75 protein-coding genes, 1 rRNA gene, 1 pseudogene and 3 riboswitches are annotated in these 101,562 nt (G+C 64.3%); of the genes and pseudogenes, 37 read left to right on the top strand and 40 right to left on the bottom strand.

The features are described 5' to 3' along the window. Positions 1–568: 568 nt before the first annotated feature. The gene (locus HHL26_RS18155) at positions 569–1,120 is read right to left on the bottom strand and encodes a hypothetical protein (protein ID WP_169576397.1); all 552 of its coding nucleotides are present in this window, start codon (positions 1,118–1,120) and stop codon (positions 569–571) included. A gap of 439 nt (positions 1,121–1,559) precedes the next feature. Next, a complete protein-coding gene (locus HHL26_RS18150) occupies positions 1,560–2,495 on the bottom strand; it encodes a tetratricopeptide repeat protein (RefSeq protein WP_240962499.1) in 936 nt (311 codons plus the stop codon). Between the two features lie 127 nt (positions 2,496–2,622). On the opposite strand from HHL26_RS18150, the gene HHL26_RS18145 reads away from it, so the two are divergent. The 4 genes from HHL26_RS18145 to HHL26_RS18130 are packed head-to-tail and all read left to right on the top strand — an operon-like array spanning position 2,623 to position 8,743. After that, positions 2,623–5,148 (top strand): cyclic nucleotide-binding domain-containing protein, encoded by a 2,526-nt coding sequence (locus HHL26_RS18145; RefSeq protein ID WP_206377520.1) that lies wholly within the window; start codon positions 2,623–2,625, stop codon positions 5,146–5,148. Continuing rightward, positions 5,148–6,026 carry a hypothetical protein gene (locus HHL26_RS18140; RefSeq protein WP_169576395.1) on the top strand — a complete coding sequence of 293 codons (879 nt, stop codon included), beginning with the start codon at positions 5,148–5,150 and terminating at the stop codon, positions 6,024–6,026. Before HHL26_RS18145 ends, HHL26_RS18140 begins: the two co-directional genes overlap by 1 nt. Positions 6,027–6,033: 7 nt before the next feature. Continuing rightward, complete coding sequence (locus tag HHL26_RS18135) at positions 6,034–7,878, top strand: cytochrome c3 family protein (protein WP_169576393.1); 1,845 nt, start codon at positions 6,034–6,036, stop codon at positions 7,876–7,878. 16 nt (positions 7,879–7,894) lie between these two features. Then, positions 7,895–8,743, top strand: coding sequence for a phosphodiesterase (locus HHL26_RS18130; protein ID WP_066562481.1), 849 nt, complete (start codon positions 7,895–7,897; stop codon positions 8,741–8,743). 14 nt (positions 8,744–8,757) lie between these two features. On the opposite strand, the gene HHL26_RS18125 is transcribed toward HHL26_RS18130, so the two are convergent. The 10 genes from HHL26_RS18125 to HHL26_RS18080 form a co-directional block, all read right to left on the bottom strand. Beyond that, a complete protein-coding gene (locus tag HHL26_RS18125) occupies positions 8,758–9,321 on the bottom strand; it encodes a DUF4337 domain-containing protein (protein WP_169576391.1) in 564 nt (187 codons plus the stop codon). 92 nt (positions 9,322–9,413) lie between these two features. After that, positions 9,414–13,394, bottom strand: coding sequence for a multiheme c-type cytochrome (locus HHL26_RS18120; RefSeq protein WP_169576405.1), 3,981 nt, complete (start codon positions 13,392–13,394; stop codon positions 9,414–9,416). A 107-nt stretch (positions 13,395–13,501) separates the two neighbouring features. Next, the gene (locus tag HHL26_RS18115) at positions 13,502–15,325 is read right to left on the bottom strand and encodes a hypothetical protein (RefSeq protein WP_169576389.1); all 1,824 of its coding nucleotides are present in this window, start codon (positions 15,323–15,325) and stop codon (positions 13,502–13,504) included. A gap of 3 nt (positions 15,326–15,328) precedes the next feature. After that, positions 15,329–17,299, bottom strand: a complete 1,971-nt coding sequence (locus HHL26_RS18110) for a heme-binding protein (RefSeq protein WP_066562487.1) — start codon at positions 17,297–17,299, stop codon at positions 15,329–15,331. After that, positions 17,296–18,687 carry a multiheme c-type cytochrome gene (locus HHL26_RS18105; protein WP_066562488.1) on the bottom strand — a complete coding sequence of 464 codons (1,392 nt, stop codon included), beginning with the start codon at positions 18,685–18,687 and terminating at the stop codon, positions 17,296–17,298. The genes HHL26_RS18110 and HHL26_RS18105 overlap by 4 nt, the downstream gene beginning before the upstream one ends. A gap of 111 nt (positions 18,688–18,798) precedes the next feature. Beyond that, positions 18,799–26,271 (bottom strand): histidine kinase, encoded by a 7,473-nt coding sequence (locus HHL26_RS18100; RefSeq protein ID WP_206377519.1) that lies wholly within the window; start codon positions 26,269–26,271, stop codon positions 18,799–18,801. After that, on the bottom strand, positions 26,271–28,043 hold the full coding sequence (locus HHL26_RS18095) for a ShlB/FhaC/HecB family hemolysin secretion/activation protein (protein ID WP_169576388.1): 1,773 nt from the start codon (positions 28,041–28,043) through the stop codon (positions 26,271–26,273). The genes HHL26_RS18100 and HHL26_RS18095 overlap by 1 nt, the downstream gene beginning before the upstream one ends. A 134-nt stretch (positions 28,044–28,177) precedes the next feature. Then, complete coding sequence (locus tag HHL26_RS18090) at positions 28,178–28,927, bottom strand: hypothetical protein (RefSeq protein ID WP_169576386.1); 750 nt, start codon at positions 28,925–28,927, stop codon at positions 28,178–28,180. Next, the gene (locus HHL26_RS18085) at positions 28,914–30,953 is read right to left on the bottom strand and encodes an adenylate/guanylate cyclase domain-containing protein (RefSeq protein ID WP_066562494.1); all 2,040 of its coding nucleotides are present in this window, start codon (positions 30,951–30,953) and stop codon (positions 28,914–28,916) included. Before HHL26_RS18085 ends, HHL26_RS18090 begins: the two co-directional genes overlap by 14 nt. A 5-nt stretch (positions 30,954–30,958) precedes the next feature. Further along, entirely contained in the window at positions 30,959–34,027 is a 3,069-nt protein-coding gene (locus tag HHL26_RS18080) for a CHAT domain-containing protein (protein WP_169576384.1), read from the bottom strand. A gap of 368 nt (positions 34,028–34,395) precedes the next feature. Between HHL26_RS18080 and HHL26_RS18075 the strand changes: the two genes are divergently transcribed. The 13 genes from HHL26_RS18075 to cobJ all read left to right on the top strand — a co-directional run bounded on the left by HHL26_RS18075 (position 34,396) and on the right by cobJ (position 50,687). After that, on the top strand, positions 34,396–36,834 hold the full coding sequence (locus tag HHL26_RS18075) for a TonB-dependent receptor (protein ID WP_169576383.1): 2,439 nt from the start codon (positions 34,396–34,398) through the stop codon (positions 36,832–36,834). A gap of 146 nt (positions 36,835–36,980) precedes the next feature. Then, positions 36,981–37,904, top strand: a complete 924-nt coding sequence (locus HHL26_RS18070) for a formylglycine-generating enzyme family protein (RefSeq protein WP_169576403.1) — start codon at positions 36,981–36,983, stop codon at positions 37,902–37,904. Positions 37,905–37,926: 22 nt separating this feature from the next. Continuing rightward, positions 37,927–38,169 (top strand): hypothetical protein, encoded by a 243-nt coding sequence (locus HHL26_RS18065; protein WP_066562498.1) that lies wholly within the window; start codon positions 37,927–37,929, stop codon positions 38,167–38,169. Between the two features lie 406 nt (positions 38,170–38,575). After that, positions 38,576–39,499, top strand: coding sequence for a LysR substrate-binding domain-containing protein (locus tag HHL26_RS18060; RefSeq protein WP_066562500.1), 924 nt, complete (start codon positions 38,576–38,578; stop codon positions 39,497–39,499). A 66-nt stretch (positions 39,500–39,565) separates the two neighbouring features. After that, positions 39,566–39,794, top strand: a riboswitch (cobalamin riboswitch). 192 nt (positions 39,795–39,986) lie between these two features. Further along, positions 39,987–41,033: a HoxN/HupN/NixA family nickel/cobalt transporter gene (locus HHL26_RS18055; RefSeq protein WP_066562502.1), complete on the top strand. Its 1,047-nt coding sequence runs from the start codon at positions 39,987–39,989 to the stop codon at positions 41,031–41,033. Continuing rightward, on the top strand, positions 41,030–42,085 hold the full coding sequence (gene cobW, locus HHL26_RS18050; protein ID WP_169576381.1) for a cobalamin biosynthesis protein CobW: 1,056 nt from the start codon (positions 41,030–41,032) through the stop codon (positions 42,083–42,085). The genes HHL26_RS18055 and cobW overlap by 4 nt, the downstream gene beginning before the upstream one ends. Then, positions 42,085–45,801: a cobaltochelatase subunit CobN gene (gene cobN / locus HHL26_RS18045; protein ID WP_169576378.1), complete on the top strand. Its 3,717-nt coding sequence runs from the start codon at positions 42,085–42,087 to the stop codon at positions 45,799–45,801. Before cobW ends, cobN begins: the two co-directional genes overlap by 1 nt. Positions 45,802–45,803: 2 nt before the next feature. Next, positions 45,804–46,409, top strand: a complete 606-nt coding sequence (cobO, locus tag HHL26_RS18040) for a cob(I)yrinic acid a,c-diamide adenosyltransferase (RefSeq protein ID WP_066562507.1) — start codon at positions 45,804–45,806, stop codon at positions 46,407–46,409. A 17-nt stretch (positions 46,410–46,426) separates the two neighbouring features. Then, positions 46,427–47,035, top strand: a complete 609-nt coding sequence (gene bluB / locus HHL26_RS18035; protein ID WP_082749003.1) for a 5,6-dimethylbenzimidazole synthase — start codon at positions 46,427–46,429, stop codon at positions 47,033–47,035. Between the two features lie 95 nt (positions 47,036–47,130). Next, positions 47,131–47,358, top strand: a riboswitch (cobalamin riboswitch). A gap of 173 nt (positions 47,359–47,531) precedes the next feature. Continuing rightward, the gene (locus HHL26_RS18030; RefSeq protein WP_169576402.1) at positions 47,532–48,596 is read left to right on the top strand and encodes a cobalamin biosynthesis protein CobG; all 1,065 of its coding nucleotides are present in this window, start codon (positions 47,532–47,534) and stop codon (positions 48,594–48,596) included. Next, positions 48,596–49,225 (top strand): precorrin-8X methylmutase, encoded by a 630-nt coding sequence (locus HHL26_RS18025; protein WP_066562509.1) that lies wholly within the window; start codon positions 48,596–48,598, stop codon positions 49,223–49,225. The genes HHL26_RS18030 and HHL26_RS18025 overlap by 1 nt, the downstream gene beginning before the upstream one ends. Then, positions 49,222–49,941, top strand: a complete 720-nt coding sequence (gene cobI, locus HHL26_RS18020) for a precorrin-2 C(20)-methyltransferase (RefSeq protein ID WP_066562510.1) — start codon at positions 49,222–49,224, stop codon at positions 49,939–49,941. The genes HHL26_RS18025 and cobI overlap by 4 nt, the downstream gene beginning before the upstream one ends. Next, positions 49,938–50,687 (top strand): precorrin-3B C(17)-methyltransferase, encoded by a 750-nt coding sequence (cobJ, locus tag HHL26_RS18015; protein WP_066562512.1) that lies wholly within the window; start codon positions 49,938–49,940, stop codon positions 50,685–50,687. Before cobI ends, cobJ begins: the two co-directional genes overlap by 4 nt. Here the strand turns inward: cobJ and HHL26_RS18010 are convergent. Then, complete coding sequence (locus HHL26_RS18010; protein WP_066562517.1) at positions 50,663–51,412, bottom strand: cobalt-precorrin-6A reductase; 750 nt, start codon at positions 51,410–51,412, stop codon at positions 50,663–50,665. The genes cobJ and HHL26_RS18010 overlap by 25 nt on opposite strands. On the opposite strand from HHL26_RS18010, the gene cbiE reads away from it, so the two are divergent. Genes cbiE through cobF form a run of 5 tightly spaced genes read left to right on the top strand, consistent with a single transcriptional unit; the run spans position 51,411 to position 55,836 of the window. Continuing rightward, the gene (gene cbiE, locus HHL26_RS18005; RefSeq protein ID WP_169576377.1) at positions 51,411–52,634 is read left to right on the top strand and encodes a precorrin-6y C5,15-methyltransferase (decarboxylating) subunit CbiE; all 1,224 of its coding nucleotides are present in this window, start codon (positions 51,411–51,413) and stop codon (positions 52,632–52,634) included. The two genes, HHL26_RS18010 and cbiE, sit on opposite strands and share 2 nt — an antisense overlap. After that, the gene (locus tag HHL26_RS18000) at positions 52,631–52,996 is read left to right on the top strand and encodes a cobalamin biosynthesis protein (RefSeq protein ID WP_066562520.1); all 366 of its coding nucleotides are present in this window, start codon (positions 52,631–52,633) and stop codon (positions 52,994–52,996) included. The genes cbiE and HHL26_RS18000 overlap by 4 nt, the downstream gene beginning before the upstream one ends. Further along, positions 52,993–53,775, top strand: coding sequence for a precorrin-4 C(11)-methyltransferase (gene cobM / locus HHL26_RS17995; RefSeq protein ID WP_066562526.1), 783 nt, complete (start codon positions 52,993–52,995; stop codon positions 53,773–53,775). Before HHL26_RS18000 ends, cobM begins: the two co-directional genes overlap by 4 nt. Beyond that, positions 53,772–55,079, top strand: coding sequence for a cobyrinate a,c-diamide synthase (locus HHL26_RS17990; RefSeq protein ID WP_169576375.1), 1,308 nt, complete (start codon positions 53,772–53,774; stop codon positions 55,077–55,079). Before cobM ends, HHL26_RS17990 begins: the two co-directional genes overlap by 4 nt. A 1-nt stretch (position 55,080) precedes the next feature. Next, entirely contained in the window at positions 55,081–55,836 is a 756-nt protein-coding gene (gene cobF / locus HHL26_RS17985; protein ID WP_066562532.1) for a precorrin-6A synthase (deacetylating), read from the top strand. A 5-nt stretch (positions 55,837–55,841) separates the two neighbouring features. Here the strand turns inward: cobF and HHL26_RS17980 are convergent, their stop codons facing one another. The 6 genes from HHL26_RS17980 to HHL26_RS17955 form a co-directional block, all read right to left on the bottom strand. Then, positions 55,842–56,138, bottom strand: a complete 297-nt coding sequence (locus HHL26_RS17980; RefSeq protein ID WP_237230150.1) for a hypothetical protein — start codon at positions 56,136–56,138, stop codon at positions 55,842–55,844. 73 nt (positions 56,139–56,211) lie between these two features. Then, positions 56,212–57,753 carry a SpoVR family protein gene (locus HHL26_RS17975; protein WP_169576374.1) on the bottom strand — a complete coding sequence of 514 codons (1,542 nt, stop codon included), beginning with the start codon at positions 57,751–57,753 and terminating at the stop codon, positions 56,212–56,214. 13 nt (positions 57,754–57,766) lie between these two features. Further along, positions 57,767–59,074 carry a YeaH/YhbH family protein gene (locus tag HHL26_RS17970; RefSeq protein WP_066562538.1) on the bottom strand — a complete coding sequence of 436 codons (1,308 nt, stop codon included), beginning with the start codon at positions 59,072–59,074 and terminating at the stop codon, positions 57,767–57,769. 20 nt (positions 59,075–59,094) lie between these two features. Beyond that, a complete protein-coding gene (locus tag HHL26_RS17965; protein ID WP_066562540.1) occupies positions 59,095–61,038 on the bottom strand; it encodes a PrkA family serine protein kinase in 1,944 nt (647 codons plus the stop codon). Positions 61,039–61,502: 464 nt separating this feature from the next. After that, positions 61,503–62,873: an ATP-binding protein gene (locus HHL26_RS17960; RefSeq protein ID WP_169576373.1), complete on the bottom strand. Its 1,371-nt coding sequence runs from the start codon at positions 62,871–62,873 to the stop codon at positions 61,503–61,505. Then, the gene (locus tag HHL26_RS17955) at positions 62,870–63,592 is read right to left on the bottom strand and encodes a response regulator (RefSeq protein ID WP_066562543.1); all 723 of its coding nucleotides are present in this window, start codon (positions 63,590–63,592) and stop codon (positions 62,870–62,872) included. Before HHL26_RS17955 ends, HHL26_RS17960 begins: the two co-directional genes overlap by 4 nt. Before the next feature lie 243 nt (positions 63,593–63,835). On the opposite strand from HHL26_RS17955, the gene HHL26_RS17950 reads away from it, so the two are divergent. The 3 genes from HHL26_RS17950 to HHL26_RS17940 are packed head-to-tail and all read left to right on the top strand — an operon-like array spanning position 63,836 to position 69,498. After that, positions 63,836–64,966, top strand: a complete 1,131-nt coding sequence (locus HHL26_RS17950) for an efflux RND transporter periplasmic adaptor subunit (RefSeq protein WP_066563809.1) — start codon at positions 63,836–63,838, stop codon at positions 64,964–64,966. 12 nt (positions 64,967–64,978) lie between these two features. Continuing rightward, positions 64,979–68,122: an efflux RND transporter permease subunit gene (locus HHL26_RS17945; RefSeq protein ID WP_169576372.1), complete on the top strand. Its 3,144-nt coding sequence runs from the start codon at positions 64,979–64,981 to the stop codon at positions 68,120–68,122. Next, positions 68,119–69,498, top strand: coding sequence for an efflux transporter outer membrane subunit (locus HHL26_RS17940; RefSeq protein WP_169576371.1), 1,380 nt, complete (start codon positions 68,119–68,121; stop codon positions 69,496–69,498). The genes HHL26_RS17945 and HHL26_RS17940 overlap by 4 nt, the downstream gene beginning before the upstream one ends. A gap of 73 nt (positions 69,499–69,571) precedes the next feature. Here HHL26_RS17940 and HHL26_RS17935 read toward each other — a convergent pair whose 3' ends face one another. The 9 genes from HHL26_RS17935 to HHL26_RS17895 all read right to left on the bottom strand — a co-directional run bounded on the left by HHL26_RS17935 (position 69,572) and on the right by HHL26_RS17895 (position 76,694). Further along, complete coding sequence (locus HHL26_RS17935) at positions 69,572–70,966, bottom strand: NAD(P)(+) transhydrogenase (Re/Si-specific) subunit beta (protein ID WP_066562547.1); 1,395 nt, start codon at positions 70,964–70,966, stop codon at positions 69,572–69,574. A gap of 1 nt (position 70,967) precedes the next feature. Next, positions 70,968–71,258, bottom strand: a complete 291-nt coding sequence (locus HHL26_RS17930) for an NAD(P) transhydrogenase subunit alpha (protein ID WP_082749005.1) — start codon at positions 71,256–71,258, stop codon at positions 70,968–70,970. Positions 71,259–71,592: 334 nt separating this feature from the next. Next, entirely contained in the window at positions 71,593–72,105 is a 513-nt protein-coding gene (cobU, locus tag HHL26_RS17925; protein ID WP_197672823.1) for a bifunctional adenosylcobinamide kinase/adenosylcobinamide-phosphate guanylyltransferase, read from the bottom strand. Further along, complete coding sequence (cbiB, locus tag HHL26_RS17920; RefSeq protein WP_066563818.1) at positions 72,102–73,037, bottom strand: adenosylcobinamide-phosphate synthase CbiB; 936 nt, start codon at positions 73,035–73,037, stop codon at positions 72,102–72,104. Before cbiB ends, cobU begins: the two co-directional genes overlap by 4 nt. Continuing rightward, the gene (locus HHL26_RS17915; protein ID WP_066562550.1) at positions 73,030–74,007 is read right to left on the bottom strand and encodes an aminotransferase class I/II-fold pyridoxal phosphate-dependent enzyme; all 978 of its coding nucleotides are present in this window, start codon (positions 74,005–74,007) and stop codon (positions 73,030–73,032) included. The genes cbiB and HHL26_RS17915 overlap by 8 nt, the downstream gene beginning before the upstream one ends. Continuing rightward, entirely contained in the window at positions 74,004–74,714 is a 711-nt protein-coding gene (locus HHL26_RS17910) for an adenosylcobinamide-GDP ribazoletransferase (RefSeq protein WP_169576370.1), read from the bottom strand. The genes HHL26_RS17915 and HHL26_RS17910 overlap by 4 nt, the downstream gene beginning before the upstream one ends. Beyond that, entirely contained in the window at positions 74,711–75,277 is a 567-nt protein-coding gene (locus HHL26_RS17905) for a histidine phosphatase family protein (protein WP_169576369.1), read from the bottom strand. Before HHL26_RS17905 ends, HHL26_RS17910 begins: the two co-directional genes overlap by 4 nt. Beyond that, complete coding sequence (cobT, locus tag HHL26_RS17900; protein ID WP_169576368.1) at positions 75,274–76,290, bottom strand: nicotinate-nucleotide--dimethylbenzimidazole phosphoribosyltransferase; 1,017 nt, start codon at positions 76,288–76,290, stop codon at positions 75,274–75,276. The genes HHL26_RS17905 and cobT overlap by 4 nt, the downstream gene beginning before the upstream one ends. Continuing rightward, the gene (locus HHL26_RS17895; protein WP_066563811.1) at positions 76,287–76,694 is read right to left on the bottom strand and encodes a DUF1636 domain-containing protein; all 408 of its coding nucleotides are present in this window, start codon (positions 76,692–76,694) and stop codon (positions 76,287–76,289) included. Before HHL26_RS17895 ends, cobT begins: the two co-directional genes overlap by 4 nt. A gap of 193 nt (positions 76,695–76,887) precedes the next feature. After that, a riboswitch (cobalamin riboswitch) is annotated at positions 76,888–77,076 on the bottom strand. A gap of 588 nt (positions 77,077–77,664) precedes the next feature. Here HHL26_RS17895 and HHL26_RS17890 point away from each other — a divergent pair. Both HHL26_RS17890 and HHL26_RS17885 read left to right on the top strand, forming a co-directional pair. Then, positions 77,665–78,858, top strand: coding sequence for an acetyl-CoA C-acyltransferase (locus tag HHL26_RS17890; RefSeq protein WP_206377517.1), 1,194 nt, complete (start codon positions 77,665–77,667; stop codon positions 78,856–78,858). A 12-nt stretch (positions 78,859–78,870) separates the two neighbouring features. Continuing rightward, positions 78,871–79,632, top strand: a complete 762-nt coding sequence (locus HHL26_RS17885) for an SDR family NAD(P)-dependent oxidoreductase (RefSeq protein ID WP_169576367.1) — start codon at positions 78,871–78,873, stop codon at positions 79,630–79,632. Between the two features lie 47 nt (positions 79,633–79,679). Here the strand turns inward: HHL26_RS17885 and HHL26_RS17880 are convergent, their stop codons facing one another. Further along, positions 79,680–82,241, bottom strand: a complete 2,562-nt coding sequence (locus HHL26_RS17880) for a cation-translocating P-type ATPase (protein WP_169576399.1) — start codon at positions 82,239–82,241, stop codon at positions 79,680–79,682. A 221-nt stretch (positions 82,242–82,462) separates the two neighbouring features. Here HHL26_RS17880 and HHL26_RS17875 point away from each other — a divergent pair, with 221 nt between their 5' ends. From HHL26_RS17875 to HHL26_RS17860, 4 genes are read left to right on the top strand one after another with little or no spacing between them, the layout of a single operon-like run. Further along, a complete protein-coding gene (locus HHL26_RS17875; protein WP_206377522.1) occupies positions 82,463–84,001 on the top strand; it encodes an MBL fold metallo-hydrolase in 1,539 nt (512 codons plus the stop codon). Positions 84,002–84,012: 11 nt separating this feature from the next. Next, positions 84,013–84,684, top strand: a complete 672-nt coding sequence (locus HHL26_RS17870) for an NAD(P)H-dependent oxidoreductase (protein ID WP_158511765.1) — start codon at positions 84,013–84,015, stop codon at positions 84,682–84,684. A 25-nt stretch (positions 84,685–84,709) separates the two neighbouring features. Beyond that, positions 84,710–86,197 (top strand): thymidine phosphorylase family protein, encoded by a 1,488-nt coding sequence (locus HHL26_RS17865; protein ID WP_169576363.1) that lies wholly within the window; start codon positions 84,710–84,712, stop codon positions 86,195–86,197. Then, positions 86,194–87,078: a ribose-phosphate diphosphokinase gene (locus HHL26_RS17860; protein ID WP_169576362.1), complete on the top strand. Its 885-nt coding sequence runs from the start codon at positions 86,194–86,196 to the stop codon at positions 87,076–87,078. The genes HHL26_RS17865 and HHL26_RS17860 overlap by 4 nt, the downstream gene beginning before the upstream one ends. Positions 87,079–87,232: 154 nt before the next feature. Here the strand turns inward: HHL26_RS17860 and HHL26_RS17855 are convergent, their stop codons facing one another. Together HHL26_RS17855 and phhA are read right to left on the bottom strand one after the other, a co-directional pair. Then, complete coding sequence (locus HHL26_RS17855; RefSeq protein ID WP_066562566.1) at positions 87,233–87,646, bottom strand: MarR family transcriptional regulator; 414 nt, start codon at positions 87,644–87,646, stop codon at positions 87,233–87,235. 115 nt (positions 87,647–87,761) lie between these two features. Next, positions 87,762–88,601: a phenylalanine 4-monooxygenase gene (gene phhA, locus HHL26_RS17850; protein WP_066562567.1), complete on the bottom strand. Its 840-nt coding sequence runs from the start codon at positions 88,599–88,601 to the stop codon at positions 87,762–87,764. 195 nt (positions 88,602–88,796) lie between these two features. On the opposite strand from phhA, the gene HHL26_RS17845 reads away from it, so the two are divergent. Genes HHL26_RS17845 through HHL26_RS17825 form a run of 5 tightly spaced genes read left to right on the top strand, consistent with a single transcriptional unit; the run spans position 88,797 to position 92,273 of the window. Then, a complete protein-coding gene (locus tag HHL26_RS17845) occupies positions 88,797–89,270 on the top strand; it encodes an Lrp/AsnC family transcriptional regulator (RefSeq protein ID WP_066562569.1) in 474 nt (157 codons plus the stop codon). Positions 89,271–89,328: 58 nt separating this feature from the next. Beyond that, the gene (locus tag HHL26_RS17840; RefSeq protein WP_066562571.1) at positions 89,329–90,246 is read left to right on the top strand and encodes a tryptophan 2,3-dioxygenase family protein; all 918 of its coding nucleotides are present in this window, start codon (positions 89,329–89,331) and stop codon (positions 90,244–90,246) included. Continuing rightward, complete coding sequence (gene kynB, locus HHL26_RS17835; RefSeq protein WP_066562573.1) at positions 90,243–90,872, top strand: arylformamidase; 630 nt, start codon at positions 90,243–90,245, stop codon at positions 90,870–90,872. The genes HHL26_RS17840 and kynB overlap by 4 nt, the downstream gene beginning before the upstream one ends. Then, entirely contained in the window at positions 90,869–92,104 is a 1,236-nt protein-coding gene (gene kynU / locus HHL26_RS17830; protein ID WP_066562575.1) for a kynureninase, read from the top strand. The genes kynB and kynU overlap by 4 nt, the downstream gene beginning before the upstream one ends. Positions 92,105–92,123: 19 nt before the next feature. Next, positions 92,124–92,273 (top strand): hypothetical protein, encoded by a 150-nt coding sequence (locus tag HHL26_RS17825; RefSeq protein WP_158511766.1) that lies wholly within the window; start codon positions 92,124–92,126, stop codon positions 92,271–92,273. Here HHL26_RS17825 and HHL26_RS17820 read toward each other — a convergent pair. The 8 genes and pseudogenes from HHL26_RS17820 to HHL26_RS17790 form a co-directional block, all read right to left on the bottom strand. Next, positions 92,234–96,373 (bottom strand): DUF5801 repeats-in-toxin domain-containing protein, encoded by a 4,140-nt coding sequence (locus HHL26_RS17820; RefSeq protein ID WP_169576360.1) that lies wholly within the window; start codon positions 96,371–96,373, stop codon positions 92,234–92,236. The two genes, HHL26_RS17825 and HHL26_RS17820, sit on opposite strands and share 40 nt — an antisense overlap. Positions 96,374–97,157: 784 nt before the next feature. Beyond that, positions 97,158–97,706, bottom strand: coding sequence for a hypothetical protein (locus tag HHL26_RS17815; protein WP_169576359.1), 549 nt, complete (start codon positions 97,704–97,706; stop codon positions 97,158–97,160). A 119-nt stretch (positions 97,707–97,825) separates the two neighbouring features. Continuing rightward, a complete protein-coding gene (locus HHL26_RS17810) occupies positions 97,826–99,340 on the bottom strand; it encodes a carboxylesterase family protein (protein ID WP_169576357.1) in 1,515 nt (504 codons plus the stop codon). Beyond that, positions 99,333–99,629 carry an MFS transporter gene (locus HHL26_RS17805; protein ID WP_145907596.1) on the bottom strand — a complete coding sequence of 99 codons (297 nt, stop codon included), beginning with the start codon at positions 99,627–99,629 and terminating at the stop codon, positions 99,333–99,335. Before HHL26_RS17805 ends, HHL26_RS17810 begins: the two co-directional genes overlap by 8 nt. Further along, on the bottom strand, positions 99,629–99,928 hold the full coding sequence (locus HHL26_RS17800; RefSeq protein ID WP_169576355.1) for a hypothetical protein: 300 nt from the start codon (positions 99,926–99,928) through the stop codon (positions 99,629–99,631). The genes HHL26_RS17805 and HHL26_RS17800 overlap by 1 nt, the downstream gene beginning before the upstream one ends. A gap of 31 nt (positions 99,929–99,959) precedes the next feature. Beyond that, positions 99,960–100,256 carry a hypothetical protein gene (locus HHL26_RS24325; protein ID WP_237230151.1) on the bottom strand — a complete coding sequence of 99 codons (297 nt, stop codon included), beginning with the start codon at positions 100,254–100,256 and terminating at the stop codon, positions 99,960–99,962. 11 nt (positions 100,257–100,267) lie between these two features. Beyond that, a complete protein-coding gene (locus HHL26_RS24320) occupies positions 100,268–100,750 on the bottom strand; it encodes a hypothetical protein (RefSeq protein ID WP_240962497.1) in 483 nt (160 codons plus the stop codon). A gap of 231 nt (positions 100,751–100,981) precedes the next feature. Next, positions 100,982–101,143, bottom strand: a pseudogene (locus HHL26_RS17790) (IS3 family transposase); the annotation flags it as partial. On the opposite strand from HHL26_RS17790, the gene HHL26_RS17785 reads away from it, so the two are divergent. Beyond that, positions 101,126–101,287, top strand: a complete 162-nt coding sequence (locus HHL26_RS17785) for a hypothetical protein (RefSeq protein WP_169576354.1) — start codon at positions 101,126–101,128, stop codon at positions 101,285–101,287. The pseudogene HHL26_RS17790 and the gene HHL26_RS17785 overlap by 18 nt on opposite strands. A 152-nt stretch (positions 101,288–101,439) precedes the next feature. On the opposite strand, the gene rrf is transcribed toward HHL26_RS17785, so the two are convergent. Further along, positions 101,440–101,554 (bottom strand): 5S ribosomal RNA (rrf, locus tag HHL26_RS17780). Positions 101,555–101,562 lie beyond the last annotated feature (8 nt).

Here is a 101,562-nt window from a genome sequence, read left to right as displayed (position 1 = left end):
CCCTCCATGTTACGCTCTCAGCAGGGTCTGCGCTGCGCTAGGCCGATGGCTCCGCGCAGCCCCTGCTGTCCTCAAGAGTGTCATTTCTATCGGGGACAGAAAGTGTCTTCTCTAACCGGCAGGAACACGGATGCCTGGCGGTGGATTTAGATCGAAATACGAAATCCTAGTATTTATAGGGGTTTGATCCCCTTTCCAGGAAGGCACGCGATGAACGGCTGTCAGCATCTGGGTTTGGACGAGCGGCGGTACATTTATCGGTTGGTGGCGCCCTGGGTACATCGGGCTCCTATCGGACAAGGTGGTTGATCGCCTTAACCGGACGCCTCGCAAATCGCCATTCTCAAGGCCGGATAGATTTTGCCATCCAGGGTGGGGCGTGTCGCCGACCAGATTCCTCAAACTCGTCGCCATCGACACGCCGTTCATTCAGGGCGGCATGCACCTAGCCGAACTCGCGTCCGTGTCTCCAATACCGGCGGCCTGGGGGTGATCACCGGCCTCATCTAGCGCACGGCTGAAGCGCTTGCCAATGAGATTTCCACAACAAAATCCACTCCAACGTCAGTTAATGGCGTTGGAGTGCCCGCTTGACCTCGGGCGTGATCGTATAAACCGCCTCTCGCTGCGCACCACGATTGAGATGGTCGATCCGGTAGCCCTGATAATGACGGCGAAGGAGTCCAGCGCGGACCAGATCCGAGACAACCCTGCTCACATTGGTTCGACCGGACCGTAGGATCCGCGACTGGACTTCCGCTTCAAGCCGCCGTTCCATTTCTTCCGGATCGTCTGCACTGTCCGCATTCGACACCAGTCCAGAGCGGACGGCTTCGATCATCGCGCGACGCCGGCAATCCCGGTGCGCCAGCGGCGCCAGCGCCTGGCAAAGCCAGTCACGGACAGGCACCCTCCCCTTCGCGCTCCGGATATAAGGTCCAACGCTGCCATTGTTGCCCGCTTCCTGGGCGATCAGCTTGAGAACCAACAATGCATAGCGAGGACGCTTCGACACGACCGAAATCCGCTCGACCAGCTCGGGGAGTTCGGCCGCCGCCATCGCTGGCGCCGCCGCCGGTGGCATCTGCGGTTGCTCGAAAAGATCGGGTTGATAGAACATATCAGGAATCTAGCACATGCTGAGTCCCTGTGAATCCCCCTTTGCAGCCGCTTCTAACAAAAAGCACGGATGACACTTTACCGAGCCGGAGCGAGGGTTTTCGGGGCAAATGCCGTTTTCCGGCCAGCCATTTTCTGTCCTACGCATCGCACTCTAACAGAGGAAGCATATGCCAAAGGCCAGAAAGTGTCGCTGAACGGTTTTCCAAGTCCCAGCATCGAAGAAGCTGATGTTCACGCCCGGCAAGGTGGTGAAGGACCAGCCGAATGGTTGAAGCAAGAGGCGCCGCTGATTCCAGTCAGTGGAGCCCTATCCTGCAAAGATTCACTCGTGACACTTTAGCGCGAACCGGTAAAGTGTCGCAAATGACATTCGCGAACTGCTCGTTTCGCTCCTGTGCCTTCCCAGAAGCACGGAAGCGCTCAACGGCAAACGCACTTCAAGCCCCTGGCACGCCCAAAATCCGCGCCTCATCCCTGATCCGCCCCGCTTGCGCCGGATTGGCCGCCTTGGCATCCTGATAAGCTGTACCTGCCTTTGCCGTTTCGCCCAATGTCATGCGGCTGCGCATCAGCATGATCCAGCCGTCGACGTTGCCCGGATTCGCCTTCAGCTTGGCTTCCAGACTCGTCACCATCCCCTCGACCATCGCATCCTGCTGCCCTTTGGGAAGCTGCGCCGCCGCCTGCATCTGCTCCCGGCTCGGCCCCGGAATCGCCGCCGCCGCGACCGACATGCCATCACTCATTGGCGGGTGCGGTGCGACAGGCTTTACTGCCGCCAGCCGCTCGGCAACGTCGATCTTGTTGATCTTCCCCACCTGCTCGATGGTCCTGCGCAGATCGGCCTCCCACGGCGCGCCCGGCGGCGTATCGCGCAGCAGCGCCAGCCAGTCGCGGATCGCGCCTTCATGATCCTTGGCCAGATCCCTGCGCACCGCCAGGAAATAGCGCGCCCGCGGCTCCTTCGGGTCAAGCGCGATCGCCTTGTCGAAAGCGTCGGAAGCCTCCTTGGGCATAGGATCATGCTCGCTCGCCATCACCGCGGCTTCGCCCAGCGATGACCAGAAGGTCGCATTGCCCGGCACCAGCTTCGTCGCATGGCGATAGGCGCGCAGCGCATCGGCATGGCGTCCACCTTCGAAATAGGCCCAGCCCAGCCTCTGCCAGCCTTCGGCGTCGTTGGGATTGGCGCCGACCCGGTCCTGAAGCGCACGAATGACCGCTTCCGGATCGTTCGCCTGATCGCCCGTCAGCGGTGAAGGAGCAGCGGGCGCTTTCGTCTCGTCGGGCCTGTGCGTCATATTATAGCCGATCGACACGGCGGCAATGCCAACAGCGCCCATCAACACGACACGCCCCCAACTCCAACCCATTATTCTTTCACTCCCCGACCGATCTCCGCCGATCCTCTCTAGCGTGACGCTGCGGAAATGATAGAGTGCCGTCCGGGACAGGCATCCGGTAAGATCCGGAGCACAGGGGTATTTTGGGGGATAATCATTGACTGACCGCGTGCGTATCGCGATCGTCGGATCGGGGCCGGCGGGGCTGAGTGCGGCTGCGCGCGCCGCGCAACTGGGGCTTTCCCACCTGCTGATAGAGAAGACGGACCATCTGTCCGACACCATCTTCAAATATCAGAAGGGCAAGCATGTGATGGCCACGCCCAGCCAGCTCGTGCTCCGTTCCGACTGCGATTTCGAGGCAGGAAAGCGCGAATCGATTCTCGACCGCTGGAATGCGCAGGCGGCCGAACAGGGCGTCAACGTCGCCTATCAGGCGGAGGTGAAGGCGATCACCGGCACGGGCGATCCCATCCCCGGCAGCATCCAGAAGATCGTCGAGCGCAAGCGTGACGGCACGACCGATACCAAGGAAATGCAGCGCCTCGCCCCGCCCTATCGCCTGACGCTGAGCGACGGCCGGGAGGTCATAGCCGACGCTGTGATCATGGCGATCGGCACGCAGGGCAACCCCAATCTGATGCGCGTGCCCGGCGCTGATCTGCCTCATGTCCAATATCAACTGGACGATCCAGCCGCTTATAATGACGAGCATATTTTCGTCGTCGGTACCGGCGATGCGGGCATTGAAAACGCCCTCGGCCTCGCCGCCGACGAGGCGCAGGGCAATGCCGTCACCATCCTCAACCGCTCGACCGAATTCGCCAGCGCCAAGGCGGCGAACGTCAAGGCGCTGATTACCGCCGCCGAAACGGGCCGCCTCTCCATCATGACGGAGGCGACGACCGCCAAGATCGAGCCGGGGTTCATCACGCTCGACAGCCGCGACGGCGAGGTGAAGCTGAAATGCGACCGCATCATTGCGCGCATGGGCTCCGCCCCGCCCCGCGCCTTCGTGGAAAGCTGCGGCATCGAATTCACCAGCGGCGACCGGCTGGCCTTTCCCAAGCTGTCGCCGGTCTTCGAAAGCACCGCCCCCGGCATCTTCGTCATCGGCGCGCTGGCGGGCTATCCGCTGATCAAGCATTGCATGAACCAGGGCTATGACGTCGTCGAGTTCATCAATGGCAATCGGGATCTGAAACCTGCCGACGAACCGATCCTGGCGGCCAAATTCGCAGGCCTGCCGGAAAAGAAGAGCGTAGCGGAGTGGCTGGAGTTCCTCCGCAGCAACGTCTCTATCCTGGAAGGTCTCTCGCCGCTCCAGATGCGCGAGTTCATGCTCGACAGCGAAGTGCGCGCCTATCGCAAGGGCGATCTGATCTTCGAGCGATATGATTCCGGTTCGTCCCTCTTCGGCGTGGCGCAGGGCCAGGCGCTGGTGGAGGTCAGCCCTACCCTCGACGTCCCCATCGACCGGGGCTCGATCTTCGGGGAGGTCGGCCTGATCTCCGGCCGCCGCCGTGGCGCGACGGTGCGCGCGGGCGCGGATTCGATCATGGTGGAAGTGTCGCGCACGGCGGCGCTGAAGCTCATGTCCTCCAACCCGCCGGCCAAGCGCGCCATCACCCGCATCTCCACCGAACGGCAATTGCTGCAACTCTTCGGCGCGGGCCTGACTCCGGCGGACCTTAGCGAAGTTCTCGACACGGCGGAAATCCAGACGGTCAAGGCGGGCGAGCATGTCATCACCGAAGGCGACCTGGGCAACGACATCTATGTGATTCGCGTCGGCTCCATGATCGTGGAGAAGAAGATCGGCGGGAAGAATGTCTTCCTGTCCTACCTTCCCGCCGGCAGCTATGTGGGCGAAATGGCGCTGATCACTGGCGGCCCGCGCACCGCCACGGTCAAGGCGACCGTCAAGTCCGAAGTCATCAAGCTGCAAGGCGACGCCTTCGCCCGGCTGATGGCGGCCAAACCCGCTTTGCTGGAGCGCGCTCGCCGCGACATGGCCTCCCGGCAGGACGTCAATGCGTTCATCGAAAGCCGCAAGGACAGTTTCTCCACCGTTGTCGACATGTATTCGGAGACGGCGAAATTCCTGATCGACAATGGCATTGGCGAAGCAACCGACGTGCTGCTGATCGACGAGCATCTGTGCGTCGGCTGCGACAATTGCGAAAAGGCCTGTGCCGACAGCCATGACGGCCTCTCCCGCCTCGACCGGGAGGCGGGCCGCACCTATGCCCATCTGCATGTCCCGACGAGCTGCCGCCATTGCGAGCATCCGCACTGTATGGCCGACTGCCCGCCCAACGCCATCCATCGCGGCCCGGACGGCGAGGTTTTCATCGACGACACCTGCATCGGCTGCGGCAATTGCCAGCGCAACTGCCCCTATGGCGTGATCCGCATGGACAGCGTGCCGCCCAAGAAGCCGGGACTGCTGAGCTGGATGTTCCTGGGTGCAGGTCCGGGCCCTGGCGAACCCTCCAAGAAATGGCGGTACAAGAACGCTGAACCCGGCGTCGAGAAGCCCAAAAAAGCGATCAAATGCGATATGTGTTCCGGAATTGACGGCGGCCCCGCCTGCGTGCGCGCCTGCCCCACCGGCGCCGCGATCCGCGTCGCGCCAGAAGATTTCCTGACCGTCGCCCGCCTCGATGAGGAGGCCCGCTGATGGCCACTCGCGCGCCTGTCCGTACCCGCCGTGCCAAGGGCGAAGTGCTGCACGACGGCTTCCTGCGCCATGCCGGTTTCCGCTGGCTGAAGATCGCCACGCTGATCTGCCTGCTGTCGATCGTCAGCTATATGCTGGTGGATGTCACCCCGCATCATAATGGCGGCAGTTGGTACGGCTATACCATGGGCACGATCGGCGTGCTGCTGATCCTGTGGCTGACGCTGCTCGGCTTGCGCAAGCGGGCGATGACGCGGGGCCGCTGGTCGCTCAAGGCCTGGACCTCCGCCCATGTCTATCTCGGCATCAGCCTGATCGTCATCGCCACGCTGCACACGGGGTTCCAGCTCGGATGGAATGTCCATACGCTGGCCTATGTTCTGATGATGCTGGTGATTTTTTCCGGTTTGTTCGGCATCACCGTCTATGCGACCCTGCCCGCCGCGCTCAGCAACAATCGCGCCGAAATGACCCAGGTGCAGATGCTGGACGCCGTGCGCGCCATCGACCGGCAACTGCACGATGCCGCCCAGCCCCTGCCCCACGACAAGGCCGCCCTGGTGCGCCAGTCGCTGGAGCAGGATCCGTTCGGCGGCAGCCTGATCGCCCGCCTGTCTGGCCGTTACCCCCGCTGCGCCACGGCCAGGGCACAGGCGGCGTTACGTTATTGGACCGGGGACAAGCCCGACACCGGCAACGATCCGCTGGAACGCATTGACGCCCTGCTGGAACGCAAGCAGGCGATGCTGGCGCGGCTGCGGCGGCATCTGAGATTGAAAGCGCTGCTGGAAATCTGGCTCTACGTCCATGTGCCCGCCACCTTTGCCCTGCTGGCCGCGCTGACCGCGCATATCGTCAGCGTCTTCTTCTACTGGTGAGCATGAAATGAGCTTCCTAGTCCGTCAGATCAGCCTCACCGCCGATGGCCGCGAAATCGTCCGCGCCGCCACCTTGCCCAAGCTCCAGCTTTCGCTGGGCCGCGCGGCGGAGAATGACATCCACCTCCCCGACCTCGCGCTGGAGCCGGACCATGCCCGGATAGAGCAGGTCGACGAACGCACCATCCGCGTCCGGGCTATCGGCACGCTGGGCTTCGACCTTGAAGGCCGAACCGTCCTGCGGGCCGAAATCCACCCCGCCAACGGCGCGGAACTACGCTTCGGCGGCCATCGCATCACCGTGTCACAGGGGGAGGATGGCGCGACCATCCTCTCTATCCGCCGTGTCGACGCCGTGTCGGAGGCTTCGGAGGAAAAGGAGGAGACCAAGGTTTTCTCCTTGCGCGGCCTGCTGCCGGGCAAGCGGTTGACGGCCTGGGGCATGGCGTTGGCGATCCTGATCGGCTTTCTCGCTATCCCGATCTGGAGCTATGCCGGCCGCCCGGCGAACGACACGCGCAACATCTACAAGATGGTGGGCGACAAGGCCTGGTCGTCGGGTCCGCTCAGTCAGGCGCACCATGCGCTCGAAGGCCGCTGCGAAACCTGCCATCAGAAGGCTTTCGTCTCGGTCCGCGATTCTGCCTGCCAGACCTGCCACAAGGACGTGCACGACCACGCGCCAGCCGCCCGCATCGCCATGGCGCGGGCCGAACCGGGCCTTGGCGGCAAATTGCTGGCAGGAGTCGCATCCGCTTTCGGCAAGCCGCCCGAGGGCGCCTGCGTCGACTGCCACCGCGAACATGAAGGCGCAGGCCCGATGCAGCCCGCCCCGCAAGCCTTCTGCACCGACTGCCACGGCACATTGAAGGATCGCCTGAAGGACACCAAACTCGGCAACGCCGCTGATTTCGGCACCAGCCATCCGCAATTCTCGGCCCTGGTCCAGACTGTGCCGGGCAGGCATCCCCGCTTCTCCTACGCCTCGCTCGACGGCAAGCCCATGGACGATAGCGGCCTCAAATTCCCGCACGACATGCATTTGTCCGCGACCGGCGGCGTCGCCAAAATGGCGCGGACGATGAAGACGCAATATGGTTTCGGTGACACGCTCGCGTGCAAGGATTGCCACAAGCCGACCGCCGATGGCGTCCGCTTCCTGCCGGTCAATATGGAGCGCGATTGCCAGATGTGTCACAGCCTCGCGTTCGAGACGATCGGCGGCACGGTGCGTACGCTGCGCCACGGCCGGCCCGATCAGGTGATCGCGGACCTGCGCGCCTATTACCGCTCGACCGGCCCGGCCCAACCCATCGCCCTGGGCGGCATGGCCCGGCGGCGGCCCGGCAACTATGCGCAGGGCCAGATCTACCATGCCTATTTCGGCGCGATGGCGGCCCGGCCTTCGCGCGCCGACGATGCCGTTCGCGCGGTCTTCTCCAAGGGCGGCGCCTGCTATGACTGTCATACGGTCACGCCGCCCGGCGCGGACGGCAATGCGAACTGGCAGGTTCTGCCGGTGCATCAGCCGATGCGCTATATGATGAACGGCTGGTTCGACCATGCCGCGCACCGCACGGAAAAATGCGAAAGCTGCCACGCCGCGCCGAAATCGCATGACGCCAAACAATTGCTGCTGCCGGGCATCGATAGCTGCCGCACCTGCCATGGCGGGGAAAAGGCAAAGGCGGACGTGCCGTCGGGATGCGCCATGTGCCATAGCTATCATGTCGGTGACGGCGCCCCATGGATGCCCGCCGACCGCTCGGTTAAAAGGGATGGGGCAGACAGGCCGAAGGAACTCGACCGCCTCAGTCCACAACGTGCTCCAGGAACGGACCGCGAAATATAAAGGGGGAGCAAAGGCCATGCTGATCGCGCAGGTCACGGACATCCATCTGGGGTTCGATCCCGACAACCCCGCGGAATTCAACCGCAAGCGGCTGGACCAGGTGCTTCGGGCCTTGAACGACGGCCCGAACCGGCCCGACCTGCTGCTGGCGACCGGCGACCTGACCGATCGGGGAGACGCCGACAGCTATCGCCGCCTTGCCAATGCCTTCAGCCAGTGCGATTTTCCGGTCTGGCCTTGTATGGGCAATCATGACGGCCGGGCCAATTTCGCCCAGCATTTCCCGCACATTCCGCAGGAAGACGGCTTCGTCCATTATGTGATCCCGCTGGAGGGACGGCGGATCATCATGCTCGACACGCTGGAGCCAGATCGCCACGGCGGCGCCTTTTGCGAGCGCCGCGCGGCGTGGCTCGCCGCCCGGCTGGACGAGGATGCCGCCACGCCCACGCTGATCGTCATGCACCATCCTCCGGTCGAGGTCGGCATCGACTGGATGAACACCCATCCCGAAGAACCCTGGGTTCAGCGCTTCGCGGCGACTGTCGCGGGCCGGGCCAATATTCAGGCGATCATTTGCGGTCATATTCACCGCGCCATCACCGCACCGTGGAACGGCACGACCATCGCCATCTGCTCATCGACCGCGCCGCAACTCGCGCTCGATATGCGGCCCATGGACCCCGATGCACCCGACAACCGCCCGATGATCGTCGCGGACCCGCCCGCCTATGCGCTGCATCGCTGGACCGACCATGGCCTTATCACCCATTTCGAAACGGCGGACGATCATGTGATGCTCGCCAAATTCGATGCGGCCATGCAACCGCTGGTGCGAACGCTGATCGACGAACGACCGTCTTGAACGGTCCGCCCGTGCTAACCGAGGAGGTTGCTGAGGATATCGGGGTGGAAGGCCCAGCCCGCAAAGCCGCACAGGCCCATGAAAAGCCCCATCGCGCCGAACAGCCATGCCGCGATCAGCGCGCCTGAACTTTCCGCCAACGCGGCAACCGCGGCGATCGAAATCGCGGTCGATATCAGCGCATCGCTCGCATCAAACTGATCGTCATGCACATTGAGCGCGTCATAACAATCCGAAAATTGCTGCGCCTGCCGGGCAAGAAGCGGCGCCGCCGCCTGATATTTGACAATCTCTCCCTGAAGTGAAGCCAGCGTCGTCACGGCCATGGGGGAAGTTTTTCCATCGGCGATCAGGGCAATTTCGGACTGCGCCGTCCTGGCGATATGCCATTTGGTTCTGGTCGCCTGATATTCGCTCCAGCGGTCGACAGAGTCAGCCTTGGCCTGCTGCATGGCCTGAACGATATTGCCGTCCTTGATGTTGCACAGGCCCATGGCGACCGAGAGGATGACGACAGTCATCGCCACCCGACGGTTGAGTGTCTTGTCCTTGGCTTCGGCACTGACTTCGAGTTCCATCGGACGACCCTTTGAACGTCAGGCAGATCTGGGCTGGATCAATGCGCAACGCCAATGAATTTTAGGTCATCCGGGCGACAGAATCCGGGATCTTACCGCATCGGCGTCTTCAGGGGCGGGCGCCATCCCTTCATATCCACTTCGTCACTGACCTTGTAGGGAATCCCCTTGGACGTCAGGAACAGCCGTTCCATCTCCGGCCGGGTGAAGGGCCGTGAGCCGAGCCGTCCGAACACCGCCATCTGTCCGCCCGTTTCATCCACCGCTCGATCCCGATCCAGCCCTTTCGACAAGGCCAGCGCCGGTGAAGGCGTCCGCGCCCAGGCGATCAGTTCCGGCTTGGGCGCGGGCGAGAAGCCGTAGAAATTGGGCTGACTCGCCGGGCTGGTGAGCTGGATCACCTTCATCCCGTTGCGCCCATCCGCGACATAGGCGAACAGCGACGCATTGGTCGTGCCGACGATCACATCCTCCACATCGGTCATCTGCCCGCCGAACGTCTCCTTGGCATAGACGGACGGCCGCAGCGGGTTGGTGATATTGATGATCGCCAACCCCTCCGCCTTCGCCGCGACATAGGCATAGGTGCGGGCCAGATAGATGCGCCGCGCATCGGCCAGCGGCACAGTCGCGGAAGGCACCGCCACCGGATCAGTGAGGCGCGTAACATCGAACAGCTTAAGGCCCTCCGCATCCGTGACCCACAGGTAACGGAACTGGATCGCGCTCGCCCGCGCATCCTTCAACGGACGCACGGCGGCAAGGCGCGGATGCAACGGATCGCTAAGGTCCACGACCACCAGCCCGGCATTGGCGGTGATATAGGCGATCTGTCCCGCCAACTGGATATGCCGCGCGCCGTTCAGCACGCCATTGGGATTCCAGGTGACGGCCCGCTTCAGGAAATTGTTGCGGAACTCGCCATCGGCCATGGTCTCGATATTGACCATGATCAGACCCTCGATACTGTCCGTCACCGCCGCATAGCTGTAGATCGGCAGGAACGGCTGCTCCTGGTTGATCTCGCGTAGTTCCTTGGTGTTGCGGAGCGGATTGATCGGCTGGTTCGTGGCCAGCGCCATGCAGGTCGCGTTTTTCGAAGAGACGCCCGTATTATGGCCGAGCTTCGAGAACGGCCCGCTCACTATCGGCTCGGAAAAACCCTTGTTGGCGATGGACGCCACGTCATAGACGCGGAAACCGCCCTTCCCCTCCGCCACATACATATATTCGCCGCGCAGTTGCAGGCAGCCGACGCGATCCGCCGTGCCCTTCACGACATTGCGGAATTCTTCCACAGCATGCGTTTCACCCGAAGCCTTTTTGTCGAAGAACTTTCCGCGCACCCAATTCTTGAGTTCGCGCTTGTTCTGCTCGACATGCAGTTTCCAATAGTCGGGATAGGCATATTTCTGGAGATAACTGCCGATCACCGCCTGCGGCTCATCCCATTCGGTGACGCGGATCGCCTCGAACCCGCCTTCCAGGCCCGTCCAGGCATTCAGCCCCACGAAGTTCACGAAATTGGTGCCAAGCAACAACAACTGCGACATGATCGCGTTATTGTCATCCTTTGCCGACAAATGGCAGTCGGAACAGGTCTTCGTCTCGGTCCGGCGCACCGTATGCGGGAAATGGGGCGCGAACGCCTGAGACGAAAAGCCGATGCCGGACACCGGCGGCTGCTGGATATAGATGCGCTCCCGGTTGATATTGGTGGAGGACAAGATCAGCGCCGATGTCGACCGGACCGGGGCGGTTTCATTGCCCTTGGTGGTCATATGCTTGCCGAGTTGGAACATCTCGTCGCGCGCGACCTGCGGGTTATAGGTCGCGAAGTTGCGCGTCTCCTCCCCGTCATAATGGTGGAGCGTCGTCTTCCAGTTCGCCTCGATCGGCAAGTGACAGCCGCCGCAACTGGTCGTCCAGCTCAAATGGCAGGTGAAGCAGGCCATATTGTCGTCGCCATGGGCGCGATCTTCCTTCGCGACGCCGGGACCGAAGGCAAAGCTGCCATCCTCCGCGCCCGACCGGCTCATCAGCTTGGCCCGCGCCGCCTTGGCGTTGAAGTGCGGATTGGCCGGATCGACCGAATCCTTCACCAGGCTGACTTCCCATTCCAGCTTCGGGTCGACAATCGACCGCTGGATCAGCCGCTGCCGGCCGCTGGCGTCGAAATACCATTCGAAACGCCGCTTGCCATCCGGATTGCGGAGCAGCGCCAGGTTCGTGCCCTTGGGCGGCGCCGCCGGACCGGATGTCAGCAGGGTCGGATAGGCATCCGCCGTCCCATGGCAGTCCTTGCAGCCGATCTCGATCGCATTCGCCACCTCGCCATAGATGAAGCCATTGCCGTGGCTATCCTGCGCGAAATGGCAGTCTGCGCATTGCAGACCCTTTTCGGCGTGGATGTCCATCAGGTGCACGGCCTTGCCGGGGTTGGCGCCGGGCTGGACGAACTTGCCCTCCCCCTTTTTGCGCCACTTTTCCGGATCATCGGGCGAGACGACCTTGCCGTCGGCGTCGAGCAGATTGCCCTCGCGATCCCGCTTGAAGACGCCGCGGAAGTTCCAGCCATGGCCGTGATAGTCAGCGAACTGCGTATCCTTGGCCTTGTCGTTCAGATCATAGACATTGCGCAGGAAATCCAGGTCCGACCATTTGCCGCGCGGTCCCGCCCCTTCGGGATTGCGTTCCAAAGTCTGGTGAACTTCAGCGGCGGTGGGATATTTCTGCTTTTCCGGCCACATCAGCGGCGCGTCGGACTCATAGTCCCACATAGTATAGCCCAGATAGCTGTTCAGGAAGATATTGGGCTGATGCATGTGGCAGTTCATGCACTGCGCGGTCGGGATCGCGCGGGTGAATGCGTGGCGGATCGGATGACCGCTTTCCTTGACGGCGCCGACAGAGTGATCGGGCTCGATCGTTTCGCCATGGGAGCCTTTCAACCCGCCATGGCTGACTTTGTTCGCGATGGTGGGATCGACCGTGGCGGTCTGCCCGTCACGGCCATATTGGGCATAGATCAGGCTGTGGCGCGGCTCGCGGTCATTGGCATAGACGACATGACAGCCCGAGCAGCCCGAATGGCGATAGTCGCCCGGCTGATCGTTGGTGCCCATGAACCACATATAGGGATCGTTGAGGCGGGTCTTGTGCAGGTTCAGCACCGGGATCGCGACGCGCAGGCCCGTGCCGGGGCCACGGCTCGATTGCTTGAGGTCGGGGCGGCCCGGCTCCTCCAGCCGCTGGATGGAGCCGGTTGGATTGGGCAGGCCGATTTCCGGGAACTGCGTGCCGATATTGCGCCCGCCGCGTTCGAACACGCGGAAGACGTCGCCTGGAGGCACCACCTGCCATTGCGGCAGTGGATAAAGCTCGGCCAACGCGCCGCGTGTCTTCTGCTCGGCGGTCAGCGTGCCGGGCGGGCTGCCGGGCGAGACGATCTTCGCGGGCTTGCCGTCCTTGGTATAGGCTTCCCCGAAGATGTAGTTCTTGTAGGGAACGATGCCGTTATTATAGGCCGCCCCACCCCACAGCATCGCGCCCGACGCCATCAGCGAGCGCTCCGCCGCTTCGATAACCTGCATATGGCAGGAACCGCAGGCGTCCCGCGCGACGCGATAGTCACTGGGGTTGACGAAGCGGACGAACTCGGGCGCCTCCCGGTTGAGCAGCGTATAGGTCCGCTGCGGATTGGCTGAGGAGGGATAGTGCCAGCTTTTGGGATAGCGCGGCAGGACATGCGCCTTCTCCCGCGCTGCGACATAGGCGGGGTCTTCGAAACCCAACGCTGGATCGCCGCGCACTGCCGCATTGCCGCCGTGGCAGTCGGTGCAGCCCAGCATCACCGCCGGGGTGGCGTGCATGGACGGCTCGTCGGTCTTGGTGTGGCAGCTATAACAGCCGTCCGATTTGGCCGCGACCTGATCGGCGGTCTGGCTCATCGGCGCGGGCGGTGCGGGGGTGTAATGGCGCTCGACGGGCTTTTCCGCGTCGGAGGCGTGGAGGATGGCGACGGGCAACAGCAACGCCGCTAGCACCAAAATGCCGACGCCCAAGATCGTCATTCCCGCGAAGGCGGGAATCCATCTCACAGCCTTTCGCCTAGACGCATCGACGGAGATGGATTCCCGCCTTCGCGGGAATGACGAAAGAGTGTTGAAGAGCGCGCGCATCAATAGCTCAAAATCAAATTGGCAAGCACCGAATAATAATTCCGGTTGCGCTCGCTATTGGTGAAGAGGTCACGAAATCCTGCCCCCGGCAGCAAAGTCGCGCCCGACAGGCGAAAGACGATATTCTGGGTTGCATGCGGTCGCCAGATCGCCGCCGTCGACAAATCCCAGCCGATCGACTTGGCTATACTGCCTTCGTTGCGCAGCGCCTGAAGCGTGGCGGTATTCTGGAACCAGAGATGATTGGCATTGGCCGACAGGCGCAGTTGCGGTATCAGGTCGAAATCCGCCCCCGCGCCCAACAGCATCGTGCCGGGATTGTTGAAGTTCGACTGCCCCTGCTCCTTGGATGAACGCAGCGAGTTCAAAATGCCGTTGCGCCCGTTGATGCCGATCACCCGCCCGCCCCCGGCAAAGGGAATGGACTGCCTGATCCAATAGCTTGTATCGGCGCCCGCAAAGACCGGATTCTCGAAAATCGCATCGAACCCGTTCTCGCGATTATCATGAGGGTTGCCATCGCCGCTGGCATAGAGACCCGACAGGCGAAGCCGCATCCAGTCCTTGTCGTAACTCGCTTCCGCCGCGGCGAAGAAAGCGCGGATCTGCGCGGGTTTCGACGTGAAGAAGCTGTTCCGATCCTCCCCCAGCGCGCCATAGAGGGACGCCGTCAGGTTCATCCGTCCGACCCGCCCATCGGCATTATAGCCAAGATAGACGACATCATATTCCCGCCCCCGCAAGTCGCCAAGAAGCGCCGGGCGCACCGGAAAGCCGTTATCGTCTATCTCCACGTCCCGCTTTTCGCGGTTCATATTGTAGACGGCCGTAATCTGGCTGGTGAGGCCGGGAACCAGAAAATCCTGCCGATAGAGATTGGCGATAAACACCCAATCGTTACGCGGCGACTGCACGACCGAATTCAACCCGCTATTGGTATCCTTCTCCAGCCGCCAAAAGGCCGCCAGATTGAACTGGAAGCGGTTATTGTCGCGGTTGCCGAACAGCCGGATGCCAAGCTGCTGGTCGTTGAACAGGAAACCACGAAAATCCGACTGAAACGGCTGGATACCCACCCGCACCGACCGGAAATCATAGCGGTCCGACGTGTTGGCGAGGTGATAGTCGACAAAGGCTTCCTGCACGCCCAGAAAATGGTCGGTGCGGTGCGAGGGCTTGGACGGCTCGACGAACAGCACGCGCCGTTCGGGCACATTCACATGATTGACGTTGAGCGCCAGCGTCAGCCGATATTCGATCTCCGGCGGCTTGAACGCGGTCGCTCCTTTGATCAGCGCCACGCCGCCGATGAAAGTCTGGCTCAGCACGACGCTCGCATCCTTGCCGAAGACGTCGAGGCTGCCGGGCCGCTCGGTCGTCTGCACGCCGACCGGGATCGGGAAGGTGCGCGGCTCCAGCACCGTGTCGCTCACCGCATTGGCGACGAAGAACCAATCCTCGCCCTTGATCGGCAGCCATTTGACCTTCTCGCGGTCGATGGGCCGGTCGCCCTTCAGCGTGTTCTGGCCATAGGGATCGAACCAGCGCTCCTTCACCACGCCTAGGCTCTCGATCAAGCGCCAGCGATCCGGGATCGGCACCTGGTCGGTCGGAAATGCTTCGGGCGGGGGCGCGCGGACGGCGCCCTTATTGTCCTGGGTCACGGCGTCCGGCAGCGGCGCTTCATAGCCGGGACGGCGGCGGCCCTCTATGGATTGCTGGTCGGCGTCCAATATCTGCTGCCAGTTTTCCGGCGGAGGCGGCGGAACCGGCTCGCCCGGTTGGACCAGTGCGAACAGCGGCAGGAGTGAAACCAGACCCATCGCCTACAGCCCCGCGCAGACATTTTGCGACGAACTGTCGAGGAAAGGCGCAAAGGGGCAGCTCACATAGCGCAGCCGCACCGTCGCATTGCCCAGGTCGACGACGATCTGGTCGGACCGGATCGCGGCCGGCGCATTGCCGATCCCACCCACGCGCGCCCCGGCATTGTTGAGCCCGAGGAAGCTGATCATGTCGTCCTGATCGATGCCGTCACCCGACACGCCGATCGCGCCAACCAACATATTGCTGCGATAGATGGGCACGGAACCAGGGAAGATCTGAATGCCGTTCTGCACCCGGTTCTGATTGGAGACAGTCGGCACCGCCGAGCAACGCTGCGGCGTATCCGCCGCGCTGGCGCCGGTCACATAGGCGAGATGCGCGGCGAGATCGCCCACCACCAGCGCCGATTGCAATCCGGTGGAGAAGGGATTGAACTGCGCGATGGGTCGCGAGAAGGGGCCATTGGGTCGCCCCACCTCTCCATCCGGGAAATAGGGCCGCGACAGATTGCCATTTGCCCGGTCGCTGAACGCATGACGCCCGGTCAGAGCCGAAGGATCGTTGAGGAAAGTCCTGGCCTTGCCTACGAAAGCCGCAACATCGGCGCTGCTGCTCGCCAGCAGATCGGATGCAGTATGGGAGCCGGAGAAGAAGGCCGCCGTCCGCGCCTTCTGCAAGCTCACATCCGTGCCGAAGATCGGCGCGTCCGGCGAGCGGACGATGCCCAATGTCTGACCCCGCGTGTCGACCAGGCTGATCGTCACCTGCGCCCGGCTGTCTAACGGCTGTCGAATCTGCGCCCGCGCCCGGCTCATGATGGTGAAGGCTTCTTCGAGGATCGCGGTCGCTTCCGCCGCCGTCAGCGGCTGCGCCACATCGCCCGCATCGGTCGCGGCGCGGATCGGAAAACGGTCATTGCCCGATCCGTCAGTCAGGACGAAGGCGTCGGATTTGGAAAATTCGGCGGTTCGCGCCCGCCGTACGCCCGATGCTTCGGTGCCATAAGCGACCCCCGCCAGGATCATCGGCGCCGGATCGCCATAATAGCCGCGCACCGCGACCAGCGCCCCCCCGCTGCCGTTGATGGCGGCAAAGCTCACCGGACCCGTCGCGATCAGACCAGAATAGACCGCATCGGAATAGCGCAGCGACGTGCCGTCCACGGTGATGCGATTGGCGCGAATGCCCTCGGGCGCCTCAAAACCAAGCGTCCCGGCGAGCGCAATATATTCCTCGGGATCATTGTCATCGTCGAGGACGTTGGTGTCGGAACCATAGACTCCATCCGCCATCACGCCGATGCCGCCCACCACCACGCCGTTCTTGTAAAGCGGAAAACCGCCCGGATCAGCCGCCAGCCCCAGGGGCGAACGCTTCGGCCCGATCATTGCCGTCGCGCCCGATGAAACGAAGCGCGCCGCCAGGTCGGAACAGGGTAACTGGCTGAACTGCACGCCGAACAACGGCCCGCTCTCCAGCCCCGCCGTGGTCGGCGCAGGCGGGAAATGTTGCTGCACGATCATACTCGCCGTGCGCGTCGAAAAGGCGTTGCCGCCGCTCGACAGATAGGCGCCGGTAATCGCCTTGGCGATGGCGCCGGCCTCGGCCGGGACGGTCAGGTTCTGGGCGTCGATATTGTCGCCATTGGGCGCGGCGCTGGTGATCGCGTTCGCCCGCGCGCCAGTCATGCGGAATATGGCCAGCACATTGCCCACCCGGTCCGTGACCGCGATGACGGCGGGTAGATTCCGCGCGCGGGCCTCCGCCACGGCGTGGGCGACGACCGTTTCGACATCTGCGACCGTCAGCGATTCCTGCGCAGGCGCCGTATAAAGGCTGGTCGGGGTGGGTGTCGGCGTCGGGCTGGGCGTCGGCGTGCCGCCGCTGCTCCCTCCCCCGCCGCCGCAGGAGGACAGGATCAGCGCTGCACTGACCGTCAGCGCGCTCAGCCGGTGGTGTCTTCCTCTCACTGGAGCGCTCCGATGCTGCGCGCCGCGCTGCCCAAGGCGGAACGGAAATCGCCGGGCCGATAGCCGTTCGGCTCCTTGACCGCCGCATAAGCGCGATTGATGTCCGCCCGGATGCCCGCCGCCGCCCCTATGGTCACGCGCCCGGATTTCACGAGACTGTTGAGTAGCGTGTCGACCGCCATCACCGCCTGCACCGATCCTTCATAGTCCGTGAAGCGGGGCGATATCGCGCTCCCCGCTATCTCGCGCACGATGGCAAAGGCCATGCCGCCCTGCATCCCGCCCGCCGCAAAACCGTCGGCCAATGCGCGAGCGCTTTGCGCAAGCTTGCCCGCCGCCGCGATCGCCGCAGGCCGATCCCTTGCGATCGCCGCATGGAACGCCCGGCTGTCGGCATCGAAGCGCCCCGCCAGCCCCGGCGCGGCCACCCGCGCCGCCGCCGACAGCAGGATCATATTCTCGTCATTGAAGGGCGGCATGCCCGCCGGGATCGGCCGCCCCGGATTGGCTTCCCAAGTCTTGCTGCGTTCCGCCTGGTCATAGATGCGGCGGTGGCAGCTCTGGCAGTCGAAGAAATAAAATTCGGGGAAAGCCCCCTCCGTCCCCTTGCTCCCGGCATAAAGGGTCAGCGCCCGCTCCACCGCCATGGCCTGCCCCACGGCCCAGAGCTTCAGACTATCCGTCCGCCCCTTGCGCTGCGCATAGTCGGCATCCTCGTCATGATGCGCCTGCATCGAGGAGAAGAGGTCCAATTCGAAGGAAATGCGCGGATGCCCCGCCGCCATGATCCGGTGGGTGACGAACTGCCCGTCCCGCGCGCTGCCGAAATGGCAGTCGAGGCAGACCGATGCGCGCGCCTGCGGCCGGTCGAGCGGCGTCATGCCCGCCGCGACATTGGCGGCATGGCTCGCCCCGACGGCATAATGCGAGGCGATCCAGCCGCTCGCCGCGCCATGGCAGGCTTCGCAACCGACGCCATCCTGCGTCAGAAAACGTGCCCCGCGAGCCCCCGCCGGAGTGGAATGGCAACCCAGGCAGGCAGGCGCCGAAGCCGCATCGCCCAGCCCCAAAGTCGCTGCAATCTGCTGCCCGCGGGCGCCGTTCAGCACCGCGAAGGCCCGGCTATGCGCGCCGCCCGGCGTCGAAGGCTCCTGCCAGCGCATCAGCTCGTCCTGACGCACGACCTTGCCGTCGCCCTCCATCCGTCCATGGCAGGTCGATCCGGCGCAAGAGGCGACGCCGACATAGGTTCTGGCCGCCGGAGCCGCATCCGCCGCTCCCGATCCGCCGCCGGGCAAGCCGCACAGCAACAGCACCCCTAGCAGCATGACACCCAATGCCATGCCGCCCAAGGATCTGCCGATCGCCCTGCCCTTACCGCCCCCCATTCGTCACGCCCCCGTGCCGGTTGATTCGGACGCTTTCCCCTGCGTCCACCGCGCGTTTCTCTCTACGGGTTCAACCCGTTGTTTCAATCCCGTTTTGCCTGAGATCATTCATCAAGGCCTGTCGCAGCCCGGTTCATCAGGGCCGCCGCAGGACCGTTCCCATAAATCCTCATTGCCCGCGCCCGTCACCGGCTCGTCGATCAGCGGCGGATAGCCCTGCGCCACGATGTCTCGCAACTCGATCAGGGACAGGGTGAAGATGCGCCCGACCTGCACCGAAGGGTCAAGCACGCCGTTCCACGTATCCCGGCTGTCCAGACCGGAACTGAGGCAGGCGGCGGGATTGCCGATCAAACAGCCGTTGACCTTCGATCCCAAGGCATAGGAGCCGTTGACCGCGACCAGCGGTATGGTTTCCAATCCCCGCGCAAAGCTCCCGGTCGACAGAGCCAGTTGCCCATTGATGGCGATCTGCAGCGCCGTGCCCTGCGAGCCGATCACCAGATCAGCGGCCGTAAAGCCGCGCCGTTCCAGGATCGTGCTGGAACTACCGCTATTCTGGATGAAGAAGGCCTGGGCTGCATTCGCCCGGATCGACCCAGCGCGCAATATGCCCGCATCGTTCACCAGCCCGTCATTCTGCGCCAGGCGCAATTCACGTGCGTTGAGTGAACCGGCCGCCGCGACATCCGCGATGGCCGACAGGGTCGCTGCGATGATGCTGGGGCTGTCGAGCGTCATAACGCCGCCCAGGCCGCCATTGCCGTCACTGATGTCGATCAGACCGGAGCCTGCGATGATTTCCAGCGCCCGGCCCGCCGACAGGGTCAGTCCGCCCTGTCCGGAACGACCGGTCAGCCTTACAGCGCCCTGAACGCGTAGATGCCCGGCGGTGCCGATCGCCAGCACGCCGCCGCTCGCCAGATTGGTTGTGCCGAGCGTCAGATCCTGCACGATGATGTCCGGTATCCCCGCTATACCGCGCGCCGGGGCGTTGACAGCGATACCCGCCGCCGCAATCCGCATCAGTTCCGCTGCCGACAAGCTGTAAGTTCCGGCCACGTCATTGCCGCCGATATAAGCGGGCTGTTGCAGGTTCGCCGCATTGAAGGTGATGCTGCTTGTCCCGGTCAGGCTGCCGATCTGCGCTGCGCTGCCGATGACGATATCTCCGGACCCGATGGTGATCGTCCGTGCGTTGGCCGAACCCGACAGACCGAGCAGGCCACCGGCATTCAAAAGGATATCGCCCGTTCGCGAAGTCACGGTGCCGAAGTTGGCGCCTCCCGCCGCAGTGGCGGTCAGCGATCCCACCGCATCGAGCGTTGTTGCGGTGATCGCGCCGCCGCTCAGCGTCAGCCTGCCCGCAGCATTCGCATTCACGACGGAGAGAACCCCTCCCCCAGTCAGCACTATGTCGCTTGCCTGCGATATCACGCTATCGAAGCTGGCGCCTCCTGTAGCAATAGCCGCTACCGGCCCCACCGCATTGAGCGTCGTCGCGGTGATCGTGCCACCATTCAGCGCCAGATTGCCCGCAGCATTGGCGTTGAAGACGGAGAGCGCACCTCCCGCATTCAATATGATGCCGCCCGTCTGTGATGTCACGCTATTGAAGCTTGCATCCCCGGTCGCAGTGGCGGTCAGCAATCCTCCAGCATTGAGCGTCGTCGCTGCAATCGTTCCTCCGTTCAGCGTCATGTCGCCCGCGGCGCTCGCATCGACGATGGCAAGAGCCCCGCCCGCATTCAACGTCAGCGGTCCCGCCGAAGCATTGGCCTGCGCGATGGTCATGCCGCCAGTAGCGCCGAGGCTGACAAGGCCGCCATTGGCCGTGATCGCGCCCGCCGATGCGATGTCGCTCACCACCAGACTGCCCGCACCCGCATTCAACAGGCTCTGGCCACCGGCTGTCAGGCTTTGGGCATTGATCCCCAGCCCCGACAGAGTCAGGTTGCCACCCGCCACGGCATTGCCGATCGTCAGTGCCCCGCCATTGGCGGTCATGACGACCGCCCCGGTCGCCCGCGCATCGATCACCGCCAGATCGGTGGCGGATTGCAGCACTATGCCGCCATTGCGCGCCGTCAGTCCGTTGCTGGCGATGGCTCCGGCGTCGATGTCGATCGCACCCGCCGCCACCGCGCCGGTAAGCTGCGCAAGACCCGCTGGTCCGGGCGCGCGCACCTGCAACAGCCCGGCAATATCGGCATTGCCCAGCGACAGGCTGGAATGGGCGATCAGGTCGCCGCTCATCAGCGCGGTGCCGATCCGGATCGTGCCGCTGGATGCTGTCAGTTGCTGGGTGTCGGCAGCCAGGGTGCCGATGTCGATCGTAGCGGCGGAGAGGGTGCCGCTGCCCGCGCCGATGTCCAGCAAGCCCGAGACGGCGAAGTCGCCCCCGATCGCAATTCCACCCGTCCCCAGGAGATTGCCGCTGGCATCGACCATGTCGAGCAAGGTGCCCGACGCCAGATCCCCGAGCAGGATATCGCCCGCTCCACCCAGGCCGATCGCCGCCGTTCCGGTCGCCCGCACGGCAGCGCCCGTTCCATTGAGGCTGCCCTGCGCGAAGAGGCGCACGTCGCCGCCCGCATTCAGCGCGCTGCCGCTGGCGAGGTTGATATTGCCGCCCGCGCTCAGGATCGTGAGGGCGCCCACCGCCCGCAGCGCACCTGCGGAGAGCAGGCTGACATCCCCTGGCGTCGTGAACATGATGCTGTCGGCGGACAGGCTGTCGGTGCCCGCAGGCCGCCCGCTATGGCTGAGGTCGATGCGCGTGCCCGACAGGCCCGTCAGCGCGCCGGTCACCGATATGCCGCCCGCCCCGGCAAAGGCGAAGGAGAGCGGCCCGTCGCTGGTGAAGTCGGCGCCTCCGCCAATTTGCACGCCATTGCTCACCGCGACGGAAATCCCGGAGAAGCCGCCAACCGGCACGCCCAGACTAGCCAGCGCGATCGATCCGCTGACGCGCAGGCCGCCGCCAACCGCCGTGCTGCTGTCGGTAAAGAGGACGCGCCCGCTGGTGTCGCCGCTCGCGCTCATGAAGAGCGAGTCGATCAGCCGCTGTGCACCCGGCAACAGCGCCCCGCTGTCGCCATTGCCGAAGCTGGCGGTGTCGCCGCTGCCCAGGCCAATCGCTCCCCCGGCCGAAGCGCCACCCGGCCCGGTTCCGCCTATCCCGACAAGGCCGCCCAGCCCATCCGCCAGCAGCGTGATGCCGCCGAGCACATAGTCTCCATTGATCGCATCGAACGCCGCGACCCCGCCCGCGCCGTCGCCGCCGCGACCGCCAAGCCCGCCGCTCAGCCCTGCATTGCTGCCCGTGCTGCCATCGGCGCCAAGCCCGCCCTGGCCAACCGCCGTGATGCTGTAACCGGGCGCTTTGGGCAGGCCGCTGTTGAAGGCCATATGCGCGTCGTTGATCCGCAGGGTGGCGGAGCCCGCGACGGCATTGCCGCCCGCACCGCCATTGCCACCGATCGGCCCAGCCGTACCAATAGCTCCGTCACCGCCCGTTGCATTGCCGCTGACCCGCAAGGCAGCGCCCGTTATCGCGCTCGCGCCTGCGCTGAGGTCGAACAGCGCCGTGCCGCCGGTCGCATGGCCGCCGTCCGCACCGGCAAGCCCCGCACCGCTACGCAGGCCGCTCTGGCCGCCCGCGCCGCCAAGCGCTTCGGCGAGCACGCCGATATCGCCCGCATCGAGCACGGTCGACGATCCCGCCAGGCTGAATGTCGCGATGCCGCCCAAGGCATCGCCGCCCCGTCCGCCGCTATTGTCATAGCCCGTTCCGCCCAGGCCGCCCAAACCGGAGGCCGTCACGCGCAAGGCGCCGCTTACCGTCGTCGCCCCGAACGCCAGGTTGAGCGTCGCCGTGCCCCCCGTTCCCGTACCGCCCGCGCTGCCGGTGCCGCCCCCGCCACCCATGCTGCCGATGCCATCGGCGCTGACGGTCAGGCTCGCGAAAACCGGGTCGACATCGACCAGCATGGAGGCGCTGCCGCCGAAACCCTGGCCCCCTGTCCCGCCAACGCCCGTGCCATAGAAGAAGGTCGGATTGCCGTTGGTGTCGAAGCTGCTGAAGCCGCTATGGCCCGCCTGACCACCCTGTCCATCGGCCTTGACCAGGATCGCGTCGATCGCATGGCCTTCGTACAGATAGGAGAAGCGCGCCGAACCGCCCGTGCCGTCGCCGGCATTGCCGCCCGCGCCGTCACTGCCATTATTGCCGCCTGCCCCGCCAATGCCTTCCGCCGAGATCAGCAGCGAAGGCGCGCTCAACCGGCCCCCGGCCAGTGTCACATCCACTATGCCGCCTGTGCCGCCGCCACCTGAACCGGCGCGATAATTGCCGGGGCCGTCGGAACCTGTTTCCGCCCCATTGCCGCCTTTGCCCAGTGCCCGGACGATGGCGTCTCCATCGATGCTGATCTGCCCGCTGCCCCCGGCGGTCATCAGCAATGCCGCATTGCCGCCCGTGCCCGTCCCGCCATCGGCGCCGTCCGCCTGAAAGACCGGATAACCCGCACCACCCGCGCCGCTCGCATCGATGGTAAGCGTCGCCAGTTGCAGCGTCCCACCACGCGATTCCAGCAACGCGCTGCCGCCCAACCCGGCACCGGCAAGCGCCGCAACCGATTGGGGACCGTTCGCTCCGTCCGCTTCGCCGCCTGTCCCCTGCGTGTCCAGCGTCAACGTGCCGACGGTCGCCATCCCGCCCGAAATCAGGAAACCGGCAGACCCGCCCTGCCCGCTGCCCGCCTGGAACGGCGTCGTCCCGCCACCTTCGCAGGTCAGGCAGTTTTCACCAGCCGCTCCACCAAAGCCGGTCGCGCGCGCATCCACCAGCCCGGCGGTCAGCGTGCCGCCGAATATATTGATATTGGCCGTGCCGCCCGTGCCGTTGCCGGCGTCGCCGCCATTGAAGAACATGCCATCGATCGAAGGAGCCGAACCTCCCTCCGCCGAAAGGAAAAGATTGCCGAATGCGAGGTCGCCAGTTCCTGCCGCGCCAAGGCGGCTTTCCACCGTCACGGTCCCGCCCAGCCCGTCGCCGCCACGCCCCGCAATCCCGTCGGAAGCCGCGCCGCCGCCCGTGCCGTCGGCATGCAGTGAAAGGTCGGCCACCGCCGAAAAATCAGCGTCGCTTGCATAGAGCAGGACTGAGCCGCCCGTGCCGTTCGAACCATCAGCGCCCGCAGCACCCCGGCCATCGGCATAGACGCGGCAAAGATAGCTGACGCAATCGGTCAGCGAAAAGCTGCCCCGCCGCCCGCCCGATACGCTGGCGAACAGCGTCACGCTGCCGCCCGACCCACTGCCCGCCACGCCGGGCGCGTCGCCTGCAGAACCGCTGGCGCTGGCATAAAGCCCGGCCGCGCTGAAGCTTCCACCCGCCGCGCCGATGCTAATGGTCCCGCCAATGACATCCGCCGTTCGGGGCGAGAGGAAGGTCGTCCCCGCAAAAGCCGGATAGCTGTAGGCATCCGCGCTGGCGAACAGATCCTGCGCGATCGAGAAGTTACCCCCGTCATGCGCGGAGACATTGATCCGCCCGCCCCGCAAGACGCCGCCCGTAGCGCCGCCGCCATAGGCCCGCGAATCAGCATAGAGCGAAACCGAACTCAATATGTCGAGCTTGCCCGTTCCGCCGATATCAATGTCGATGCCGGTCGCGCCGGGGATCACCGCGCCATAGCTGCCGCCATCGGTCGCGTAGCCGGGGGCTGCGCTGACGTCCGCAAAGAGGCTCGCCCATTGATGCGTGCCGCTGGATATGGTCACGCCGATATTGCCGCCGGTCGCGCTGCCTGCTGTGCCGGTGCTCGCCACACCGGCCGTCGCCTGCGCGCTGGCGCTGACTGCGCCCAGATCAAGCCCGCCCGTGATCGCGACACCGGATGTCCCGGTGATCGCGATACTGCCGCCCAACGCATTGCCGCCATCGACAGGGGGCACCGAAACCTGAAAGGCGCTGCCCGCCGAAGCGTCGAGCGACGTGCTGCCGAAGCGCAGCGTCCCCCCTTCTGTTCCTGACGGTCCAGCGGCGGTCAGCGCCGACAGGGTGATCGCGCCGCCCGTCGCATTGCCCGAACGGTCGCTGCCATAACCGGCATAGCCCGCGGCATTGGCGATCAGGCTCGCCGCCTCGATCGAGCCGCCCGTGGCGATCAAGTTGATCGTGCCGCCGCTGGCGTCCGCGCCGATCAGCGGCGGCGCGCTGACGCCAGCCTCGCCATTGCCGATGGCGCTCAGCGTCAGATTGCCGGTGACGTCGATCAGTCCGTTGGATGCCGCTGCCCCGCTGCCGCCAAAAGCCAGCAAGTCGATACGACCGCCCACAGCGCCCATCCCGGCGGTCAGATTTACATCCTTGTCGGCGGTGATCGCGCCCGACTGGTCGGCCTGGAACGCGATGCTCCGATCTGCGGAGAGCGCGACATTGCCCAGAAAATGCGTGGTGGCGGTGGGCCGGACCACGATGCCGCCGGTCGCCGCGCCGGTCAGGTCGTTCTGCCAGTCGCCCGATCCCACGTTGAAACCGGCGTCCGCGCTTGCCGTGGTGTTGCGCGTCGGGACGAGACTCCCGCCCGCGACATCATAGCCCGCCGAGAGTATGATCGCGCTCCCGTCAGGCGTCGCTGTCCCTGCGGGCGTATATCCGACATTGCCCGAGAGCAGCATGGTCAGCGCGTTGTTCTTCGGCACCGCGATCATGAAGATGCGCTGCGGATCTCCGCTTCCGGTCGATGTCGGTCCGGTCGTCGTGCCGCTATGCACCACGCCATTGGCATCGGTCGTTCCGGCGGTGATCGATATGTCGAACAGCCCGCCGTTGATCGTGATGTCGGCCGCTTCCGCCCCGATATAGGCCGTCGAGCCATCGACCGTCACGGTCCCTGCCTGCACCACGCGCGGCGCCACCAGCGCGACATAGCTGCCCGCCGCCAGCGCATTGATCTGCGCGCCCGCCTGAACCTCGACCGCCGCGCCGCTGCCCGCCACGCCCCGGAAGCGGATTTCGCCCTTGGGTCCGTAGAGGCTGCCGCCATTAGGGCCGCTCAGGTCGATATCATTGCTGGTCAGCACCAGCGATCCGACATTGAAGACGCTGGTCGGCCCGGCGATGATCCCGCCGGGCGCGTAGAACCAGACCTTCCCGCCGGTGCTGCCGAACAGGTCGGACTGGACCGTGCCGTTGAGAGCAATGATGCGCGACACTGGCAGGCCGCTGCCGTCGACCGGCAGGATGCGGTTCAGCACCGTATAATCGGTCAGCGGCGCGCTGACATTGACGGTGAATTGCGCGGTGCGCCCCGTCGGCAGGAAGTCGATGGTTCCCGTTCCGCTGGTGTCGCTCGGCGTCCAGTTGATGACGGTTTCCGGGCCGTCGACCGCGATGGTGTCAGTCGTCCCCCGCGTGATCGATGCCGACCCCAACACCACCGAATAATTGCCCTGAAAGGCGGTCTGCGCGGTGGCGGGCATGCTCCAGCCAAGGGCGATCACGCTGGCGCAACCGCCCAGCAGGGCCAGGGCGGAGCGGTTTGGCGTCGAACGGGTGCGGGACTTGTCCATCATTATCGCCTCCACGGCATAAGCTGCGTGGTGATCGAGAAGAGCAGCCGCGTGCCGCCCCGTTCGGTCTGGAAACCGGCCTTGCGCAGCGGCGTCGCCAGCGTCAGGTCAAGCCGGGCATGATTGTCCCAGGCCGCGCGCACGCCGCCGCCCGCCGAATAAAGCTTCTGCGGATCGAGCCCGACGAAATTGGCGCTTTCGTGCCACATCCATGCCGCGTCGAAGAAGATGAAGGGCTGGAAAGCGAAGGCTCCCGGTCCACGCGGCATGATCCTGCCGTAACGCAGCTCCGCCGCGACGCCGACGCCGCTGTCGCCGGTCAGTACGCCCGGATCATAACCGCGCCCGACCGTGTAATTGCCCGCGCTCATCTGCTCATAGGAGAGCAGCACGTCCGGACTATATTGGGCTCGGGGCGACAGGGCGAAGGTCACGTTCGGCGCTGGCCGATATTCCGCCTGCGCACTCGTCCGGACGACAAAGGCTGACGGATCGCCGCCAGGCTGGCTGATCGGCGCAGATGGCTGGCTCGCGCCCAGCCCGTCTATGCCCTGACGCACCTCAACGGCGCCGCCGAGCCGCCATTTCGGCTCTATTCCGGAATAGCCGGTGGTGCTGACCACGCTGTCCGGATCGATCAGTTCGCCTTCCAGCCTCAGGAACAGCACACGCAGCCGGTCCCGCGACAGCATCTCCTTCACCGGCCCGCTGCCGAAGCGCAGATCCTGGTTGACGACATCCAGCCCGCCGGTGGCCAGCAGCGTATGCACCTGCCGTCGCACCAGCGGATAGGCGAGCGCCGCCGTCGCAATCATCGTTTCGGACGACAGCGGCACGCCATCGATCCCCGGCTTGCTCCACGCATAGGTGAGGTCGCCCGACAACCGCATCCCGTCGCTGCCCAACGCCATGCTGTGCCCGACCTGGAGGACCGTCTGCTCGCTGGGCTGCGCGGTGTTGAAGATGCTGAACACCGTGCTGTCGCCCAGCCCGGTCATGTCGTTGAACCGCACCCGCGCCAGCCCGCCGAAGCGCCCGACCGCATTGCTGCCGAAATTCTGGACATTGACGTCCAGCTCGACCCGCTGGCGCACCACCTGCACTTCGCCCACCACTTCGCCGGGCGCCGTCCCCGCCGGACGCAGCGCCAGCCGGACATCATAGCCCGGCAGGTCGCGGGCCAGCAGCAAATGCCGTTCCGCCTCGCGCACATTGAAGACCGGCTGACCTTTCAGCGCCTCCATATGGGCGGCGATCAGCCTTTCGCTATTGCCTGCGTCGCCCCGCACCTCGATCGCGACCAGCCGCGCCATGAAGATATCGAAGCGGACCGTCCCGCCCTTCTCGATACGCTGAGGCGGCACCTGCACAGCGGCCAGATAGCCCATCTGCCGCAGCGCCGTCGCTGCCCGGTCGCGCACTTCGCACAGGCTGGCGATCGGCACTTCATGCCCCGCGAACTCGCGCCAGCTATCCTCCAGCACCGCGGGATCGACGATGCGCAGCCCGTCGAACCGGACATCCGCAAAATTGACCGTCACACCGGCATAGCGCGGATCGGCAAGCGGGCACGGCGCGCGTTCGACCCCGCCGACAACCGTCAGGCGGCTGCTTTGCCGGGCAGCATCGCCCGCCACCTGGCCGGGCGACAATTCCTCGCGCGTCGGCGCACGCGGCGTGACCTGCGCCATGGCGGCCACTGGCATCAGCATCGCCAGCGCCAAAGCCGACGATCGTCCGAAACCGGAAGCCCGCACCTGCCCCTTCACCCCCATAGACGTCCCCAATCCGTCAGACGGCCCATTCCAAGGCCACCATTCCCTGTCTTTTCGGACATGCAGGCCTTTTTGGCCCGTCATTCCCTTCGGCGCGACCCGCTGCGGTTAACAGCGCACAGGCGCCGCCACAATCAATTCCGCGCTGGCCCGTCCGTCAGCGCCGCCGTTTCCACCAGCAGATCGAGCTGCGCCGTGCATTGATGCGCCAACAGGCTGGATGCCATGCCGTCCAGCCCCGGCGACACCGTGCCGACCAGCGCAAAGCGGACATCGACGGCATGCGCCCCGTCGCTCAGGCGATAGGTCACGCCTTCGCGCACCGGCGCAACGGAGGGCCAGGCGGCCACTGATTCGTTTGGCCCGAAATTCGCTGTAGCCTGGACGCCCTCGCCACTGATCCGTACCGTCGCAGGCTTGGCCGCATCGGCGCGCCACAGGCGAACCGCAGCCGGATCGGCAACGCATAGCGTTCCGGACTGCGCGACATCCACCATCCAGAGATTGGGCCGGCGCGGCGGCGCGGCAGGCGCTTCGCCCACATTCCCACGTACCGCCCCGGTCCGGGCACGCCGCACCCGCTTGGTATCCAGCAGGGCGAACAGCATCACGCTATTGGCGGGCACGGCGCTGGCCGAAGCCGCCACGCTGAAGCTTCCCGGCCCACGCAAGGTCCGCGTGCCCTTCGCATCCAGCAGGGTCACCACGTCGCCCGCCTTCAGGACCAGCGCCCCGCCATCGGCCAACTTGCTCCCCGGTTTGTAAGTGGCGGCGGAAGGGCCGGTCGCACGGACCACCATGGTTTCGGCCCAGGCCTGCGCGCCAAAGCCAGCCACCATCCATCCGGCCAGCGCGCACCGCGCGGCAAGCTTAACCCAGACCATAGGTTCCTCCTTCCCCGATATACTCATAACGATATAGCAGATTGGCGATCGCCGCATCATCTGGATGATGGTTAATCATCTCTTTGAGACGTTCCCGTGCCGCACCTTGCGCACCGGCATCCTCGCCGTCGAACGCTGCCAATATCTCGCTTAAAGCCGCCGCGTCCTCCGCCGGGAAATCGGGTGCAGGCTCGAAGAGGTCGACCGGCGTGGATCGCCCTCGCAGCCGCACGCGCCCCATCGGCCGCCACCAGTCCAGCCCGGACAGCAGCATCGCCTCCCGGCTCGCTAGCACGCTCGTCTCCAGCGCCTTGTTCGCCGCCTCCAGCCGCGATGCTGTGTTCATGCTGTCGCCCAGCGCGGTATATTGGATGCGCCCCTCACCGCCGAAATTGCCGACAATGGCCTCGCCATGATGCAGCCCCACGCGGGTTCGCCCGATCGGCGGCACGCCGGGCGGCAGGTCACGGCGAAACGCTTCCCCCGCCTGCCACATCGCAAAGGCCGCCAGCGCCGCATTGCGCCCGTCATCGGGCCGCGCGATCGGCGCGCCCCAAAAGGCCACCACCGCATCCCCCACGAATTTGTCGATGGTCCCGCCATGGGCCAGCACCACATCGCTCAGCATGTCGAGATAGCGGTTCAGCAATTGCGCCACCATTTCCGGGGAGATGGCGTGGCTGAGCTTGGTAAAACCTTCCAGGTCGGTGAACAGGGTGAAGATTTGCCGTTTTTCGCCATGCAGCGCCAACTTCTCCGGCTCCGCCAGGATCTGCGCGGCGATGTCGCGGGGCAGATATTTGCCCAGCGCCGCCTGTGCGAAGCGCCGCTGCTGCGACGTCACCGCTCGCGCCGCGACGCCGATGGCGGTGAAGGCCAACACCCAGCCGAGCACCCATCCCACGGCGGGCAAACCCTTGCTATCCCAGCCCCGCGCCTGCAGCCAGATCGGCAGACCGGCGATCGCCCCCACCTGCACCGCCAGCGCGGGAACCAGCGCGAACCAGCGCAACTCCGCCAGGCTGGTGAGCCCCGCCGCGCCGACCACCAGCAAGGCTGCCAGCCAGCGCCACACTTCGGGCACCGAAGGCAGCCGCGCTCCATCGAGCAGTTGCGCCAGCATCGTCGCATGCACTTCCAGCCCGATCATGGTCGATCGCGCCTGCCGCCCCGACAGTGGGGTTTCGAACTGATCGATATCGACGATATCGCCGCCGATCAGGACATGCCGCCCGCGCACCATCGGCGCCAGAGCGGACGCCATGGCGGGATCGGCCAGCGTATCGATCTGGAGACTGGGGATCACCGGCTCTTCTGACCCATCCGCCTGGCGGAGCGGCAGACGGAAACGGATCGCCCCGCGATAGCCGTTGAAAGACGGAGACGGCTGCATCGCCAGCGTCAGCAGCGGCGGCTGGCCGGGCGTTGGCGCGGGCCAGCTCCGCGCGACATTGTCGGCATCGGTTTCCAGCCGGATGCTTGCCGGACGCACCCTGTCCGTCCGCGCCTCCTTCATGAAACGGTCGAGAAATTGCTGCTGTTCGAAGATGATCTGTTCCTGATTGTCGCCCAGATTGGCGTAACCCAGCCAGACCGGCGTCCGCATCGCATGGAGGGTGGACAGCAGTTCGCCGTCCTCATCCTGGGGCTGATCGAACAATATATCGATGCCGATAGATTTGGCCCCCATGGCGTCGATATTGCGCAGCGCCCGCGCCAGCAGCCCGCGGTCCAGCGGCGACCGCTTGCGCGTGGCGATCAACGTCTGGTCGTCATAGACCACCATCAGGATGCGCTGGTCCTGTCCCACCCGCGGCGCGAAGGTCGCGGCCCGCCAGTCATAGAGCCCCCGCTCCGCGTCGGCAGTCGGGATTTCACGCGCCGCGCCGCTGCCAAGCGGCCGGTTCCAGTCCCACCCCGCCAGGAACAGCGCCACCAGCAGCAGCACGCCGGTCGCAGCCAGCCGCCAGCGCCCCGTATCCCGCACCAGACGCGCACCGCGGCGCAGCAGGCCCCGCGTCGGCATGGCGTTCAGCGGCGCGCGATCAGCGGGCGCGCACCATCACCAATGATGGCGAAGCCGGACCAGTAGAAGGGATGGGAAGTCTCCGCATCGTCCATCAGCTTGACCTGCGCCTCCCGCAGCGCTTCGGCCACGGGCTGATCCTGCCCAGCCGCGAACAGACCGCTCATCAGCCTTTCGGTCGCGTGATAATCCTCCGGCGCGGGCCAATGGCTGGCGATGACGGCCCGGCTTCCCGCACCGATGAAGGCGCGCACCAGTCCGTCCAGCGCCCCGCCGCCGCCCGAAAGGCCCGCCGCCCGCGTCGTTTCCACACCCGCTGCGCCCGCCGTATCGCAGGCCGAAAGCACCACCAGATCGGCATTCAAGCGCAGGTCGAAAATCTCGCTGAACTGCAACAACCCGTCCGACGCCCTGTCAGGCGCGAAGCTGGTCAGCAAAGCAGGCCGCGCCGGGCATCCCGGATGCGGCGGCGTCACCAGACCATGGGTCGCGAAATGCAGGATGCGGAATTTGTCGAGATCACCCCTCGCCATCACCGCTTCGTCGGTAAAGGCGGCGCCTGTGATGAGTTCGCTGCCCTGCCCGCCAATGGCCTGCGCCGCCTCCCGCAATTCGGTCGCCGGAATCGGCCGGTTCCATTGCAAGGGCGACCAGCCGCAATCATCCACCGCCCCATTGGCCAGGGTTCCGCGGGTGGAGGCGGCCAACACCGGCCCGGCAAGCGGCGCATTGTCGCCAAAGCCGATATAGCTCTGCACCGCGCCGGAGGGCGCCGCCGCCCGCGCATCGCGGAAGGCTCGCGCCGACAAGGCGGTGCTCACCGGATGGTCGCGGCCCAGCCAGTCGATGCCGCGAAAATCGAACTCGTCGCCACCCTTGGCCACGCGCGCCTCATAGGCATCGACGCCCGCCTGACCCGCGATCAGCAGATTGACCGGCAGTTGCAGCATCGCGCCATCAGGTTCGAAGATCAGATGCCGCACCGCCGCCAGCCGCTGCTCCACCGGCCCGAACAGCTCGAGATAGAGGCTGCGCGCCACCGGCACGTCCAGCGCATAGGTGGTCTGCGCGCCGTTCACGTCGATGGAGATTGTCTCGCGCAGAGCGGCCACTTTTCGTGCCACCTCGGTCGCGCTGGCTGTCAGCCGGTATCCGGTCGCTCCCGCGCCGTCGATCCACAGGGCGTAAAGCGCGTCGCCAAGCTGCGCGAGCTTATAATAGCCCTCGCCGGGTTTCAGCGTCGCCTGCATCTCGGCCAGCGTCAGCCCCTGTGGACTGACCGCCCGATATTGCGGATAGGCCGCCAGCGCCGCCAGCGTATTCGCCTGGTCGGCGGCGAGTTGGTCGATGTCCGCCTGCGCCTGCATGACGTCCGGCAGCAACGCCTTCTGCCCCTCCGCCGCCTGCCGCAACTGCGCCAGCGCGATACGCCCACGCTCGATGTCGCGCGACAGGGAGACGGATTGGCGGAACAGCCGCGCCGCCTCGCCATTGCCGGCGGACAGTTCGCGGCTCAACTGTTCCAGCGTGTCGGCCGCGCCAGGCCGCAACAGCATCTGGGACGCCGCGAACAGATCGGCCGTCAGTTCCGGTCGATTGGGAATTTCCTGCGCCAACAGGTTGAAATAAGGCTGAAGCTGGTTTGCCATCCCGGTCAGCGTCGCGCGATTTTCCATGGTCGAGGCCATGATGCCGCGATAGATTTTCAGCGCGTCCTCATTGCGACCACGCCGGACGAGGAAGGCGCCCAGCCGCGCCCGCGCCCCGTTCAGCGCCACCGTTTCGGGATATTGCGCGCCCAGCAGCACCAGCGCCTGATTCAGATTGCGCTCGGCCTGCCCGAAATCGCCCTGCGCTTCATAGGTAAGCGCGATCTCGCCCAGCAATTGGGCGCGCAGGCGGGTGATCGACGTGACCCGCCCGTCGCGGATCGCGACCGCGCTCGCCAACGCCTGCGACAGTATGTCCCGCGCCGGTCCCGGCTGCCCCGACAGCCGCAGGATCGTTCCCCGCAACTGCTGCGCCTGCGCGTCGATGATCGCCGCCCGCTCGGCAGGGGCAAGTCTCGTATCCTGCCGCACGCCCAGAGCGCGGGCCGGTGACGCCGCGCTGCTCATTTCGGCGGCGACCTCGGGCGGCAGGAATAGCGCGCCGTCTTCGCCGGTCACCGCGCCCGTGTCACCGCCCAGGGGACGATCCAGTATCTCCAGCGCCCCACTCAGATCCTGCCGGTTGATATGATGCATCGCCTCGAAATTGCGGCGAAGGCGGAGCTGCACGGGATCGGCGGTCGCGATACCGCGTGCCTGGGCAAAAGCCGCATCGGCCTGATCGAACAGCCCCAGATTGGAGAGCTGCAGGCCACGATTGACCAGATATTCATGCGCCCGCCCAGCCCGCTCCGCCGGCGTCAGCTTTGCAACGTCCGGATCGCGCGCCAGCCGGTCGGTCAGGCTGTCGAAAAATTCCGCCGCTTCGGCATAATTGCCCGACGCATTGCGCCGATAGCCCTCGGCCAGCACGGTTTGCGGGTCCAGCGTCGCGGCCTGCAACCGCGCAAAGCCCGCCTCGTTAGTGCCGACCGTCGCGATGTCGACCTTGCCCGGCACCGTTCGCCCCAACATGACGGACCGCAACCCCAGGTCGAGGGCGCTCGCATAAGCCGCATAGCCCTGGGCGACGTAGATCGTCTTGCCGCGCTCGACGGTCAGGATGCGATAGGCGCCGACCGCGCCGGTACAGTTGCGCATGACCGCCGCGCCGATGTCGGGCAGGCTGACGCCCCCCGGCACGCCGCATTCGACCGCCGTCTTGCGCGAAGCCGCCAACCGTTCCAGCAAAGCGGCATCCTGATCGCCGGAGCCGCGCCGCAACGCATAGATCTGCCCGACCGGACGCGCCGCATCCCGGCATACCAGCGTCCAGGCGCGATCGAACATGGTGCGCGCGGTGGGATCTCCGCTCGCGCTCTGCGCCTGACACAGGGCGCCGCCCTCGCTGCCGATGCGAAAACTGTCCCTGAGCAGCGGGCGGTCATCCACACCCTGCGCATGCGCCACGACGGACAGACTCAAGACGCCCCAACCGCCGAGCCTGAAAACCAACTTCCCCAAAGCGTTCAAAGGCTTATCCCCCAAAGCTTGCCGGATTTTTCCGTGCAAAGCTTCCCCTTAGCCATAACCCGGCGCAGTCATAACGCCGCCCGATGGTGCGCCGCAAGGCGAAAGGCGCGGATCACGGATTCCCGAAGCCTTCGCTCCCCAATCGAGTGAGGCAAGGAAGCTACAGTTGAGTAAGATTCAATCTCTTGCACGCAATTTTCATTGCATCGGGCAAAAGACATGATCTAGATTAGCCTTGAGTGAATACCGACCGATAAGACAAGATAAACGTCAGCTTATCCGAATAAACATAACAGGAAGTTCACTACAGGGAGGATGAAATGAACCGATTTCCCCGCTACGATTCCGTATTGCGCCTGTCCGCGTCATGCCTTGTTTTGGCGTTATCGGGCCTCTCTACTGGTGTTTCCGCTCAAGTAACCGACAGCGCGTCCGATTGGTCTGGCAACGAAATTATCGTCACTGCGACCAAACGCAATGAATCCATCCAGAATGTTCCCTTTTCCATCAATGCGCAGACCGCCGAAGCGATGCAGCGCATGGGCGCCACCTCGATCGAGGACGTTTCGCGCAGCGTCGCGGGCCTGACCGTCCAGAATCTTGGACCGGGCCAGAGCCAGGTGTCCGTGCGCGGCGTGTCGGCGGGCCAGGTGGTCCGCGACCAGCCGGGCGTCAAGGAACAGGTCGGCGTCTATCTCGACGAATCCGTCATCTCCATGTCGCTGTTCACGCCGGATTTCGACCTGTTCGACCTTGACCGCGTGGAAACGCTGCGCGGGCCGCAGGGCACGCTGTTCGGCTCCGGGTCCGAGGGCGGCACCGTCCGCTACATCACCAAGCAGCCCAAGCTCGGCCAGACCGAAGGCACGGTGGAAGCAGGCGCCAATGTCCTGAAGGGCGGCGATGTCGGCTATTCGGGCAAGGGTGCGATCAACCTGCCCCTGGGCGAAACGGCGGCGATCCGCGCGGTTGGCTATGCCGAACATTATGCCGGGTTCATCGACGCCATCGGCCCGGCCGCTGGCAAGAACATCAATGACGGCCGCCGCTATGGCGGACGGCTCAGCTTGCTCTGGGAACCGGCGCCGGGCATCAAGCTGACGCCGCGCATCATCTATCAGGATATCCGCACCAACGGCTTTAACCGGGAGGACAGCTATCATCTCTATTATAACGAGCTGATCAGCCCCTTCGACATTCTGCCCGAACGCACCCAATATCTGAAACTGCGCGAGGAGTTCCGCGACAAGACCACGCTGGCGGACTTCACGGCCAACATCGATATCGGGTCCGACGTCGCGCTGACCTCCATCACCACCTATATCCACCGCAACATTCTGGTCAGCCGCGACGCTTCGGCGCTGACCGGATCGGTTTCGGTGACGCCTTTTGTCATGACCTTCGGCGTCAACCCCGCCATCGCCAATCTGCCATCGAACTTGCGCGATACGACCAAGCTCAAGCAATGGACGCAGGAATTGCGCCTCGCCTCGACCGGCGCGGGGCCGTTCCAATGGGTGTTCGGTGGTTTCTACAGCCATGTCGACCGCAACTATGAGCAACGGCTGCCAACTCCTGGCTATGACGCCTTCATCGACGCGGCGCCGGCGCCATTCGGACCGGGCGCATCGGCAGGGGCGGCCAATGGCTTCCCGCTCAACTCGCCCTACAATGCCGACATTCCCTATATCATCAAGCAATATGCCGCCTTTGGCGAGGCGAGCTACAAGCTTGGCCAGTTCAAGCTGACAGCCGGCGGCCGCTATTACGACTTCAAGGAAGAGCGCGATTTCAAGACCGGCGGCGTCTTCCCCAATGGCGACAACCGCGTGGGCGACAAGACCGGATCGACCGGCTTCTCCCCCCGCTTCATCGCCAGCTATGAGGCCAATCGCGATCTGACCTTCAACGTTCAGGCGTCCAAGGGCTTCCGCCTGGGCGGCGTCAACGATCCGCTGAACCTGCCGCTCTGCAACGGCGGCGCGACCGGGCCGGACGCGGCGACCTATGGCAACCGTCCGACCTTCGAGGACGAAACGCTGTGGAACTATGAAGCCGGGGTGAAGGCGTCGGGCAGCGGCATCACCTTCAACGCGGCGGCCTTCTACAACGACATCAAGAATCTTCAGGTCACGGCGGATGCGGGAAGCTGTTCATCGCGCATCCTCTTCAACGTGCCGAAGGCGCATACGGCGGGCCTGGAAGCGGAACTGAGCGCCCGCGTCTCCCCGAACCTCGATCTGTCATTGAGCGGCAGCTATATCGACTCGAAGATCGACAGCAACGTCACCGACGGAGGCGGCGCGATCATCGCGGGCATCCGCAAGGGCAACCGCCTGCCCACCGTGCCGAAGTTCCAGATGGCGGCGGCAGCGACCTATACGATGGAGATCGCGGCGGAGACCGACTGGTCCTTCACCGCCAGCTTCCAGCATGTGGGCAACCGCTATACCCAACTGGACGATCAGGAGCCGGGCAAGGGCAGTTTTACCAACTCCATCTATTATGACCCGGCCACGGGCGCTTATGGCACCGGCGCGTTCAACTTCGGCTCCTACAAGCTTGGCGCCTATAATCTGGTCAACCTGTCGACGGGCGTGAGCTGGGACAGCGGCCTGTCGGTCACACTCTACGTCAACAATCTGTTCGACGAAAATGCGCTCTACTCGCTGGACCGCGAGCGCGGCGGGCGGGGACGGCTCGGCTATAATATCGGTACGCCGCGCAAGATCGGCGTGACCGTCCGCAAGGACTTCTAAAGCCCAATCCGACAGGACGCCGGAAGCCAAACCGCTTCCGGCGTTCTTATTTTTGGGCGATACACCGGCTTTTTGGGCGATACACCGGGCCGATCCGTCGCTATGCTCGCCCGGTGATCGAGACTGGGAATGCCATCGCGCAAGAGATGCGCTTCGTCGAAGGCGGCGCCTTCACCATGGGCTCCGACCGCTTCTATCCGGAGGAAGCCCCGTTGCGGCAAGTCCGCGTGGACAGCTTCTGGATCGACGAAACGCCTGTCACCAACCGCCAGTTCGCGGAGTTTGTCGAGGCGACCGGCTACCGCACTTTTGCTGAGATTGCGCCCGACCCCAAAGATTATCCCGGCATGCCCCCCGAAATGGCGCGGGCCGGTTCGCTGCTGTTCCAGCGCACGGCGACGCCCGTCGACCTCAGCGATTTCAGCCAATGGTGGCATTTCAGCTTCGGCACGGACTGGCGCCATCCCCATGGCCCCGACAGCCATCTGGACGAGCTATGGGACCATCCGGTTGTCCATGTCGTGTTTCAGGATGCGGAGGCCTATGCCAAATGGGCGGGCAAGGCGCTGCCGACCGAAGCGGAGTGGGAGTTTGCGGCGCGCGGCGGGCTTGATGGCGCGGACTATGCCTGGGGCGATGAACTGGCGCCGGGAGGGGCCATGCTCGCCAATTATTGGCAGGGCCTGTTCCCCTACAGCAATTTGCTGGAGGATGGCTATGAGCGAACCTCGCCGGTGCGAACCTATGCGCCCAATGGCTATGGCCTGTTCGACATGATCGGCAATGTCTGGGAATGGACGACCGATTGGTATGCCCAGCCCAGGGTCGAGCGCAAGGCGAAGGGAAGCTGCTGCGTCCCCTCCAACCCACGCGGCGGCACGAGGCGGGAAAGCCTTGATCCCGTCAGTCCGCATGTGCCGATCCCAAGAAAAGTGCTGAAGGGCGGTTCCCATCTCTGCGCGCCCAGCTATTGCCAGCGCTACCGCCCCGCCGCCCGCCACCCGCAGGCGGTGGACAGTTCCACCAGCCATATCGGCTTCCGCTGCATCATCCGCGAACCGGGCCGTTGAATTTCAATAACGGGAAGACGTCATGCTCAATATCCCCTGGGACCAGCCCGCCACCATGATCGACCTTGACGGCAAGGCGCCGCTCATCGGCACGATCCGCGATTGCGCCCAGCATTTCGCGATCTTCAAGCCCCATGCGAAGGAACAGGCGCGCATCCTCCTCACCCAGCCCGTCCACCGCGAAGGCCGCAAGACGCGAACCTGGGTGCTGGAACCCTGGGAGATCGAAAAGCTGGTCGAACGGATGAAGGCGGAGGTGCATTGATCATCCGCCGAAACTGAAAAGTAGCGTGCTCCTGCGAAAGGCAGGAGCCCAGTTCTCATGTGTGAACTCAGTTCCCGCCTTCGCAGCAACAGGGACCGCTTCAGACCCTCCAGGCCGCCTCTTTCGCCGCCTGGGACTAGAGACGAAGCGCGCCAGGAAATGCGCTCCTTTTGGTTGCAGCATTTTCGGAGCCGTTGACCATTAAAGGTCAACTTGAAAATACTCTAGAATGCGACGGCGTCTCCGGCCTTGAGCAGAGTGCTGCGGCAATGAGGGGGCATAACCCGCGCACATCCACCGAAGGACTATGGAGACACCGCCACATTCGAACTTGCCCATGCGCCCTTGGACATTCTGCGTCTAATATATAATATGGCATGATCGATAGCTTGAACGACATGATCTTATGGACCTGCGCCATCTGCGTTATTTTCTCTGCGTCGCTGAAGAGATGCATTTCGGCCGCGCCGCGCTGCGCCTTGGCATATCACAGCCGCCGCTCAGCCAGCAGATCCGCGCTCTGGAAGATGAGCTTGGCGTCCGCCTGTTCGACCGCACCAGCCGCCGTGTACGCCTGACCGAAGCGGGCCGGCTGTTCGAGCCGGAGGCCCGCCAGACCCTCGCCCAGGCCGAACGCGCCGCCCAGATCGCCCGCATGGCGCAGCGGGCCGAGATCGGTCATCTTGGCCTTGCCTTCACCACGTCCGGCCCCTTCGTGCCCCCTGTGGCGCGCGCGCTCTACCGCTTCCGCCAAACCTATCCCAATGTCGAGCTGATCCTGCGCGAACAGGGCCGTGACGAGCAGGTCGAAAGCGTCGGTAGTCGACAGCTCGATCTCGGCATCGTGCGCAACTACGAGCCGCCGGTCCTGCCCGAAGGCATGGTGTCGCGATGCCTGCTCACGGAAGAGATGGTGCTGGCCCTGCGCACCGATCATCCGCTGGCGCTGCGGTCGGCCCCGCCCAGCATCGCGGACCTGGCCGACGAACCGCTGGTGCTGTACGGCGCGCCCAATGGCGCGGGCTTTACCGAGCATTTCTTCGCCCTGTGCGAGAAGGCGGGCTTCGCACCCAAAATCTCCCATGAGGCCCGCAGCCTCGCGACCCTTTTTGGACTGGTCGCGGCGGGCTTCGGCCCCACTGTGATCGCTCAGTCCATGGCGCGGCTGCACGTCGACAATGTGATCCACCGTGCTTTCGACGTGCCGGTCATGAGTTCGCTCTGGCTGATCCACAATGAGGATTTGTCGCCGACCGGCCAGGCCTTCCTCAAGACCCTGCTCGAAGAACGCATGGCGGCGGAGACCGGAACGGCGCCTGAGCCGGCATAGCGCGTCGCCCCCTTCCAATTCTCCACGCCAGCCTCTATGCAGTCCGGCGAAAGCCAGCCTCGGCCAGCTTTCACTGATCGCGCCGGTGCCCTCCCAAGGGGCTTAATAGGGAATGCGGTGATGAATCCGCGGCTGTCCCTGCAACTGTAAGCGGTGAGCGAGACGCATATCGATTCTTCGGACCGCCGGAGAATCAGCCACTGGGCCGGACGCTAAATCCTGCGAGGCTTGGGAAGGCCATGCGTCGAGCCAAGACCCGTGAGCCAGGAAACCTGCCTGCGTCTGGTCGCTCTTGCCTTGGTCCAGGGGATGGCCGCGGCACGGTACTCCGTCTGAGCGACGCTTTACGCAGCGGGAGCTGCTGTCCGCATGCCGGGCGCAAGCGCGTCCGTCCGGCATGAAGGCAGATCCCGTCCGGTTTCGCTGACGCCGACGGGGGATCGCCCTGATGAGACCTGTTTTGAATGCACTGGCCCGTTCCAGCCCGATGGAATCGGCCGGCCTGCTGCGCCGCCGTGCCACGGCCATGTTCGCCGCGCTGATCGCCGCCAATCTGGCCGCATGGGCATGGGCCTTCACGATCTTCGCGGGCGATACGGTCATGCTGGGCACAGCGCTGCTGGCCTGGAGCCTGGGCCTGCGCCATGCGGTTGATGCCGACCATATCGCCGCCATCGACAATGTGACCCGTAAATTGATGCAGGACGGCCAGCGCCCACTGACCGTCGGCTTCTGGTTCGCCATCGGTCATAGCGGCATCGTTCTGATCGCCGCCGTCACCATCGCCATTGCCGCCAATGCTCTGAGCCGTGTCGAAGCGGCGGGCGCGATCGGCGGCACCATTGCAACAATCGCCTCCGCGACCTTCCTTTTCACCATCGCCGCGATGAACCTGATCATCCTGAGATCGGTTCTCAAGACCTTCAATCATGTTCGCAACGGTGGGCTCTATATCGATGAAGATATGGATATCCTGCTTGGTTCACGTGGTTTTCTGGCCCGTATCTTCCGCCCGCTTTTCCGGCTGATAACGCGGAGCTGGCATATGGCCCCGCTCGGCTTTCTCTTCGGGCTTGGCTTCGACACTGCCACCGAAGTCGCGATCCTCGGCCTGTCGGCTGGCCAGGCGGCGAGCGGCCTTTCGATATCGACCGTCCTCATTTTCCCGCTGCTCTTCGCGGTGGGCATGGCGCTGATCGACACGGCGGACGGCGCGCTGATGATGGGCGCCTATCAATGGGCCTTCGTGAAGCCGATCCGCAAGCTCTATTACAACATCACCATCACGCTGGTGTCCGCCTTGGTCGCGCTGCTCATCGGCGGGATCGAGGCTGCGGCGCTGCTGGGCGACAAGCTGGGCCTGACCGGCGGCATCTGGACACTTGCCGCCGACCTTGGCGAACATTTCAACAGCCTGGGTTTCTTCATCATCGGCCTGTTCGCTGCCTGCTGGCTGGCGAGCTGGGCCATCTACCGCTGGAAACGCTTCGACGAGATCGAAGTCACTCTCGAACCGCAAGGAAATCCCGCATGAAAAAGGTTCCCGCCTCAAAAATTCCGGCCACTGTCATCACCGGCTTCCTCGGCGCGGGCAAGACGACGCTGATCCGTCACTTGATCGAAAATGCAGGCGGCCGCCGCCTCGCCCTCATCATCAACGAGTTCGGAGATGTCGGCGTCGACGGCGCGCTGGTTCAGGGCTGCGGCGACGAAGCCTGCCCGGACGAGGACATTATCGAACTGGCGAACGGTTGCATCTGTTGCACTGTCGCGGACGATTTCCTGCCGACCATGCAAAAGCTGCTCGACCGCCCGACGCCCCCCGATCACATCATCATCGAAACCTCCGGCCTCGCTTTGCCCAAGCCGTTGGTGAAGGCCTTCCAATGGCCCGACATCCGTACCCGCGCCACGGTGGATGGGGTGATCACGCTGATCGACGCCGATGCACTGGCGGCAGGCCGCTTCGCCCATGACGAGGTCGCGCTTGCCGCCGCCCGCGCCGCAGACCCGACACTTGATCATGACAGCCCGATCGAGGAATTGTTCGAAGATCAGCTTGCCTGCGCCGACCTCGTCCTGCTCAACAAGACCGATCTGGTCGATGCCGCCACACTGGCGGGTCTGGAACGGGATTTGGCGCGGGAAACCCGTCCCGGCGTCAGCATCATCCGCACGTCAGAGGGCGAAATCGATCCCGCTGTCCTGCTCGGCCTGGACTCAGGCGTGGAAGATCAGATCGATGCCCGCCCCTCCCATCACGACAATGAGGAGGAGCATGATCATGATGATTTCGAGAGCTTCATCATCAATCTTGGCGAACTGGGCACGCCCGAACCGTTGCTGGCGGCGCTCGCGGACGCCATCGCCACCCACGACCTGTTGCGGGTGAAGGGTTTCCTCGCCATCGCAGGCCGCCCCGCTCGCCTGGTCGTCCAGGCCGTCGGTCCACGCATCCAGCATCATTACGACCGGCAATGGCAGCCAGGCGAGCAACGCTCCTCCCGCCTTGTCGTGATCGGCCAGACGGGCCTGGATTGCGCCGCCATCGAAACCACCCTCAAGGTGCAGACGGTCCCCGCCTGATGCACCTGCTGACCGCCACGCCCGGCACCGTCTCCAACGGCGACGAAGCGATCGACCTTGGCCAGTCGCCGGGCGACATCGTGCTGCTGACCGTGGCGGACAGCGAACTCGCCTGCTTCGCCAGCGCCGCCGCAGCCTTGGGCGAGGCAGGCCCAACAATCCGCCTCGCCAATCTCCTCCAGCTCAAGCATCCCTATTCCGTCGATCTCTATGTTGAAAAGGTGATCGCCCACGCCAAATTCGTCTGCGTGATCCTTCTGGGCGGTAAGAGCTATTGGCCCTATGGCATTGATGAAATTGCCAATATTGCCCGCGAAAAAGGCATAGCCTTTGCCGCCCTGGCCGATGGTCGGGAGGATGATCCGGAACTGCGCGCCGCCTCAACCCTGCCCGCAGAAACCTGCGACTATCTGCGCGACTATCTCCGGCAAGGCGGCATTCCCAATGCCATCGCCTTCCTCAAGACCGCCGCTCGTCTCGCGGGTTTCGATGCAGGAATGCCCGATGCCCCGATTCCGATAGCCGACGCCGGTCTCTACCTTCCCTGTACCGACCGTCCGACATTGGAACAGGTCAAGGCCCGCTGGGCCGCAGGCCAACCGACAGCGCTCTTCGTCTTCTACCGCGCCCTGCTGATTGCGGGCACACTCGAAGCCGTCGACGCGATGATCGCAGGTCTCGAAGCAGCAGGCCTCAACGTCCTCCCCGTCCATGTTCGCGCCCTGCGCGAACCCTTCGCCAAGGATTTCCTGCAAGGCCTGATGGAAGGGACCGCGCCTGACGTCATCCTCAACGCCACCGCCTTTGCCGCGAGCGCGCCGGGAGAACCACGCACGCGCTCGATCCTGGAGCAGGCGGACTGCCCGATCCTGCAAACCATCTTCGCCAGCGCCGAACAAGGCGCCTGGGAAGCGAGCGCTCGTGGCCTTGGCCCCCGCGACCTCGCCATGCATATCGCGCTTCCCGAAGTGGATGGCCGCCTCTTCACCCGCGCCGTCGCCTTCAAGGCTGCTGCCCGCTTCGACGAGCGCACGGAATGCAGCATCATCGTGCCCCGCATATTGGAAAATCGTGTTAGATTCGTTTCTCAACTCACTGTTAATTGGGCAAAACTTCGTAAATCCCTCATTGCAGATCGCCGCGTTGCACTGGTACTCGCCAACTATCCCAACAAGGATGGCCGCATCGGCAATGGCGTCGGTCTCGACACGCCGGCCAGTGCCACCGCTATCCTGAACGCGCTGCGGGAATCCGGCTACACCACCCATGACGCTCCCGCCGATGGGGCCACCCTGATGCGCCTCATGACGGGAGGCATCACGAACGCCTCCCCCGATCGTCCCGCCGAAGTCTCGCTCCTCCTCGACGCATATCAATCCGCCTTCGCCGTCCTGCCCGAAGCCGCTCGCGAAGCCATTCAGACCCGTTGGGGCATGCCCGAAGCCGACCCCTTCTTCCAGGAGGGCGCCTTCCGGCTCCCGGTCCACCGCTTCGGCAACATCGCCGTCGCGGTCCAGCCATCGCGCGGCTATCATATCGATCCCAAGGCCAGCTATCACGACCCGGCCCTGCCGCCGCCGCACGCCTATCTCGCTTTCCACATCTGGCTGGCGCAGGAATTTAGCGCCCATGCCGTCGTTCATGTCGGCAAGCACGGCAATCTCGAATGGCTCCCCGGCAAGGCCATCGCGCTATCCGAAAACTGCTTCCCCGAAATCTGCGCCGGGCCGATCCCGCAAATCTACCCCTTCATCGTCAACGATCCCGGCGAAGGCACGCAGGCCAAACGCCGCATCGGCGCCTGCATCATCGACCATCTGACGCCACCCCTTACCCGGGCCGAAACCTATGGTCCGCTCAAGGAACTGGAGGCGTTGGTCGACGAATATTATCTCGCCGCCGGCATGGACCCGCGCCGTTTGGAAACGCTGCGCAAGGACATACTCGCGCTCGCCGCTTCTCAGGGGTTGGATAAGGATGCAGTCGCTCAAGGCAGTGGAGAAGATGCTTTAGCTGCGATCGATAACTATCTGTGCGACCTCAAGGAAATGCAGATCCGTGATGGCCTGCATATTTTTACCCAAAGCCCTGAAGGTCACCTCCGCCGTGATCTGCTCATAGCCCTTGCCCGCTGTCCCAGAGGCATGGATCATGAAAGCCAGCAATCCCTCCTGCGCGCGCTTGCCGCTGACCTGGCCCTGAATTTCGACCCGCTCGATTGCATTATGGGCACCCCCTGGACCGGTCCCCGCCCGGAACCGCTCCAAGGCTTGACCCAAGCCCCATGGCGCACCACCGGCGACACGGTGGAGCGCCTCGAACTCTACGCCATCCATCTGCTCGACAGCGGCGATCCAGCTCCCGGCCCGCAAAGCGCCGCTGTCCTGAACGCTATCGAAACCGACCTCGCCCCCCGCGTCACCGCCTGCGGCGATGCTGAAAAGACGGCCCTCCTCCAAGCCCTCAACGGCAATTTCGTCCTTCCCGGTCCTTCCGGCGCGCCGACGAGAGGCCGCCCGGACGTCCTCCCCACCGGCCGCAATTTCTACTCGATCGACACCCGCGCCGTGCCCACGATCGCTGCCTGGAATCTCGGCCAGCGCTCCGCCGATCTGATCGTGCAGGACTATCTCCAGCGAGAGGGCGACTATCCCCGCGCCATCGCGCTTTCCGCCTGGGGCACGGCCAATATGCGCACCGGCGGGGATGACATCGCGCAGGCCCTCGCCCTTATGGGAGTGCGCCCTCGCTGGGACTGGGCTTCCGGCAGGGTCATCGGGTTCGAGGTGATGAAGATCGCGGAACTGAACCGCCCCCGCGTGGACGTCACTTTCCGCGTCTCCGGCTTCTTCCGCGATGCCTTCCCCGAACAGATCGACCTGCTGGACAGCGCCGCCCGCGCCGTCATGGCGCTGGACGAGCCGGAGGAAGACAATCCCGCTGCTGCCCGTCACCGCGCCGAAACCGCCGCCCTGATCGCGCAGGGCACGCCGGAGAAAGCTGCCCAGCGCCGCGCCGGAAGCCGCGTCTTCGGCTCGAAGCCCGGAGCCTATGGCGCGGGTCTACAGGCGATGATCGACGAGAAGATCTGGCACGACCGCGCCGACCTTGCGAACGTCTATCTCGACTGGGGCAGCTACGCCTATGGCGGGGGCGTGGAAGGCGAATCCGAACGCAGCCTCTTTGCCGAGCGCCTGACCCAGGCCGACGCCTTGATTCAAAACCAGGACAATCGCGAACATGATCTGCTCGACAGCGACGATTATTACCAGTTCGAGGGCGGGATAGCCGCCGCCGTCGAACATCTCTCCGGCAAGAAGCCGCTCAGCTATCATAACGACCACAGCCGCCCGGAACGGCCGGTCATCCGCACGCTGGAGGATGAGATCGGCCGCATCGTGAGAGCGCGGGTCACCAACCCCAAATGGATCGCGGGCATAATGCGCCACGGCTACAAGGGCGCGTTCGAGATCGCCGCCTCGGTCGATTATCTCTTCGCCTTCGCCGCCACCACCCATGCGGTGAAGGATCATCATTTCGACGCCGTCCACGCCGCCTTCATTGAGGACGAGACGGTTCGCGCCTTCATGGCGGAGGCCAATCCGGCAGCCCTGCGCGAAACCGCCGCCCGCCTCCACGAAGCGCTCGACCGCGCGCTTTGGAAACCCAGGTCGAACAGCGCCGCCATGCTCCTAACCCAACTCAAGGACGCCTAGAAATGATCGAACGCACTCCCGAACAACATGCCGAAAAGATGAAGAAGAAACAGGCCGCCCATGACAAGATCATGGCGACCAAGACCCAGGAAAAGGGCCTTCTCATCGTCCACACCGGCAAGGGCAAGGGCAAGACGACGGCAGCTCTGGGCATGGTCGTCCGCGCCATCGGCCATGGCAGGAAAGTGGGCGTCGTCCAATTCGTGAAGGGCGCCATGACCACCGGAGAAAAAACGGTGTTCGATGCGTTTCCCGACCATGTCGAGTTCAAGTCCATGGGTGAAGGCTTTACCTGGAACACGCAGGACCGTACGCGGGACATTGCCCTTGCCCGTGAAGCATGGGATGAAGTCAGACGCATGATTGCCGACCCGGCCTATGATATGGTCCTTGCCGATGAGCTCAATATCGTCCTGCGCTACGACTATCTGCCGGTCGAAGAGGTGCTGGAAGCCGTGACCGCCAGAAGCGAAATGAAACACGTCCTCATCACCGGCCGCAACGCGCCCGAAGCGCTGATCGAGGCGGCCGATCTCGTCACCGAAATGACCCTTGTCAAACATCCCTTCCGCAGCGGCGTGAAGGCTCAGCCAGGAATCGAATTCTGACACACACTGCCTTCGACATCGCCGCTTTCGAGGAATTGGTGCACCTGCGTCGCGACGTGCGCCATTTTCTGACCGATCCGCTGGATGAACATGAGGTCGAACGACTCCTCGCCCTCGCGCACAGCGCTCCCTCGGTGGGGCTGTCGCAACCCTGGCGCTTCGTCCGGATCGCCACGCCCGCCTTGCGCGAAGATCTCGCCGTCCATGTCGACGCCCAGATCATCAAGGCGGGCAAGATTTATGAAGGCGATGAAGACAGGCTCTACCGCAGCCTGAAACTGCACGGTCTGCGCGAGGCGCCGGTGCTGTTCGCCGTCTATTGCGACGAAGGCACCGAAACCGGCCATAAGCTGGGCGCTATCACCATGCCGGAGGCACGCCGCTATAGCTGCGTGATGGCGATTCACACGGTCTGGCTGGCCGCCCGCACGCGTGGCATCGGCATGGGATGGGTGTCGATCCTGGATCGTCCCACAGTCGATGCGATGCTGGAGATTCCGGAAAATTGGCGCTGCCTCGGCCTGCTGTGCCTCGGCTATCCGGTGAGCGAGGAAGCGACGCCGGAACTGGAACGGCGCGGCTGGGAGCATCGCACCGATTGGCATTCCGCGATCGTGACTCGCTGACCATTCCCCTCCCGCCCGCGTAAGGGAGCAAATTCTCCCCACTTCCCTTTCCCCCACTCTGCGCGTATGAACCGCATCCGGAGCGGGCATATGTTCGCTCCATCGATCGCGTCGGTGCCCCGCAAGGGGCTTAAATGGGAACGCGGTGCGGGATGAAACTCCCTAATCCGTGGCTGTCCCTGCAACTGTGAGCGGCGAGCAAGGCAAGGACCGGCCAACCCCCATCAACCCGGGACGGCCAGCCACTGGAGCAATCCGGGAAGGCCCCCTGCCAAGGCTATGACCCGCAAGCCAGGAGACCTGCCGAACGCAAAGGTCGCTCTAGCCATGACCCAGGGGATGGTCGCGGCTCGGTTTTCCGCACGAGCGACGGATAAGCGGCTGGGGAAGCATCCTCCAGTCGTCGTTGCGACGTGGGAGGTGAAGTCCGGTGCCAGACGCGCAGAGCGCATCATCCGCCGCCATTCGCGGCTGGTGTCCGACGGCATGGCGTCCGATGATGGCGGGCGACGGCCTGCTGGTGCGCGTGCGCGCTCCGCTCGGCCGCCTGACCGTCGCCCAGGCTATCGGCCTCAGCGATGCCGCCCGCCGCCACGGTAACGGCCAGATCGACCTCACCAACCGCGCCGCGCTTCAGGTCCGGGGCGTGACGGAGCAAAGCCACCCAGCGCTGCTTGGGCAGCTTGTCGCACTCGGCCTCACCGATCCTGATCCGGCCCGCGAGGCGCGCCGCAATTTCCTGCTCGCTCCCGACTGGTCCGCCGGAGACGACACGGAAAACATCGCCCAAAGCCTGCTCGCCCGCCTCGACGACCTGCCCGACCTTCCTCCCAAGATCGGCATTGCCATCGACACCGGCCCTGCTCCCTGCCTGACCCTCGTCCCCGCCGATTTCCGCTTCGAACGCAGCTCAGCCGGCACCCTGCTGCTCCGCGCCGAAGGGCATGCCTTAGGCACGCCCACCACCGCGGAAACCGCCGTCCAGGATCTGATCGCGCTCACCCGCTGGTTCCTGGCAACGGACGGAGCCACCTCCGGCCGCATGACGCGGCACAAAGCTCCGCTGCCAGCACATCCCAAGGTCGCTCCCGCTGCGGCACGCCCGATTCCGCAGCTTCTCACCCAGGCTCCCGGTCCCTTTCACGGCATCCCCTTCGGGCGGCTCGACGCCGACGGCCTCACCGCTCTGGCCGGACAGCAAGGCGTTGTCGCGCTGCGCCTGACCCCATGGCGCGGCCTGATTCTCGAAGGCGGTACAGCCAGCCCCGATCACGCCTTCACCGATCCGCTGCTCCGCATCGACGCATGCCCCGGCGCACCAGCCTGCCCGCAGGCCAGCGTCGCGACCCGCGGCCTCGCCACCCGGCTTGCACCCCTTGTCGACGGCTCGCTGCATGTTTCCGGCTGCGCCAAGGGCTGCGCGCGTCCAAGGCCCGCCGACATCGTCCTCACCGGCAATCGGGGCCGCTTCGACCTTTCCCGCAAGGCCCGCGCCGGATCGCCGCCCGACCAGGCCAGTCTTGCCCCCGACCAGATTCTCGCCCTCTTCGGAAGCCACTAATGCCCCATATCTACGAAACCGATGGCGCCGCCATCTACCGGCAATCCTTCCGCACCATCCGTGCCGAGGCCGATCTCGCTCGCTTCTCGACGGAGGAGGAACGCATCGCGGTCCGCATGATCCACGCGGCGGGGCTGGTCGGCCTGGCTTCCCACATCCGCTTTTCCTCCACCTTCGCCCGGACCGCCATCGCTGCGCTGGAGGCAGGGGCCCCGATCCTTTGCGATGCGCGCATGGTGTCCGAAGGCGTCACCACAAGGCGTCTGCCTGCCCAAAACCCAATCCTTTGCACGCTGAACGATCCGCAGGTTCCAACGCTGGCGGCGCAAATGTCGAACACCCGTTCGGCGGCTGCGCTCGAACTCTGGCGTCCACATCTGGGGGGAGCGCTGGTCGCCATCGGCAATGCGCCCACGGCACTTTTCCATCTGCTCAATATGCTGGAAGATCCCGCCTGTCCCCGCCCCGCCGCGATCATCGGTTGCCCGGTCGGCTTCGTCGGCGCGGCGGAGTCCAAGGAAGCGCTCTGGCAGAGCCAGCCCGTCCCCTGCTGCATCGTGGAGGGCCGTCTGGGCGGCAGCGCCATCACAGTCGCGGCGATCAATGCGATAGCGAGCCCGGCAGAATGACCAACGGCATCATCCATGGCGTAGGCCTGGGCCCCGGCGCGCAGGACCTGATGAGCGTCCGCGCCGACCGCCTGATCCGCGAAGCCAGCCACGTCGCCTATTTCCGCAAAAGGGGAAAATCCGGCCATGCCCGCCGGATCGTGGAGGGCATGTTGCGTCCTGACGCCATCGAATATCCGATGGAATATCCGGTGACGACGGAAATCCCGCTGTCCGACCCGCGATATAATGAAGTCCTGTCCGGCTTCTATGCCGATTGCACCGCCCATCTGGACGGGCTTTCCGCCACTGGCGAGGATGTGGTGGTCCTCTGCGAAGGCGATCCCTTTTTCTACGGCAGCTTCATGCACCTGCACAGCCGTCTCTCGGCGCCGGTAAAGATCGTCCCCGGCATCACCGGCATGTCCGGCGCCTGGACCGCCAGCGGCATACCGATCAGTTGGGGCGACGATGTGACGACGGTGCTGATGGCTACCTTGCCCGAAGAGGAACTGGCCCGCCGCATCCATGACACCAATGCGCTGGTCGTCATGAAGATCGGCCGCAACCTCCCCAAGCTCCGCCGCGCCGTCGAAGCGGCCGGCAAGCAGGGCTGCGCCTGGCTGGTGGAATATGCGACCATGGCCGATCAGCGGATCACGCCTTTGGCGGAGGCAACCGACGTCACCGCCTATTTCTCGATCCTGCTGATCCACGGGCAGGGCCGCCGTCCATGACGGGCTGGATCGCTATAGCAGGCCTCGGCCCAGGAGCGGACGCGCTTATCACGCCGGAGGTATCGGATGCACTGGCGGAGGCGACCGACGTTATCGGCTATATCCCCTATGTCGCCCGCATTGCGGAACGTCCCGGCCTGACGCTCCATGCCACGGACAACCGCGTCGAACTGGATCGCGCCACCCACGCATTGACCCTCGCCGCGCAAGGGAAGCGGGTTGCGATCGTGTCCTCTGGCGATCCCGGCGTCTTCGCCATGGCCTCCGCCCTGTTCGAGGCGCTCGAAGCAGGCCCGAAGGAATGGCGCACGCTCGACATCCGCGTTCTCCCCGGCATCACCGCCATGCTCGCCGCCGCCGCGAAGGCGGGCGCGCCGCTCGGCCATGATTTCTGCGCCATCAACCTGTCCGACAATCTGAAGCCCTGGCCGCTGATCGAGCGCCGCCTGCGCCTCGCTGTACAGGCCGATTTCGCCATGGCCTTCTACAATCCGCGCTCCAGGTCTCGCCCTGAAGGCTTCGGACGCGCATTGAATGTCTTGCGCGAGGAATGCGGCGGGGATCGCCTCATCCTGTTCGCCCGCGCCGTCTCGACGCCGGAAGAGAGCCTGCATATCGTCCCCTTGAGCCGGGCCACCCCGGACATGGCCGACATGCGCACCATCGTCATCGTCGGGTCCAGCCGCACCCGCCTGATCGAGCGGCCCGGCCAGCCCATCCTCTACACCCCGCGCTCTGCCGCATGACCCAGCCATTCCAGCACCCCGACGACCTCATGCGTCACCCGCGCGGCGGGACAGGGGGGGCGGTCGATCATCACGACCGGCAGCCCCAGCGACCGAGCCGCGATCAGCTTCGCTTGCGCGCCGCTGCCCCCCGCATTTTTCGAAACGACGAAGTCGATGCCATGATCGCGCATCAACCTTATGTCTCCATAGGTGGTGAAAGGCCCCCGGTCGACGATCAGACTATGACGCGGCAGTCCCGGTGGGTGTTCCGGCTTGTCGACAAAGCGCAACAGATAATGATGCTGCGGCTGTACGGCGAAAGCGTCGACATGCATTCGTCCCAACGCCAGCATCACATTCCGGGCGGGGCCGTTCAGCGTCGCCACGGCTCCGGCAATGTCCGGTACATGCGTCCAGCGATCCCCCTCCGCCGCAACCCAGGGCGGTCTGGTCAGCATGATATGCTCCACTCCGGCCTCTCGCGCAGCCGTCACGGCATGCTCGCTCATCGTCGCGGCGAAGGGATGGGTCGCATCGACCAGATGGGTGATGCCCTCGTCCCGCAAATGGCGAACCAGCCCCGCGATGCCGCCAAAGCCGCCGACGCGCACCGGCACCGGTTGCGCCCGTGGCTTGTCCGTCCGCCCGGCATAGCTCAACACAGCGGGCGCGCGTCGCTCGGCCAGTGCCGTAGCGAGTGCGCTGGCCTCGGTCGTCCCGCCCAATATGAGGATATTGGAAATGCCCGAAGCTCCTGAAGGTCACTGGCCTGACGGTCCATGGCTGACGATCGTCGGGATCGGGGAAGACGGCCTGGATGGCCTGTCGTCCGCCGCCCGCGACGCGCTGGAGGACGCCGCGCTCATCATGGGAGCGCCGCGCCACCTCGCGCTGCTGCCTGCCTTTAAGGCGGAAACCCTGAGCTGGCCAGTCCCGTTCGAAGAGGGCGTTCGGGCGTTGCTGGCCCGGCGTGGCAAACCCACCGTCATGCTGGCCTCGGGCGATCCCTTCTGGTTCGGCGCGGGCGCCAGCGTCACGCGGCATCTGGAGCGGCAGGAATGGACGGCCCACCCCGCACCGTCCACCTTTGCCCTCGCCGCCGCCCGACTCGGCTGGCCGCTTCAGGATACGGAATGCCACGGTCTCCATGCCGCGCCGCTGACACGGCTGCGCCCAAGCCTCGTGCCGGGCCGCCGCGCCATCCTGCTGCTGCGCGACGGCCCGGCGGTGAGTGAACTGGCTGCCTGGCTGAAAGAGCAAGGATTCGGCACCTCGACGATCCATGTGCTGGAAGCGCTGGGCGGCCCGCGCGAGCGCATCCGCCAAAGCACGGCGGAAACGCTGAACTTTGCCGACATCGCCCATCCCGTCGCGGTCGGCCTGTCGATGACGGGCGAAGGCCGGACACTCCCCCGCTCCAGCGGTATCCCCGACGACTGGTTCGACCATGACGGCCAGATCACCAAGCGCCCCGCCCGCGCCCTGACCCTGTCCGCGCTGGCGCCCCGCCCCAGTGAAACGCTTTGGGACATAGGGGCAGGGTCCGGCTCGATCGCCATAGAATGGCTGCTCGTCCATTCCTTGACGAATGCGGTCGCTTTCGAAGCCGATCCCGAACGCGCCGAACGCGCCCGCGCCAATGCCCTGGCATTGGGGGTGGACCGCCTGACCGTCATCGAAGGCAGAGCCCCGGACATTCTGGGCGGCCGGTCCCGCCCCGACGCCGTCTTCATCGGTGGGGGTCTCAGCCAAGCTCTGCTTGAAACGCTGTTCGCCCTGCCCGGCGGACCCACGCGCCTCGTCGCCAACGCCGTTACATTGGAATCCGAAACGCTGCTCGCCCAATGGCATGCCGCCAAGGGCGGCGAGCTGCTCCGCATCGAACTCGCGCAGGCAGCGCCCCTCGGCACCCGTCGCGGCTGGCGTTCCGCCTATCCGCTGGTGCAGTGGAGCGTCACGCTATGATCGTCGCCGGCTTCGGCTTCCGGACCAGCGCCTCCCTCGCCTCACTGGAAGCCGCGCTGGAAGAGGCGACGGGCGCCAAGATTACCGTGGATGCGCTCGCCACGCTGGATCGCAAAGCCGACCAGCTCGCCCCATTGGCGCACAAGCTGTCCCTCCCCCTCATCGCCATCACAGCGGACCGTCTGGCCAATCAACGGACGCTCACGCGATCTCCCGCCAGCATCGCCGCTTATGGCACCGGCAGCGTGGCCGAAGCCGCCGCTCTCGCCGCCCTCGCCCCCAATGCGCGCCTTCTTGCCCCCCGCGCCTTCTCGCCCGACCGCCGGGCGAGCTGCGCCCTTGCCGAAAGCCTCCTCCCATGACCGTCCATTTCATCGGCGCAGGCCCCGGCGCGCCCGACCTCATCACCCTGCGCGGGCGCGACCTGATCGCGAGCTGCCCTGTCTGCCTCTACGCCGGATCGCTGGTGCCCGCCGCCTTGCTCGATCACTGCCCGCCGGGTGCGCGGATCGTGAACAGCGCGCCACTCACCCTGGACGAAATCATCGCCATCATGGCTGAGGCCGATGAAGTAGGGCAGGACATCGCCCGCCTCCATTCCGGCGACCTGTCGGTCTGGTCGGCCATGGGGGAGCAGCTCCGGCGCCTGAAAGCACTCGGCATCCCCACCAGCATCACGCCCGGCGTCCCGTCCTTCGCCGCCGCCGCCGCCGCGATCGGTGCTGAGCTGACCCTGCCCGAACTCAGCCAATCCCTCATCCTCACCCGTACCCCCGGTCGCGCCAGCGCCATGCCGCCCGGCGAAAGCCTTGCCGCCTTCGGCGCGACCGGCGCCACGCTCGCCATCCACCTTTCGATCCACAATCTCGCTCAGGTGGTGAGCGACCTGATGCCTCTTTATGGCGCCGAATGCCCCGTGGCCGTGGTCTGGCGCGCAAGCTGGCCCGACCAGAGGATCGTCCACGCCACGCTCGCCACCATCGCGCAAGCCGCCGCCGATGGCCCCGAACGCACCGCCATCATTCTGGTCGGCCCGGTACTGGGTAACGGGGATTTCATCGAAAGCAGCCTCTACGCGCCCGGCTATGACCGCCGGTTCCGTCCGGCCAGCGCCGATTCCGTCTTCATCGACAAGCCATGACGCCCGGCCTGCTCATAGCCGCACCTCGATCCGGATCGGGCAAGACGACCGTCACGCTCGGCCTGCTGCGCGCCTTCACTCGCATGGGGCTCAGGGTTCAGCCGTTCAAGTCCGGCCCCGACTATATCGACCCCGCCTTTCAGCAGGCCGCCGCCCGTTGCCCGTCCTTCAACCTCGATAGCTGGGCGATGTCCCGCACGCGGATCGCCGCCATCGCGGCCGGGCCGGATGCCGATCTTATCCTGGCGGAAGGCGTGATGGGCCTGTTCGACGGAGCGCCCGCCAGCGGAGAAGCCGGCACGGGCTCCAGCGCCGACATCGCCGCCCTGCTCGGCTGGCCGGTCGTTCTCGTCATGGACGTGTCGGGCCAGAGCCAGTCCGCCGCCGCCATCGCCAGCGGCTTCCGGAGCCTGCGTTCCGATATCGCCATGGCAGGCGTGATCCTCAACCATGTCGCCAGCGAGCGCCATGAAAGGCTGATCCGCGCAGCAATGGCGCAGGCAGGCATAGTCGTCCTCGGGGCCATCCCACGCTCCGCCGAACTCGGCTTGCCGGAACGGCATCTCGGACTGGTCCAGGCCAGCGAACAGACCGATCTCGACCGGATCATCGATCGCATGGCCGACATCGTCGCCGCTCATGTGGACCTGAACGCGATCCGCGAGGCTGCCTGTCCGGCGATACAAGACCGTCGCGCAGTCCGGTCGATGCCCCCCGGCCAACGCATCGCCATCGCCCAGGACGAGGCCTTTTCCTTCACCTACGCGCACCTCCTGTCGGACTGGCGAAGCGCGGGGGCGGAAATCCTGCCCTTTTCCCCTCTGGCCGACGAAGCGCCCGCCGCCGATGCCGACGCCATCTGGCTCCCCGGCGGCTATCCTGAACTGCACGCCGCCCGCATCGCCCATGCGCACCATTTCCTGTCCGGCCTGCGCCGCCATGCGCAAGACCGGCCCGTCCATGGCGAATGCGGCGGCTATATGGTCTTGGGCCAAGCGCTGATCGATGCACAGGGCCAGGCGCACGCCATGGCGGGCCTGCTCGGCCTGGTCACCAGCTTTGCGGAGCGGCGCCTGCATCTGGGCTATCGCCGGGCACGCCTGCTCGCGCCTATGGGCGGCATGCCCACCGATGCGATGCTGAACGGCCATGAATTTCACTATTCCACCATCGTCGAGCAGCCCGACAGCCCGCTGGCGCGCGTGACGGATGCGGAGGGTAACACCGTCGCATCCAGCGGATCGCATCGCGGCCTCGTTACGGGCAGTTTCTTCCACCTCATCGCCCCCGCATCGGAAGCCTGACATGATCACCCTCCACCTCATCGGCATCGGCACGGGCAATCCCGACCATCTGACTTTCGCGGCGGTGAAGGCGATGAACGCGGCCGACCTCATCCTGCTGCCCCGCAAGGGCGAGGAGAAATCCGACCTCATCGACCTGCGCCGGACGATCTGTGCCGAATTGCTGACCAATCCGGTCAGGATCGTGGAATTCGATATGCCCCGGCGCGCTGACCGACAGGATTATGTCGACGCCGTCCTCGACTGGCACGACGCTATCGCCGCGCTCTGGATGGAGCAGATCGCCCGATACCTTCCCGACGGCGGCACGCTTGCGCTGCTGGTCTGGGGCGATCCATCGCTTTACGACAGCAGCCTTCGCATCGCCGCGCGCCTGCCGAACGTCAGGGTCCGCGTCACCCCCGGCATCACGAGCATCCAGGCGTTGACCGCCGCCCACGGCATCTGCCTCAACGATCTGGCAGAGCCCGTGCTGATCACCACCGGCCGCCGCCTTCGCGAACAGGGCTGGCCGGACGGTGCCGACAGCCTTGTCGTCATGCTGGACGGCGATTGCGCCTTCCAGACCTTGGCGGCCGAAGGCATCGACATATGGTGGGGCGCCTATCTGGGCATGCCGCAAGAGACGCTGGCACATGGCCCGCTGGCCATGACCGGACCAGATATCATCCAACGCCGCGCCATGCTCCGCAAGGAACAGGGCTGGATCATGGATATCTATCTTTTACGCAAGCGCGATCGAGCCCAACGGCCCTGAAGCCATCAAGCGACGTTGGGCATCAATTCGATGATGGGCCTGCTGGCTACCTGGCGCACGCCGTCGACCGCCATTTCGGCCCGGCGGCGAAATTCAGCGGCCATGGCCTGATGCATCATGCGCGCCGAGGCATCGGCGGTCGTCGCCGCCAGTTGTTCATGCATCCTTGCCCGGTCAAGACACTCTTCTGATGTAAGAGCATTCGTCATGAATCGAACTCCTGCCTGTCGCGGGGGCTCATCCTCTCCATCGCCTTGGCAGAGCGACAGATCAAACTTCGCCCACGAAAAACCGGCGGTCAACTTAGCCGTTCCTAACACGGATTGGAAACGGAATCTTGCCTGCGCCCAGCACCCGTCCGCCCCGCGCACCGGCTTAGCGCAACCACCCTGCGGTGGGCTGCGCGCTGTGGCTCTTCAACGCCTTGCGCGTTTCGGAGTCGACCTCCGTCAACAGCACTTCGTAACCCCAGAGATTTGCGAGGTTTTGCAAGACCATGGCAGCATCGCCCGCGTCCAGTTGCACGCCATCCAGCACCGCATGCTCCACGATCAGCTTGCGGTCGCCGGCCAGGTCGACATCGACCACCTGGATGTCCGGTTCCTGCCGCCCGATTTCATATTCCCGCGCCAAAGAGCGCCGAATCCGCCGATAACCGCGCTCATCATGAATGGCGTCGACCCGTAACTCCGACTCGCCCTGCCGGTCGAGAATCTTGAACAGCCGCCATTGCCGGATCAGATGGGGGCTCAGAAATTGCGAAACGAAGCTTTCATCGCGATAATTGGCCCAGATATCCTTCAATACCTCCATCGCGTCGCCCGATCCGGCGATTTCCGGGAACCATTGCCGGTCCTCCTCCGTCGGCTCGCGGCAGATGCGCTCAATGTCCGACATGATGCCGAAACCCAGCGCATAAGGATTGAATCCACCAAAATGTCCTGAATCATAAGTAGGTTGATAGACGACATTGGTATGGGATTGCAGGAATTCCATGAATGAACCGTCGGTGATCCAACCCCGTTCATGCAGTGTCGTCATGATACGATAATGGGTATAGGTGGCGCATCCCTCATTCATCGCCTTGGTCTGGCGCTGAGGGTAGAAATATTGCGCGATCAGCCGCACGATCCGCAATATTTCCCGCTGCCAGCTTTCCAGCCGGGGGCCGGTCTTTTCAAGGAAATAGAGGATATTCTCCTGCGGCAGCCCAAGGGCTGCGCGCCTTGCGTCGCTGGGGATCGCGTCGGCCTTGGCTCCTGTGGGCACCGTGCGCCACAGATCGTCATAAATCCGGTCGCGATAGGCCTGACGCTCCGCTTCCCGCGCTGCCTCGGCCTTGAGGTCTCTCGGCCGGACGCGAGGATAGCGGTGCACGCCTTGGTTCATCAGCGCATGGGCGGCATCCAGCACCCGCTCGACCGGCAACTGGCCATAGCGCTCCTCGCATTGCGCGATATAGCGCTTGGCGAACTCCAGATAGTCGAGAATCCCTTCCGCATCGGTCCATTGCTTGAAGACATAATTATTCTTGAAGAAATGATTATGCCCGAAGGCGGCATGCGCGATGACCAAAGTCTGCATGGTCGCGCTGTTTTCCTGCATCAGATAGTTGATGCAGGGATCGGAGTTGATGACCAGTTCATAGGCCAAGCCCCGCAGCCCCTTGCGGTACATCATTTCATTGGTCACGAACTGCTTGCCGAAGGACCAATGCTTGTAAAAAAGCGGCATGCCTATGGAGGAATAGGCGTCCAGCATCTGTTCCGCGCTGATGATTTCTATCTGGTTGGGATAGATATCCAGCTTCATTTCCTTGAGCGCGATCGGCTCGATCGTATCATGGATGCGGTTGATGAGCGAAAAGTCCCAATCGCTCCCCGTGAACAGCGGGGCCGGTGCCAAAGCGCCCGTCATGCCAACTCCACCATCATGAACTCCGCTCCGCCACGCCCTTGCGCTGGAACAATTCGCGGAAAACGGGATAGATTTCGCGCCGGTGATGCACCTTGCGCATCACGAAATTGCGGTGGGCCTCGCTGACCGGCGCATAGGCCTGCCACAGCCCCGTCGCCGTGCCGACCGTCTCTATATCCGCGAATTCCTCGCGCCCGACCTCCAGATAGGCGAAATATTGGCTGAAGGGCAGGATTTCCTGCTGCATCAGGCTGACCACCCGGCCATTGTCGGATTGCATGGTGTCGCCGTCCGACGCCTGCGCCACATAGATGTTCCAATCGTCCGGCCGGAAACGTTCCTGCACCACCTCGATCAGCTTTTCCAGCGCGCTCGATACCAAAGTCCCGCCCGTCACCGTGCTGTAGAAGAAGGTCTGCTCGTCCACTTCCGCCGCCCGGTCGGTATGGTGGATGAACACCACCTCGACATGCTCGTAGCAGCGCGTCAGGAACAGATGCAGCAGCGCGAAGAAGCGCTTTGCCAGATCCTTCATATGCTCCGTCATGGAGCCGGATACATCCATCAAGCAGAACATCACCGCCTGGGCCACGGGCTTGGGCACCGTTTCGAACCGGCGGTAGCGCAGGTCGACGGGATCGATATAGGCGATCAGGTTGCGCCGCCGGATGATCGTCGAGCGCTCCTCCCGCAAGGCCTCCAGCCGCACGGCGTCGTCGGGCAAGGCGGGATCGCGTGCCTCGATCAGCGCAATCTCTTCCTCGATCCGCGCAAGATCGGCGCCCTTGGGACGACGCAGCGCCAGCCGCCGCGACATCGCCTTCTGCATGGTGCGCGGCACGGACAGGTTGGACGGATTGCCGGCCGTCGAATAGCCAGCGCGCCGAATTCCGTCGACCGCCCCGCCGATCAGCCGCCGCTTGGCCAGGTCCGGCAGCTCCAGATCGTCCAGGAACAGGTCCAGAAATTCTTCCCGGCTGAGAGCGAACTGGAAATCGTCATTCCCCTCGCCCTGCCCGGCTTTCGATCCCGCACCCGCGCCGCCATCGGGCCGCTTGATCCGGTCGCCTTCCATATAGTCGTGATTGCCGGGGAACACCCGTTCGCGATTGCCGCCCTGCGCGGCGCGATGCAGCGTCGGTTCGTGGATGACGTCGCGCTGGATCGAAATCTGGCCTTCCTTGTCCAGATCCTTGATGCTGCGATCCTTCAGACTATCGCGCACCGCCTGCTGCACATAGGCTCTTGCCCTCCGCAGGAAGCGTTGCCTGTTGACCAGGCTCTTGCCTCCTGGATTCAGCCGTCTGTCGACTATGTGCATGGTGGCTTATGCGCCCTCCATCAACCGGCCTGTTTCACGCGGATATACCATTCGACAAGCCGCCGGACCTGCCGCTCAGTATAGCCTCTTTCGATCATCCGCGCGACGAATTCGTCATGCTTGCTCGCGGTGTCGCCATCCTTCTTCGACCCGAAGCTGATGACCGGCAACAAATCCTCGACCTGGCTGAACATCCGCTTTTCTATGACTTCGCGGATCTTCTCGTAAGAAGTCCAGGACGGATTGCGCCCGTCATTACTCGCCCGCATGCGCAGCGCGAATTTCACGACCTCGTTGCGGAAATCCTTGGGATTGGCGATGCCTGCGGGCTTCTCGGTCTTGGAGAGTTCCTGGTTGATGATTTCCCGGTCCAGCAACTGCCCGGTGTCGGGATCCTTGAAGTCCAGATCCTCGATCCACGCGTCGGCATAGGCGACATAGCGGTCGAACAGATTCTGCCCATAATCATGGTAGGATTCAAGATAGGCCTTCTGAATCTCATTGCCGATGAACTCGGCGTAGCGCGGCGCCAGCTCGCCCTTGATGAACTCCAGATAGCGCGCCTCGACCTCGGCCGGGAACTGCTCCTGCCGCACCATGCCTTCCAGCACATACATGAGGTGCACCGGGTCGGCCGCGATCTCGATCGTGTCATGGTTGAACGTGGCGGAAAGCGCCTTGAAGGCGAAGCGGGTCGAAATGCCTGACATCCCCTCATCCACGCCCGCGGCATCGCGATATTCCTGCAAGCTCTTGGCCCTGGGGTCGATCTCCCGCAGCATTTCACCGTCATAGACGCGCATCTTGGAATAGAGATTGCTGTTCTCATGTTCGCGCAGCCGGGTCAGCACCGAAAAGCGCGCCAACATGTCCAAAGTCCCCGGCGCGCAGGGCGCCTTGCTGAGATCGGATTCCCTCAGCAATTTCTCGTAAACATGCCGTTCTTCAGTGGACTGCAGACTATAAGGCACCTTGATGACATAGATGCGGTCGATAAAGGCTTCATTATTCTTGTTATTCTTGAAATTCGCCCATTCCGATTCATTGGAGTGGGCCATGATGATGCCGTTATAGGGAATGGCGCCGATATTCTCCGTGCCGATATAATTGCCCTCCTGCGTCGCGGTCAGCAACGGGTGGAGCATCTTGATCGGCGCCTTGAACATCTCGACGAATTCCAGCATCCCCTGGTTCGCCCGGTTGAGGCCACCCGAATAGCTGTAGGCATCGGGATCGTTCTGAGAGAGCATCTCCAGCTTGCGGATGTCGACCTTGCCGACCAGCGAGCTAATGTCCTGGTTGTTCTCGTCACCCGGCTCGGTCTTGGCAATGGCGACCTGCCGCATGCGCGATGGCATCATCTTGACGACCTTGAACTGCGAGATGTCGCCGCCAAACTCGTCCAGCCGCTTACGGCACCAGGGGCTGATCATGCCGGTCAGCCGCCGCCGGGGGATGGCGTAATTTTCCTCGATGAAATCGCCATGCTGCTCGGCATCGAACAGCGCGAGCGGGCTTTCGAAGATCGGGCTGATCTCGTCCCCCGCCTTCAGCACATAGATGGGATGAACCTCCATCAGCGCCTTCAGCCGTTCCGCCAGCGACGACTTGCCGCCGCCGACCGGACCCAGCAGGTAGAGTATCTGCTTGCGCTCCTCCAATCCCTGACTGGCATGGCGCAGGAAACTGACGATATGTTCGATCGTCCCTTCCATGCCATAGAAATTGGTGAAGCTCTTATAGCGTCGGATCGTCCGGTTCATGAAGATCCGGCCCAGCCGCTGATCGCGCGAGGTGTCGATGATCTCCGGCTCACCGATCGCCGCCAGCAATCGCTCCGGCGCTGATGCATGCATCAATGGATCGTTGCGACACCCCAGCAGATAATCTTCGACGGACATTTCGGCCTGACGCCGATCATCGAACTTCCGCGTAAAGCTGGAAAACAGCTCATTTTTTGTCACTGGCGACTCCCGCTAAAGTAGCCATGGAATGTATATAGACCCATATGGTCCGTAAAAACAGTGTAATAGAAGGATGATAGAGTAAAAAATTCAAATCTGTCCGAAAGTTAATCTGCATAGTTCTATAAAAAAGAACGCACGATGCTCGTCCGGCGACGCGAAAGCATTTCCGGCATTTGCACGACGGTCATCCTGCGACCGGCAAGACCTTACCGCGCCGCCGTCATGCAGCATCTTCAAATCGGCGCGACGTTCCCCCGCCGCGATCTAATGCATAGTGTCACCTGAGGCCTTGAGAGGGAAGAGGGTAATGGAGATAATCTCGGCAAGGCTGCATTGGTTCCATTGCGCTCTCCCGCCCTGAGTCCGGGTCGATCGGTCAGAGTCTGTTTGGAAACGCGCGGAAGAGCGCATTTTAGCGCCGGTGCGGCTATGCGTCCAAAGGCGCATTTCCAAACAGACTCTCAGGCCTTCATATCGATCGTAGCCACCAGCCCCCCATCCGGCGCATTGGCCAACCGCACGGACGCCTCGAAACTCAGCGCTAGCGACCGCGCTATGGTGAGGCCGATTCCCGTCCCCGGCCGGCCGCCCGGCTGACCGGCCGTTCCACGGGTGAAGGGCTCGAACATCTGATCCAGTTGATCGGGCGCTATGCCCGACCCATGGTCGCGCACCTCGATCAGCACGCGCCCCGCCTGCCGTGCGCAACTGATGTCCGCGCTGCCGCCATATTTGACCGCATTGTTCACCAGATTGCTGATGCAGCGCGTGAGCGCATTCGGCTTGACCCGCACGGTCCCGCCACAGCCCGCCAGGAAACGGACCGGCGATCCCAGATCCTGCGCGTCCTCCGCCATGCTGGTGAGCAGCGAATCGATGTCGATCACCGACCAGTCCTCCTGCGCTTCCGTGCTCGCCGCCAAGTCCAGCCCCTCGCGCACCAGCGTCATCATCGCCTGATGATCCTGCAACAGCCGCGCCCGCAATTCCTCATTCTCGACCAGTTCCAACCGCAGGCGCAGGCGGGTGAGCGGCGTCTGAAGGTCATGGCTGATCGCGGCAAGCAATTGCGTCCGCTCGGCAAAGCCCGCCCGCACCCGGCGCTGCATCAGGTTGAAGGTGGATAGCGCCGCCCGCACCTCTTCCGGCCCGCGTTCGGGAATTTCCTCCGGGTCGATCGATACGGAGAAGGCCTCGGCCGCCCGTTCCAGCCGGCGCAGCGGCTTGGCGACGAAGCGCGCGACGACGATCGCCAGGCCCGCCGAAGAGAGCAAGATCAGCAGCAGATAGACCGGCTTGGCGAGATTGCTGGGCGGCTTGACCAGGCGCGGCAGATAGAGCGCGAGCGACCGCCGCTCGCCCGTGCTATCGGTAAAGCGGACGACCCAGCAATCGGGACGGGGCGCGCCGATCAGTCCGGCCGCACGGTTGTTCGGATCAGCCTTGCTCGCAGGGAAGCAAAGCCCCGCAGGCACCTGCCCCGCCTCCGGGTTGGAATGCGGCCCGAAACGCGCCTCCAGCGCGTGCGCCAAGGCCGGGTCCGGATCGGTCAGGGCGATTCCACTTGGCGCCGTTCTGGCGCCCATGATCTGCTGGTCGCTCAGCATCGCCTCGATCCGGACGGGATCGTGGCTGAGGCGCTGCGCGATGTCGACGGCGCTCGCCACCACGCGCTGCAGGCGCCAGCGTTCGAAATCGAGATGCCGGGCCTGCTCCGCGACCAGCAGCGCCAGGATAGCGGCGGTCATCATGCCGACCGTCAGCAACAGGAAGATCTGCCCCACCAGCGACCGGAAGAAATTGCGCGCCCGCGCCACGACCGGAACCATCATTCGTATGTCACCGTGCTCGCCAGGACATAGCCTTCGCCGCGCACCGTCAGGATCAGGCCGTCGCCGCCGGGGCTGTCGGCCAGTTTCTGCCGCAACCGGCTGACCTGCAGATCGATCGACCGATCGAACGCCGCCGTCGCCCGCCGCTCGGGCACCAGCGCCTCACGGGAAAGCACCATATTGGGCTCCTCGATGAAGCGGGAGAGCAGGCGGAATTCGGCGGAGGACAGCATGATCAGCCGGTCGTCGCTGGCGATCAGGCGGCGCTGGAACAGGTCCAGCCGCCAGGGTCCGAAACGCACGATCCGCGCCGTCTTTTGCCGCGCCGGCTCTTCGTTCCGCGATCGCCGCAACAGGTTGCGGATACGCACCAGCAGTTCACGCGGCTCGAACGGCTTGGTCAGATAATCGTCGGCGCCCAGCTCCAGCCCCAGCACCCGGTCGATGGCGCTGCCCCGCGCCGTCACCATGATGATCTGAACGCCGCTGCCCTGCGCCCGCAATTCCCGGCACAGCGACAGCCCGTCGCCGTCGGGCAGGTTGAGGTCGAGCACGATCAGGTCGACCGCCTGCGTCGCCATCAGCGCTTGCAGTTCGCCAAGGCTCCCTGCCGCCAGCACCTCATAGCGTTCCTGCGCAAGCTGACCGACGATCAGATCCCGGATATCCTCATCATCATCGACGACAATCACGCGGGGCGGACGGGACGGATCGGGCATGGGCGTCTTCTAGCCGCATTTTCGCGCCAAGTCTGCGCCTGCCGCCCGCGCAGATACATAAAGATACAATCCGCTACAGATTGAACCATCGGGACAATAAGTCGCGCTGGAATGATGCGCGCCAAGCGATCATGAGGGCAAGGTCGGCGCCGGATGACGGAGCCGACCTTCGCCCGGCGCGTCCCTCCCCTCCCCCTGCGCCGGGCGAAGATCCCTCTCGTCATTTGGACCCGTCCGCCGACCATGCCCAGCCGCCTTTCTGCCCTCCGGATCGCCCCCATCGCGCTTTGTGCGCTGGTCGCCGCCTGCGGTCACAGGGAACCGCCGAAAAAAGGGCCGGTCGAGGTCGGCGTGGTGACGCTGACGACGCAGAATGTAACGGTGTCCACCGAATTGCCGGGCCGCACCGCCTCCACCATGATGTCGGAGGTCAGGCCGCAGGTGGCAGGCGTCGTCCAGAAGCGCCTCTTCACCGAAGGCTCCTATGTGACGGCGGGCCAGCCGCTCTACCAGATCGATCCCTCGCTCTACCGCGCCTCCCGCGACGAGGCGCAGGCGACCCTGGCGAGCGCGCAGGCGACCGCCGCCGCCGCCCAGGCCAGGGCCAATCGCTACCGCGCCCTTGGCCAGAGCGAGGCAGTGAGCGCGCAGGATCGCGACGATGTGATCGCCACCGCCCGCCAGGCCGCCGCCGCCGTGAGCCAAGCCCGCGCCACGCTCCAGACCACGGGCATCAACCTCAATTTCACCCAGGTCCGTGCCCCGATCAGCGGGCGCATCGGCCGATCCTCAGTCACGCCCGGTGCGCTGGTGACCGCCAGCCAGACGACAGCGCTCGCCACCATCCAGCAGCTTGACCCGATCTTCGTGGACGTGACGCAGTCCAGCGCAAAGCTGCTCCAATTGCGCCGCGCCCTCGCCGCCGGCAACGCGCTGCCCGCCAGCGCCACGATCCGGCTGAAACTGGACGACGGCACCGACTATCCGCTCGAAGGCCGCATCGAATTTGCCGAGCCGATCGTCGATCCGGACAGCGGCACCGTCACGCTGCGCGCCCGCTTCCCCAATCCCGACAGCCTGCTGCTGCCCGGCATGTTCGTGCGCGTCGTCGCCCCGCAATCGGTCGTTCCTAACGCCATATTGGTGCCGCAACAGGGCATCAGCCGCGACCCCAAGGGCAACGCCACCGCTCTGGTCGTGGACAAGTCGGGCAAGGTCGAACGCCGCATCGTCACCGCCGCGCAAGCCGTGGGTGACAAATGGCTGATCACCAGCGGGCTTAAAAAGGGCGACAGGCTGATCGTCGAAGGCACCGACAAGGTGCAGCCCGGCGACGCTGTGAAACCCGTGCCCGTCGATCAGGCCGCGAAATAAGGGGTCGAGACCTTGCTCAGCCGCTTTTTCATCGAACGGCCCATTTTCGCCTGGGTCATCGCCATCGGCATCATGATGGCGGGCCTGGGCGCGATGCTGACCCTGCCGATCGCCCAATATCCCGACATCGCCCCGCCGTCGGTCAATATCAGCGCCAACTATCCCGGCGCTTCCGCCGAAACCGTCGAGACCAGCGTCACCCAGGTCATCGAGCAGCAACTCACCGGCATAGACGGCCTCATGTATTTCTCCTCCTCGTCGACCGCCAACGGTCAGGCGCGGATCACCGTCACCTTCAAGAAGGGCACCGATCCCGACACCGCGCAGGTGCAGGTGCAGAACAAAGTGCAGCAGGCGCTGAGTCGCCTGCCCAACGCCGTGCAGCAACAGGGTCTGACCGTCACCAAATCGCAGAACGACTTTTTGATGGTGGTCGGCCTCTACGACCGGACCGACACGGCGTCTCAGGCGGATATTGCCGACTATCTGGTCAATAATTTCCAGGATCCCATCGCTCGCGTCGACGGCGTGGGTTCCTCGCAGATCTTCGGATCGCAATATGCGATGCGCATCTGGCTGGACCCCTATAAGCTGGCGACGGTCAAGCTGATGCCGTCCGACGTGCAAAGCGCCATCGCCAGCCAGAATGTCGAAGTGTCGGCAGGCCAGATCGGCGCCGATCCCGCGCCGGAGGGGCAGCAACTCAACGCCACCGTCACCGCCCGAGCCCGCCTGCAAACGCCCGAGCAGTTCCGCAATATCATCGTCAAGACGCAGAGCGACGGTTCGGTCGTCCACCTGTCCGACGTGGCTCGGGTCGAACTGGGCAATGAAAGCTACACTTCCTCCGCCCGCCTGAACGGCCATCCGGCAACAGGCATGGCGCTGCAGCTCGCGCCGGGCGCCGACGCGCTCAAGACCGCGGAGCTGGTCAAGGCCAGAGTGGCGCAGCTGTCGACCAACCTGCCGCACGGCTACACCGTCACCTATCCCCGCGACACCACGCCCTTCATCAAGCTATCGGTCGAGGAAGTCGTTCAGACGCTGATCGAAGCGGTCGGGCTGGTCGTGGTGGTGATGTTCCTCTTCCTGCAAAGCTGGCGCGCCACTTTGGTGCCCGCCATCGCCGTGCCGGTGGTGCTGCTCGGCACGTTCGGCGTGCTGGCGCTGTTCGGCTATTCGATCAACACGCTGACCCTGTTCGGCATGGTGCTGGCGATCGGCCTGCTGGTCGACGACGCCATCGTCGTGGTCGAAAATGTCGAACGCATCATGGAGGAGGAAGGGCTTTCCCCGCGTGACGCCACCATCAAGTCGATGGAGGAAATCGGCAACGCCCTGATCGGCATCGCCCTTGTCCTGTCCGCCGTGCTGCTGCCCATGGCCTTTTTCGGCGGGTCGACGGGCGTCATCTATCGCCAATTCTCGATCACCATCGTTTCCTCGATGCTGCTTTCGGTGCTGGTCGCGCTGATCCTCTCCCCCGCGCTCTGCGCCACGATCTTGAAACCCATAGCCGAGGAGCATCGCGAACGCGGCTGGACCGGCAGGTTCAACCGCTGGTTCAGCCGCGTCACCAACGGCTATATGACGCGGCTCAACGGCTTCATCGGCCGCCGGACCTTTTTCTGGATCGGCTATGCCGTCATCCTCGCCCTGCTCTGGCTGCTGTTCGTCCGCCTGCCGACCAGCTTCCTGCCGGTGGAGGATCAGGGGCAGGTGATGGTTCAGATCACCCTGCCCGCCGGCGCAAAATCCTCCCGCACGGCTGCCGCGGTGGAGCGCGTCCAGAATTATTTCATGAGCGATGAAAAGGACAATGTCGCCTTCGCCTTCGTCACCCAGGGCTTCAGTTTCGCGGGACAGGGCGAAAATACCGCGCAAGGGTTTATCAACCTGGCCCCATGGGACGAGCGCAAGGGGGCGGCCAACAGCGCGACGATGATCGCGAACCGCGCCACCAAGCAGCTCGCCGCGATCCGCGATGCGAAGGCGCTGGCGATGACCCCGCCCTCCATTCGCGGCCTGGGCCAATCCAACGGCTTCACCTTCGAGCTGCTGAACACCGGCGGCCTCAGCCGCGAGCGCTTTCTAGCGCTGCGCAACCAGCTCATGAAGGCCGCGGCAAACGACCCGAAGCTGGCGGGCGTGCGCGCCGCCACGCTGGAGGACACGCCGCAGCTCAAGGTCGACGTTGATTCCGAGAAACTCGCCGTCCTCGGCCTTACCCAAAACAGCGTCGACAATGTGCTGAGCGCCGCCTGGGGCAGCACCTATATCAACGATTTCGTCGACCGTGGCCGGGTGAAGCGCGTCTATATGCAAGCCGACGCGCCATATCGCGCGCTGCCGACGGACCTCGACAACTGGCAGGTGCGGTCCAGCAGCACTGGCGAAATGGTGCCCTTTTCCGCCTTTGCCACCACCCATTGGACGATGGGGCCGACCACCGTTTCGCGCTATAACGGCCAGTCCTCCTATGAAATCCAGGGCCAGGCCGCGCCGGGCGCCAGTTCGGGCGAAGCGATGGACGAGATGGTGAAGCTGCAAAAGCAGCTCCCGCCCGGCACCAGCTATGCCTGGAGCGGCCTGTCCTATCAGGAGCAGCTTTCCGGCGGGCAGGCGCCACTGCTCTATGGCCTGTCGGTGCTGGTGGTATTCCTGTGCCTCGCCGCGCTCTATGAAAGCTGGTCGATCCCGCTCGCGGTGCTGCTGGTCATCCCGCTCGGCCTGATCGGCGCGGTGCTGGCGGTGACGCTGCGCGGGCTGGAGAACAACATCTATTTCCAGGTCGGCCTGCTCACAACCATGGGCCTGGCCGCGAAGAACGCGATCCTGATCGTCGAATTCGCGGAACTCGCCTATCTGCAGGGCAAGGACGCCACGGCCGCCGCTCTGGAGGCCGCGCGCCTGCGCTTCCGCCCGATCCTGATGACTTCGCTGGCCTTCATCGCGGGCGTCATCCCCCTGGCCATCGCCACGGGAGCGGGCGCGCAGAGCCGCATCGCCATCGGCACGGCGGTGGTCGGCGGCATGCTGACCGCGACCGTGCTCGCCATCTTCTATGTCCCTCTCTTCTTCCTGACGATCATGCGCATCTTCAACCGCGAGAATCCGCCGCCCGCTGCCGTCCCCGCTACGGAGGTTCCGGCATGAAGCGCGCCCTCCTCGCCCTGACCTCGGCCGCCGCATTGTCGGCCTGCAACATGGCGCCCCACTATGTCCGCCCCGCGCCGCCCGTGCCCGCCAGCTTCCCCAGCGGCCAGGCCTATGCGCCGACGGTCGCCACGGAAAAGCCCGGCCTGCCCTGGACCGCCTTGGTGGGCGACCAACGCCTCAGGACGGTCATCGAACGCGCCCTCGCCAATAATCGCGACCTGCGCGCCGCGCTCGCCAATGTGGAGGCTGCCCGCGCCCAATATCGGGTTCAGCGCGCCGCCCAGCTTCCCGCCGTCACGGGCGAGGCGGCAGCCAGCTTCGTCCGGCGAAACGACGACCGCCAGAACAGCTACAGTGCCGACATCGGTTTCAGCGCGTTCGAGATCGACCTGTTCGGCCGGGTGAAGAACCTCACCCGCTCGGCGCTCGAATCCTATCTCGCGACGGAGGAGGGCGCGCGGGCGACCCGCATCACCCTGATCGCGGAGACGGCCAGCGCCTATGCCACCCTGGCCGCCGACCAGGAATTGCTGGCACTTTCCCGCCAGACACTGACCAGCACGGAACGCACGCTGGCCCTCACCCGGTCTCTCAATAGTGCGGGCCTGATCGGCAAGCTCGACGTGCATCAGGCCGAAACCACGGTGGAGCAGGCGCGCAGCGATATTGCCGCGACAATCACTCAGGTCGCTCAGGATCGGAATGCGCTTGATCTTCTCGTCGGTGCCCCGGTCGAGGACGCCTTGCTGCCCCAATCGCTGCAAGAGCTGACCGGCAGCGTCGCAAAGGTGCCCGCAGGCCTTTCTTCCAACGTGCTACTCCAGCGCCCGGACGTGTTGCAGGCCGAACATCAGCTAAAGGCCGCCAATGCCGATATCGGGGCAGCGCGGGCGGCGATGTTTCCGAAAATCAGCCTGACCGCGGCCATCGGCGTGGCGAGTTCGGCGCTGTCCTCGCTCTTCACCGGCGGGGGCTTTGCCTGGTCCGCGGCGCCATCTGCGACCATGCCGATCTTCGGTGGCGGCGCACGCGGCAATCTTGACTATAGCAAGGCGCAGCGCGACATCAGCCTCGCCCAATATGAAAAGGCGATCCAGACGGCCTTTCAGGAAGTGTCCGACGCCCTCGCCCGCGAAGGCACGATCGACGACCAGCAGGCTGCCCAGCAACGTCTGGTCCTTGCCAGCCAGCGCAGCTACACACTGGCCGAGGAACGCTATCGCGCGGGCATCGATACCTTCCTCAACAGCCTGACCAGCCAGCGCAGTCTCTACAATGCTCAACAAAGCGTCATCGCGACGAACCTGACACTGATCCGGAACCGCATCCTGCTCTACCGGGTCATTGGCGCGGATTTCGCGAGCGGACGATAGGCCGCCGTCCACAAAAAAGCCCGCCGAACATGTCCGGCGGGCTTTTTCTGTTCAAGCTTCTGTCAACTTGCCCTCAATGCAGCCCTGAGCCCCCGCCTGCGAGTTCCTTGGCGATGGAGCCGACCATGTCCTTGGCATCACCGAACAGCATCTGGGTATTGCTGTTATAGTAGATCGGATTGTCGATCCCGGCGAAGCCCGCATTCATGGAGCGCTTGATCACGAACACCGACTTGGCGCGATCCGCCTCGATGATCGGCATGCCCGCAATGGCGCTCTGCGGATCGTCGCGGGCCGAAGGGTTGATCGTGTCGTTCGCCCCGATGATCAGCGCGACATCCGCCTGCGGCAGTTCAGGGTTGATGTCGTCCAGCTCGATCAACTGCTCATAGGGCACATTGGCCTCGGCCAGCAGCACGTTCATATGCCCTGGCATGCGGCCCGCCACGGGATGGATCGCGAACTTCACGTCCACGCCCTTCTTGGTCAGCGCCTGATACAGCTCGCTCACCTTATGCTGCGCCTGCGCCACGGCCATGCCATAGCCGGGGATGATCACCACGACACTGGCATTTTCGAGCTGCATCGCCGCTTCCTCGGCAGAGGCGGAGCGCACCACCCGGTCGTCCTTGCCGCCCGCCGCGCCCGCCACGACCTTGCCGAAGCCGCCGAACATGACGTTGGCGAAGCTGCGATTCATCGCCTTGCACATGATGACCGCCAGAATGAAGCCCGACGCCCCATCCAGCGCGCCCGCCACGATCAGCAGCTTGTTGCCCAGGGCAAAGCCCATGGCGCTCGCCGCCAGACCCGCATAGCTGTTGAGCAGCGCGATGACGGTCGGCATGTCCGCGCCGCCGATCGGGATCACCAGCAGCACGCCGAACAGCAGAGCCAGCGCGACGAAGGCGGGGAACAGCCAGGTCTGCGTCGGATCGATCGCCAGCATGACCCCGATCACCACCGTCGCCAGCGCCACGCCGCCGTTCAGCACGCGCTGACCGACGAAGGACACCGGTCGGCTGCCCATGATCTCCTGCAACTTGGCAAAGGCGATGACCGATGCGGTGCAGGTCAGGAAACCCAGCAGCATCTCGAACATCAGCGCCCACATGATGAAGCCGCCGGCATATTCGGCATGGGCATGCTTGTAATATTCCGCCGCACCGATCAGACCAACCGCCAGCGCGCCGAAAGCGTGACTGATCGCGGTCCGCTGCGGGATCGCGGTCATCGGCATCAGCAGCGCCATCGGGATACCGGCGGCCGCGCCCGCGATCATCGCGATGATGATGAGATTATAATCGACCACCTCATGCTGCACGAGCGCGCCGATAATGGCCACGACCATGCCGATCTCGCCTGCCCGCACGCCCCGGCGCGCGGTCGATGGGTGGCTCATCCACATGAGCGCCAGGATGAACAGCGAGGACGAGAGGATCGCCGCAAAGGGCACGAATGCGTTCATCTCACTTCCCCCGCGGCTTGAACATCTTGAGCATGCGGTCGGTGATCATGAAACCGCTGACCAGATTGACCGTGGCGCAGAACACCGCGATGAAGCCCAGCGTCTTCGCCAGCGGCGTCGCGCCTTCCTCCCCCGTGATCGTGATTGCGCCCACGACCACCACCGCCGCAATCGCATTGGTCAGCGACATCAGCGGCGAATGCAGCAGCGGCGATACCTTCTTGATCAACTGAAAACCCACAAAGGCCGCCAATATGAACACGAACAAATAATCGGGATTAAGCGAACTCACAGACCATCCCCCTGATTGAGCAGGCATGAAACCGAGCGAAAATGCCGCCCATCATATTCAGCCAATAATAATTGGTGGTAGCGTTTACGACACTCATGCCCCCTGCCGGACCAGCCGCCTTCCATAAACCCCTCCACAGCTTTTCAGCCGTCTCCGCCCTTATTGCCTCGGATGGCAGCAGGCAAGACGCACGAACCCAAATATTACACCGGCATTTTGCGCAACGAAGTTTTCTTATCCCCCCGTCTAGGTCGCGTTTCTGTTCACCCACAGAATGGCGATCAGCTTGCAATTCCATCGGTGGATCACTAAAATTCTATACCATGGTGCAATATTAAGCTTTCAACGTCAAGGGCAACCCCGCCGCCAGCAATATGACCTCCCGGCACAGGGTCGCCATCTGCTGGTTGAGCCACCCCGCCTCGTCCCGGAATCGCCGGGCCAAGGCGTTGTCGGGCACGATGCCCAGTCCCACTTCATTGGCCACCAATGTGACGGGGATGGGACAAGCGACGACAGCACCCGCCAAAGCGGCCCGGGCCGCCGAAATATCCGCCTCCGCCAGCATGAGATTGGAAAGCCAGAGGGTGAGGCAGTCGATTAGGATCGCGTCCGCCCTCCCTGCGGCTTCGGATAGCGCCTCAGCCAGGTTTATGGGCGCGTCGATGGTCAGCCAGCGGCTGCCGCGTTCGCTCCGGTGGCGCGCGATCCGCTCCTCCATTTCCGCATCGAAGACCTGCGCCGTTGCGATATAAGCCAGGCTGCCGTCTGAAACGGCTTCGCACCGCTCTTGTGCATAGCGGCTCTTGCCGGAGCGGCATCCGCCCAGCACCAGCAATGTCGTCATCCGATTCCCTCCCCGATCGCGGCCAGACCCCACAACATCAGGCAGGCCCATAAATAGATCCGAAGCGCGGCCCGCAGGGCACGGACATCCGCTTCGCCACCCGTCCCGATCCATGGTTTGTCATGCAGCACGCCGTCATAGCGGATCGGCCCGGCCAGCCTTATCCCCAGCGCTCCGGCCATGGCGGCCTCGGGCCAACCCGCATTGGGCGAGGCATGGCGTCCATGGTCCCGCCACATCACGGCCCATCCTCCGCCGCCCGCGATGCAAAGGACAAAGGCCGCCAGCCGCGCCGGCGCCCAGTTCAGCAGATCGTCGAATCGCGCTGCCGCCCAGCCGAAATCCGTGAAAGGCGCCTCCTTGTGCCCGATCATGCTGTCGGCGGTGTTCACGGCCTTATAGGCCCAGATTCCCGGCAGCCCCAACAGCAGGAGCCAAAACAGCGGCGCGACGATTCCATCGCAGAAGCTTTCGGCCAGGCTCTCGATCCCGGCCCTGGCAACGCCCGCTTCGTCCAGCGAATCCGTATCGCGTCCCACGATCCGGCCCACCGCCTGCCGCGCGGCATCCAGCTCTCCCCTCGCCAGCGCGCGCGCCACAGGCGCCACATGCGCATAGAGGCTGCGCTGCGCCAGCGCCGGCCAGGCCGCCAGCGCGAGCCAGATCCACGCCATATCCCCGGCCCACCTGCGGATCGCCCATTCCAACGCGAGACCGGAACCTCCCGCAACGCCCAGCAATAGCAACAGCAGGGCAATTCCGGCCCATCGCCGGGTCGGATCGCTCCAGGCTTCCTGGTTCCACCGCCGTTCCACCGCGCCGATGATCCGCGCAAAACCACCCACCGGATGCCCGATCCGCGCATATAGCCAGACCGGCCAGCCCAGAGCCACGTCCAGCATCAGCGCAGCCAGCGCCACCGGCTCAGCCATCCGCCAAGGCCCGGTCGAGCCGCGCCAGCGCAGCCGCATCGCCCGGCAGACCAAGCCGCAGCCAGCGCCGATTTTCCTCAAAAGGTCGTGTCAGGATCGCCCGCCGCGCCAGCCGGTCGAACAGGGCCGGTCCATCCTCCACCTCCACCAGCCGGAACAGCGGACATTCCCCCCGCGCCGCCAGTCCGTGCCGCGCCAGCACTTCATCCAGTTGCGCCGCGCGTTCCGCCAAAGCCGCAATCGCCTCTTCGATCCATGCCCGGTCATCATAGGCCGCACGCCCGAACGCGATCGCCGCAGCAGAGACCGGCCATTCCCCCAGCATCCGCCGCGCCTCCGCGACGATCGCCCGCGGCCCGATGAGAAAGCCCAGCCGCACGCCCGCCAGCCCGAAGAACTTGCCGAAGGATCGCAGCAGGATCAGCCGCCGCTCGTCCCCGACCGCATCCGCCAGGCTGCATGACGGCATGGCATCGGCATAGGCTTCGTCGATGATTAGCCATCCCCCGGCCCGCTCCAATCCCGACAGCCATTCCAGCAGACGGGCAGGCGGCAGGATGCGGCCATCGGGATTGTTGGGATTGGCGAACAGCAGCGCAACCGCTTCCCGAGACGCATCTTCCCCGGCGGCCATCGGGCGGCCCTGCGCGAAAATCTCGCCATGGGTGCGATAGCTCGGCATCCGCCAACGGCCGGGCATGTCCAGCATCCGGCCCACCAGCCGCAAACCCGCTTCGCTGCCCGGCACAGTGCAGAGATGATCGGGATCGACGCCGAAATGCGCCGCCGCCGCCGCTTCCAGCACCGTCAGATCATGCGGGTCGGGCAAGCATCGCCAATCCACGGAGATGCGATCGGCCCCCGGCCATGTCAGAGGGCTGATCCCCGTCGACAGGTCGATCCAGTCCGCACCGCCATAGACCGCCCGCGCCTCGGCCAGTCGTCCGCCATGCCAGGTGAAGCCGCTCATCGCGCCAGCACCATAACGGCCAGCATGCCGCTTTCCAGCAGTTCGATGCCAGCGCCATGTCCGTCCCCGGAAATGCCGCCGATCCGCGACCGCAGCCACAGCCCCCAGAGCGGAATCAATATGACTGCCGCCCATAAGGCAGGCACCCAGAAACCCAGCAGCAGCCCCAGCGCCATCCAGAGGATAAGGGGTGCCGCCCGCCAGCCTGCTCGAAATCGGCTCGCCAGCCCTTCGTGCAGTGGCGGCAGCCATCGCGTCCAGACCAGCGGGCCGATTCTCGCCGCCATCGCCACGGGAACCAGCATCCACAGCGGGAAAATTTCCATCCACAGCCGCAGCAGCACCAGCTTGGCCAGCAATTGCAGGCCGATGGCGACCACGCCGAAACTGCCGATATGCGGATCGGCCAGAACGGCGGACAGGCGCGACCGGTCGCCATGCGCGGCGCCCGCCGCATCCGCGATATCGCCCAATCCGTCGAGATGCAGCGCGCCAGTAACAGTGACCCAGGCCAGCAGGCCGCACAAGGCGCCCGCCCATGGATCGATCCGGAGGCCAAGACCGGTGGCACCCGCGACGATCAGGCCCACGGCGATCCCCGTGGCGGGAAACCAACGGATCGCGGCAGCGAAATCCGCTTCATCGACGTCCAGCGCGGGCAAGGGCAAGCGCGTCATCAATTGCAGGGCCAGCACCAGCCGCTTCATGGCATCAGCCCTGTAATCTGCGCCGACGGCTGCTCGCCGGGCCAGACCTGCAGACTCAGCACCGCGCCATAGGGCAGGTCGACCGCCCAACCCTGCCGCACGTCGAAGCCGCACAGGACAGCCAGCGCCGCCCGCATCGCTCCGGCATGACAAATCACCAGCACCGGCTCGCCAAGGTCGCCCAGCCCGTCCCGTATCCGGCCGCAAAGATCGGTCCAGCTTTCGCCCTCCGGCGGTGGAAAGCCGTCCGGATCGTCCCAGAAGCGGGCCAGATCGGCAGAAGGAAGAGTCGCCGGGTCGGCCCCCTCCCAACGTCCGAAATGCAGTTCCCGCCAACGGCTGTCGACGCCATGGCCGACGCCCCGCTCCGCCGCTATGATCGCGCCCGGCGCCCGCGCCCGGGCAAGGTCGGACGTCACCACCCGCGCAAAGTCCAATCCTCGCGCGCGCTCGACGCAAAGCGCGATGCCCTCCGCTTCCGGCGGCGCGTCCAGATGCCCCAGCAACCGCCCGGCGAGCTGCGGCGCGCCATGGCGCATCAGGTGGAGCGGAAAAGCACTCATAGCGCGCCGGCCACTGCCGCTTCCGCAAAGGTCGCCATGCCGGCATGGGCAGCCAGAGCCGACCGCACGATCTGCGTCGCCACCGCAGCGCCGCTGCCCTCGCCCAGCCGCATGTCCAGCCGCAGCAGCGGTTCCAGCGTCAGCGCAGCCAGCAGGCGCTCATGCCCCGCCTCGGCCGACATATGCGCTGCCAGGCAATGGCCGACGATTGCCGGATTGTCCTTCGCCAACGGAGCGACCGCCGCGCAGCCGATGAAGCCATCCAGCATCACCGGCACGCGCAGCATCCGCGCCGCCAGCACCGCACCCGCCAGCGCCGCGATCTCGCGCCCGCCCAGCCGCCGCAGCGTTTCGAAGGCGTCGGCACAATGCATCCCGTGCAAGGCGAGCGCCTGCGCCACCGCTTCGGCCTTGCGCGCCAGTCCATCGCCGTCCACGCCCGTGCCGCGCCCGACCCAATGCGTCGCCACGCCGCCAAAGGCCTGCGCGCAAAGCGCCGCCGCTGGCGTGCTGTTGGCAATGCCCATCTCGCCCAGCAGCAGCAGGTCGAGGCCCGGTTCGACCGCCGCCGCCCCGGCATTGATCGCGGCAAGGCAGTCCGCCTCGTTCATCGCCGCTTCGACGCAAATGTCTCCTGTCGGCCGTTCCAGATCGAGCGCCACCACGGTCAGCTCCGCGCCGCAGGCTTGCGCCAAAGCATTGATCGCCGCGCCGCCATGGCGGAAATTCGCGACCATCTGGGCCGTGACCTCTGCCGGGAAGGCGCTGACCCCCCGCGCCGCCACGCCATGATTGCCCGCGAAGATCGCGGCGCGGATGCGCTCGGCCCGGGGCCGCTCCCGGCCCTGCCAGCCCGCCATGAACAGGGCGATCTCTTCCAGCCGCCCCAGCGATCCGGCGGGCTTCGTCAGCACCGCCTGCCGCGCCGCCGCCGCTGCGACGGCGCTTTCGTCCCGCACGGGCAAATCCGCCAGCGCGGCGGCAAAGGCCGCACGATTATCGAACCGGATCATGAGCAGACGAAGCCTTCGGGCGGCGTACGGACGATGAAATGCCCCTTCACCCCCTGCGGCCAGTCGGCATAGCGCACCACGCCCTCCTCGCTTGCGGCATGGCGCACCGCATAATCCAATATGGCGCGGGCGGCCTCCTCGTCCGGCGTGAAGTCGCCCAGCACATAGCCGATCTTGCCGGTTCCCCGGATATGCACCGTGCAATGGCGCTGGCAGGCGAAGAGGCAGGGCATGTCCTGCACCGCGACCGCCGCATAGGCGGGGTCGCTCTCCTGCATTTTTTGGAGCGCCTCGGTCAGCAATGCGCCGCCACGCCGACCATACTCATCCTCCCTGCTCTCCGCCGACAGACGGCAGGTCGAACAGACCACCACCGACGCCCCGCGCCCGACGGCCCGCAACATCAGCGACAGCTCCACATATCAGTCATTCCGCTTCCTCCAGCCCGACGGCAAATGCCCGGCCAGGAAACCAGGCAGAGGAGGACAGGCCGACACCGGACGGGCGACAGAACTCCCCCTGCACGGTCACGCCGGCAAGGCGATGGCTGTCGCTTCGCGAGGGAAAACCCCGTTCGGCCGGCGCACCCTGTCCGGTCGAAGAACGACTGCGTCAGGCAGGTCTCCTGGCTCACGGGTCGATGCTTCCCGGCCGCCTTCTCGGAACCTTGTCCCAATGGCGTGATGGCCGGATCGCTCGCCGCTTACAGTTGCAGGGGCAGCGCGGGCCTTCCACCCGACTTCCCTTTTCATCCCCTTTCGGGGAACCTGTCGCGCCGATGCTGATAAAGACCCCGTCGTTCCATCGCAAGGGGGGTAGAAAAGCATGGTCTTTCCTGACGCCCCAGCACGGAAATATGCGGCGGCGCTACCATGGTTAGACTTCTCTTCACCTCCCCAAACTGCTATCATCCGACAAAATAAGGGAGAGGGTCATGGCTATTCTGACGCGCTGGATGGACTGGATCTGTCGACTGTTCGCCTGCACGGCGGAAAACGATATGCGGGTCAACAGGTTGATCGCACACATCCCTTCCGACACCAACGACCGCTGAGCCGTCCGCGCTGGGTGTCTCTCGCGCCGCTTGGCGCTCCCGATGGAACGGCGGCGCCTCTGGCGGATATTATGGCCATGTTGGCCAACGTCCTATGTCACCACTCTCATCCGCCTCTGTCTCGCCATGCCCAACCGCCGCGGTTCCGCTGCCCGGGATCAAGAGCGCTGACCGTTGCACGTGCCTCCGCGATAGGGGAAGAGGCTGCACGATGCCGACGGAAATCCAGATTGCGATTCGGGGCATGGCCGGACTCGGCCTCATGGGCATGACCCCGCCCAAGGCGGTCGGTGGCCCGGGCACCCGTTGAGGAGAAAGATATGACCGATATACACGACCGGGACATCATCATCGCGGGCTATGCCCGAACCCCGATGGGCGGTTTTCAGGGCGCGCTCTCCGGCGTGTCCGCTACCGAACTGGGCGCCGTCGCGGTGAAGGCGGCCGTCGAACGCTCCGGGGTCGCGCCCGAAGCCATCGACCGCATCTATATGGGTTGCGTCCTCCCCGCCGCTCTGGGCCAGGCTCCTGCACGCCAGGCGGCATTGGGCGCGGGCCTTCCGCAATCGGTCGAGGCCACCACCGTCAACAAGATGTGCGGGTCCGGCATGCAGGCGGCGATCATGGCGGCCGAAGCGCTCTCCGCAGGCTCCGTCGACGTCGTCGTCGCGGGCGGCATGGAAAGCATGACCAACGCGCCCTATGCCTTGCCCAAGCACCGGTCCGGCGCGCGCATCGGCCATGACCGGGTCATCGACACGATGATGATGGACGGGTTGGAGGACGCCTATGATCGCGGCAAGCCGATGGGTTCCTTTGCCGAGGATACGGCGCGCGATTATCAGTTCACCCGCGCAGAGATGGACGCCTATGCGATCGAGAGTCTCGCCCGCGCCAATGCCGCGATCAGCAGCGGCGCCTTCGCCGGGGAAGTGGCGCCCGTCACGGTCAAGACCCGCAACGGCGAAGTCCAGATCGATAAGGACGAACAGCCGGGCAATGCGAGGCCGGAGAAAATCCCGTCCCTGAAACCTGCCTTCGCCAAGGATGGCGCGATCACGGCCGCATCCTCCGCCTCGATTTCGGACGGCGCGGCGGCGCTGGTGCTGACCCGTGCCGATGTGGCGGAGAAGCTGGGCCTGACGCAGGAAGCCCGCATCGTCGCCACCGCCGCCCACGCCCACGCTCCGGCGCTGTTCACCACCGCCCCGGTCTTCGCGATCCGCAAGGCGATGGAAAAGGCGGGCTGGTCAGCCGGGGATGTCGATCTCTACGAAGTCAATGAAGCCTTCGCCGCCGTCGCCATGATCGCGATGCGCGACCTGGGCATTCCGCATGACAAGATCAACGTCAATGGCGGCGCCACCGCGCTGGGCCATCCCATCGGCGCGAGCGGCGCGCGTATCATCGCCACGCTGATCGCGGCTCTCAAGGCTCGCGGCCTGAAGAAAGGCGTCGCCGCGCTCTGCATCGGCGGCGGCGAAGCCACGGCGGTCGCCCTGGAAGTCCTGTAAGGGGGAACGGATATGAATATCGAAGGACTGGCCGCCATCGTCACCGGCGGCGCATCCGGCCTGGGCGCCGCCACCGCTCGCGCCCTCGCCGCCAGGGGCGCCCGCGTCACCCTGTTCGACCTCAACGAAGAGGAAGGCGTGAAAATCGCGGCCGACATTGGCGGCCTGTTCCAGCGCGTCAACGTCACCGACGAGGACAGCGTCAATGCCGGCCTCGACGCGGCGGAGGCCGCCCATGGCACTGCCCGCATAGCCGTCAATTGCGCGGGCGTGGCCCCTGCCATCAAGGCGGTCGGGCGCGAATTCGTCCCCCATCCGATCGACAGCTTCCGCAAGGCGGTGGAGATCAACCTTACCGGCACATTCCTGATCGCTTCGCGCTTCGGCGCCCGGCTGCAACAGGCCGAAGCGATCGGTGAGGAACGCGGCGTCATCGTCAACACCGCGTCGGTCGCGGCTTTCGACGGGCAGATCGGCCAAGCCGCCTATGCCGCATCCAAGGGCGGCGTGGTCGGCCTGACGCTTCCCCTCGCCCGCGAATTCGCGCAGTCGCTGATCCGCGTCGTCACCATCGCACCGGGCATTTTCTGGACGCCGATGCTGGCGGGACTGCCTCAGGCGGCGCAGGATTCGCTCGGCAAGCAGGTTCCGCATCCCAGCCGCCTGGGCAAGCCGGAGGAATATGCGATGCTGGTCGAATCGATCATCGCCAACCCCATGCTGAACGGCGAAACCATCCGCCTCGACGGCGCCATCCGCATGGCGCCCAAATAGGCCACGAGCCGTCTTTTATGCTCTCGCGCAAGGTTGACGCATTTCATTCACGCTTCTTTCCGCCTGGCAGTTGTCGACGCAGCCACCAGAAACCTTTTCCGGTCCTTCACACGTTCACACAGAAGGAGAACCAGAGCGGGAACCAGAACAAGGAACGACAGGTCCGCCGGTTCCAGTGGAGCGAAATGGAGTATGCGACGCAGCGGCTCCACGGTCAGGATCAATGCGCAAGCTATCGACACCACGGCCGCGACATAGCGCAGTGAAGGGTTGTTGCGCCAAACGGCGCGCGTCAGGGATGTGCTGAAGGATCTGTTCACCAACACCAGCGCCATGATGGAAGCGACCAGGGCAAAGAAAAGGAGCGCCCTCACGCGATCGGGAGCGAAGCCCCAATATGTCGTGGCGATGTGAAGCCCAAGGAGCAGCGCGAAAGCGATCCCGCCATAGAGGATGCTCGGCAGGACCAGCGCCGCGGAAAAGAGGCGTTCAGCCGGATCCCGGGGCGGTCTCTGCATGATGCGGCTTTCTTCCCGTTCGGCTTCGAAGACGAGCGCGCAGACGGGATCGATGATCATTTCGAGCAAGGCGATCTGGATCGGCCCAAGTACCAGCGGCAGGTTCAGCAGCAGCGGCGCAACAGCCAGACCCGCGATCGGCACATGGACGGCGAAGATGAAGCCGATGGCCTTGCGGATATTGTCGTAGATGCGGCGGCCCAGGCGAATGGCGACGATGATCGCGCCGAAATCATCCTCCACCAGGACAATGGCCGCCGCCTCCCGCGCCACATCGGTGCCGCGCCTGCCCATGGCGATGCCGATATGGGCCGCCTTGAGCGCAGGCGCGTCGTTGACGCCATCTCCGGTCATCGCGACCACTTCGCCCGCCGCCTTGAGCGCCGAGACGATCCGCAGTTTCTGTTCCGGCATCGTGCGCGCGAAAATGGCCACGTCCTTAACCCGCGCGCGCAGCTCCCCGTCCGACAGCGCCTTGACTTCATCGCCTGTCATGAGCGCGCCTGAGCCAATCCCCGCTTGTGCCGCAATCGCCTGCGCAGTGACGGGATAGTCGCCGGTGATCATCACAACCCGGATTCCGGCCGAATGACTTTGGGTTATCGCTTCGGGAACTCCCGCCCGCAGCGGGTCGGACAGGCCGACCAGTCCCAGAAGGCTGAAGTCATGCGCTTCATGCCCCTTGCCAAGATCATCCCCGACCGTGTTCGCATAGGCCACGCCCAGGACACGCATGCCACGGGCCGCCATGGCGTGGACCGCCCGCTCCAGCGCCAGATGGGCCTCACCATCCAGCCGGCAAAGGCGCGCGATCGCTTCCGGCGCGCCCTTGGCGGCGGCGAACAAAGGCTCACCGGCTTCTACCGGCCGCCACACATTGGACATCGCCAGCAGGTCCGGCCGAAGACCATTGGTGTGAACCAGTTCCCAATCCTCGCGAGCGGGAACCCTGGCATCCCTTGCGGTGGCGTGGAAGGCCACCTCCATCGGATCGACCGGGACCGGCGCGCTCGCCAGGGCCGCCGCGCCGATCAACTCATGAAATTCGGGCCGCGGAGACCCGTCGCCCATTGACGCCACGCTGCCGGACGGGAGCCAAAGCTCCGTCACCGTCATACGGTTCTGGGTCAACGTTCCCGTCTTGTCAGTGCACAGGACTGTGGCGGCGCCCAATGCTTCCATGGCCGAAGCCCGTCGGGTGAGCACGCCGACCTGCGCGATGCGCCAGGCGCCCATGGCAAGGAAGATGGTGAGGACCACCGGGAACTCTTCGGGCAACAGCGACATGGCGGTCGCGATGCCAGCCAGCAATGCGGCCATCCAATCGCCGCGCAACGAGCCATAGAGCAGAACCACCAACAGTGCGATGGTCACGCCGCCAATGGCGCACAGGCTGACCATCCGGGCAGTTTCCCTCTGCAGATGCGGAGCCTCGGTTTCCAATGTTTCCAGAAACCGTCCGATCTGGCCGATGCGGCTGCGCATGCCGGTAGCGGTCACCCGCGCGATGCCGCCGCCACGCGTGACGACGGCGCCCGAAAAAAGATGAGGCGTGTCGTCACCGCCCGGTTCTGCCTGCTCCGGATCGCTTGCCTGCGCGGCGCGTTTATGTACCGGAACCGCCTCGCCGGTCAGCAGGGATTCGTCCGCCTCCAGTTCCTGGGCTTCGACTAGCAGCGCATCCGCTGCGATGCGGTCGCCCGCTTCCAGCACCAATATGTCGCCGTTCACGACCTCGCGGCCCGGGACACGCAAGGTCTCCCCATCGCGTATCACGAGCGCGCGCGGCGCCGACAGGTCACGAAGCGCCTCCAGCGTCCGTTCGGTGCGCGCTTCCTGCACGATCGTGATGATGATGGACAAGCCCGCAAAGCCCAGCAGGATCAATGCCTCCGTCCTGTCGCCTAGCAGCAGATAGATGGCGCCCGCCGCCAGCAACATGGCGAACATGGGTTCGCGCAGCACTTCCATCGTGATCCGCAGGGGCGTCCGCCGGTTCGGCCGGGGAAGCTCATTGGGGCCATCCTCGGCCAGCCGCTCACGCGCCTGCGAAGTGGAAAGGCCGGTAAGACCAAGCTGTCCACCCACCATCACCACGCCTCATCTCCCCCGATATGGTTGGCACTGGCGCCGTTGACTGCTGGAAAATCAATAAGCCCTGCATTGCCGTCTATCAGGATAACTACGGACTGCCCCAGCCGTGATATGATCTATTGATCATGGAGATGCCGCAAGTGGGAGAAGTTCGGTTGGACACATCATCGCTCACGCTCACATTTCACGGCGCCGCTGGCACGGTCACCGGCTCCTGCATGGAATTGCGGCTGGGCGATCGCAGCATCCTTGTCGACTGCGGTCTGTTCCAGGGGTCGCGCAGCCTGGAAACCCTGAATCATGGCGACTTCAGCTTCGATCCGCGAAAGATCGACGCGGTCGTGCTGACGCATGCGCATATCGACCATTGCGGGCTTCTGCCGAAGCTTTCGGCCCAGGGATTTGACCGGCCGATCTGGTGCACGCCCGCGACGTCGGACCTGCTGGAATATATGCTGGCCGATGCGGGGCGCATCCAGGAAAGCGAAGCCGACCGCCGCAACCGGCGGCGCGACCGGGCGGGCGAGCGGAACTTCGTCCCGCTCTACACCGAAGAGGATGCCTTGCGCGCATGGCGGCTGAGCCGTCCTGTGCCCCTGTCTGAATGGTTCGATCCTGTCCCCGGTTTTCGGGCACGTTTCTGGAACGCGGGCCATATATTGGGCGCTGCGTCCGTGGAGATCGAGGCAGCGGGCGTACGACTGCTCTTCTCCGGCGATCTCGGTCCGGATAACAAAGCCTTTCATCCCGACCCGCAGGCGCCGTCCGGCCTCGATCATGTCGTCTGCGAATCGACCTATGGCGACCGGGCACGCGAGAAATTCACGATCGAGCAGCGCCGCAGCCAGTTGGAAGCGGAGATCAAGCAAGCGCTGGCAAACGGCGGCAATCTTGTCATTCCCAGCTTCGCGCTGGAAAGGACGCAGGAATTGCTGCTCGACCTTGCCAGGCTCGCGGACGCCAACCGCATCCCCAATGTGCCGATCTTCGTCGACTCTCCGCTCGCCAGCCGCGCGACCAAGGTCTTTGCGGCCCATGCCTCGGAGATGGAAGATATGGACGGGCAGGACGTCTTCCGTCACCCGTCCATCCATTATGTCGAGGATGTGGCGGAATCGATCCGGCTCAACACCATCTCGGGCGCGATCATCATGGCGGCGTCCGGCATGTGCGAAGCTGGACGCATCCGGCACCATCTGAAGCATAATCTGTTCCGGCGGGAATCCACCGTGCTCTTCGTCGGCTTCCAGGCCAAAGGCACGTTGGGCAGGGTATTGCTGGATGGAGCGCAGCGCGTGCGCATTTCCGGCGAGGACGTGAATGTGCGGGCGCGCATCCGGCGGATCGACAGCTATTCCGCCCATGCCGACCGCGACGAATTGCACCGCTGGATCGCCGCCCGCCGGCCGATTGCGGGCAGCCTGTTCCTCGACCATGGGGAGCAGGAAGCGGTCGCTTCGCTGCGCGAACTCGTCCAGGCGGACGATCAGGCCGCCAGCATCGTCACGCCGCAGATCGGTGAGAGCTATGCTCTGGAACCGGGCGCACCCGCGCGCAGGATCCAGACGGGCCGCGTCGACATGGACCTGCTCGCCGGGCCCGACTGGCAGAATGACTATGCCGATTTCGTCACCCATCTGAAACAGCATCTGGGCCGGATCAGGAACGAACGGGCACGCCGCGAGGCGCTCGCCCAGATGCGGCGCGTGCTCGACACATATGAGGATGCGAGGCATCGTCGCTCGACGGCAAAATGATGGAGGTTTCCATGAACAGCGCCTCTCCTTCCGGCATCCGCCACGCCGTGGTGCTTGCTCATCCCGATCCGAAGAGCTTCAACGCCGCCATCGCCACGGCCTATTGCGAGGCCGTTCGCCAGGCAGGCCAGGAAGCCGTGCTGCGCGATCTGTATCGCATGCGCTTCGATCCGGTCCTGAAGAATGAGGAGCGGCCTGACCGGAAGGGATACCGCATGTCGCCCGATGTCCGCGCAGAGCGTGAACTGCTGGACGGCGCACAGGTCTTCACCCTTATCTTCCCGATCTGGTTCGGCATGCCGCCAGCCATGATGACGGGCTATGTCGATCGCGTATTGGGGGCGAGCGTCACGGCCCGTCAAATACAGGAAGGATCGGACACGGGCCTGCTGGGCAAGGGCCATCTGTGCACCATCACGACCTCCGGCGCTTCGGAGGACTGGCTGGATGCCCAGGGCCAGACCCAGGCGCTACGGGAGCTGTCCGGCACCTATCTGTTCCGCGGCTTCGCCATGCGATCGAGCGAGACATTGCACATCGGTGACGTGGTCGAGGGCGCGACCGCCGCCTTCATCGAAGCCAATCTGGATCGGGTGCGCAGGCGTGCGCGAAACATCTGCGCTCGGGTGGCGCAGGAAATCTTTGGAACGCCGCTCCCACCGGAAACGAGCGACGGCAGTTGACGCACCATTTCGTTCCGAGGAAGACATGCTGACCATAAAGCGCCTCGCTATCGACACTTACCCGGAAAACACCGCCTTCCTGCTGCGCCGGAGCAACGGCTATTCGGCGGAACAGTTTCAGGCTCTGCGCAAGATACGGGTCAGCGGCGAGAGTGTGGAAATCCTGGCCACCCTGGCGCTGGTCGATGAACCTCTGCTGCTGAAGCGGGGCGAAATCGGCTTGGGCGAACAGGCGTTCAGGCGGCTTGGCCTGCCCGAAGGAACGTGCGTTGCCGTCGAGCAGGCCAGGCCGCCCGCCAGCCTGGAATTCGTCCGCCGCAAGATTGACGGCGACACGCTGGAAGATGACGAGATCGCGGCCATCATCCAGGACATCGCCGCACATCTTTATTCGCCGATGGAGATAGGAGCATTCCTGGTCGCCTGCGCCGGCTTCATGAGCACGCAGGAAACGCTGGCGATGACCCGGGCCATGGCGGGTTTGGGCAACCGCTTCGACTGGAAGGCGCCTCTGGTCGTCGACAAGCATTGCATCGGCGGCATTCCGGGCAACCGCACCTCGATGATCGTCGTGCCCATTGTCGCGGCGCATGGCCTCATCATGCCCAAGACATCCTCGCGCGCGATCACATCTCCGTCCGGCACGGCCGACACGATGGAAGTGCTCGCCAATGTCGACCTGTCCGAAGAAGCCATGAGGGCCATAGTGGCGCGGGAAAGGGCCGTGCTGGCATGGGGTGGCCGGGTGAACCTGTCGCCTGCGGACGATGTGCTGATATCGGTCGAACGGCCGCTGCGCATCGATACGTTCGATCAGATGGTGGCGTCCATTCTCTCCAAGAAGCTTTCCGCCGGTTCCACCCATCTGGTGCTCGACATCCCCGTCGGTCCCACTGCCAAGGTCCGCACCCAGGATGAGGCGGTGCGGCTGCGCAAGCTGTTCGAGCATGTCGCAGACAAGCTTGGCCTCGTCACCGACATCGTGATCACGGACGGATCCCAGCCGGTCGGTAACGGCGTCGGGCCGGTGCTGGAGGCCCGCGATGTCATGGCCGTGCTTCGCAACGATGCCGATGCGCCGCCGGACCTGCGCGAACATGGGCTGTTCCTGGCGGGGCGTGTGCTGGACTTCGATCCGGCCCTTCGCGGCGGCAGGGGCTATGCGCGGGCCATGGACCTGCTGGCGTCGGGCAAGGCGCTCGCCGCGATGGAGCGGCTGATCGAGGCGCAGGGACGCCAGCCGATCCGCTATGCTCCGGGAGAGCATGTGCATGAGGTTCGCGCAGAGGAAGGCGGGCGGGTGACCGCCATCGACTGTCACCGCATCGCCCGCATCGCCCGGCTTGCCGGGGCGCCGATGGACAAGGGGGCGGGCATCGACCTGCTGCACAAGGTCGGGGCGGAGGTGCGCAAGGGCCAGTCGCTCTACCGCATCCATGCACAGTCCGCGACGGGCCTGGGCTTTGCCCGTGATCTGGCCGCAGAAGATTCCGGCTATGAGGTTACGCGGTGAGCACAGTCGTCTTTGGCTTTGAGGATAGCATGGCGGCAGCCGGAAGACTCGGCGTCCTGCTCAAGCTGCCCACCTTCCAGGTCGAAACCCGCCGCTTTCCCGATCGGGAATGTCTGGTCCGGATGCCCGCACCGGCCCGCACAGCCATCCTCTATCGCTCGCTCAACGATCCGGACGGAAAAATCGTCGAACTGCTGCTGGCTGCGTCCGCCGCGCGCGACCAGGGGGCGGAACGCGTCATCCTGGTCGCGCCTTATCTTGCCTATATGCGGCAGGACAGAGCCTTCCATCCGGGCGAGGCAGTCAGCCAGCGGGTCATCGGCCGTCTCATCGCGGATCATTTCGACGCTTTATTGACCGTTGACCCGCATCTTCATCGTATCGCGGATTTGAGCGAAGCCGTTCCCGGCATTCCGGCGATCAGCCTGTCGGCTGCCCCCTTGCTCGCCAGCCTCATCGATCGCGCAGGCCATCCCGTCATCATCGGACCGGACGATGAGTCCCGGCAATGGACACAAAGCATCGCCGCGCCGCTTGCCCTCGACATGCTGGTAGCATCCAAGGAACGGAGCGGCGACCGCAATGTCAGCCTCACCCTGCCGGAGGCCGATCAAGTGCGCGGACGCCCGGCCATATTGGTGGACGACATGATTTCCAGCGGCCGGACGCTGATCGAAGCGGCAAGGCTGTTACGCGCGGCCGGCGCCTTGTCGGTCGAGGCGCTGGTTACCCATTGCCTCGCAACCGCCGCCGATCTCGCATTGATGAGGGCAAAAGGAATCAAGCGAATCTCCAGCACCGACAGCGTCAATGGCCCCACAAACAAGGCCTGTCTCGCGCCGCGGCTCTCGCAGGCTCTTCAGGAACATGGCTTGATCTAGAGCGTTTCTAAGCAGATAGAACTCATCCGCTGACTCGGAAAACGCGCCGAAACAAAGGCCTAGAGCAGCCGATCCGATGCAATCGGGTCGGATTCTGCTCTAGGACGGTCTGCGATCCGATTGCATATGATCAACCGTTCTTATACCTTTGATTTCAGGCAAAACGCGCCAGCAACTGGTTGAGCAATGGGTGCAGCCGGCGGATTTCATCGCGATGCGTGGCAGACAGCTTCGCCAGCAGATCCAGCGCGTCGGGCGTCAACTGCAACTGCGCGCGTCGCCGGTCCGTCGCGCTGGCGTGGCGCGTGACCAACCCCAGCTTCTCCAGTCGATCCACAAGGCCCGTGGCGCTATGCGGTTTCAGCAGCAAGCGCCGCGCGATATAGCCGACCGTGGCATCCTCCGCAGGCGCGGCACGCAGGGCCAGCAGAGCTTGATGCTGCTGCGGCGTCAGCCCCATCTGCGCCGCCCGTTCACTGCTGAAAGCCTGAAACTGGCGCAGCGCGAAGCGGAATTCCGCCAGAGCCGCATAATCCTCATCGTTCAACATGGCGCCGTCTGTTTCCATGGTACCTTCATCTTAAAATATATCGTGTGGCGACAAAATTGCGCGGCACCGTAGCAACAAAGAGAGATTTTTGCATGATTCGGAAAGCCTTTGCTTTAACCGAGCCCGCCGCTTCTCAAGCTGGGAGGGGGACGAGCATGTCGCCGGCGACCTCAGCGTCGGGCGCGAACAGCGGTGCATTGCGGAGCCGATCATAGATCGGCGCAAAATCGGTTTCCGCCGTTACCTTCAGCAAATGTTCGAAGCTGTCGATCACGAAATAGCTACGCTGAAATTCGTCGAACAGATAATCGGTTTGCATCACCCGCGCCAAATCGAATTTGATCCGTCGAACGCCGGGCGCCTTCAGAGCATGATGGGTTTCGCTGGAACTGGAAAGCAATCCGGCCCCAAAACCGCGCAGGGCGCCTTTTTCCATCACCAGCCCGAATTCCACGGTGTGAAGATAGAGCCGGCTGAGAAGATCGACCGCATCCAGCGCCTCTGCACGAAGGCCAGCCTTCCCATAGGCAACCATGAAGTCCGCGAAGACAGGGTTGGTCAACATGGGCAAATGACCGAAAAGATCATGGAACATGTCCGGCTCTTCGGAATAGTCGAGCGAATCCGCGGACCGCAGAAAATTCGCGGCTGGAAATCGGCGTTCGGACAGGTGCCGGAAAAAGGGTTCGTTCGGGATGAGGCCTGGTACGGCGACGATCTGCCAACCAGTCGCTGCCTGCAACCGGGGATTGAGTTCGGCAAGATCCGGAATGCCGGGCTTGGACAGCCGCAAAATATCCATGCCCGACAGGAATGCCTCGCATGCCGTCGCAGTGACCGATCGCGTCTGCTGCTCGATGAGCCGGTCCCAGGCGTCATGCTCATCCCGGGTAAAACGGTTCCAGTCCTGGGCCATGGTCCAATCCGACGCCACGCCCTCAGGCGGCGTTTCATAAACATGCGTTGCGGCCATCGCCCAGCTCCTCGTGCCGCGCGAGCATAAGGCGAGCGTTGCGAAACATTGTCCCGAAGTGCCGCCCTAGACCTGCGAAATTAAGGACAATGTTCTGTACTGGTGAAGCTATAAGGAAATCGTTCCGTTTTTTGCCGTAAAACTTGTCCTTTGCTCTGCAAGGGATAGGCTGTGGGGAGCAGCCGGAGATAAGCGATGGACAAGATCGATTGGAAAATATTGACGGAATTGGAAGGTGACGGGCGTTTGTCATTCGCCGATCTGAGCGATCGGGTGGGGCTTTCGAAATCGCCCTGCTGGTCGCGGGTGCGCGACCTTGAGGCCGAGGGGGTCATTCAAGGGTTCAACGCCCGCATCGATCCGACCGCACTGGGTCTCGCCGTTCAGTGCTACGCCGCCGTACGCATCCGCCTGGACGGCCATGAGGAGTTCGAGGCGGCGGCCATCGCGCATCCAGCCATCATCGAATGCCATACGACCGCTGGCGACGGCGACTATCTGCTGCGCATCTATGCGCGCTCGGTCGAGCATCTCGATGAGCTGTTACGTCATGAACTGTCGAAACTGCCGGGGGTGCATCGACTGTCCACTACGATCTGCCTCAAGACGATCAAGGCGGGTTCGCCCCTGACGCGCTGGGCCACCCCACCTTCGAACGGGGCACGTTGACCATGGCTCAGGCAATCCGTGCGGCTCCTGCCCAAGGCGCATTTTCAAAGAGGCTGCAATGACCATTCGCAAATTCGTCGAAGACGGCATCGAGACTTTCGAGGCGCAGATCGATGGCGAGACCATCCAGTGGGACAAGGGCTTGTCCTACGCCCGGCATCTCCAGACCGAGCGCCTGCTCTCCGCGCAGATCCCGGTCTCGGACAAGCCCGACGAGATGCTGTTCATCATCATGCACCAGTCGATGGAGCTGTGGCTCAAGCTGTTGCTGCATGAGATGCGGCTGGTGATGGCGGCGGTGAAGGCTGACGACCTCGATCATGCCGTCAAGACGCTCGATCGCGTCGCGACGATACAGCGCCACATGATTCAGAGCTGGGAAGTGCTGGCGACACTGACACCGCACGATTTTCTCACCTTCCGGGGCTTTCTGCGCAAGGCGTCGGGCTTTCAGTCGCATCAATATCGCGAGCTTGAATTCATGCTCGGCAACAAGCGGGAGGATTTGCTGCTCGTGCACGGCGATGACGCCGCCGTCCATGAGCGGTTGACCGCCGTGCTGCATGCGCCGTCCCTCTATGACGAAATGCTGCGCTTGCTTGCGCGACGTGGCTACGCGATCCCCACCTCGCACCTCGATCGCGACTGGAGCCAGCCCTATACGCCGTCCGACGCGGTCGAGGACGCCTGGCTCGCCATCTACTCCGACGTCGATGCGCATTGGGATCTCTACACGCTCGCCGAGAAGATCACGTCGCTGGAATATTATTTCCAGGAATGGCGCTTCAAGCACATGAAGACCGTCGCGCGGGTGATAGGCCAGAAGATGGGCACGGGTGGTTCCTCTGGCGTCAATTATCTGGTCAAGGCGCTCAACCTCAGTTTCTTTCCCGAACTTTGGTCGATGCGGACACGCATGGTCGCGCCGAAGGAAGGTCCGAACTTTGCCGATCCGTCGGCGGGAGCGGCCGAATGAAGATCTGGGACATTTCGCAGACGCTGCGTCCCGGCATGCCGATGTGGCCGGGCGAGCCGGCGCTGGCAGTGCGCCGCAACGCTGTCATCAGCGCACAATGCCCGGTCAATGTCGGGGAGATCGACATGCCGCTCCATGCCGGCACCCACGCCGATTCCCCCTATCATTATGATCCGCAGGGCGTGGCGAGCGCGCAGTGCGGCATCGACGCCTATATCGGGCGCTGCGTCGTCATTGATGTGCGCCATGCCAGGGGCCGGGTCGAGGCAGCCGATGTCGACTGGACAACCCTGACCGGCTCACAGCGCGTGCTGTTTCGTACCTATGACCGTTTCCCGGCGGACCGTTGGGATTCCGATTTCACGGCGGTCGCCGCCGAGGTGATCGCGCGGCTGCGCGAAAACGGCGTGCGCCTGGTCGGCACCGATGCCGCTTCGCTCGACCCCGAGCAGTCCAAGACGATGGACGCCCATCGGGAAATCCAGATCGGCGACATGCGCATCCTTGAGGGTCTCGTCCTCGATGACGTGCCGGCGGGCGAATATGAGCTGATCGCGTTGCCGCTGAAGATTGCGGAGGCCGATGCCAGCCCCGTTCGCGCGATTTTGCGGGAGATATCTCGATGACCCTTGACCTTGCCGAGATAACCGACCTCGATGGGCGCGACCCGTTGCGGGGCTTCCGTGACGAATTCCAACTGCGCGAGGGGCTGATTTACGTCGACGGCAATTCGCTGGGCGCGGCGCCTCGCGCAGCCGCGGCACGAATCGCCGATGCCGTGTCGAACCAATGGGGCGAAGGGCTGATCACTTCCTGGCTGGGCGCCCAATGGTCGACAGCTCCGCGACGGATCGGCGACAAAATCGCGTCTATCGTCGGCGCGCGGCCAGGTGAGATCATCGCCTCGGACTCGACATCGGTGAACATCTTCAAGGCGCTCACGGCCGCGATCTCGCTCCGCCCGGACCGCTCCGTCATCCTTTCGGAAAGCACCAACTTCCCCACCGACGTCTATATGATGCAGGGAATCGAGGCATTCAGCGGCGGGCGGCTGCGCGCGGTAACGGTCGCCCCGGACACCGTGCTCGATCGCCTCGACGAGGATGTCGCGGTGTTGCTCCTTACCCAGGTTCATTACAAATCCGGCCTCGTCCGCGACATGGCCGAAGTGACCCGCCGCGCGCATGACAAGGGCGTGCTGGTGATTTGGGATCTCAGCCATAGCGCAGGCGCCATCCAAGTCGATCTCAACGGCGCCGACGCCGATTTCGCGGTCGGATGCGGCTACAAGTTCCTGAACGGCGGGCCCGGCGCCCCGGCCTTCATCTTCGTCGCCGGGCGCCATCAGTCGGCGGCGCCGGTGCTGTCCGGCTGGTTCGGTCATGCCAGCCCCTTCACCTTCGAGGAGGATTATCGGCCAGCGGAGGGCATTGCGCGGTTCATGTGCGGCACTCCCCAGGTGCTGGGGCTGACCGCGCTCGAATGCGGCGTCGACCTGATGGCGCGGGCGGACATGCGTGAGATACGCGGCAAGTCGATCCGACTGGGTCAGCTCTTCATCGAGCGGATGGAACTTCGCTGCGCGGAGTTCGGCTTCCAACTGGTCAGCCCACTCGATCCGCAACTGCGGGGCAGCCAGATCGCCTATGCCCATCCCCATGGCTACGAGATGGTTCAGGCACTCAAGGAGAAGGACGTTATCGGCGATTTCCGCGCGCCGGACATCCTCCGCTTCGGTCTGACGCCCCTCTATCTTCGCTACGCCGACATCGTCGAAGCCGTTGAGCGGCTTCGCGACGTCTGCCTGACCCGTGCCTGGGACAAGCCCGAATATCGCGAACGCGCCGCGGTCACCTGAATGCGCCTGTGAAAGGATCATGATGCTCGATCCGCCGCGATCGACGATCGCCGTACCCTTGCAGGCAGCCGTTCTCATCCTGCTGGCACCCATCACGCCGGCCAACGCCGACCATAGCTGGAACGTCGCCTATATGAACATTTCGCTGATCTGCACATTGATGTGCTGAACGCCGAGCAGATCCAGATCGGCGTCCGCTACGTTGAAGGCGAAGTCCAGATTGGCGTCGATTGTCCCGCTCGTCTGCTGCACGAAGCCGATGTCCACGATCTTCAGAACATCGTTGTCGGTCGGGTCCCATGCCGTCAGGCTGCCCGTGGCGTTGCTGCCGCCATTGGTGCCGACAGCGCCGTTCAGGTTTATGGCGTTGCCCGTCAACCCATTGGCGCTTTGCATGATCTGGATGCCCTGTATCTGGTATGTCTCGCCAGCGACCGTGTAGTCATTCTGCTCGATGATGAGCAAGGCATCATTGTTATCGAGCGTGAACTCGCTATTGTACGGCAAGGGAATGTTCGCATTGCCCTTGATCAGGTCCGCGTTCTGGACGTTGACCGCCCTGGTAATTTCATTGCCGTTCGCATCTTTCAGGTCGAGGATCACGATGAGGTCTTCGGAGTTACCGATGCCATCGAACTTGACGACAACGCCGCTGGCCTTTGCGGTCGGGTCAAGCCTTTCATTGCCGCCCCCGGGCGCACCTGGATTGACATCGGTAAGGATGTTCTCCTGGAAGAACCGCAGAGTCAGCAGTTCACCTTTCTGGATCGTATCCCCAGCGACGCCATTGGTCGATTGCGTGGCGCTGACCCAGTCCTCGTTGACGTTGGTGACCAGGTCATGGGCTCCCTGCGTGAACGCGGTATCGGTGGGCGGCCCATTGGGCGCGCCATCCCCGGTCGAGTTGAATCCGAACCCGATCTGTTGGGTGGTCGAGTTCGCGGTGAACTGAACAAAGAAGGGATTCGGATCGGCATTTGGCGTCAGTTGCTCTGCGACGATCAACGGATGTCCCGTATTGCCGGTGGGCTGCTTGGCGACCAGTTCGCTGGTGTGCAGCACGTTGAAGCTGAACCCGTCAATCACATCGTTCAGGGTGATCGTGTAGGTGTCGGCTGCCTTGTCAAAGACAAGAGTGCCGCCCGCCGTGGCATCCTGCACGCCGGATGTGATCGGATCCTTGTCGTAATGGAATGAGAAGTCGAACGACGCAGAGGCGGTGGTCTCAGCCGTGAGGGTTGCGACCGCATTGGTGATGCCCGGATTCTGCGCGTTATCGACCGTGCCGGTCAGATCGATCTGCACTCCATTGAGGGAAGCGTTGGTATCGACAAAATCGCTACCGCCCGCCGCATATTCTGCGGCCGTGCGCTTATCCGTCATGTCGTAGCCAAAGGCGCCGCTGGCCGTCGCTCCCACCGCGTTGCCCAGTTCTTCGGGCGTTTGATTACCCGGAGCAACGGGATCAGCGTCGAACGGAACCGTAAGCGTCGGATCGGTGTCGCTGAAGGTCAGCGACAGGCCACCCGTGGTCACGCTTTGCGATGACACGAGGTCATTGTCGCCGTCCGTCACCGTCACCGTGGCCACCACGTTGATCAGACCGTTGAGGTCGAGCGTGTTATCCTCGCCCACGCCTTGCGGCGCGTTCGAATGCTCCAGCGCAACCAGCGCCGTCAACGTCACCGTCGTGCCGGACAGCGTTACGGTGAATGCCGTCGCATCGAGCACAGTGTCGCCGTCGCTGTCATATTGGCCCGAAATCTGGTTGGCCGAATCCACCACCAGCGTGATCGGATGGTTGCCGGCCGTCGTCAGCAGCCCGGTCGCGGCTGCCCCGGCCAAAGCTAGCGCGTAGGTCACATTCGACGTCTGGCCGTCGACCGCGCCCGCCGTGTAAGAGGGCGGCGTGATCGTCACCTGGCTCTGTCCGCCAGCCCCGCTTGCCTCGACCACCTCGGCGGCGCCGACGATCGGCGGCGCCGTGATCGAGAGCGTTGGATCGGTATCGTCGAAGGTCAGCGATAGCCCCGCACTCGTGCTTTGCGATGACACGACGTCGTTGTCCCCGTCCGTCACCGTCACCGTCGCCACTACGTTGATCAGGCCGTTAAGGTCGAGCGTGTTATCCTCGCCCACGCCTTGCGGCGCGTTCGAATGCTCCAGCGCAACCAGCGACCTCAGCGTCACCGTCGTGCCGGACAGCGTTACAGTGAACGCCGTCGCATCCAGCGTGGCGTTGCCGTCGCTGTCATATTTGCCCGAAATCTGGTTGGCCGAATCCACCACCAACGTGATCGGATGGTTGCCGGTCGTCGTCAGCAGCCCGGTAGCGGACGCCCCGGCCAGCGCCAGCGCATAGGTGACATTCGTCGTCTGGCCGTCGACCGCGCCCGCCGTGTAGGAGGGTGGCGTGATCGTCGCCTGACTCTGCCCGCCAGCCCCGCTCGCCTCGACCACCTCGGCAGCGCCGACAACCGGCGGCGCGGTGATCGAGAGCGTCGGATCGGTGTCGTCGAAGGTCAGCGACAGACCCGCACTCGTGCTTTGCGATGACACGACGTCGTTGTCGCCGTCCGTCACTGTCACCGTGGCCACCACATTGATCAGGCCGTTAAGGTCGAGCGTGTTATCCTCGCCCACGCCTTGCGGCGCGTTCGAATGCTCCAGCGCAACCAGCGACCTCAGCGTCACCGTTGTGCCGAACAGCGTCACCGTGAACGCCGTCGCATCGAGCGTGGTGTTACCGTCGCTGTCATATTTGCCCGAAATCTGATTGGCCGAATCCACCACCAGCGTGATCGGATGGTTGCCGGCCGTCGTCAGCAGCCCGGTCGCGGACGCTCCGGCCAGCGCCAGCGCGTAGGTCACATTCGTCGTGAAGCCGTCGGCTGCGCCCGCGGTGAAAGTGGGCGGCGTGATCGTCGCCTGGCTCTGCCCGCCAGCCCCGCTCGCCTCGACCACCTCGGCGGCGCCGACGACCGGCGCTGCCGTGATCGAGAGCGTCGGCCCGTCATCGTCAAAGTTGATGAAAGAGCCAACCTGTTCGACATAGGCGTTGGGAGTTTGCGACGAGAAATGGAACTCAGTGACATCGAGCCCTTCGTTGGAATCGACCCCTGTAATCGTCAGTCGATCCAACGGGCTGCTCGTGGTGATATCCACGGTCGTGATGTTATCGAGTCCCCTGATGGTGACGGCATTGGTTCCCAGACCGCTGACGACGATGTCCACACTCCCCGCGACATCATAAGTGCCATCTGCGGTGATGGGGCTCGCGAACCCCGATTGGCCTGTCAACTTGATGCTGGTAATGGGCGCGGCAGTGGTCGGGCTGCCGTCCCAGAAGTTCAGGCCTTGCTCGTTGCCCTGAACGTTGAAGGCGCTGATCGTGATGTCCACCCGCAAATTCGGATTGGAAGGCGTGATCTGATTGACGGTGAACCCAGCCTTCGTGATGGTTTCGATATGACTGCCATACTGGATCTGGGAGGCGCTCCCCGCAGCCAGGGTACCGCCGGTCACGAAATCGACCTGGAGCTTTTCGGTCGGATTGATGCTCTGGTTATTGACGCCAAATCCCTGCGTGCTCACATTGGCCTGGGCATTGGCTGCCCCCAGGAAGCCCGTCACCAATATCTGCTTGGCAGCATCGCTGGGCGAATTGATGACGTAGAATTCGTGATTGCCCGGCGCGGCATTCTGGCCCGAGAAGCTGACCGTGGTGGTTCCCGACACCGCGGCGAACACATGATCGGTCAAATCGATGCGGTCGTCCGGATCGGTCGCGACCGGATGGAGCAACGGCACATATTGCACCGTATACAGGTCCGCCGTGGTGGCGCTGGTGCTCATCAGCGCGAATGAATAGGCGAGCGGTCCAGTTGCTGCGGGCATGGCGGCCGCGTCGGACGTGCCGATCACGCCGATGACGACATTTGCATGGGTTACGTCCTGGAACAGCCAGACATAATTGCCGTCGACCGTTTGAATACCGCTGTTCACGCCCACGGTGGTGGAAAACGGAGTTCCAGAGACACTCTGGGCGAGAACGACTGTGGTGATGGTTTCTCCCGCGCTCGCCGTAGCCTGCACAAAATCGGCCTGGAAGGCGACTTGCGGCGAACTCAGCCCGCCCGCGCTGTCAAGCGACAGGAGATATTGCACCGTAGCGTTGTTGTGCGGCGAAAGGGACGAGTTGACGTCATCATCCTGAAGGCCGGTGGTCTCGTCGACGATGATGTCTTGGGCCAGGATATCGAGCGCCATGGTCATTCTCCTTGGATATCGGCCAACTCATTGGTTATTGGATGCTGACCGCGCCGTGCCGAATGTGCGGCGTCGCCAAAAAATGACATTGGGGTCTTTCCGGAACAAATCCCTACCTTGTCAGCCTGCGCATCAAGCGAGCCATATTGGCTCGTCACGTTGGGGGGGGCTGGAGCAAAGCCCGAACGACGCGTTGCCATGGCCGGTCCAGCGATCAGAATCGCCGGGCGGCCACCGCCATTGAAATGACTATGCTTGAAGAGTAGGGTTTCTCATCGCCATTCTCCTGTTCACCGGAGGAAATGCAGCGATCCGTTATCGTTATTCCCAATCCATTTCAGACAGATGTCACTTGCATTTTAAAGTGCAGCAACAACAATTCCCCATTCCAAGATCTTGGAACGCGGAGTTGAGTCGGATAGGATTGTTCGGCCAAGATAATGCAGCCGATCGGGGACGGAGTCTATCGTGCGGATGGGTTATGACGTCCGCTGTACAATACAGAACCGTCTGGCATATTTCACTTGATGGATAGGCGACTCATTTACGCAGGCGCATAATGCCTGTCCCTCCTCTTGGAGGAACCAGACAGCCCCGCCTCGGCCCCCTTCCGAGGCGGGGCTAATCGGATGCTGGTATCGTCGAGAGAATGGCCGGTGGCCGAGTCAATTCCGCGCACCGCCCCGACCTTCTCCGAACCGAAAAGGATGTTTTTGAAACCCCTGCGCCTCGTGAACGTCGTGACGCCGCGCGCGACGATCGATATTCCGGACCACGATCCCGCTCATGCGCTTCTCCCTCGAAAAGATCGGTCAGTCAGGCGCACCGCGCGCTGGTAGCACCCGAACTCCGGTTCAGAGCCCGCTCGCGTCGATCTCATACCCCATCGCTTCTTCGCACATGCGGCGCACATGGTCCGGCTGACCGGCATGCAGAATGAATTTGCGGGACACGGCGTCCGCGCCGAGGGAGACGCGGTTCGCCACGGCCAGGGCGACCTTGTGGTTGATCTCCGGATCGCGGATGATGCCCTTCCTTCGACGACAGCTTCCAGTTCCTTGAAGAAGCGGTTGCGCATCATAACGATACCCTTGTCGCTCTGCCCCACCCAGCCGATGATATCCTGATTGATGACATGGGTTGTGATCCAGCGCCCGGTTTCCGGATCCTTGATCGGGCTTTGCCAGCTGGGAATGACCTCCTGTCGATAGGGACGGCGCTCTTCGGGAACGGCAGTGTAGATCCAGCTGATGCTGAGCGTGTTCTCGTCATCGACCGGCACGCGCCATTCGAAATAACTGCCCAGGAAAAAGCCGTTGGGCCACAGCAGCACGCGCCCCCACCGTCCATAGCGGATCGGTCTCATCTGTATCGCTGCGGATCCGCTTATAGAGGAAGCCATAGTCGAACTCCTCGAAGCCAAGGCGCACATGGGCCGGGCCGAAATCGCTGTCAGGGCTGCGCATGCGCGCCGTCCAGTTCGAATGCATCCATTCGAACTGGACGGGATCGGCCGTCGGTGCGCGAAAAGGGTTCCCAGTCGGGCAAGAGCGGCCATGATGTGCGCAGGGACAGGCTGTCGCCAAACTCCAGCATGCTCATCGTTCCGGGCGCATAGCGCGGCCATTCGATCGACCCTGGCGCACCTGTCTTGGCAAAGGTCACCCAGGCGGCATGCATCGCCGCTGCAATACGGGTATCCGTGGCGTCATGGCGATGATCCGATTCGCCGCGTGGCGCCAGTTCCGGCCGGTCGAAAACATAGCTGACATCCTCGCTATGTTTCGGCGCCCCTTTCCCCGGCCGACGGCGGGTGAAGGCATAGCGCCAGACAGGCACGCCCGCTCCCGCGAAAACCCTGGACAGCGCGGCAACGCCATAGGTGAACTGGGTGTCGCCGAAGAGATCCCCCAACGCGCTGGCTACATCGTCATCGGACGCGACCGGATAGGCCTGGACCCCTTGTGCGGCGTCTTCGCCGAATGTCCTGTCGAGCAGGGCAGCGAAATCCTCACGCGCCCTGACCGGCCAGGTGGCGACAGCGTTCGACCCCTCATCCTCCATGCAGCCGCCAATCGCCGGCACATGGGCGAAACGACCACCCAGGAAGCTGTCGCGATCGTCCGCCGGCACGACATGGCTGTCACGGATCAGGCGCAGGATGCGGGGCGCCGTGAGGCTGCGGACGGCGGGCTCGATCAGCGTCTGCCGGTCCAGCAGATCCTCGGCCGACAGCGCGAGTAGCGCGGCGATGTCGGCGTCCAGCGCTGCGCCCGCTTTCTCGGCGTCCGCGAGCGAGGCGAGCCGCCGGAAGGCGCCGGGGCTTTGCAAGATCACCTGCTGGAACAGCCCCTGGGCCAGGGGCGAGGTCATCAACGGACTGATCGAGGCCGCGCCGGCCGATACGCCGAACAAGGTGACGCGGTCTGGGTCGCCGCCGAAGCGGGCGATGTTCTCGCGCACCCAGCGCAGGCCGGCGATCTGATCCAACAGGCCATAATTGCCAGAGCTTCCATCCTTCGATTCGGCGGTCAGTTGCGGATGGGCGAGGAAGCCGAACATGCCCGTGCGATAATTGATCGAGACATAGACGACACCGTCGCGCGCGAAGGTCATACCATCGGCGCGTTCTTCGGCCCCACTGCCGAACTGGAAGCTGCCGCCGAAGATCCAGACCATCACCGGCAGCCCTTCGTTCGGTCGGGCGGCCGGCGTCCAGACGTTGAGCGTGAGGCAATCCTCGCTCTGTTCGGATGCGCGCGATCCGATCGGAATGGCGGTGCGCTGCGGGCAATCGGCGCCGAAACGGGTCGCGTCACGCGGCGCGGTCCAGGCTTCGGGCGGCGCGGGCGGCCGCCAACGGCGCGGCCCAACCGGCGGCGCTGCGAAGGGGATGCCGCGAAAGACGCTGATCATATCGATCCGCTCGCCTCGGATCGGACCATGAGTGGTTTCAATGTCAAGCATGGCGCGACGCCCCTTCGGATCCGGCATAATCGGCGTCCCGGCAGAAAAGCGCCATCACGACGAGCGCCAGGAGCGGCCCCAGCGCCATCACGATAAAGGCGCTGGAAAAGGAATTGGTCCGCGCGAACACCGCGCCGATCACGATGGGGACGACCACGCCGCCCATCTGCTGCACCGCGTTGGTGACGCCAGTCGCCGTACCGGCGGTGTGGGGTCCACCGACTTCGGCAATCAGCGTGGACAGAATCGGCCCCCAACTGAAGCCGAAAAAGCCCAGCATCTCGGCCACTAACTGGAATGCAGCGAAGGCACGGAGACGATGAAGCTGAAGCCGAAGGTGAAGACGCCCAGCAGGACCAGCGCCGGCCCCATGCCCAGCCGCGAGCCCAGCCGGTCGACCACCACTCCGCCGACAAGGTTGGAGACGACATAGCCGCCGAAGAAGGCGCTGGCGAAGGAACCGAGCGCCGCAAGCGGAATCCCGTTCGCGGCGCTAACGCTGGGCGCGACCGCGGACCAGGCCAGCCGGTCCAGAAAGGACAGGAGCAAGGCCACCCAGGCGATGGCCAGAACGATCCAGCGGCTCATGGCTCACTCTGATGCGCGGGGTCATCAGCGATCAGCTCCAGAGCGCGAAGCCAAGCCCGGTGCCGGTCTTCGCTTCGGTGCGAATGCCCGGCACATAGCCTGTCCAACTGACATCCAGCGCTTCCATCGCGCCCGCGACGCAGATCCAGTTGCGGATTTCCGAACTGCCCGAATTGAGCTTGGCCCGCGGTAGTGCGCGCAGCGCATCGGCGTCCTTTGCCCGGATTGCACGGAAAATCTCCTCATCCAATTCCTCATCGACGAGGAAATGGCTGAGCCCGCCCGACGCCACGATGCCGACCCGCGCGTCGCCCGGCAACGTTGCCACCGCGCGCGCAATCACGTGGCCGATGGCGTAGCATCGCGCCGGCGTGGGTTGGTTGGGCGGGAAATAGGTGTCAGGAACACCGGCACGATCGGAACTGGCGTGTTGCGCAGCAATTGGGTGTGGATGAAGGCAACCGAATGGCTTTCACCCTTCCCTCGCGGCAACGCGCTAGCGGTCGATACATCGAAATCGCTGTCGATCAGCATGTCGATAAGGTGGCGGGCCAGGTCATGCGCGACCGGATAATCATAGGCGAAGGCCGAATATTGACGCTCCGATGCGCGGACGAGCCATTCGGCGCGGCCCGGGGCGGCCTTGTAGGGCAGGGCCGTGATGGTTTCGCCATAATAGACGAGCAGCGCGGCATGATTGTCCTGCAAATACTGCTCGTTCTGGTCGTCGCCCACGATGATCAGCGCGTCTAGCTCCGCGCCCAGGATCGCGTCCGCCAAGTGCTCGACATGCCCCCGTGCCTCCACAAGGCGCCCGGCCAAGCCTTCCGGGGTTAATAACGGGGCGAGGCTGTTGAGCTGGCCCGGTTGGTCTGAACAGGGATCGGCATCGGATAAGTGGATCGTCTGCCGGTTTCATCGTCGAACTGCCGAGATGGGGGGTCAAGGAGGGAGGGCGTAGCCCGACCGGAGTGACGCCCCATCTCGGCGGCCAATTTCATGCTGCCATCGCCACCGGCAGATTGTCAAAACATGTCTGGTCCGGGGGGGCGTCGGCTTCGATGTGTTCGGGCGACGGTAGATCGCCTCGATCGCCATCTTCTTCATCAGCGTGGCGACATGCTGGCGACCAATCTCGATGCCTTCCTGCCGCAGCAGATCGCGTAGCATCCGACTACCCGCGAACGGAAATTCCAGGTGCAACTCGTCGATGCGACAGAATTGCTGCTCGCCGCGCTGCTGTTTTTAAGTGCCAGCGGCGGGGCGGCACTGACGGCGATGGGATCGCGCCTGTGGGAACCGGTGAAACTCTCGGCCCGCTGGTCTGGGCATGACCGGGATCAACGCGCGCGCTCCTGACGCTCTTGGTAGGCACCAGCCGTTCCGACGAACCCGGAAAGACGGGTGCTACAGAACGCAAGAAGCCCGCCTGAGAGGCGGGCTTGAAGTATGCGGAGGCCGCATGTTGTATGTGAATGGGTTGTGTATGTTTTCAAAGCGCGAGCTGCAATGCCTGGCGACGCCCTACTCTTCCGGGGCTTGAGCCACAGTACCATCGGCGCAGACTGGTTTCACGGCCGAGTTCGGGATGGGATCGGGTGGGTCACAGACGCTATGGTCACCAAGCAATGAAG

The organism is Sphingobium sp. TB-6 (genome assembly GCF_012927365.1).
In the GTDB taxonomy this organism is placed as follows: domain Bacteria; phylum Pseudomonadota; class Alphaproteobacteria; order Sphingomonadales; family Sphingomonadaceae; genus Sphingobium.
This window is presented reverse-complemented; position numbering and strand designations above follow the sequence as displayed.

Excerpts from the sequence above, each read along its gene's own strand:
- HHL26_RS18155 (WP_169576397.1), bottom strand. The coding sequence starts at position 1,120 with ATGTTCTATCAACCCGATCTTTTCGAGCAACCGCAGATGCCACCGGCG.
- HHL26_RS18150 (WP_240962499.1), bottom strand. The coding sequence starts at position 2,495 with ATGGGTTGGAGTTGGGGGCGTGTCGTGTTGATGGGCGCTGTTGGCATT.
- HHL26_RS18140 (WP_169576395.1), top strand. The coding sequence starts at position 5,148 with ATGGCCACTCGCGCGCCTGTCCGTACCCGCCGTGCCAAGGGCGAAGTG.
- HHL26_RS18135 (WP_169576393.1), top strand. The coding sequence starts at position 6,034 with ATGAGCTTCCTAGTCCGTCAGATCAGCCTCACCGCCGATGGCCGCGAA.
- HHL26_RS18130 (WP_066562481.1), top strand. The coding sequence starts at position 7,895 with ATGCTGATCGCGCAGGTCACGGACATCCATCTGGGGTTCGATCCCGAC.
- HHL26_RS18125 (WP_169576391.1), bottom strand. The coding sequence starts at position 9,321 with ATGGAACTCGAAGTCAGTGCCGAAGCCAAGGACAAGACACTCAACCGT.
- HHL26_RS18120 (WP_169576405.1), bottom strand. The coding sequence starts at position 13,394 with ATGACGATCTTGGGCGTCGGCATTTTGGTGCTAGCGGCGTTGCTGTTG.
- HHL26_RS18115 (WP_169576389.1), bottom strand. The coding sequence starts at position 15,325 with ATGGGTCTGGTTTCACTCCTGCCGCTGTTCGCACTGGTCCAACCGGGC.
- HHL26_RS18105 (WP_066562488.1), bottom strand. The coding sequence starts at position 18,687 with ATGGGGGGCGGTAAGGGCAGGGCGATCGGCAGATCCTTGGGCGGCATG.
- HHL26_RS18100 (WP_206377519.1), bottom strand. The coding sequence starts at position 26,271 with ATGATGGACAAGTCCCGCACCCGTTCGACGCCAAACCGCTCCGCCCTG.
- HHL26_RS18095 (WP_169576388.1), bottom strand. The coding sequence starts at position 28,043 with ATGGGGGTGAAGGGGCAGGTGCGGGCTTCCGGTTTCGGACGATCGTCG.
- HHL26_RS18090 (WP_169576386.1), bottom strand. The coding sequence starts at position 28,927 with ATGGTCTGGGTTAAGCTTGCCGCGCGGTGCGCGCTGGCCGGATGGATG.
- HHL26_RS18085 (WP_066562494.1), bottom strand. The coding sequence starts at position 30,953 with ATGCCGACGCGGGGCCTGCTGCGCCGCGGTGCGCGTCTGGTGCGGGAT.
- HHL26_RS18075 (WP_169576383.1), top strand. The coding sequence starts at position 34,396 with ATGAACCGATTTCCCCGCTACGATTCCGTATTGCGCCTGTCCGCGTCA.
- HHL26_RS18070 (WP_169576403.1), top strand. The coding sequence starts at position 36,981 with ATGCGCTTCGTCGAAGGCGGCGCCTTCACCATGGGCTCCGACCGCTTC.
- HHL26_RS18065 (WP_066562498.1), top strand. The coding sequence starts at position 37,927 with ATGCTCAATATCCCCTGGGACCAGCCCGCCACCATGATCGACCTTGAC.
- HHL26_RS18060 (WP_066562500.1), top strand. The coding sequence starts at position 38,576 with ATGGACCTGCGCCATCTGCGTTATTTTCTCTGCGTCGCTGAAGAGATG.
- HHL26_RS18055 (WP_066562502.1), top strand. The coding sequence starts at position 39,987 with ATGGAATCGGCCGGCCTGCTGCGCCGCCGTGCCACGGCCATGTTCGCC.
- cobW (WP_169576381.1), top strand. The coding sequence starts at position 41,030 with ATGAAAAAGGTTCCCGCCTCAAAAATTCCGGCCACTGTCATCACCGGC.
- cobN (WP_169576378.1), top strand. The coding sequence starts at position 42,085 with ATGCACCTGCTGACCGCCACGCCCGGCACCGTCTCCAACGGCGACGAA.
- cobO (WP_066562507.1), top strand. The coding sequence starts at position 45,804 with ATGATCGAACGCACTCCCGAACAACATGCCGAAAAGATGAAGAAGAAA.
- HHL26_RS18030 (WP_169576402.1), top strand. The coding sequence starts at position 47,532 with ATGATGGCGGGCGACGGCCTGCTGGTGCGCGTGCGCGCTCCGCTCGGC.
- HHL26_RS18025 (WP_066562509.1), top strand. The coding sequence starts at position 48,596 with ATGCCCCATATCTACGAAACCGATGGCGCCGCCATCTACCGGCAATCC.
- cobI (WP_066562510.1), top strand. The coding sequence starts at position 49,222 with ATGACCAACGGCATCATCCATGGCGTAGGCCTGGGCCCCGGCGCGCAG.
- cobJ (WP_066562512.1), top strand. The coding sequence starts at position 49,938 with ATGACGGGCTGGATCGCTATAGCAGGCCTCGGCCCAGGAGCGGACGCG.
- cbiE (WP_169576377.1), top strand. The coding sequence starts at position 51,411 with ATGCCCGAAGCTCCTGAAGGTCACTGGCCTGACGGTCCATGGCTGACG.
- HHL26_RS18000 (WP_066562520.1), top strand. The coding sequence starts at position 52,631 with ATGATCGTCGCCGGCTTCGGCTTCCGGACCAGCGCCTCCCTCGCCTCA.
- cobM (WP_066562526.1), top strand. The coding sequence starts at position 52,993 with ATGACCGTCCATTTCATCGGCGCAGGCCCCGGCGCGCCCGACCTCATC.
- HHL26_RS17990 (WP_169576375.1), top strand. The coding sequence starts at position 53,772 with ATGACGCCCGGCCTGCTCATAGCCGCACCTCGATCCGGATCGGGCAAG.
- cobF (WP_066562532.1), top strand. The coding sequence starts at position 55,081 with ATGATCACCCTCCACCTCATCGGCATCGGCACGGGCAATCCCGACCAT.
- HHL26_RS17975 (WP_169576374.1), bottom strand. The coding sequence starts at position 57,753 with ATGACGGGCGCTTTGGCACCGGCCCCGCTGTTCACGGGGAGCGATTGG.
- HHL26_RS17970 (WP_066562538.1), bottom strand. The coding sequence starts at position 59,074 with ATGCACATAGTCGACAGACGGCTGAATCCAGGAGGCAAGAGCCTGGTC.
- HHL26_RS17960 (WP_169576373.1), bottom strand. The coding sequence starts at position 62,873 with ATGATGGTTCCGGTCGTGGCGCGGGCGCGCAATTTCTTCCGGTCGCTG.
- HHL26_RS17955 (WP_066562543.1), bottom strand. The coding sequence starts at position 63,592 with ATGCCCGATCCGTCCCGTCCGCCCCGCGTGATTGTCGTCGATGATGAT.
- HHL26_RS17950 (WP_066563809.1), top strand. The coding sequence starts at position 63,836 with ATGCCCAGCCGCCTTTCTGCCCTCCGGATCGCCCCCATCGCGCTTTGT.
- HHL26_RS17940 (WP_169576371.1), top strand. The coding sequence starts at position 68,119 with ATGAAGCGCGCCCTCCTCGCCCTGACCTCGGCCGCCGCATTGTCGGCC.
- HHL26_RS17935 (WP_066562547.1), bottom strand. The coding sequence starts at position 70,966 with ATGAACGCATTCGTGCCCTTTGCGGCGATCCTCTCGTCCTCGCTGTTC.
- cobU (WP_197672823.1), bottom strand. The coding sequence starts at position 72,105 with ATGACGACATTGCTGGTGCTGGGCGGATGCCGCTCCGGCAAGAGCCGC.
- cbiB (WP_066563818.1), bottom strand. The coding sequence starts at position 73,037 with ATGGCTGAGCCGGTGGCGCTGGCTGCGCTGATGCTGGACGTGGCTCTG.
- HHL26_RS17915 (WP_066562550.1), bottom strand. The coding sequence starts at position 74,007 with ATGAGCGGCTTCACCTGGCATGGCGGACGACTGGCCGAGGCGCGGGCG.
- HHL26_RS17910 (WP_169576370.1), bottom strand. The coding sequence starts at position 74,714 with ATGAAGCGGCTGGTGCTGGCCCTGCAATTGATGACGCGCTTGCCCTTG.
- HHL26_RS17905 (WP_169576369.1), bottom strand. The coding sequence starts at position 75,277 with ATGAGTGCTTTTCCGCTCCACCTGATGCGCCATGGCGCGCCGCAGCTC.
- cobT (WP_169576368.1), bottom strand. The coding sequence starts at position 76,290 with ATGATCCGGTTCGATAATCGTGCGGCCTTTGCCGCCGCGCTGGCGGAT.
- HHL26_RS17895 (WP_066563811.1), bottom strand. The coding sequence starts at position 76,694 with ATGTTGCGGGCCGTCGGGCGCGGGGCGTCGGTGGTGGTCTGTTCGACC.
- HHL26_RS17890 (WP_206377517.1), top strand. The coding sequence starts at position 77,665 with ATGACCGATATACACGACCGGGACATCATCATCGCGGGCTATGCCCGA.
- HHL26_RS17885 (WP_169576367.1), top strand. The coding sequence starts at position 78,871 with ATGAATATCGAAGGACTGGCCGCCATCGTCACCGGCGGCGCATCCGGC.
- HHL26_RS17880 (WP_169576399.1), bottom strand. The coding sequence starts at position 82,241 with ATGGTGGGTGGACAGCTTGGTCTTACCGGCCTTTCCACTTCGCAGGCG.
- HHL26_RS17875 (WP_206377522.1), top strand. The coding sequence starts at position 82,463 with ATGGAATTGCGGCTGGGCGATCGCAGCATCCTTGTCGACTGCGGTCTG.
- HHL26_RS17870 (WP_158511765.1), top strand. The coding sequence starts at position 84,013 with ATGAACAGCGCCTCTCCTTCCGGCATCCGCCACGCCGTGGTGCTTGCT.
- HHL26_RS17865 (WP_169576363.1), top strand. The coding sequence starts at position 84,710 with ATGCTGACCATAAAGCGCCTCGCTATCGACACTTACCCGGAAAACACC.
- HHL26_RS17855 (WP_066562566.1), bottom strand. The coding sequence starts at position 87,646 with ATGGAAACAGACGGCGCCATGTTGAACGATGAGGATTATGCGGCTCTG.
- phhA (WP_066562567.1), bottom strand. The coding sequence starts at position 88,601 with ATGGCCGCAACGCATGTTTATGAAACGCCGCCTGAGGGCGTGGCGTCG.
- HHL26_RS17845 (WP_066562569.1), top strand. The coding sequence starts at position 88,797 with ATGGACAAGATCGATTGGAAAATATTGACGGAATTGGAAGGTGACGGG.
- HHL26_RS17840 (WP_066562571.1), top strand. The coding sequence starts at position 89,329 with ATGACCATTCGCAAATTCGTCGAAGACGGCATCGAGACTTTCGAGGCG.
- kynB (WP_066562573.1), top strand. The coding sequence starts at position 90,243 with ATGAAGATCTGGGACATTTCGCAGACGCTGCGTCCCGGCATGCCGATG.
- kynU (WP_066562575.1), top strand. The coding sequence starts at position 90,869 with ATGACCCTTGACCTTGCCGAGATAACCGACCTCGATGGGCGCGACCCG.
- HHL26_RS17825 (WP_158511766.1), top strand. The coding sequence starts at position 92,124 with ATGATGCTCGATCCGCCGCGATCGACGATCGCCGTACCCTTGCAGGCA.
- HHL26_RS17820 (WP_169576360.1), bottom strand. The coding sequence starts at position 96,373 with ATGGCGCTCGATATCCTGGCCCAAGACATCATCGTCGACGAGACCACC.
- HHL26_RS17810 (WP_169576357.1), bottom strand. The coding sequence starts at position 99,340 with ATGCTTGACATTGAAACCACTCATGGTCCGATCCGAGGCGAGCGGATC.
- HHL26_RS17800 (WP_169576355.1), bottom strand. The coding sequence starts at position 99,928 with ATGAGCCGCTGGATCGTTCTGGCCATCGCCTGGGTGGCCTTGCTCCTG.